This is a genomic window from Binatus soli (SeqCode), from assembly GCF_050015535.1.
Taxonomy (GTDB): Bacteria; Desulfobacterota; Binatia; order Binatales; family Binataceae; genus Binatus; species Binatus soli.
Genome location: NZ_JBEKBF010000012.1, coordinates 56,784 through 139,779, shown reverse-complemented (window position 1 = coordinate 139,779; position 82,996 = coordinate 56,784). Strand labels below are relative to the sequence as shown.

75 protein-coding genes (1 of these 75 running past the window's edge) are annotated in these 82,996 nt (G+C 61.8%); 24 read left to right on the top strand and 51 right to left on the bottom strand.

The features are described 5' to 3' along the window. Nucleotides 1-164, top strand: a 164-nt coding sequence (locus ABR989_RS11075) for an integrase core domain-containing protein (protein WP_428128441.1), incomplete at its 5' end; no start/stop codon positions are given. A 285-nt stretch (nt 165-449) separates the two neighbouring features. Here ABR989_RS11075 and ABR989_RS11070 read toward each other — a convergent pair. The 4 genes from ABR989_RS11070 to pstS all read right to left on the bottom strand — a co-directional run bounded on the left by ABR989_RS11070 (nt 450) and on the right by pstS (nt 5,431). Further along, a complete protein-coding gene (locus tag ABR989_RS11070) occupies nt 450-1,256 on the bottom strand; it encodes a DUF1828 domain-containing protein (protein ID WP_428128431.1) in 807 nt (268 codons plus the stop codon). Further along, a complete protein-coding gene (locus ABR989_RS11065; protein ID WP_428128429.1) occupies nt 1,249-1,773 on the bottom strand; it encodes a hypothetical protein in 525 nt (174 codons plus the stop codon). The genes ABR989_RS11070 and ABR989_RS11065 overlap by 8 nt, the downstream gene beginning before the upstream one ends. 532 nt (nt 1,774-2,305) lie before the next feature. Next, nucleotides 2,306-4,306: an ATP-dependent helicase gene (locus ABR989_RS11060; protein WP_428128427.1), complete on the bottom strand. Its 2,001-nt coding sequence runs from the start codon at nt 4,304-4,306 to the stop codon at nt 2,306-2,308. Nucleotides 4,307-4,399: 93 nt separating this feature from the next. Then, complete coding sequence (pstS, locus tag ABR989_RS11055) at nt 4,400-5,431, bottom strand: phosphate ABC transporter substrate-binding protein PstS (protein WP_428128425.1); 1,032 nt, start codon at nt 5,429-5,431, stop codon at nt 4,400-4,402. A 229-nt stretch (nt 5,432-5,660) separates the two neighbouring features. On the opposite strand from pstS, the gene ABR989_RS11050 reads away from it, so the two are divergent. From ABR989_RS11050 to ABR989_RS11035, 4 genes are read left to right on the top strand one after another with little or no spacing between them, the layout of a single operon-like run. Continuing rightward, nucleotides 5,661-7,979, top strand: coding sequence for a CaiB/BaiF CoA transferase family protein (locus ABR989_RS11050; protein WP_428128423.1), 2,319 nt, complete (start codon nt 5,661-5,663; stop codon nt 7,977-7,979). 3 nt (nt 7,980-7,982) lie between these two features. Continuing rightward, nucleotides 7,983-8,555 (top strand): hypothetical protein, encoded by a 573-nt coding sequence (locus ABR989_RS11045; protein WP_428128421.1) that lies wholly within the window; start codon nt 7,983-7,985, stop codon nt 8,553-8,555. 10 nt (nt 8,556-8,565) lie between these two features. Continuing rightward, nucleotides 8,566-8,784 carry a hypothetical protein gene (locus tag ABR989_RS11040; protein WP_428128419.1) on the top strand — a complete coding sequence of 73 codons (219 nt, stop codon included), beginning with the start codon at nt 8,566-8,568 and terminating at the stop codon, nt 8,782-8,784. Between the two features lie 35 nt (nt 8,785-8,819). Then, nucleotides 8,820-10,241 carry an amidase gene (locus ABR989_RS11035; protein ID WP_428128416.1) on the top strand — a complete coding sequence of 474 codons (1,422 nt, stop codon included), beginning with the start codon at nt 8,820-8,822 and terminating at the stop codon, nt 10,239-10,241. 34 nt (nt 10,242-10,275) lie between these two features. Here the strand turns inward: ABR989_RS11035 and ABR989_RS11030 are convergent, their stop codons facing one another. Next, nucleotides 10,276-11,247 (bottom strand): endonuclease/exonuclease/phosphatase family protein, encoded by a 972-nt coding sequence (locus ABR989_RS11030; protein WP_428128414.1) that lies wholly within the window; start codon nt 11,245-11,247, stop codon nt 10,276-10,278. An 8-nt stretch (nt 11,248-11,255) separates the two neighbouring features. Further along, nucleotides 11,256-13,355 carry a thioredoxin domain-containing protein gene (locus tag ABR989_RS11025; protein ID WP_428128411.1) on the bottom strand — a complete coding sequence of 700 codons (2,100 nt, stop codon included), beginning with the start codon at nt 13,353-13,355 and terminating at the stop codon, nt 11,256-11,258. 58 nt (nt 13,356-13,413) lie between these two features. On the opposite strand from ABR989_RS11025, the gene ABR989_RS11020 reads away from it, so the two are divergent. Further along, nucleotides 13,414-15,213 carry an ArnT family glycosyltransferase gene (locus tag ABR989_RS11020; protein WP_428128409.1) on the top strand — a complete coding sequence of 600 codons (1,800 nt, stop codon included), beginning with the start codon at nt 13,414-13,416 and terminating at the stop codon, nt 15,211-15,213. A gap of 10 nt (nt 15,214-15,223) precedes the next feature. Here the strand turns inward: ABR989_RS11020 and dnaN are convergent, their stop codons facing one another. Together dnaN and dnaA are read right to left on the bottom strand one after the other, a co-directional pair. Further along, nucleotides 15,224-16,366 (bottom strand): DNA polymerase III subunit beta, encoded by a 1,143-nt coding sequence (gene dnaN, locus ABR989_RS11015; RefSeq protein ID WP_428128406.1) that lies wholly within the window; start codon nt 16,364-16,366, stop codon nt 15,224-15,226. A 238-nt stretch (nt 16,367-16,604) separates the two neighbouring features. Then, nucleotides 16,605-18,005 carry a chromosomal replication initiator protein DnaA gene (gene dnaA / locus ABR989_RS11010; protein ID WP_428128403.1) on the bottom strand — a complete coding sequence of 467 codons (1,401 nt, stop codon included), beginning with the start codon at nt 18,003-18,005 and terminating at the stop codon, nt 16,605-16,607. Nucleotides 18,006-18,604: 599 nt separating this feature from the next. Between dnaA and hemL the strand changes: the two genes are divergently transcribed. The 5 genes from hemL (at nt 18,605) to ABR989_RS10985 (ending at nt 21,690) form a co-directional block, all read left to right on the top strand. Next, nucleotides 18,605-19,906: a glutamate-1-semialdehyde 2,1-aminomutase gene (gene hemL / locus ABR989_RS11005; RefSeq protein ID WP_428128400.1), complete on the top strand. Its 1,302-nt coding sequence runs from the start codon at nt 18,605-18,607 to the stop codon at nt 19,904-19,906. Continuing rightward, nucleotides 19,836-20,132, top strand: a complete 297-nt coding sequence (locus ABR989_RS11000; RefSeq protein WP_428128398.1) for an AtpZ/AtpI family protein — start codon at nt 19,836-19,838, stop codon at nt 20,130-20,132. Before hemL ends, ABR989_RS11000 begins: the two co-directional genes overlap by 71 nt. A 3-nt stretch (nt 20,133-20,135) precedes the next feature. Further along, a complete protein-coding gene (locus ABR989_RS10995) occupies nt 20,136-20,525 on the top strand; it encodes a hypothetical protein (protein ID WP_428128396.1) in 390 nt (129 codons plus the stop codon). A gap of 24 nt (nt 20,526-20,549) precedes the next feature. Continuing rightward, nucleotides 20,550-21,242, top strand: coding sequence for a F0F1 ATP synthase subunit A (gene atpB / locus ABR989_RS10990; RefSeq protein WP_428128394.1), 693 nt, complete (start codon nt 20,550-20,552; stop codon nt 21,240-21,242). 109 nt (nt 21,243-21,351) lie between these two features. Continuing rightward, nucleotides 21,352-21,690 carry an ATP synthase F0 subunit C gene (locus ABR989_RS10985; RefSeq protein WP_428128391.1) on the top strand — a complete coding sequence of 113 codons (339 nt, stop codon included), beginning with the start codon at nt 21,352-21,354 and terminating at the stop codon, nt 21,688-21,690. A gap of 75 nt (nt 21,691-21,765) precedes the next feature. On the opposite strand, the gene ABR989_RS10980 is transcribed toward ABR989_RS10985, so the two are convergent. Continuing rightward, a complete protein-coding gene (locus ABR989_RS10980; protein WP_428128388.1) occupies nt 21,766-22,581 on the bottom strand; it encodes a Smr/MutS family protein in 816 nt (271 codons plus the stop codon). Nucleotides 22,582-22,781: 200 nt separating this feature from the next. Here ABR989_RS10980 and ABR989_RS10975 point away from each other — a divergent pair, with 200 nt between their 5' ends. Beyond that, a complete protein-coding gene (locus ABR989_RS10975; RefSeq protein WP_428128386.1) occupies nt 22,782-25,217 on the top strand; it encodes an AsmA family protein in 2,436 nt (811 codons plus the stop codon). Between the two features lie 30 nt (nt 25,218-25,247). Here ABR989_RS10975 and ABR989_RS10970 read toward each other — a convergent pair whose 3' ends face one another. Beyond that, entirely contained in the window at nt 25,248-27,590 is a 2,343-nt protein-coding gene (locus ABR989_RS10970) for an endonuclease MutS2 (protein ID WP_428128384.1), read from the bottom strand. A 92-nt stretch (nt 27,591-27,682) separates the two neighbouring features. Between ABR989_RS10970 and ABR989_RS10965 the strand changes: the two genes are divergently transcribed. Beyond that, a complete protein-coding gene (locus ABR989_RS10965; RefSeq protein WP_428128382.1) occupies nt 27,683-29,293 on the top strand; it encodes a carboxyl transferase domain-containing protein in 1,611 nt (536 codons plus the stop codon). Between the two features lie 14 nt (nt 29,294-29,307). On the opposite strand, the gene ABR989_RS10960 is transcribed toward ABR989_RS10965, so the two are convergent. After that, nucleotides 29,308-30,375 carry a ligand-gated ion channel gene (locus ABR989_RS10960; protein ID WP_428128380.1) on the bottom strand — a complete coding sequence of 356 codons (1,068 nt, stop codon included), beginning with the start codon at nt 30,373-30,375 and terminating at the stop codon, nt 29,308-29,310. 6 nt (nt 30,376-30,381) lie between these two features. Further along, on the bottom strand, nt 30,382-31,866 hold the full coding sequence (fumC, locus tag ABR989_RS10955) for a class II fumarate hydratase (RefSeq protein WP_428128379.1): 1,485 nt from the start codon (nt 31,864-31,866) through the stop codon (nt 30,382-30,384). 212 nt (nt 31,867-32,078) lie between these two features. Here fumC and ABR989_RS10950 point away from each other — a divergent pair, with 212 nt between their 5' ends. Next, complete coding sequence (locus tag ABR989_RS10950) at nt 32,079-32,432, top strand: 4Fe-4S dicluster domain-containing protein (RefSeq protein ID WP_428128377.1); 354 nt, start codon at nt 32,079-32,081, stop codon at nt 32,430-32,432. 90 nt (nt 32,433-32,522) lie between these two features. Here the strand turns inward: ABR989_RS10950 and ABR989_RS10945 are convergent, their stop codons facing one another. The 16 genes from ABR989_RS10945 to mnmE form a co-directional block, all read right to left on the bottom strand. Continuing rightward, complete coding sequence (locus tag ABR989_RS10945) at nt 32,523-32,969, bottom strand: TadE/TadG family type IV pilus assembly protein (RefSeq protein WP_428128375.1); 447 nt, start codon at nt 32,967-32,969, stop codon at nt 32,523-32,525. A gap of 4 nt (nt 32,970-32,973) precedes the next feature. Beyond that, on the bottom strand, nt 32,974-33,471 hold the full coding sequence (locus ABR989_RS10940) for a TadE/TadG family type IV pilus assembly protein (RefSeq protein ID WP_428128374.1): 498 nt from the start codon (nt 33,469-33,471) through the stop codon (nt 32,974-32,976). Then, a complete protein-coding gene (locus ABR989_RS10935; RefSeq protein WP_428128372.1) occupies nt 33,468-34,757 on the bottom strand; it encodes a pilus assembly protein TadG-related protein in 1,290 nt (429 codons plus the stop codon). The genes ABR989_RS10940 and ABR989_RS10935 overlap by 4 nt, the downstream gene beginning before the upstream one ends. A 222-nt stretch (nt 34,758-34,979) precedes the next feature. After that, on the bottom strand, nt 34,980-36,014 hold the full coding sequence (jag, locus tag ABR989_RS10930) for an RNA-binding cell elongation regulator Jag/EloR (protein ID WP_428128370.1): 1,035 nt from the start codon (nt 36,012-36,014) through the stop codon (nt 34,980-34,982). After that, a complete protein-coding gene (yidC, locus tag ABR989_RS10925; RefSeq protein WP_428128368.1) occupies nt 36,011-37,720 on the bottom strand; it encodes a membrane protein insertase YidC in 1,710 nt (569 codons plus the stop codon). The genes jag and yidC overlap by 4 nt, the downstream gene beginning before the upstream one ends. Before the next feature lie 188 nt (nt 37,721-37,908). Continuing rightward, complete coding sequence (yidD, locus tag ABR989_RS10920; RefSeq protein WP_428128366.1) at nt 37,909-38,157, bottom strand: membrane protein insertion efficiency factor YidD; 249 nt, start codon at nt 38,155-38,157, stop codon at nt 37,909-37,911. 32 nt (nt 38,158-38,189) lie between these two features. Next, nucleotides 38,190-38,600, bottom strand: a complete 411-nt coding sequence (gene rnpA, locus ABR989_RS10915; protein ID WP_428128364.1) for a ribonuclease P protein component — start codon at nt 38,598-38,600, stop codon at nt 38,190-38,192. A gap of 5 nt (nt 38,601-38,605) precedes the next feature. After that, complete coding sequence (gene rpmH / locus ABR989_RS10910) at nt 38,606-38,764, bottom strand: 50S ribosomal protein L34 (protein WP_331961584.1); 159 nt, start codon at nt 38,762-38,764, stop codon at nt 38,606-38,608. A 238-nt stretch (nt 38,765-39,002) separates the two neighbouring features. Further along, nucleotides 39,003-39,782: a hypothetical protein gene (locus ABR989_RS10905; protein ID WP_428128362.1), complete on the bottom strand. Its 780-nt coding sequence runs from the start codon at nt 39,780-39,782 to the stop codon at nt 39,003-39,005. Nucleotides 39,783-39,792: 10 nt separating this feature from the next. Then, nucleotides 39,793-40,128 carry a hypothetical protein gene (locus ABR989_RS10900; protein ID WP_428128361.1) on the bottom strand — a complete coding sequence of 112 codons (336 nt, stop codon included), beginning with the start codon at nt 40,126-40,128 and terminating at the stop codon, nt 39,793-39,795. Between the two features lie 368 nt (nt 40,129-40,496). After that, complete coding sequence (locus ABR989_RS10895) at nt 40,497-40,760, bottom strand: hypothetical protein (RefSeq protein WP_428128359.1); 264 nt, start codon at nt 40,758-40,760, stop codon at nt 40,497-40,499. Nucleotides 40,761-40,918: 158 nt separating this feature from the next. Next, nucleotides 40,919-41,854 carry a ParB/RepB/Spo0J family partition protein gene (locus ABR989_RS10890; protein WP_428128357.1) on the bottom strand — a complete coding sequence of 312 codons (936 nt, stop codon included), beginning with the start codon at nt 41,852-41,854 and terminating at the stop codon, nt 40,919-40,921. A 73-nt stretch (nt 41,855-41,927) separates the two neighbouring features. Beyond that, nucleotides 41,928-42,719: a ParA family protein gene (locus ABR989_RS10885; protein WP_428128439.1), complete on the bottom strand. Its 792-nt coding sequence runs from the start codon at nt 42,717-42,719 to the stop codon at nt 41,928-41,930. Nucleotides 42,720-43,208: 489 nt separating this feature from the next. Beyond that, nucleotides 43,209-43,949, bottom strand: a complete 741-nt coding sequence (rsmG, locus tag ABR989_RS10880) for a 16S rRNA (guanine(527)-N(7))-methyltransferase RsmG (RefSeq protein WP_428128355.1) — start codon at nt 43,947-43,949, stop codon at nt 43,209-43,211. Nucleotides 43,950-44,036: 87 nt separating this feature from the next. After that, nucleotides 44,037-45,914 (bottom strand): tRNA uridine-5-carboxymethylaminomethyl(34) synthesis enzyme MnmG, encoded by a 1,878-nt coding sequence (gene mnmG / locus ABR989_RS10875; protein ID WP_428128353.1) that lies wholly within the window; start codon nt 45,912-45,914, stop codon nt 44,037-44,039. A gap of 901 nt (nt 45,915-46,815) precedes the next feature. Then, nucleotides 46,816-48,225, bottom strand: coding sequence for a tRNA uridine-5-carboxymethylaminomethyl(34) synthesis GTPase MnmE (gene mnmE, locus ABR989_RS10870; protein WP_428128352.1), 1,410 nt, complete (start codon nt 48,223-48,225; stop codon nt 46,816-46,818). A gap of 193 nt (nt 48,226-48,418) precedes the next feature. Between mnmE and ABR989_RS10865 the strand changes: the two genes are divergently transcribed. Next, a complete protein-coding gene (locus tag ABR989_RS10865) occupies nt 48,419-48,775 on the top strand; it encodes a DUF952 domain-containing protein (RefSeq protein ID WP_428128350.1) in 357 nt (118 codons plus the stop codon). A gap of 74 nt (nt 48,776-48,849) precedes the next feature. On the opposite strand, the gene ABR989_RS10860 is transcribed toward ABR989_RS10865, so the two are convergent. From ABR989_RS10860 to ABR989_RS10820, 9 genes are all read right to left on the bottom strand, one after another. Then, entirely contained in the window at nt 48,850-49,191 is a 342-nt protein-coding gene (locus ABR989_RS10860; protein WP_428128348.1) for a hypothetical protein, read from the bottom strand. Between the two features lie 39 nt (nt 49,192-49,230). After that, entirely contained in the window at nt 49,231-49,698 is a 468-nt protein-coding gene (locus ABR989_RS10855; RefSeq protein WP_428128346.1) for a glycine/sarcosine/betaine reductase selenoprotein B family protein, read from the bottom strand. A 59-nt stretch (nt 49,699-49,757) separates the two neighbouring features. Continuing rightward, nucleotides 49,758-50,768: an LLM class flavin-dependent oxidoreductase gene (locus ABR989_RS10850; protein WP_428128344.1), complete on the bottom strand. Its 1,011-nt coding sequence runs from the start codon at nt 50,766-50,768 to the stop codon at nt 49,758-49,760. Between the two features lie 172 nt (nt 50,769-50,940). Further along, on the bottom strand, nt 50,941-51,720 hold the full coding sequence (locus ABR989_RS10845) for an SDR family NAD(P)-dependent oxidoreductase (protein WP_428128343.1): 780 nt from the start codon (nt 51,718-51,720) through the stop codon (nt 50,941-50,943). Nucleotides 51,721-51,832: 112 nt separating this feature from the next. Continuing rightward, a complete protein-coding gene (locus ABR989_RS10840; protein WP_428128342.1) occupies nt 51,833-52,420 on the bottom strand; it encodes a TPM domain-containing protein in 588 nt (195 codons plus the stop codon). Between the two features lie 10 nt (nt 52,421-52,430). Beyond that, on the bottom strand, nt 52,431-53,255 hold the full coding sequence (locus ABR989_RS10835) for a TPM domain-containing protein (RefSeq protein WP_428128340.1): 825 nt from the start codon (nt 53,253-53,255) through the stop codon (nt 52,431-52,433). Next, nucleotides 53,255-53,857 (bottom strand): LemA family protein, encoded by a 603-nt coding sequence (locus tag ABR989_RS10830; RefSeq protein WP_428128339.1) that lies wholly within the window; start codon nt 53,855-53,857, stop codon nt 53,255-53,257. The genes ABR989_RS10835 and ABR989_RS10830 overlap by 1 nt, the downstream gene beginning before the upstream one ends. Nucleotides 53,858-53,968: 111 nt before the next feature. Next, nucleotides 53,969-54,499, bottom strand: coding sequence for a CBS domain-containing protein (locus ABR989_RS10825; protein WP_428128337.1), 531 nt, complete (start codon nt 54,497-54,499; stop codon nt 53,969-53,971). A gap of 111 nt (nt 54,500-54,610) precedes the next feature. Beyond that, the gene (locus tag ABR989_RS10820; protein ID WP_428128335.1) at nt 54,611-56,287 is read right to left on the bottom strand and encodes a phytoene desaturase family protein; all 1,677 of its coding nucleotides are present in this window, start codon (nt 56,285-56,287) and stop codon (nt 54,611-54,613) included. 56 nt (nt 56,288-56,343) lie between these two features. On the opposite strand from ABR989_RS10820, the gene ABR989_RS10815 reads away from it, so the two are divergent. Both ABR989_RS10815 and ABR989_RS10810 read left to right on the top strand, forming a co-directional pair. Next, a complete protein-coding gene (locus ABR989_RS10815; protein WP_428128333.1) occupies nt 56,344-57,003 on the top strand; it encodes a TetR/AcrR family transcriptional regulator in 660 nt (219 codons plus the stop codon). A gap of 112 nt (nt 57,004-57,115) precedes the next feature. Further along, a complete protein-coding gene (locus tag ABR989_RS10810) occupies nt 57,116-57,778 on the top strand; it encodes a sulfotransferase family protein (RefSeq protein ID WP_428128332.1) in 663 nt (220 codons plus the stop codon). Nucleotides 57,779-57,902: 124 nt separating this feature from the next. On the opposite strand, the gene ABR989_RS10805 is transcribed toward ABR989_RS10810, so the two are convergent. Together ABR989_RS10805 and ABR989_RS10800 are read right to left on the bottom strand one after the other, a co-directional pair. Further along, the gene (locus ABR989_RS10805) at nt 57,903-58,772 is read right to left on the bottom strand and encodes an ion channel (protein WP_428128331.1); all 870 of its coding nucleotides are present in this window, start codon (nt 58,770-58,772) and stop codon (nt 57,903-57,905) included. A 141-nt stretch (nt 58,773-58,913) separates the two neighbouring features. Further along, a complete protein-coding gene (locus tag ABR989_RS10800) occupies nt 58,914-59,495 on the bottom strand; it encodes a GNAT family N-acetyltransferase (RefSeq protein WP_428128329.1) in 582 nt (193 codons plus the stop codon). A 277-nt stretch (nt 59,496-59,772) separates the two neighbouring features. Between ABR989_RS10800 and ABR989_RS10795 the strand changes: the two genes are divergently transcribed. Next, nucleotides 59,773-61,317, top strand: a complete 1,545-nt coding sequence (locus ABR989_RS10795) for a wax ester/triacylglycerol synthase family O-acyltransferase (protein WP_428128327.1) — start codon at nt 59,773-59,775, stop codon at nt 61,315-61,317. A gap of 75 nt (nt 61,318-61,392) precedes the next feature. Here the strand turns inward: ABR989_RS10795 and ABR989_RS10790 are convergent, their stop codons facing one another. From ABR989_RS10790 to ABR989_RS10775, 4 genes are all read right to left on the bottom strand, one after another. Beyond that, nucleotides 61,393-62,952 (bottom strand): ArnT family glycosyltransferase, encoded by a 1,560-nt coding sequence (locus tag ABR989_RS10790; protein WP_428128325.1) that lies wholly within the window; start codon nt 62,950-62,952, stop codon nt 61,393-61,395. 74 nt (nt 62,953-63,026) lie between these two features. Further along, entirely contained in the window at nt 63,027-64,208 is a 1,182-nt protein-coding gene (locus ABR989_RS10785; protein WP_428128323.1) for a GNAT family N-acetyltransferase, read from the bottom strand. Nucleotides 64,209-64,254: 46 nt separating this feature from the next. Then, nucleotides 64,255-64,737 carry an RrF2 family transcriptional regulator gene (locus tag ABR989_RS10780; RefSeq protein ID WP_428128321.1) on the bottom strand — a complete coding sequence of 161 codons (483 nt, stop codon included), beginning with the start codon at nt 64,735-64,737 and terminating at the stop codon, nt 64,255-64,257. A 37-nt stretch (nt 64,738-64,774) separates the two neighbouring features. Then, nucleotides 64,775-65,386, bottom strand: coding sequence for a riboflavin synthase (locus ABR989_RS10775; protein WP_428128319.1), 612 nt, complete (start codon nt 65,384-65,386; stop codon nt 64,775-64,777). Nucleotides 65,387-65,638: 252 nt separating this feature from the next. Here ABR989_RS10775 and ABR989_RS10770 point away from each other — a divergent pair, with 252 nt between their 5' ends. Both ABR989_RS10770 and ABR989_RS10765 read left to right on the top strand, forming a co-directional pair. After that, nucleotides 65,639-66,337 carry an HAD family hydrolase gene (locus ABR989_RS10770; RefSeq protein ID WP_428128317.1) on the top strand — a complete coding sequence of 233 codons (699 nt, stop codon included), beginning with the start codon at nt 65,639-65,641 and terminating at the stop codon, nt 66,335-66,337. Nucleotides 66,338-66,366: 29 nt separating this feature from the next. Continuing rightward, nucleotides 66,367-67,650, top strand: coding sequence for an alkyl sulfatase dimerization domain-containing protein (locus ABR989_RS10765; RefSeq protein WP_428128315.1), 1,284 nt, complete (start codon nt 66,367-66,369; stop codon nt 67,648-67,650). Between the two features lie 49 nt (nt 67,651-67,699). Here the strand turns inward: ABR989_RS10765 and ABR989_RS10760 are convergent, their stop codons facing one another. Genes ABR989_RS10760 through ABR989_RS10740 form a run of 5 tightly spaced genes read right to left on the bottom strand, consistent with a single transcriptional unit; the run spans nt 67,700 to nt 72,492 of the window. Next, nucleotides 67,700-68,911: an anhydro-N-acetylmuramic acid kinase gene (locus ABR989_RS10760; RefSeq protein WP_428128313.1), complete on the bottom strand. Its 1,212-nt coding sequence runs from the start codon at nt 68,909-68,911 to the stop codon at nt 67,700-67,702. Then, nucleotides 68,892-70,157 (bottom strand): ABC transporter substrate-binding protein, encoded by a 1,266-nt coding sequence (locus tag ABR989_RS10755; protein ID WP_428128311.1) that lies wholly within the window; start codon nt 70,155-70,157, stop codon nt 68,892-68,894. The genes ABR989_RS10760 and ABR989_RS10755 overlap by 20 nt, the downstream gene beginning before the upstream one ends. 10 nt (nt 70,158-70,167) lie before the next feature. Continuing rightward, nucleotides 70,168-71,022 (bottom strand): MaoC/PaaZ C-terminal domain-containing protein, encoded by an 855-nt coding sequence (locus ABR989_RS10750; protein WP_428128309.1) that lies wholly within the window; start codon nt 71,020-71,022, stop codon nt 70,168-70,170. 58 nt (nt 71,023-71,080) lie between these two features. Then, on the bottom strand, nt 71,081-72,217 hold the full coding sequence (gene nagA / locus ABR989_RS10745) for an N-acetylglucosamine-6-phosphate deacetylase (RefSeq protein ID WP_428128307.1): 1,137 nt from the start codon (nt 72,215-72,217) through the stop codon (nt 71,081-71,083). A 17-nt stretch (nt 72,218-72,234) separates the two neighbouring features. Then, the gene (locus tag ABR989_RS10740) at nt 72,235-72,492 is read right to left on the bottom strand and encodes a hypothetical protein (protein WP_428128306.1); all 258 of its coding nucleotides are present in this window, start codon (nt 72,490-72,492) and stop codon (nt 72,235-72,237) included. Nucleotides 72,493-72,665: 173 nt separating this feature from the next. Between ABR989_RS10740 and ABR989_RS10735 the strand changes: the two genes are divergently transcribed. Next, a complete protein-coding gene (locus ABR989_RS10735; protein WP_428128304.1) occupies nt 72,666-73,601 on the top strand; it encodes a hypothetical protein in 936 nt (311 codons plus the stop codon). 13 nt (nt 73,602-73,614) lie between these two features. Here the strand turns inward: ABR989_RS10735 and ABR989_RS10730 are convergent, their stop codons facing one another. Next, nucleotides 73,615-78,498 carry an NAD-glutamate dehydrogenase domain-containing protein gene (locus ABR989_RS10730; RefSeq protein WP_428128302.1) on the bottom strand — a complete coding sequence of 1,628 codons (4,884 nt, stop codon included), beginning with the start codon at nt 78,496-78,498 and terminating at the stop codon, nt 73,615-73,617. Here ABR989_RS10730 and ABR989_RS10725 point away from each other — a divergent pair. Beyond that, nucleotides 78,497-79,747, top strand: a complete 1,251-nt coding sequence (locus ABR989_RS10725; protein ID WP_428128299.1) for a class I SAM-dependent RNA methyltransferase — start codon at nt 78,497-78,499, stop codon at nt 79,745-79,747. The two genes, ABR989_RS10730 and ABR989_RS10725, sit on opposite strands and share 2 nt — an antisense overlap. Nucleotides 79,748-79,818: 71 nt before the next feature. Then, the gene (locus ABR989_RS10720) at nt 79,819-80,070 is read left to right on the top strand and encodes a hypothetical protein (protein WP_304819693.1); all 252 of its coding nucleotides are present in this window, start codon (nt 79,819-79,821) and stop codon (nt 80,068-80,070) included. A gap of 27 nt (nt 80,071-80,097) precedes the next feature. On the opposite strand, the gene ABR989_RS10715 is transcribed toward ABR989_RS10720, so the two are convergent. Next, nucleotides 80,098-80,529 (bottom strand): Rieske (2Fe-2S) protein, encoded by a 432-nt coding sequence (locus tag ABR989_RS10715; RefSeq protein WP_428128297.1) that lies wholly within the window; start codon nt 80,527-80,529, stop codon nt 80,098-80,100. Between the two features lie 154 nt (nt 80,530-80,683). Here ABR989_RS10715 and amrB point away from each other — a divergent pair, with 154 nt between their 5' ends. Beyond that, nucleotides 80,684-81,910 carry an AmmeMemoRadiSam system protein B gene (amrB, locus tag ABR989_RS10710; protein WP_428128295.1) on the top strand — a complete coding sequence of 409 codons (1,227 nt, stop codon included), beginning with the start codon at nt 80,684-80,686 and terminating at the stop codon, nt 81,908-81,910. 235 nt (nt 81,911-82,145) lie between these two features. On the opposite strand, the gene ABR989_RS10705 is transcribed toward amrB, so the two are convergent. Further along, nucleotides 82,146-82,996, bottom strand: the 3' portion of a protein-coding gene (locus ABR989_RS10705) for a tyrosine-type recombinase/integrase (protein WP_428128293.1). The gene runs 274 nt beyond the window's last position; only the last 851 of its 1,125 coding nucleotides appear in the window; the start codon falls outside the window, past its right edge — the gene reads right to left on this strand; it ends in the stop codon at nt 82,146-82,148.

The following is an 82,996-nucleotide window of genomic DNA, read 5'->3' as shown; positions in this document are numbered from 1 at the left end:
TCGCCGAGGCGCGCGAAACGATCGAGGCATGGCGTCACGACTACAATCACCTGCGACCGCACGGCAGTCTCGGCGCCTTGACACCGGCCGAGTTCGCAGCGCTTAAAGAACAGGAAACGCAACCGCCTCAGGAGGGCGAAACAACCGGCGGATTCTACTTATGATTGGCTGGAAATTGGGGAGCACGCCAAACGCAACCGCCCGAAGAGGGCCAAACTGCCGGCGGTCTCTACTTATGATTGGCTGGAAATTGGGGAGCACGCCACTGCCGGCACATCTTCCAGAAAGCGCCACACCCGGCCCATCACGAAGCCAATGAGAAGGCGCTCATGGATGAAACACGAAGTGGTTGAGGTGCAGCTTTCAAGGCAGAGGCGAGGGTTCTTCGGCCCGTGTAAGCAGCCGAGCTTAGCAAGCTGCGTTACGATTCGACTAGAACCGCGAGGCCGCTAACCGTCACTTGACAGAAGCTCCGGTACGAATCTCGGAAGACTTTCCTTCGCTACGTCTAGAGTTGAATACGCTTTCCCGCATGCATCTACGAAACGAGCAATCGTACGCTGATTGAAGTTTTCCATCTCATCAAAAATACCTACGCTCTTGTAATTCAGTTTCCATTGCTCGAATTTAAGAAGACTGATCGTGGCGATATCTGCCTTGTGTTCCGAATTTATTGCGAAGATAAAGATCGGCGTTTTCATTCCGTTTACGCGATAGTCAACTGGATATATTCCTGGTCGATCTCTCTCAGGGTCGTGCCAATTGGCCGTGATGCGTTGAGGGGTTACAATTTTCTCAAGATAACTTCTAACGTCCTGAAGAAAGGTCGATTGAACTCTTTCCTTTGAAAGATAACGAATGTCGTCGATTTTCAGCAGAGCTTGTATAAACGTATACAAGGCGTCGCCAAATCGATGGTCGGGGATCGGAAGGATCAATTCGCCATTCTTGTTTTCTATTTCAAAGCTCGACAGGATACGGTCAATCAACTCTTTGCGAGGAGGTTCGTCTAGCTCTTCATCGGATAGCCGATACGATAGCTGGAGAAAAGTATGTGCCTCGTCTGTCAGATACCAGCCGTCGTTGCGTTTTCTAAGTACGATTGGCAACCCGTCTCCATCACCGAAAGTCATAGGCGTGACAACAACGAACCGGTTTATTCCTTCAGACACGATTCGCAGCTCGTCGGCGACTTTGGCTTTGAAGTCGCGCTCGATCGCTTCAGAGCTTTCCATTGTTTTCTCAGCTTCAGCCATTGCCGCGCCAGAAATCGGATTGGTCAGGGTTTTTGTCAGGCTCGATCGGCGGTTTGTCGAAATTGCAATCTTTCAGTGCGAGATCGATAGCACTAAACACATCCGTATAGTCCGACGTTCCAACCGCATATGCTTCTTCATCTCGCCCATGTCTTTGAGCTTCTTCAGTAGCCATGTGAATATGAAACCCGGGAAGCGACTCTTTCGGCCCATTCAGTGGTTTGTTCACATGCGGTGCCGGATGACGTCCGTTGTAACGCCTCAAAATGAACAAGCTGTTCTCATTTGTCTTTCGAAACGCAATGATGACAGAAAAATCTAGGGGATAGTCGGTGCACTGTCGAACTCTGATTTCAAACTCTCCGGTCTGACCCCTTACAACCAATCCTGATCGCTTGTGTGAGGTCTTTTCTTTAGGTCGAAGAATCAAAAGTCGCCGTTCCCAGCGTCTAGGAAGTTGCTTTCGCTCGTTCACGAGATGCGAGACTTCCTCGTCGGTGAATTTCGCTTCTGCCATACAAACGGAGATGGTCGTGTGTATCGCCTCGGACGACGATCAATCAAGCGATTTAAGCCGATAGCCATACGGAAGTCTATGTTCGCTATTTGATCGTCTTTGTCAAGGTGATTCGGGTTCGACGAGAACCCTTTGGGGCAATTTCAGGGAGTGCTCCTGCCAGTTCAGGGTGATAGTCCAGCCCTGTTTAAAACGGGATTGGCAGGTAAGGCGTAAGGCTGCCTACGGCTCTTCGGACTCCTGCAACGTCGCGGTCTGCAGCAGCTCTGCCGGCACGTCTTCCAGAAAGCGCGACACCCGACCCATCACGAAGCCGAAGCTGCGATCGAACATGCGGGGGTGAACTATTCAGCCTGACCCCGGCGGATTTTCTATGCTACCCATCCGGCATGCTCAACCGCCTGGATACCGCTACTCGCCAGGCTCGCCCGAAATCGTGCGCCGCCCGCTTCCTGCGAATATTAATTTTGACGGAACGAAACTACCGATGGTAGCCGAGAGGCCCCAAAACTCCACATCTGGTATGAAATGCTCATTCGGACTCCTGCAACGTCGCGGTCTGCAGCAGCTCTGCCGGCACGTCTTCCAGAAAGCGCGACACCCGACCCATCACGAAGCCGAAGCTGCGGTCGAACATATGTATCGGATACGACAGGTACAGCTCGTCGCGCGCGCGCGTGCTCGCGACGTACATCAGGCGGCGCTCCTCCTCCATTTCGTCATCGCCCACGCTTTGCGGTCCCGGGAAGCGTCCGTCTGCCGCCCAGATCAGGAACACGACTTTCCATTCGAGTCCCTTGGCGGAGTGAATCGTGCTGAGCGTGAGGCGTTCGTCATCGGAATCCGTCGCGAGCATGCCGTCGAGTGAATCGTTGGGCGGCTCGAGCGCCATGTCGGCCAGCATCTGTTCGAGGCTCTTGTAGCGCTCGGTAAGATTCTGGAAATGTTCGAGGTCGCGCTCGCGCTTGGGATAATCGTCGGCGTACGCCTCGCGCATCACCGGCAGATAGTATTCGAGCGTCATCGCGATTTGCTCGGGTGGCCGCTTTTGGACATCCCGCAATTCCGCCAGCAGCGCGGCAAGCCGCTTGAGGCCGCCATCTGCGCCGCCGCGGGCCTGGTCGGCAAGTTTCGCAACCGCGGCCGCCGGATCGTCGGCTGCGATGAGCGCGTCGATCGTCCGCTCTGCAGTGCGATGACCGATTCCCTTGACCAGCGTGAGTACGCGCAACCACGACACGGCGTCCGCCGGATTCGCGATGACGCGCAGATGCGCCAGCACGTCCTTGATGTGCGCGGTTTCGATAAACTTGAATCCGCCGCGCTTGATGAACGGGATGTCGCGGCGCTGCAGTTCGAGTTCCAGATCGAAGGAGTGAAAACTGGAGCGGAACAGCACCGCGATCTGGCCGAGTTCGACCCCCTCTTCGCGCAGCTCCAGGATGCGCTGGGCGACAAACCGCGACTGCATGTGTTCGTCCTGCGCGCGCACCAGGAAAGGCCGAAAGCCACCCTCGCGCTGCGTGAACAGCGCCTTGGTGTACTTCTCGCCGGCGCGTGAAATCACGTCGTTGGCGACATCGAGGATTCCCTGGATCGAGCGGTAGTTCTCTTCGAGCTTCACGATCTTCGCGCCGGGAAAAATCGCGGGAAAATCCATGATGTTGCGGAAGTTGGCGCCGCGAAACGAATAGATCGACTGCGCATCGTCGCCAACCGCCATCACGTTGCGATGATTCATCGCGAGCAGGCGCACCAGGTCGGCCTGAATCAGATTGGTGTCCTGGTACTCGTCGATCATGATGTAACGATAGCTGTCCGACAGCCGGCGACGCACATTCTCATGCTGTTCGAGCAACTCGGCGAGCCGATACAGCAGGTCGTCGTAGTCGAGCAGGCCGCGCTCGCGCTTGTAGCTCTCGTAATTTTTCGCGAGTTCGAGAATTTCGGTCTGATGCTCACCGAGATGCGGAAAATCGATCTCGATTTCCTCTTCGAGCGCGCGCCGCTTGTTGCGCGCCATGCTGATCGCCTCGGCAATCGTGCCTTTCTTCGGAAACCGGCGCTCGCGCGACGCCAGTCCCATCCGCGTCCTCAACAGATTGACCACATCCTCCATGTCGGAGCGATCCAGTATGGTGAAGTTGGGCTTGAGGCCGATCGGCGCGCCCATCCGGCGCAAAACATTGTTGGCGAAGGAATGAAACGTACCGCCCGCGACGGCGCCCGCGCGATCCCCCACCAACTGCTCGGCGCGACGCAGCATCTCCTGCGCCGCGCGACGCGTAAACGTCAGCAGCAAGATCGCACCCGGCGGCACGCCGCTCTCGATCAGCCGGGCGACACGATAGATCAGCGTGCGAGTCTTGCCCGATCCCGCCCCCGCTACGACCAGCAGCGGGCCGTCGCGATGCGTCACGGCGGCTAACTGCGCGGGATTCAGCAGCTCGGCGTACTTGATCTTGAAGTTGCGCTCGTCGGCCGGCGACAACGACACCGGCTTTTCGCGCAGGTAAATTACCTTGTCGGCCACGTCAAGCGGGATCCTACCACGCCGCGCGCCGCAAGTTGCGATGCCCGCGATTGCCCCCGACGCCCGCGCCTCTCTGTGCCTGCGACTATCCCGTTACGGAATCTGAATCTGCTGAATCTGTTCCGTCTCTTTCTGCACGACTTCGGCCGGCAGCGGCGCGTACTTGAGATCCGGCGCGTACTTCTGTCCGTCTGTCAGCGCCCAGTGCAGGAACTTCACGATGTGCTCGCCGACATCCTTGTTGGTCTGCTTCTGATAAACGAGTAGCCACGTGAACGACGAGATCGGATACGCATCCGCGCCCGGTGCGTCGGTGATTGACACGCGGAAGTCGGCCGGCATATTGCCCGCCGCCGACGACGCCGCCGCGGTAACGCCATCGAGGCTCGCCTGCACCCAATTGCCCGCCTTGTTCTGCAATACGGCGTACGGAATGTGATTGTTGAGCGCGTAGATCAGCTCGACGTACCCGATTGCGCCGGGCGTTTGCTGAACCAGCGCCGTCACGCCCTCGTTGCCCTTGCCGCCGAGTCCGGTCGGCCACTTGACCGAGGTTCCTTTACCCACGTCCGACGCCCAGCTTGGGCTGACCTTCGACAAGTAATCGACGAATATATACGTCGTGCCGCTGCCGTCCGAGCGATGGCATACGACGATGTCCTGCGACGGGATTGCCGCGCCCGGATTCAGCGCCTTGATCTTGTCGTCATCCCACTTGGTTATTTTGCCCGAGAAAATATCCGCGATTACCGGACCCGTCAGGCGCAGCGTGCCGGTAAATCCGGGCAGGTTGTACGCGACCACGTCCGCGCCCATCACCGAGGGAAAGTGCAGAATTTTTCCGGGTGCTTCAGAAAGCTGTTGATCGGTCATCGGAGCGTCGCTCGCACCAAGATCGACGGTGCGATTCGAGAGCATCCGGATGCCGCCGCCCGAACCGATCGATTGGTAGTTGAACTTGATGCCCGGATTTTCTTTCTCGTAAACGTCGAACCACTTGGAATAGATCGGGTACGGGAACGTGGCACCGGCGCCGTTGATTAACATGTCGGCAAATCCGGAGCGGCCGATCCCTGCGATCGCCAGGACTATGAAAAATGCCAGGCTTAGTCGTCGTTTGAGCATCTTTTGAACTTGCCTCGAAGTTAGTCGTGTCCGTTGCGCGGATCCGGGTGCGCCGAAAGAAGCTATGCATCGGACATTAAGGGAGGATGAACCCGGCGTGTCCGTGGGTTGAATTCATCCGCCTGGAACCGGATTCCCGCGCATAATCGCGCTTTGGCGCGATCGTTTGCTTTTCGCGCCGCCACTCAACGACAATCCAATTCCCAAAAACGGCGCTTGGCAATCTTCAATGGGTAAATCACTCGACGGAATCAATATCGTTGAATTCGACTCTAACATGGGCGCCGCATACGCCACGATGCTGCTGGCGGAAAACGGCGCGCACGCCATCAAGATCGAGCCACCGGGCGGTTCACGCGAGCGCGGCACGCCGCACTTCCACGTCCTCAACCGCTCCAAGCGCGCGCTCGAGCTGGACCTCGACGATCACGCATCGCAGGCCCGAATTGCGGACCTGATTCGGTGGGCCGATATCGTCGTCACCGGCTTCACGCCGGCCCGGCTGAAACAACTGAACCTCGATCCCGAATCGATTCGCCGGATTAATCCGCGCGCGATTGCGCTCAGCGTGCCTCCGCTGGGCAGCCGTGGCCCCGACGCCGACTTCGACGCCAACGACGACCTGGTCGCTGCCCGCGGCGGAATCACCGGGAGCCAGTGGGCGCGCAGCGGCAATCCCGTCGCGCTGGTTTTCCCGGCGGCGAGTTATTCGGCGGGCGTGATGGCGGCGACTGCGGCCGTCGCCGCGATTCTGGCGCGTGGCGCCAATAGAGCGGGTGACGCGGTCGAAGTCTCGATTCTGGCCGGCGCGTTCTCGCTCCAGACCGGCGCAATCCTGCGTCACGAGGCATTGACCACCCTCTATGACGGGCCGCTGGACCCTCTCGGCCCGATTCCGGTTTATCGTTTGTTCGAGGCCGCCGACGGCAAATACCTGTTTGTCGCATGCGGCAACGCGACCTTCTGGGGCAAGTTCGCGATCGCAATCGATCGCCCCGATCTGGTCAGTGACCCGCGGTTCGAAAATGCGCCGTGGGGGATCGCGCCCTGGTACTGGGAGCCGCTCAAAGACATCATCGAGCCAATCATCCGCACGCGGACCCGCGACGAATGGCTGGGCATCCTGCGCGAATACGACGTTCCGTGCGCCCCGGTGATGACCCGCCACGACTTCATCGATCACCCACAGACGCGCGCGCTCGCGATGCGCAATGAAATCGACGACCCCGCTCTCGGCCGCATGATTCAGATGGGCCTGCCGTTGTTCCTGAGCGACACTCCCGGCGAAATCACGGGCCCTGCTCCCAAGGCCGGCAACGATCGTGCGGCGCTGCAATGGCTTGCAGAGCCAAAGCGCGACGCACCGCCGGAAAAGGACCTGCGCACGGCCGGACAGCCTCCGCTCGATGGCGTCATCGTGCTCGACTTCGCCAGCTACATCGCGGGTTCGTACGGTCCGATGATACTCGCGCAACTCGGCGCCGAGGTCATCAAGATCGAAAGCCTCGAGGGCGATTCGTTTCGCAATTTCGGTTTCGGCTTCCTCGGCTGGAACCAGGGCAAGCGCGGTATCTCCGTCAATCTTGCGACCGAAGAAGGCCGCGAAATCATCGATGGGCTCGCGGACAAGGCCGACATCGTGGTCGAGAATCTGCGGCCGGGCCGGATGCGCAAGTTCGGCTTCGATTACGAAAGCCTGGCGGCGCGCAACCCTCGCATCATCTATATGTCGATCAACGGGTTCGGAAATCGCGGACCCGAGCACAACCAGCCCGGCTTCGATCCGCTGTTGCAGGCGCGTTCGGGCGTGATGGCGGCGCAGGGCGGCCATCACGGGCATCCGGTGTATCTGACTTGCGCCATTTGCGACTACGGCGCCGCGATGCTCTCCGCGTTTGGATGCGTGCTCGCGCTGCGTGCGCGCGAACTTACCGGACGCGGCCAGTTATGCGAGACCTCGCTGTTGCAAGCCGCGATGGCTTTTCAGGCCGGCGAGTTTGCGTTCTATCCGGGCCGGCCGGACATGGAAAATGGCGGCGCTGAGAATCGCGGGCGCTCGGCGCTTTCGCGCGCCTACGGTTGCCGCGACCGCGAATGGCTATTCATCTCGCTAACCGACGATACTCAATGGAACGCGCTACGGACTATTCTACCGGGGCTGCCGAATGCCAACTGGGATGCGGCCGCGGCGGAACCGAACGAGGGCTCGCTCGCGGCGGCGCTCGCGGAGCAATTTGCCAGGCTCAATCGCAATGACGCTCTCGCAGCTTTGAAGAAATCCGCCATCCCGGCCACGCGGGTAAATCATTTAGGTGAATTGTTCGACGATCCGCAGGTCATCGCGAACGACCTGATCGCCGAGTTGTCTCATTCGCAATGGGGCCGCGTGAAGCAAACCGGAATGCTGACGAAGTTTTCCGCGACCCCCGGCACGATCGGCCGCGCCGCTCCGATGCTGGGCGAGCACACCGACGAGATCCTCCGCGAGTACCTCGGTTACCCGGCCGAAAAAATCGCCGCGCTGCGCGCAGCCCGCATCGTCAAGTGAGCGATGGATCCTGAGGCGGCAGCCGTCGTCACTCCGCATCTGCTCGCGCGCGAGGAGCTGCTCTGGTGCGGACGCCCGCATGATACGAGCGCTCTTCGATGGCGCGCGGGCGCGATTATACTGGTTGGAATCGCCGCGCTCGTGTTGCGTTCGATCCCGCTCGACTCCGGTCTTGCCGAGCGTGCTGACACCAATTCAATTCTGCTGGCGGTGCTGGTCGGAGTTTTGATCGCGGAGGCGATCGTCTTCCATTCCTATCTGTCGGAAACGTTTTACGGCGTCACCAATCAACGCGTGATCATCGTGTCCGGACTGAGAGAGCCGGAGATGGCGGCGGTTCTGCTTGACCGGCTGAACACTCCGCAACTCCGCATCCGGCGCATCTACCGCGATATAGAATTACGCGCTCCCAGTGACCGGATTTATCAATTAAAATATCTGCCGTTCACGAACCCTTCGGTCCCGCCGGATTGGATCGGATGGCCCGAGTGCTACCGGCTAATCGCGCTTGAAGACGCGCGCCCTGTGTACGACTTGATAGTCGAATCGGCGCACAAACTGGAATCGTCCGAATAGGAGAGACACTATGCCACTGGTTACCGGCCAAACCGTCAAACAGGTAATGCGCGATCTGTACGGCTACGAAATCTCCGACGCCGACGCGGATGCAATCGCGCACAGTGCGGGCGCGATGCTCACGCTCGCCGGACACCTGGGGGCGATCGGTCTTGCCGGGATCGAGCCGCCCTTCGGCTATCCGGTGCTGTTGGCCGAAGCGGCCCGCCTTGCCAAAGCCAGGTCGTAATACCACTTCAATACTCACTTCGAGGATTTATTCCGATGTCCATTCCATTTCAGGAACTACTCGATTTCGATGTAGCTACTCTGTCCGGCAAGCTGCGCGCGCGCGACATTTCACCGGTCGAGCTGACCGAGGCGTACCTCGCCCGAATCGAACAAACTGACGGATCGCTTCGCGCCTATATCACCGTCACCGATACGCTCGCGCGCAAGGCCGCGAAAAAAGCCGAGGCCGAACTCGCCGCCGGAAAATGGCGGGGACCATTACATGGCGTTCCGATCGCGCTCAAGGATCTCGTGTACACCAAGGGGCTTCGCACCACCGGCGGCTCGAAAATCCTCGCCGATTTCAAACCCGACCATGACGCGACCGTGTGGACGCGCCTCAAGCGCGCCGGCGCCGTGCTGCTCGGCAAACTCAACCTGCACGAGTTCGCCTACGGAATCACGTCGTCGAATCCGCACTGGGGAACCGTCCGCAATCCGTACGCGCTCGACCGAATCCCCGGCGGATCGAGCGGCGGCGCGGCCGCTGCGATCGTCGCGCGCAGCGCCGCCGCCACCATCGGCACCGACACCGGCGGATCGATTCGCATTCCCGCAGCGCTTTGCGGATGCGTCGGGCTGAAGCCGACCTGGAGCCGCGTCAGCCGCTACGGCGTCCTGCCGCTGGCCTACACGCTCGATCACGTCGGCCCGATCACGCGCACGGTTCGCGACGCCGCGATGATGTTGCAGATAATCGCGGGCGCCGACCGCAACGATTCCACCTCGAGCCGCGAGCGCGTACCCGATTTCTCAGCCGGCCTCGACGGCCAAATCTCCGGCATGCGCATCGGCGTGATTCGCGAACTTAACGACGGGCTGAGCGACGACGTCGCGCGCTCGTTCAATGCCGCGCTCGAGACGCTGCGATCGCTCGGCGCGACCGTTGACCACGTGACGATTCCCTCGCTCCCGCTGGCCGGCGTCATGAACGGCATCATCACCTGGGCCGAGGCGCTCGAGATTCACGAAGATTGGATGCGCACGCGTCCCCAGGACTACGGCGACGACGTTCGCCGCATACTCGAGATCGGAATGATGACGACCGCCACCAGCTACATCCGCGCCCAGCGCGCCCGTGCGCGCACGCTGGCCGAGTCGATCGCGGTGCTGGCCGATCGCGACGTGCTGGTCGCACCGGCCAGTGCTATCGTCGCGCCCAAAATCGGCACTACTCAAATCCTGGAAGCGCGCGAAGACCGGGTGGATGTCGTCGCGGCGATTCTGCGCTTCACGCAGCCCTTCAATTCGACCGGTCAACCCGCAATAGCTATTCCCACCGGTCTTTCGCCTGACGGACTGCCTATTGCGATGCAGGTAATCGGCCGTCCGTTCGGAGAGTCCGAAGTAATTCGCGTGGCCGCCGCTTATGAGAGAGCGCGTGGCGCGCTCGCACCTCCGTCGGAGATTGCGTAGCACAACGAGAGTATTTCACTGGCTCGCGTCGCGATTACAGTTCGAGATCGACCGTCACGAAATCGTGATCGGAGGCGCGGCGCCGCAAAATCGAAGACCGCGGCGGGACGACTGCCGCGGTTCCCGCGATCGGACGAAGCTCGCGGACTGCCAGCCAATCGAGTTTTGGCCTCATCGATCGCGGTATCAGTCCGGAAAAAGTGAAAGTCGCGCGATTGGCCACGTTGGCGCCGTCGATCTCGAGTCCGCGCTCTCGCAGATGATCGAACAAGGGCTCGTATGCCTCAGGCGCGTGGAACCTGTCCGGATTGGTGATCATTTGCCACGCCGTTGCCAACATCATGGCCCGGCTCGACAGCTCAGTGGTCGTCGTATTCAGGTCGCCGCCGAAAATCGCGCGGCCTGCCGCCGGGAACGACTCCAGGTAACTCGCCATCTGGAGCGCACGCTCGGCGGGCGTGCAGCGGCTGTGCAGATGCGCGACGCCGGCAGTTAACTCTTCGCCACCGAATTTCACTCTGGTGACCAATCCCGTTGGCGCGCCCACGCGCGACCAGTCCCGCATGCTTCTGGGCCATACCATGGGAGTGGGCGGCTCGTGCAGCGCGACGGCGGCCACCTCCTCGAACGGCACGGCGCTCAGGATCGCATTGCCCATGTACGAAACGATTTCGCTTTCGCTGCCCGGAGGTATCAGACCGAACTGGCGATTATATGCGCAGCTCATTTCGAGCGCCTCGGCGAGTTCCGTCGCAAGGTCACGGCCTGGCTTCCGCTTGATTCTCGTATTGACCTCGCATAGCAGGATCAGATCGGCGCCCTGGAGCTGCGGACGTTTGAGACACGCCGCGATTTCGTGGAACTTTCGCCCGCCGGCCGCGTTGAGCAGCACAACTCGCAGCCGCGCTTGCGGCCGACGGCGCGCCGCACGATTCACGACGATCGGCGGGAAATACGGCGTCGGCTTTGCGCCAGCCGTGGTAAAGTCGCGCGCGTCGCGGTCCATCGCCCGAGCTAGTCGACCAATTCCTTTTGAAGATCCTTGAACGTCGTAATCGGCGGTGTGCACGTGTGCTCGCGGCATACGTAAGCAGTCACATGACCGTCGATTTGCCGCTTGTCGCGCACCTGCTCGGGGATGAAGCCGGTTTGAGCGTCGCCATTGGCATTGTCCGCAACGAAAAAGAAGATCGCAAGATTCGGAACATATATGAGGCCGAGCCGCTCCGTCCATTCGAGCAGTTCCAGGGAGTTGCGGTTGCCGATAATCACAACTTCGGTCGGCCCGCGCTGGTAAAGGTCGACCGCTTCGAGCATGTGGGAGAACCCGAACGGCTGCTTCTCGATAAATTCGCGAAACAACTTGAGCGTCCGCTCCGCCTCGACCCGGTAGCGCTCCTCGCCGGTGTAGCCGTGCAGCCTGAGAAGCGCCATCACGGCAGCGCTGTTGCCCGACGGCGTCGAGCCGTCGAAAGCCGCCTTGGAGCGGGTGATCAGTGCTTCGTGATCGTCCGAGGTGAAAAAGAATCCACCCTTTTCCTTGTCGATAAATCGCTCGAGGATCACACCGGCGAGCTTTCGCGCGTGCGCCAGATATTTCGCGTCGAGCGACGCTTCGTACAGGTCGAGCATCGCGCCCGCCAACTGCGCATAGTCTTCGAGATAGGCATTGTGCCGCGCGACGCCGTCCTTGAACGACCGCTTGAGCGCGCGCCCGTCCCACATCGACGCCATCATGAAATCGGCCGCGCGCTCCGCCGCTTCCAGATACCGCCGCTCGTGCAGCGCGCGATATCCCTCCGCGAAGGCGCCGATCATCATCGCGTTCCACGCCACCAGAATCTTTTCGTCGCGGCCCGGCTTCACCCTTTGTTCGCGAGCCGCGAACAGTTTGCCGCGGATCTCGCGAATCTTCGACGCTATGTCGTCTTCCGAAACCTTGAACATCCGCGCGGCGTCGGCGAGATCGATCGTGCGATGCGGAATATTTGCGCCATCGAAGTTGCCTTCGATCGTGATGTCGAAATAGCGCTCCGCTATCGCGCCGAGCTCGGGACCAAGGACGGCGTCGGCCTGCTCGGGCGTCCAGATGAAAAACTTTCCTTCCTCGCCCTCGCTGTCCGCATCCTGCGCGGCGTAGAAGCCGCCCTCGGGACTCGTCATCTCGCGCAAAACGTAATCGAAGATTTCGCGCCCGACGCCAAGAAACTCCGGCTCATTCAACGCGCGGCCGGCGTCGAGATACAGCCGCGCCAGCAGCGCGTTGTCGTAGAGCATTTTTTCGAAGTGCGGCACGAGCCATCGCTCATCGACGCTGTAGCGATGGAATCCGCCGCCGATTTGGTCGTAGATTCCGCCGCGCGCCATCTTCGAAAGCGTGTGCCGAACCATTTCCGCCATCGCCTCGTCGCCGTCGGCCGCGTGCACGCGAAGAAACAGCGAGAACACGAACGTGTTGGGAAATTTCGGCGCCTGGCCCAGTCCGCCGTTGATGCTGTCGTAGTGCGCGGCGAGCGCGCGCGCCGATTCCGCCGCCAGTCCCGGCTTTAAGTCGCCGCCGGTGGGGACGTAGTTGGTGAGCGCGCCGAGCGCCTCGGTCAGCTTTTCGAGATTGTTGGCGACTTCCTTGGCGCCATCGCGATACGCGTGCGAAACCGCAGCCAGGATGCGCGGAAATCCGGGCATCCCATGCCGGTCTTCCGGAGGGTAGTAGGTCCCGCCGAAAAACGGCCGTCCGTCCGGCGCCAGGAACATCGTGAGCGGCCATCCGCCGCGCCCAGTCATTAGCTGCACCGCATCCATGTAAATCTGATCGAGATCAGGCCGCTCCTCGCGATCGACCTTGATCGGAATGAAGTTCTCGTTGATCAGCCGCGAGATCGCGTCGTTCTCGAACGACTCCCGCTCCATCACGTGGCACCAATGACAGGCCGAGTAGCCGATCGACAGCATGATCGGCTTGTTCTCCGCCTTCGCGCGCGCAAGCGCGTCCGGACCCCACGCATGCCAATCGACCGGATTGTACGCGTGCTGGCGCAGGTACGGACTTTGTTCGTTAATTAACCGGTTCGGCTTGCGGCCGGAATGACCTTCGGGATTGTTGGCCTGGCTCATGAATCTTGTTTCATCCTATCTGCCTGCCCACGCTCTGTCATTCCGAGCGAGTCACCGTATGGCAGAGTATCGAGCGCGCCAGTTACAATTCGCTGCTATGGTCTCCGCTTCCGCATCACGCAACCCTGCCGCATTGCAGCACCCGGCCCGCAACGGAAACGATTCGCGATTCCGCCTGCGCGCCGGATGCGTCCTCATTCTCGCCGCGATTCTCTTCTTCGCCCGCCTGGGTGCGCGAGCGCTGTGGTCCTCGGAATTCCGATGGGCTGAAATCGCGCGAGAGATGCTCGTGACGCACAACTACTTCTGGCCGACGATCAACGGTCGCGTCTATTACGACAAGCCGCTCGGCTCCTACTGGCTCGTTATTTTTTCGACACCGTTCACAGGCGGCCTCAACGAGGCTGCCACGCGCCTGCCCTGCGCGATAGCTGGCCTGCTGGCAGTGGCGATACTGATGCTGCTAGTGCGACGCCTCTACGACGCTCGCACCGCGATACTCGGCGGCGTCATCCTCGCGACCAGCTTCAGCTTCGTATTCTTTTCGCGCCACGCCAGTGCCGACGTCGAAACGCTCACCGGTGAACTAGCCGCACTGCTGCTCTTCAATCACAACGAGGAGCGCGGCGGTGGATTGTGGGTTGTCGGCCTATGGCTAATCATGGCGGCGACTTCGCTCACCAAAGGTCTGCTCGGATTCGCGCTGCCGCTATTGGTGATTGGAGTGTATTCATGCCTGCGCGACGGAGTTGTCCCTTTTTTTTCGGCGATTTCCCGTGGCCCTCTCGTTGATCGGATACGATGGCTCGTCGAGCGCAATCGATGGTTCTTCAACTGGTACACTGTCGTCGGCATCGCGTTCGGCGCGCTGGTTTACGGGTTGCCCTTCCAAATCTCGTCGCGCCTGATGGACTCTGAAAAGGGCCTCGAGATGGTGTATCGCGAGAACGTGGTGCGGTTTTTCCACCCCTTCGACCATCGCGGACCTATGTACCTGTATGTCTACGTCATCTTCGCTCTGATGGCCCCGTGGTCAGCGCTGTTGCCCGCGGCCCTGGTAGAAACGCACAGCCTGCGTCATGCCGGAGCCGAGCCTGCTCGCGCGGATCGATTTGCGTTGGTTTATTTCTGGGCGACCTTCATATTTTTCACTGTCTCGGGATCGCGCCGCAGCTACTACATTCTTCCGATTCTGCCCGCCGCGGCGATCCTGGTCGCCAGAACGCTCGCGTATCCAGGCGAATTGCGCTCGATGATCGCCCGGCGTCTGCTGACTATCGGCTACGCGATCGTCGCGTTGGCCGCGCTCGCCAGCATTGTTCTGCTGATTCCTGCCTGGGCGATTCTTCCCAGTCCCTACGATGCGCTCCCGGACCTGCCCGCCAAGCCCGCCTTCATCGTTTTCTGGGTCGTATCGATCGCCGCCGTCGTGTACACGATTCGCAAATTCAGCCCCGATCGCGTGGCACTTTCCTTGGGCGCAATCGCGTATCTTGCGATGGTTTACATCTATATCTTCGCGATGCCTGCGGCGGAGGCTTATCGCGGTGAAAAGCCCTTCGGCTACGCGGTCCTGAACAAGATTGGTGGTTCGACCGACCGGCTCGTGCTGTTCAAGACTGAGGGGCCGCTGTTCTATCTCAATCCGCCAAAGCCAATCCCCGAGTTCGAAAAGAAGCAGGATCTGCAGGATGCGATCGTCAAGGGGAGCGTCCGATGGATGATTGTTCGACGGCGCGATATGCCCAAGCTCGACATTCCCACCACCGTCGAGCTTGGCGAGGCGTCATATCCGTGGGAGACCGACTACAATTACCGAAATAAGGTCGTGCTGGTCCGGGTCGGCAGCGCGCCATAGCAAGCGCGCGTCACAATCGCATCGGCATGACGACGTACGTGTACTGCTGATCCGACTCCGTCCTGATGACGCCCGGGCTGACGTCATCGCTCAGCCCGAGCTCCACGGTCGAATCGTTACCCGGCGGAATTACGCCCAGCGCGTCCTGCACGTATGCTGCATTGAAGCCGATCGCGAATTCTTCGCTCTTGAAATCGACGTCGAGCGACTCGCTTGCTTCACCGGTTTCCGGACTCGTCGATGAAACCGTCAGCGTCCCGGCCGACAGCGCGAATTTGACGCCGTGATAACGTTCGCTTGAGAAAATTGCCGCACGCTTGATTGCCGCGAACAGCAGATCCCGCTTGACGGTAATCTTGTACCTCGACTGCTTGGGGATGACGCCGCGGTAATCGGGGAATTCGCCCTCGACCAGCCGCATCGAGATTTCGGTCGTCCCGCGCTTCAGGTATGCGAGCTGACCTTCGAGGTTCAACCGCACTTCGGCGTCGCTGCTCTCATCCAGAATTTTGCGCAGTTCCGAGAGTCCCTTTCGCGGAATGATCGCGCCGGTCTCCATCCTGAATCCGGGTATTTCGCGCTCGATCATCGCCAGCCGATGGCCGTCCGTCGCGACCATCCGCGCCGATCCCGGAGCGTTGGATTCGACGAACACGCCGCTCAGGTTGTAGCGGGCTTCATCCGGACTGACGGCGAAAATCGTCTTGTCGATCATCCCGGCCAGCACAGCGGCCGGAATCGTCAATTCAGCCTTCAGTTGTTTCTTTGCCGGCGTTGAGTCCTTGCCGGCGCTCTGACTTGGCATGGCAGGGAAGCTGCGCGGATCCAGGCCCATCATTTTGAACTTCGCCCGGCCGCACTTCAGCTCGACCCAATCGTTGTCGAGCGAGGTCAGCGCGACTTCATCGCCTTCGGTCTCGCGCACGATTTCGAAAAGCTTGCGCGCGTTGAGCGTGAGGCTTTTTTCCTTGCCGGAACACGCAACCTGTGTGCGGATTCCGACTTCGAGGTCAGTTGCGCTCAAAGTCAGCGCATTTCCGTCGGGTTCGATCAGAACATGGCCGAGTATCGGAACCGTCGTGCGCCGTTCCACGATGCCCTGCACCAGTCCCAAACCGCTAAGCAGCGAAGCGCGCTCGATGGAGAGTCCCATGAATTGTTAGCCCGTCTCCTGTTCCTGGATCTTAGATCTCTAAAAAAGAATAGCAGTAATAGTAGGAGTTGTGGATTTGTTGATTGATCACGCAAGCGCCCGAAAATGAAAGCCGATCCGCCGCTGAAAAGCTGTCAGCGGAAAAGCGGCTGACCGACAGGGCCGGCCTTGTGCGCACCGGCCCTGTCGATATCGATCGCCTTATGCCCACTTCCTCCACAGCCTCCTCCACATCGACTCACGCGGCATTGGCGCGAATCGATTTAAGCTCGCGCTCGATTTTCTCGATCGAGAGCCGAAATGCCGGATCGCTGGTCACGCGCCGCATGATCAGGTTGTGTGCATGAATCACCGTCGAATGATCGCGCCCGAAATGCTCGCCGATCGTCGGAAACGAGCTGTCAGTCAGCTTGCGGCACAGATACATCGCCACTTGACGGCAAAACGCGATGTGCTGGGTGCGCTTTTTCGACTTCAATTCCGCAAGGCGGATATGGAAAAAATCCGCAACCGTCTTCTGGATCGATTCGACGTCGGGCTTCGCGTCGTGATTGCGAATCAGATCCTGCAGCGCCTGCCGCGCAAAGTCCACCGTGATTGCCGCTTGGTTGAACGAGGCCAGCGCCGCCAGCCGCGTCAGGCATCCCTCCAGCTCGCGCACGTTCGACGAGACACTCTGCGCGATGTACATCGCGACTTCCGGCGCCAGCCGCAGATTATCGAGCACCGCCTTTTTCTGCACGATCGCCACGCGCGTCTCGAGGTCGGGCGGGGCGATATCCGCGATTAATCCCGACTCGAACCGATTGCGCAGCCGGTCCTCGAGCCCGGGGATTTCGCGGGGAACTTTGTCCGAAGTCAGGACGATCTGATGCCGCTCGGCGTGAAGCGCGTTGAAAGTATGGAAGAATTCCTCCTGGGTGCGCTCGCGGCCGGCCAGGAACTGCACGTCGTCGAGGATCAACGTATCGACGCGGCGAAATTTCTCGCGAAACTCGTTCATCTTGTCGCGGCGCAACGAATTGATCATCTCGTTCATGAAAATTTCGGCCGGCATGAACAGAACTTTCCTCGGCCGATCGCCGCTGGCCCAGATATGGTGCCCGATTGCGGTCACCAAGTGGGTCTTGCCGAGGCCGACCCCGCCATAAATGAAGAGCGGGTTGTATTTCTCGCCCGGCTGGTTGGCGACCGCCAGCGCCGCCGCATGCGCGAACTGATTGGCCGATCCGACCACGAACTCCGCGAAACTGTAGCGCGAGTTGAGGGTCGGATGCCGATCTCCACGCGGCGCGGCTGCCGCAGTCGCACGATTCGCCGCGGTCGCCTTGCCATTGCTATTTGCATGGCCGTCGGCATGGCCATTGGTTGGGCGTTGCGGCGGCGTCGCCACGGCAGCATTTTCGCCGAGAGTCAGCCGCACCTCCATTTCCTCGCCCGCCTCCTTTGACAGCGCCGCGCGCATCATGCTCAGGTAACGTTCGTTGATCCAATCGCGGAAAAACCGATTGGGCGCCTCGATTGTGACGGTCGATCCTTGATGAGCGACAAAATTGAGAGGCCCAATCCACGTCTCATAGCCGACCTGCCCCAGCTCATCGCGGATGCGGTCAGCGGCCCTTTGCCACAAACCATTCATATCGTTTCCCCCTGCCAAACCCGGAGCACCCACCATGCTCCGGAACTAGCGCGCAACATCAAATGCCGCGCGAATTACGCACAAGCTTATCCACATCTGTGGATAAGCCCGATTTCCCTTTTTGCAGCCGACAATTTGACCGTGCTCCACGCCGGACTATCAACTTGTCCGGGTTACGATCGGTTTTGTTGAGCTTGAAAGTCTGACCGAGAATGCAAGCGATATACACGCGCTTCAAAGGCATATCCAACGCGCCGCGAGCGAACCCTTTCATCGGAAAATGGTTCTTGGAAATAAAAAGTGTGCGGCCAAGGCAACGTGATAAACTTATTTCGCGGTGAGAACAAGCGCGGAAAAAATTTTGGCGCTATGCGCGCGGATCGAAAAGGAAATTTTTGTCGCGAGCGATCGCGCGCCGCGTGCGCGAAATTTCGCGCGGATCGTGCGATCGCGCAAATCCGCTCTGGAAGCCATCGCGCGCGACCTCAATTTTTCGCGTCGCGTCGCAATTTTGTCTCACGGTGACGCGTGCAATCGAATTTTTCGTCGCGATCGTAAAAAAAACTTTTTGATAGCGCTGGATCCTCGGGAGAATCGCGATGACATCACGCAAAAAATCAGATGAACTCTTCCATCGCGCCAGTGTTAAGATTCCTGGTGCGGTGAATTCTCCCGTTCGCGCGTGGAAGGCCGTCGGCGCGCAGCCGATTTTCATCGAGAGTGGCAGCGGCGCGACTTTGATTGACGCCGATGGAAACAGTTTTCTCGATTACGTTTGCTCCTACGGCCCCGCGATCCTCGGACATGCCCATCCGCGCGTCACCCAAGCCATCGCCGAGCAGGCGCGGCTTGGTCTGGGCTTCGGCGCGCCGACGCGCCTGGAGGTCGAGCTCGCGGAATTGATCTCATCGGCGATCAAATGCGCACAAAAAGTCCGACTTGTCAGTTCGGGAACGGAAGCCGGCCTCACCGCGCTCAGGATCGCGCGCGCGGCGACCGGGCGTCCGAACATAATGAAGTTTGACGGATGCTATCACGGGCATAGCGACTCGATGCTGGTGCGCGCAGGTTCAGGCAGTATGACTTTTGGTCAACCCGACAGCGCCGGCGTTCCATCGGCGCTCGCCGCGATGACGATGGTTGCGCGATATAACTCGATTGAAACAGTTGAAGGATTATTCCGCGCTGCGCCTGACAAAATCGCCGCCGTGATCGTCGAGCCGGTCGCCGCCAACATGGGCGTCGTAAATCCCGACCCCGGCTCGCTGAAAGCTCTCGCCGAAATCGCGCACCACAACGGCGCTCTTCTGATCTGTGACGAGGTTATATCCGGGTTCAGACTCTGCTTCGGATCGGTTGCTGAAAGCATGGGCATCGCGCCCGACCTCATCATGCTCGGGAAAATAATTGGCGGCGGCATGCCGGTGGGTGCAGTCGCCGGCCCGGCCAAGATCATGGACTTGCTCGCACCGGTTGGTCCGGTCTATCAGGCGGGAACGTTGTCGGGAAATCCGATTTCGGTTCGCGCCGGACTCGAAACGCTTTCGATTCTAAAGGAAACCAATCCGTACGCCGCGCTCGACGCCGCCGGCGCGCGCCTTGAAGCCGGACTGCGCGACGCAGTGAAAAAAAATGGCGAGTCGGGATGCGTCAACCGCGCAGGGTCCTTGCTGACGATGTTCATCGGTCCCGAGCGCGTACGCGACGCCGACGAGGCTCGCGCGTGCGACTCCGGCAAATTCGCGAAGTTCTTCCACGGGATGCTGGATCGCGGGATAAATATACCGCCGTCGCAGTTCGAGGCCATGTTCATCTCCACCGCGCATACCAATGCCGACATCGACCGCACTATTGCCGCCGCTCGCGAATCTCTCGGCGATCTCGCGCGAGGGAAATCTTAAGACCGGGATGGCGCTAAGCCCCGGCAGAATGATGCGGTTCGCCGCGATCGGCTTCGAGTTCGCGTGGCCGATGGTCGCGGGCGCAATTATCGGGCATTACCTTGATCTTTACTTTCACACCGACCCCTGGCTGACGCTCGTGATGTTCCTGCTCGGGGTCTTCATCGGCTTCTACCGGCTGATCCAGGAACTCGCTCTCTTTCAGCGCGAGAACCGGGAGTCTTGATTCATGTTCTCGTGGTCAACGCCGACGATTTTGTCGATCCAGCGCACCAACGTCATCCTCGTCGTGGTCAGCGCCGCGATTCTCGCTTTGTTCGCCTCGATGTCCGTGGCAGTGGGATGCATCCTGGGGGGAGCAGTAGTGATCGCAAATTTATGGATCTTGTCGGTGCTCGGCGGCCTTATCCTGGCTGCGTCCGGCGCCGGAATTTCCGGCGTGGCCGCCAAGTTAGGCATGCTTGCGCTTCCGCTGAAGCTGCTGATCATCGTCGGTCTGGTCTATCTTGTTTTCACCCGCGCGCGAGTTGACGGGATGGGCTTTGGCGTCGGCGTCTTGACTCAGATGGCGGCTATCATTATTGAAACCGGGCGGGCTTCGGTTCGCGGCGCCGCCTGAATCAGCGTCGGCGGAGAAATCTTCTTGCAAAAGTCGGTAAATTTCCTCGAACTGATCGGTGGCGGCAGGATCCCCGAGGTGCTAATCGGCACCTGGATCGTGATGGGCATCCTCATCGTGTTTGGATTTATCGCGCGAGCGTCGATTGCCGGCGTTGCCGACCCGCTAATCCCTGATGAAGGGATCAGCATCCGCTCGGTCTCCGAGATGATCGTCGAATGGCTCGACAGTTTCGTGAGTGAAGTCACCGAGATGCACGGGTCGCGCGCGATGGTCCCGTTCTTCGGATGCATCTTCATGTTCATCCTGTTCGCCAACTTCTTCGGATTGATACCGGGGATGGAGCCTCCTACCGCCGACTCCGACCTGACCTTCGCGCTCGGCATCGTCTGCTTCGGCTATTACATCTACCAGGGCTTCGCCTCGAAGGGCGTCCGGTATCTGAGAAGTTTTCTCGGCCCATATCTGCCGTTGGCGGTGCTGATGATGCCGATCGAGCTGGCCGACAATCTGTTCCGTCCTTTTTCGCTCGGCATTCGTCTTTACGCCAACATGTTTGCCGACCATACCGTGCTCAGCATTTTCACCGGGCTGACGTGGCTCGTCGTACCGCTTGCATTCTATGCGCTCGGCTCGATCGTATGCGTGATCCAGGCGGTCATCTTCGTGGTTCTATCGATGAGTTACGTTCGACTCGCCGCGAGTCACGATCATTAGCAGAGGATTTTTCGCGCCAGGGATTCCGCCCGAAAATTGTGGTGGTAGAGGAAGAGATGCGGCCGGCTGCGGCACCCAGGGCGCGCGAAAAAGAAGGAGGATCGACAAAATGTTACGACGGATTGGAACTGTAATGACGATGGCCGGGATGGCCATCCTCGCATCTCCCCTGCTGGCGATGGCGCAGCAGGCGGCAGGGGCCGCAGGATCGGGCGCGCCGCTTCGGGACGGCCTGATCGCAATCGCCGCGAATATCGGCATCGGTATCGCGGCGTTCGGCAGCGCGCTTGCCCAGGGCAGGATGGCGGCCTCCGCGATGGAGTCCATAGGGCGCAACCCGAACAGCGCCGGTCAGATCTTCGTGCCGATGATCATCGGCCTCGCGTTCATCGAAGCGCTGACCCTGTACGCGCTCGTGATCGCATTCTTCCTGCAGGCGAAGATCTAGCGATTACCGACTCGGACAATGTCAATGTCGTAGTGACAGCGGGGCCCGAGCGGGCCCCGTTTCTTTTTTTGTTGGCTATCCGCGGCGCTTGGCGCCCTGCAGAATGTCGAACGGCGCGCGGCTTTTTTCACGCTTCAACAACACGTACGTCGCTCCGGCGCCGCCGTCGGCAGGGCGGGCGGTCGTGAATGCCAACACGTGCCCGCCGATGGCGCCATGCGAGAGCCATCCGGCAGACGCGTGCTTGAGGACAGAATGCCCGCCGGGAGATCGCAGTCCGCGTCCATGCACGACCAGCACAGTGCGCAGCCCCTTGCGAATCGAGGCGATGATGAACTCCTTGAGCGCTTGCTTGGCGGCGCCCTGGATCATGCCGTGCATATCGAAATGCGCCTGCACGGCGAACTCGCCGCGGCGAAGCTGTGAGACCAGCCGCGGGTCCAGTCCGACGCGGTATCCCTCGAGGTATTCGTCCGACTCGGTGATGTCGAAGGGCGCCTGTCCCGATACCAGGTCCGACAATTGCGCGACTACCTCCGCGTCCTCATCGACGATCGTGTGAGTCACGGGAGGTTCAAGAGGTATCCGCGACCTGCGATGGCCGTTGCTATTCAGCGGGCGCACGCCCTCGAACGCCCGGCGGAGGAAAGACTCGTCGTCGAGCAAGTCGTCATGTAAGTCATCCGCGGGTTGCGCGGGTTTTTCGACGACCGGCACGGGCGGCGTCGCGGGCTTGGGCTTGATTGCCGGGGGCGAAGGCGACACCTCTCGCTCGGCGAGCATTTTCTTCAGGTCTTTGAATGGCGACGAAAAGACCCGCGCGGGCGCCGGCGGCCTTCGCTCGCCGTCTCGCTCGTCATCTTGGCGGCGATGCTTTCGCTTTTTTGCCATCGGAAGGAGCCGCAGGTCCGGGATACGTGCACGGCTAAACAGACTACGCCGAGGACGCAATGCGGTTCAAACCGCGGACGCGATCTGAAGCGATCGGACAGGAAAATCGTCTGCGCGAATGATGCGCGTTCGGCGCGCATCGACTACACTTGCCGGCGTGTCGCGAACCACTCGAAGTTGCCTGATGTGAGGACCCTCATATGCGTCGTGTCATTGTAGCCGCCGCCGCAATTGTCGGGGCCGTCGTGATTTTCGCCGGCGCGATCTTCTTCTATGCCGCGGCCAACCTCAACTCGATCATCGCCGAGCGCCGCCAGCCCATCCTGGACAAGGTCAGCACCGCGCTCGGTCGCAATGTTCACATCGACGACATCAAAGTGAGCCTCGGCTGGGGAATCCTCGCCGACGTGACCGGTGTCCAGGTGGCGGACGACCCCGACATCTCGAAAAAGCCCTTCATCGAGGCGAGCAACGTTTACACCCGGCTGGAACTGATACCGCTGCTGGCGCGCCGGATCGAAGTCACCGAAGTCGTGCTCGACCAGCCGGTAATCCGAATCGTTCAGACTCGCGACGGCACTCTCAACGTCTCCACGCTCGGCAGGAAAAAAATCGTCACCGAAGAGGAGTCGGGCGAAGGCAAGCGCAAGAAGGGCAGGGGCACGATCGGAGGCTCGCCGATGGCCGAATCGGGCCGGGCGCCTTCGACGCTGGGCTCGCTGTTCGTGCAGAATTTCACGGTCAATGACGGCACTTTGACTTTTGAGACGCAGGGTGCGCCGCAAGCCGCCACCGTCAACGCGATCGACCTCAAGGTCCGCGACTTCGGCTTTCTGGCGCCCTTCACCGTCGCGCTCACCTTCGCCGCACTCGCCGACCAGCAGAATTTCGACCTCTCCGCGACGATTGGGCCTCTAATCAACAACGGCGCCATCGACCTCGACGCGATTGCGCTGTCGGGCACGGCCAAGGTCGGCCCGATTCTACTGACGCAACTCGAAACGATCCCGATGCTCGCGAGAGCCATCCCGCCGAACCTTTCGATTTCCGACCCGTTCAGCTTCGCCGCCTCCGCCGACGGCACTGTTCAATCGATCAAATTCAACGTCTCGAGCGATTTGAGCGCGCCCGCAATCGCCTTCGGCGACACGTTTAAAAAGCCCGCCGACCTGCCGCTCAAGATATCCGCCGAAGGTTCGCGGACAGGCTCTGCGGCCGGCGTGACGCTCGCCAATGTCACTCTCGGCGACCTCGAAGCGAAGGTGGCCAACATTAAAGTCGGGGGCGCCACGACCGCGGCCCGCATCGATACCAACAACTTCGATGTCGCTTCGATCGCGAACATGATCCCGGCACTCCGCGAATACAGCCTCGAGGGCAGGACCGAGATTCATACCGACGTGGCGATCACGGGCGGTAAAGTGTCGGCGGACGGCACGGTCGCGCTCGCCGATGTCGGATTGTCCATCCCCGATCAGGAAGTGCCGCCGCTGAACCGTCTCGGCGGTAACATCAAGCTCACCGGCGCCAGCGCCGACGTTGGCCCGCTGACATTCAACATGGGCGAGTCGCAGGCAACGTTGAAGTCGCATGTCGGTCAGTTTCAGCCATTGGTCATGAGCTATGAGCTGAATGCGGCCCAGGTTCATCTGGCCGATCTCGCGCCCTCGCGGCCGCCGGACGAGGTGATCAACCAGCTTTTTGCCAAGGGCGCTGCCTCGATTGCTCCGGCGACGGGTCCGGTCGTCGATTCCGAAATCACGTCGCCATCGGGCAACCTCGCCGACGTCCCATACCAGAACCTGAACGTGTCGCTGTCGCTGGCGGGCAAACTCGCCCGGGTGTCCCTGCTCAAGTTAAAGGCATTTTCGGGCGAAATCGTCGCGACGGGAGACACGCGGCTCGAGGCGGAGGCGCCGATGACGGCGTCGATCAGTTTCTCCCATCTCAATCTTCAGCAGGCACTCGACGCGCAAAATTCCAAGGCCGCCGGGACTGTTCGCGGGTCGCTCGGTGGAAACATCAACGTCACCGGAAAGACCGGCAGCTTCGATGAGATGAAGCCCACGCTAAAGGGTGACGGCAAGCTGACGCTGACCGACGGCAAGCTGGTCGGCGTCAACATCGGCGGTCAGGCGCTCAAGAAGGTGCAGAAACTGCCAGCTATCGGCAGTCTGGTTCCGGATCGGGTCGTCAAGAACCATCCCGAGCTGTTCAGCAACCCCGACACCGACATCCAGCTTGCGAGTCTGAGCTTCGTGCTCGCCGGTCCGCGAATTACGTCGCACGACATCAAGGTGCAAACGGTGGATTACAATCTGCTCGGCGACGGATGGTTCGACATGGACAAAAATATCGATCTCGCGGCGCGAATCGTGCTCTCGCCGCAATTCAGCAAGGAGCTGATCGAGCAGAAGAAGGCGGTCGCGTTCATCGCGAATCCGGACGGACAAATCGACGTCCCGCTGCAAATCGTCGGGCAATTGCCAAAGCCGAAGGTCCTGCCCAACATGACGGAACTTGCCAGTCGCGCTGCAACTCACGCGGTCCAGTCGGAGGGGCAGAAGTACCTCGGTAAAATTTTTGGCAAGAAGGGACTTCCGGGAGGATTGGGAAAATTTCTCGGCGGCAATTAGGGTGGAGGAAATTCTTCTAGCGCGCGCCGCCTACAAATTCATCTGCACGATCGTCGCGCCCGCGCCGCCGTGATGCGGTTCCGCGCCGCGGAACGACGCGCAATACGGCGACGTGCCCAGGTATTCCGTCACCGCTTTCCTTAGCGCGCCCGATCCAATCCCGTGGATAATCCGCACCTCCGCGCGATTGGTCAGGAATGCGGTGTCGAGAAATTCCTCGAGCTTGCGCAGCGCGTCCGTAGTTCGCATCCCGATCAGGTTCAACTCGTTGCGCTCCCCGCCCTCGACGTTGAAGGTGACGGTCGCCGCCTTGGTCCGCGCGGGGCGATTTTCCGGCGCGCTCGCCGCCGCCCTGCGCAGCCGCTCGGGCGCGACTTCGATCCTCAGGCCGCCCCGGCTGATTACAGCACGTCCCGATTCGAGCACGATCAATTCGCCGCGGATGTCGCCTATCTCGACGCTATCCCCGACCTTGAGCGGCGCATCGGACCGGGGTCCGGTTTTGTCTTCCGCAGCCGGCGCGAGGCTCTCGAGTTTCGCCGCCGCTTTCGTGATGAACCCCTTCAAGTCGGTGCGCGATTTCGTCCGGGTTTTCAACTCATCCATCAGCGCCGCACCGTCGCGCCTGATCTCCTCGATCAGGTCCGCGACTTCGGCGCGCAGCCGCTTGCGTTCCAGCTCGCCGCGCTCGCGCGTTTTTTCAGCGCTCTGAAGTACTTCCTGCTCGATGCGAGCTAGGCCGGCCTCGCGCTCGCGCAATTTTTCGGCCTGCGCATTCAGCTTGGCGCGCTCGCCGTCCAATCTTTTCAGCGCGTCGGTGAGCTCGAGGGTCCCGGCGCCCATCGATTGTTCGGCGGCGCGAATTATTTCCTCGGGCAGTCCGAGCCTGCGCGCGACCGCGAGTCCGTAACTCTGCCCGATCGTGTGCGGTTTCAGGCGATACAACGGCTCCAGGCGCTCGGCGTCGAAATCCACCGCGGCGGCCTCGAACCCGGCTTGCGAGTATGCGTGGAGCTTCACCGCGGTCGAATGCGTCGCGATCGCCAGCATGCAGCGCCGCGTCCCGAGATGGTTCATCAGGCCGATCGCGAGCGCCGCGCCCTCGGCGGGGTCGGTGCCGGCGCCCGGCTCGTCGAGAATGACCAGCGCCGGCTCGACCAGCGATCTGATTATCTCCGACAAGTTTGCGATATGCCCTGAAAAGCTCGACAGGTTGGATTCGATGGACTGTTCGTCGCCGATGTCGGCGAACACGCTGCGAAAAACCGTCGCCTTGCTGCCGGCGAGCGCCGGAATCAGCATCCCCGCCTGCGCCATCAGCGACAGCAGCCCGACCGTCTTGAGCGCGACCGTTTTGCCGCCCGTGTTCGGCCCCGAGATGACTATCCCGCGCTGTCCGGCCCCGATTTTCACGTCGATCGGGATCACCTCGCGGCCGCTGGTCATCAGCAGCGGATGCCGCGCGCCGATAAAATCGATTCCCTCGTCCACCAGCTCCGGCTCGACGCATCGAAATCGCTCGGCGAAAATCGCGCGCGCGTTGAGCGCGTCGAGCGCCACCATCGCGTCGAACGTGAGTTGCAGTTCCGGCGCGTATCCGCCGACCATCGCCGTCAGCCGCGCGAGGATTCGTGTTTCTTCCGCCTCCGCTTCGCGTTCGAGCATCATCAACCGGTTGTTCAGCTCGACGGCCCACATCGGCTCGACGAACAGCGTCTCGCCCGAAACGCTGCGGTCCTGAACGATTCCTTCGAACCGTTCCGCGTAGTTCAGCTTCATCGGCAGCACGAAGCGTCGATTGCGAATCGTCACGATGTAATCGGATACGAATGACTCCATGCCCGGCGCGTTGAGCGAGCGCAGCAGGCGCGCTTCGAGTTCGGCGCGTTCGTCGCGCAGCCTGCTGCGCAGACGTTTCAGCTCGCGGCTTGCGTCGTCCAGGATTCCACCGTCGTCAGCCAGCGCACCGAGCATCGCGTCGGCCAGTTCCTTTGGCGCGAGCAGGTTATGCACCAACGCCGCGACATGCGGGAAGCGCTCGACGCGTGAGCGGATGAAGCCGCCGACGTGGCGCGCCCCCACGATGAAATCGCGCACTTTCACCAGCGCTTCGCCGCCGAGGATCGCACCCGCGCGCGCCGCCGCCAGCAGGTACGGCCGCTGATCGGTGAATTCGCTTATCGGGATCGAGCCGGCATGCGATCTCAGCCCGGCCATCTCGGCCGTCGAATCAAGCCGGCGGCGCACTTCGACCGCGTCGATCGACGGGCGCAGTGCGGCGGTTGCCTCGCGCCCCGGCTCGGAGGCGCAAAACTCCATCACGAGGTGAATCACCTTGTCGAACTCGAGCGCTTTCAGATCGCGTTCTCGCATCGCATCGGAGCCGCCCGGCTTTTTGCCTATTGGCCCGGCCCTCAGGCTAATATCTAGCCCAACTTTGGTCCGCAGGCATCAAGGATACTCAAATGGATCGGATAGAATCCCAGCTGAACGCCAACTCCGAAGAGTTTCGCCGCAACCGCGACGCCATGGACTCGCTGGTCAAGCGCCTGCGTGACGAAATCGAGCGGATTCGCCTGGGTGGTCCCGCTCCCGCTCGCGAGCGCCACGTCGAACGCGGCAAGTTGCTCGCGCGCGATCGCGTCAAAAAACTTCTCGACCCCGGCAGTCCGTTCCTCGAGCTGTCCCCGCTGGCCGCGTTTCGGATGTACGACGGCGACTCGCCGTCCGCGAGCATCATCACTGGCATCGGTCGAATCCATGGCCGCGAGACCGTCATCGTCGCCAACGACGCGACCGTCAAAGGCGGCACATATTTTCCGATGACCGTGAAGAAGCATCTCCGCGCGCAGCAAATCGCGATCGAGAATATGCTCCCATGCGTTTATCTGGTCGATTCGGGCGGCGCCTTCCTGCCGATGCAGTCCGAGATTTTTCCCGATCAGGATCACTTCGGGCGCATCTTTTACAACCAGGCGCGGATGTCCGCGATCGGCCTGGCGCAGGTCGCGGTCGTGATGGGCAGTTGCACGGCCGGCGGCGCCTACGTGCCCGCGATGTGCGACGAGAACGTCATCGTCCGCGGCCAGGGGACGATCTTCCTGGCTGGTCCGCCTCTGGTGCGCGCCGCAACCGGCGAGGAGGTCAGCGCCGAGGATCTCGGCGGCGGCGACGTGCATACGCGACTCTCCGGCGTCAGCGATCACCTGGCCGACGACGACGACCACGCGCTCCAGATTGCGCGCGCGATCTTCGAGAATCTCGGCCCTCGCACCGCCGCCGCGATCGGGCAGGACACCCCCGAGGATCCGCACTACGATCCCGCCGAACTGTACGGCATCATCCCGGTCGATACGCGCAGGCCCTACGACGTGCGCGAGGTGATCGCGCGGCTGGTTGACGGGAGCCGGATGCATGAGTTCAAGGCGCGTTACGCCACCTCCATCGTCACCGGCTTCGCCCGAATCTACGGCTATCCCGTCGGCATCGTCGCCAACAACGGCGTGCTGTTCAGCGAGTCCGCGCTGAAGGCCGCCCACTTCATCGAATTGTGCTGCGCGCGGCGCATCCCGCTGCTCTTCCTGCAAAACATCACCGGCTTCATCGTCGGCAAACGCTACGAACAGGGCGGCATCGCGAAGGACGGCGCCAAGATGGTCAACGCGGTCGCCAACGCGCAGGTCCCGAAGTTCACCGTGATCATCGGCGCGTCCAACGGCGCCGGAAATTACGGGATGTGCGGGCGCGCCTACTCGCCGCGATTGCTCTTCATGTGGCCCAACGCGCGGATCTCGGTGATGGGGGGGGAACAAGCCGCGAACACGCTGCTCACGGTCAAGCTCGATCAGTTGAAACGCGAAGGCGCCACGATGACCGACGCGGAGCAAAAGGAATTTCTCCGTCCCACGCTCGACAAGTACGAGATCGAGTCGAGCGTCTATTACTCGAGCGCGCGGTTATGGGACGACGGCGTGCTCGATCCCGTCGAAACGCGCGCTGCGCTGGCGCTGGGGATCGCGGCCTCGATGAACGCGCCGATTTCCGAGCACCCCGGCTTCGGCGTCTTCAGGATGTAAGCCGCCGCGCGTTCCTACCACCCCAGGAAATGCACCGCGATGATGACGTTGGTCACCGCGAACGACGCCGGGATCACCCATCGCGAGTACCTGCGAATCCGCATCCCCAAATCGCGCCGCGCCTCCGAGCGATGCGTCACGTGGACCGTCATCAGTTCCACCACCGCAAGGAAAACATAGATGTAGCACTCCAGGAAAAACGCATCGATGTACGTCAGGTAGGGCAGCCGCGGCATCGTCGCGGAGATCGCAAACGCGAACGCAATCACAGTCAGAATCGTCGTGACCGCGACCTGGACCTGGTTCGACAGGTCGTTCTCCTCGATCCAGAAGACCGCCCACGACAAAAACACCATCAGCAGCAGCGGCAGGAACACTTTCCACAAATAGAAGCTCGAGCGCCGCTCGACGTCGATTTCGAACCTGGCTTCCGGCATGGTGAGCCCGCCGTAGGTCGGCGCGATAAGCAGCTCCGAGTGCATCGAGGTCAGATGCCACTGCGCCAGCGAGGAGTAGGTCTTGAATTCGCTGGCGGTCCACGTCGAGGTTTCGTCCTGACGGAACTTCATCCGCGGTCCGTCCACCAGGAAGGGATGGATGATGACTATCAGCCGCTGCTGATCGAACGGGAAGCGTCTCAGGTCGAACTTCGACGACAGGCTTGCGCTGAAGCGCTCCGCGTATCTCACCGTGCCGTCCGGGCTTACCATGATCGCGATTTCGCTGCGCGAGCGGGGAGCCGCGGCGTTGATCATCTCCAGTTGAGGCACCCAGATCTGCCCATTCGCGTAGCTGCGCATCCGGTCGTCAGGTCCCTCCGGGGCATGGGCGAGCCGCTGGTCGATCCATCGCGCATACAGGTAGCCGTCGAGCCGAAACTGCTCGCTGACTTCGTCGATCGCGGCGATATTGATGACATGCAGGCCGATCACGACGTCGATCGGTTTGCCGTTTTCAAATGGCGGTTGCAGGATCGGATCGGTCGCGATGCCGGTCGGAGTTTGTGCCGCGTGGGCCGCTACCGGCGACAGCGTCGCGCCGACTACGATTGCAAGCGCAAAAGCAACGATCCCCAGCCGCATTCCGGCTCAGCCTTCCGGCGCAAGCATTTTGTCCGCCCGCACCAGCCGGTCGAACTCCTCTCCCTTGAGCAGCTTCAACCCAATCGTGGCCTCGCGCAGCGTGATTCCTTCCGCGTGAGCCTTCTTGGCGACCTTCGCCGCGTTGTCGTAGCCGATATGCGGGCTCAGCGCCGTCACCAGCATCAACGAATTTGCGACGTTGCGCTGTAGCTGTTCGCGATTCGGCTCGATCCCTTCGACGCAGTACTTGCTGAACGACGCGCACGAATGCGCCAGCAGCTTCGTCGAATGCAAAAAATTGTGGATGATGATCGGTTTGAAGACGTTGAGCTCGAAATTCCCCTGCGAGCCGGCCATCGTGATCGCCGTGTCGTTGCCGATCGTCTGGATGCAGACCATCGTCATCGCCTCGCTCTGCGTCGGGTTCACCTTGCCCGGCATGATCGACGAGCCCGGCTCGTTCTCCGGCAGGATTAATTCTCCCAGGCCGGTGCGCGGTCCCGAGCCCATCCAGCGGACGTCGTTGGCGATCTTCATCAGCGAAACCGCCAGCGTCTTGAGCGCTCCAGAAGCCGCCACCAGCGCATCGTGCGCCGCCAGCGCCGCAAACTTGTTCGGCGCCGACTTAAACGGCAGCCCCGTGTACGCCGCGATCTTTGCAGCCGTGCGATCCGCAAACTCCCGATGCGTATTGAGCCCGGTGCCGACCGCCGTGCCGCCAATCGCCAGTTCGAGTAAGTCCGGCAGCGCCGCTTCGATTCGCTTCAAATCGTAGTCGAGCTGCGAGACGTAGCCCGAGAATTCCTGCCCCAGCGTCAGCGGCACCGCATCCATCAGATGCGTGCGGCCGATCTTCACGATGCCGGCGAACTCGGCGGCTTTGCGGGCGAGCGCGTCGCGCAGCTTTCGCAGCGACGGAATCAGGTCGTGCGTGACTTCCTCGGCTGCCGCAATATGCATCGCAGTCGGAAAAGTGTCGTTCGACGACTGCGACATGTTCACGTCGTCGTTGGGATGGATCGGCTTTTTGCTGCCGAGCACGCCGCCGGCCATCTCGATCGCGCGATTCGAGATGACTTCGTTGGCGTTCATGTTGGTCTGCGTGCCGCTGCCGGTCTGCCAGATGCGCAGCGGAAAGTGATCGTCAAGTTTGCCCGCGATCACTTCTTCGGCGGCCGCGGTCACCAGCTTGGCCTTGTCGGGCGGCAACTTGCCGAGATCGCGATTAACTTCCGCCGCCGCCTTCTTCAAAATCCCGAACGCGCGCACCACCGAACGCGGCATCCGATCGAATCCGATCGCGAAGTGCAGCAGAGATCGCTCGGTCTGCGCCCCCCAGTAGCGGTCGCACGCGACCTCGATCGCACCCATGCTGTCGGTTTCGACGCGCTTGCCGGTCTGCGGCGCCTTGCCGGCCCCGGCCGGCGTCGCGGTCACTGCGCGCTTGGCGATGCTGGCCTTGCGCATCTTTGATCTCGAATTTGTTGCCATCTTTTATATCCCCTGTTGGATTTCCAACGCCCTCGCGGCGACTATTCTAACCCGGCTGGCGCGCGATGACAGTGGTTCCCCATCGCGATTCGCCCCGGATGCTCTTTTCAAAGGCGCTGTGCCGATATAGGTTATGTCGCATACTTTGACAATAGCGGCTAATTTTAGATCGAGATATTTTTAAGCACTGATTTTAGGAGAAATTGCCAACCATGCCTTGGACGATTACCCGTCTTTGCCGCGACTGCGTTGACACCGGATGCGTCAGCGTGTGTCCCGTCGATTGCATCTATGAATACGTCGGCGCCGACAAGGAAAAATTCCCCAACCAGCTCTACATCGATCCCGACGAATGCATCGATTGCGGCGCCTGCGAGCCCGAATGTCCTTGGGAGGCGATTTTCGAGGAGCCGGCTGTTCCCGACGTCCTCAAGGACGACATCGCGCTCAACCACGCTTTGCTCGAAATCAAGGATCAGTTCAAGGTGATGCCGTTCAAAAAGGTCGAACACCCGACGCCCGAGCAGATCGCCGAGAACAAGAGAAAATGGGGCGTCGAACCCTGAACGCCCGCCCTGTCCACATACCCCGGCGAGGGCGCGTAGCGCCCGCAGGTCCCGCGCTCTTCTCTGGGCTGCTAATGCAGACGCGTATCGCTACTGCGTGATGACCATTGCCGCCGTGCGGGTGAGCGGGATGGTGACCGAGGAGACCAAACTCGTCAGCGGCGGGTAGTTGTAGGTGACGACCACGGTAACCACGCTCCCGGGATTGTTGTTCGGCGCCCAGGTCGTGGTGACGGTCAACGAACTCGTCTTCAGCACGTCGACGACGAGACCGTCCACGTAAGTCTGAACGCCGGCCGCCGACACGGGCGTCGTCGCGGTCGATCCATGGACCGTCGCATAGCGAACAGCCTGCTGGGCGCTGTAACAAACAAAGTCGTAGCAATAGAGCGCCAGTGCGAAGTTGATGATCCCGAAAAACAGGGTCAGGCACGGCGTGAGCACCAGCGCGAACTCGGCCATCGCCTGTCCCCGGTGCGAGCATCGGATCGCGGCGCGCAACCATCGCCGCCATAGCTTGATGCCGCTCGCGTTCATTTGATTATTGGACGACGCGCATAACGGCTTTGCCGGGCACTGTCATAGTCGGCAGGATGCCCATGAAATTGACGAGCGGCGCGTACGGGGCGCTGGTGTTGACCTGCGTGTACAGCAATCGATGGTTGCCGGAGCAGTCGGTTGACAGACACGTCGATGCGCTCCCGTTGGCGCATTGACAGAAGTGAGTCGCGGTCGCCGTCATCCCGACAATATTCGGTGCGTTGCTGGCCGCCGCCGCCTCCATCCCGGCGTTATCGGCCGCGGTCGAGAGATTCTGCGAACCGTACTGAACGCCGGCGCGCGCCGCGTTTGAAACCGAAATCGCGATGTAGAACGCGCGGCCCATTTCCACCACCAGCAGGAACATCATCAGCAGCAACGGCAGACTGAGCGCGAGCTCCACCGATGCCTGCCCGCGCGTGCGCCCGCCATGCCGTCGCATCCAACCGGTCGCGCGCAAAGATTCAACAGGCTCCGGGAATCGCGGTATCGTACTCATTCGGCCAGTATCGTTCCTTTTATCGGTGAGCCGTTTGTCAGCGAGGAATAGTTGTTGCCCACCGTCGAGTTGCCGTTAATCACCACCTTGTCCGACACCAGGATGCTGTAGCCGTTGACGGCGCTGTTTCCGTTGTACGTAACCGCCGTCGTCGCGAAGTAGATCGCCCCGTTGAAAGTCGAACTCGAATTTCCGGTTATCGTGCTGCCCGCCGCGGTGCTCGGAATCGAGCGATCCTGAAAGAACAGGATTCCCGCCAGCGAACCCGAGGTCGGCGCACTGAAATTCACCGTCGAGTTGCCATTCAGCGCAATTGCCCCGTAACCACCCGTCCCCGTCGTGTTGTAAAACGTCACTCCCGTGCCGGTCATCACCGAGTTGCCAGTTATCGTCATGCCGCCACCGGCGAGCACGTAGGTTCCCGCGTTAAAATTCAGCCAGGAATTGCCGCTGACCGAGATACCGCCGCAATAGGTGCCGGCATAGAGCTGGTAGGGACTGCCACTGCTCCCCGTGTTCCCACTCAGCGAAAACGAGCTGTGGGCGCACGAGCCGACGGTGGGCTCCGTTAGGTATGCCAGCGGATCGGACGCTGCAATCACCGCGGTCTTCGGCGTCGGCGTAAAACTGACGTTGCCGCTGGAGGTGTAGTTGCCCACGACCCCGATGGTCGGCGCGGTGATCGTCACGTTGCCGGTCACCGCAAGACCGTTCGAGGCGCTCGAGTCCACCAGCACACCGCAGCCGCTCTGTATGGTGACGTTGCCGGTGACCGACATCGCGCTCGTGGCTGTCGGATCCAGCACGTAGACGCAGTTGGGCCCGTTGCCCTCATACGCGACCCCGCGCGCCGACACGCTGATCGAGCTGACTCCGAGCAGGCGCAGAAAATAAGTCGGCTCGGGCATGGTGACGATCGCCTCGACGTACGCCGTGTTTGACGTATTCGGTCCCATGCTCGGAGGATTGTTGATGGCTACGGTGACGCCGCTTTGGCCGTTGGTGAATCCGTTGGTCGCCGCGTCCGCTTTGCCCGCCGCCACCGCGTCGCCATAATTCAGTTCCTGCGCGCTGGCCATCGCCGCACTGTCCGCCGCCGTCTGCATCATGCTCCTTTGGTCTTGCATGAAGCTGAAATCGGCGACGACAGCAATCATGCCCAGGAGCGCCACCAGCGCGACGCAGATCAGCACCATCACCTGGCCGCTTGCGCTCGCCGCCACCGTCAGCGCGTTATCCGTATCCCGACGCACTGCCTTGCGATGCGCCGCTGGAAACTTGCTCATCATCCGTCCGCTCCAGCCTACAAAGCACCGCCCGTGCCATCGGATTAGTCTCCCGATCGCTACGCCATGCGCGGCAATATGTCCCAAGCTGACTGCGGACTGTCCGATTATGACTCTACCGAAGGAAGGCCGACCGCTTGCCGGTCGGCAGGTGAGGCTCCAGACGCGGAGAAGGCGGAGGAACCGAATTTCTTACTGACCGGCGTGCAGGGGATGACCCCCTCACACTATTCGCTTCTGCCCGTGCTTGAATCCGCCCTGTTCGCCAAGAGCTTCGTTGCCGCGCTCGGGCTGCTCTCGCTCGCGCTCGCGTTCAGGCTCGCGCCGCCGTCCCTGCGGCTGTCCCTCTCCGCGCGGCTCGCGACGGCCGCTCTCGGTAGGCACTATCTCGATCGATCTCATCGATCCTTCACCGGCCGAGCGCGTCGTGATCATCGGATCTTCCTTGAGCGCCAGATGCACCACGCGCCGATCGCGCGCCGGCATCGGATCGAGTCGCACCGGCTTGTGCTCGCGCTTGGCCTTCTCACCCATCGACAGCGCCATCCGATGCAATTGCTGGCGGCGTCGCGCGCGATACGATTCAGTCTCGATTGAAATCGGCGCCGCATCCTTGATTCGCCGCGCCAGGATCCGATTCACGATGTACTCCAGCGCGTCCAGGGTCTGTCCATGCCGCCCGATGAGGATTCCCGAACCGTCGCCCTTTATTTCGAGCTCGACCGTCTCCGCGTCCACTTCTATCTGCCGCACCTCGGTCCGCTCGCCCATCTGCTCGAGAATCTGCTTGAGGATTACCGTCGCCTCGCGGCGCTGCTCCTCGACATCCGCGCTTTTGCGCCCCGCCGCGCCGCCGTTTTCGTTGTTGTCCTTGTCACCGGCGGTCGCCGCCGGACTCGCGCTCCGCGCGCCGGCGCCGCTGGCGCGCGCGTCAATCCGGCCTCGGCCTTGATTCTCGCGCCCGCGAGCCCGCCGCTCAGGCCCGCCTTCCTTGCGCGCTGGCGCCGGCGCTTGCGCAACTTGGGAGACTTGCGGGTTCGATCCCGCTTCCCCGCCGCCGACGCCCGCCGCATCCGCGCTCTTGCGCGTCACTCGCACCCGCGCCTGCCGCGCGCCCATTCCGAGCACGCCCGCGCGCGGCGTGGCGAGCACTTCGATCGCAACCTCGTCCTCGCGCGCGCCGAGCTGTTCGAGGGCTTCCATGGTCGCTTCTTCTACCGAGGCGGCCGCTAATTCTATCGAGTCGTTATTGCTCATGTAGCCGGGGCGTATTGTTGGAATTCGCGGTTGAGGAAATACTGCTGGATAACTCCCAGCAGGTTCGACGAAAAATAGTACAAAGCCAGTCCCGCCGGAAAGTTTATCAGCATGATCGTGAAAATCAGCGGCGTCAGCATCATCATCTTCTGCTGATTCGGATCCGGCGAGGTCGGCGTCATGTATTGCTGGAGGAAACTGGTCAGCCCCATCAGCAGCACCAGCACCGGCAGCCCGTGACAATGTACCATCGGCAGCTGCGGCAGTCCCGGTATATGCAGGCAGTCGGGCGTCGACAAATCATTGATCCAGCCGATAAACGGCGCGTGACGCAGCTCGACCGAGTTCAGCAGCGCCTCGTACAGCCCGATGAAAATCGGCAACTGCAGCGCCATCGGTGCGCACCCGCCCAGCGGGTTGACGTGATTGCGCTTGTAGAGATCCACCATCTCCTTCTGCAACTGCTCGTTGTTGTCCTTGTACTTCTCGCGCAGCCGCTCCATCTGCGGCTGCAGGCGCTGCATCTTCATCATCGAGCGCTGGCTTTTGATCGATATCGGCAGGAACGCAATCCGGATCGACACCGTCAACAAAATAATATCGACCCCGTAGTTGGGCGCGATATAGTGAAATAGCTTCAGCGTGCGCAGAAAAATCAGCGCCAGGATTCCCGCCCAGCCGAAATCGATCGACTTGCTCAGCGCCGGATTTACCGCTTCCAGAGCCTCCAGCAGCTTCGGCCCCATGTAGATTTCGCTATGGATTCGCGCCGCGCCGTCGAACAGGATGCGCGCGATCGCCTCGTCACCCGCATACGCCATCGTAAGCATCCCGCTGGTCGGCGCCGAAGGCAGAAATACCGCCAGAAAGTACCGATCGCCGAAGCCCGCGTACGTGATCGCGCCCGCCACCGGCGGCACTCCCGTCTTCAGCTTCTTTTCGTTCTCGGTGTAAACCTTGTTCCCAACGTCGGCCTGCAGTTCCGGGATATCGTAGTACCCCTGATGCGCCGTGAGGGGCTGGCTCATCGAGACGCCGATTTGATCCAGCGCCGGGCCCGCCGCGATCACCACCTCCATCGAAAACACGTAGCTGCTCGCCCGGAACGTGAAAGTCTTGGTGATAGTAGTGCCGTCTGCCGTCTTGGCGACAAAGACCGCCGTCGCGTCCGCTCCCTTGGCCGGCTTGATTTGCGCGGGCGCAGCCGTCGCGTAGCTCAAATCGCGGTCATCGAACACCTGCCCGCCGCGGATCATCACCGCGCCGAGCGGCAGATGCCCTCCCGGCGGGATCTGCACCATCTCGTAGGGCGGACTGTCCTTGGCCGCATCCTGCCGGTAACGCCGCAGGGTAAAACTCTTGAGCCGCGCGCCGTGAGTCGTGAACACCGCAACGTAAAAATCGGAATCCACCTCGACAGTTCTTTCGGCCGCGGCCGCCCCCGACGGCGCCATCGCGACCGACTGCTGCCCGCTTTCGACCGCGACGGTGGCGGATGCGCCGGGAGCCGCAACCCCGCTGGCGCTCGCAGACAGTCCGTTGCCGAGCGCCTGCCCCTGCGCAGCCTTGGCCGCTTTTGCCTGCTCGGCAGCCTGCTGCTGCTGTTCGGTAGGCGGCGGAAAAAATCGCTTCAACACCAGCTCCTGGTAGGCGACTACCAGTACTATCGACAGAACTACCGCGATCAGAACTCGACTCGAATCCAAAATCAGTTCCTTATCTGCATGGGCCGCCGCCGCGCGCACGGACTATTTCCTGACCAACCTGTTCTAACAGGGCGAAGCCCGCATCCTGCGGCGATGCCGATCTTCTTAACATTGGGTGCAGGGGTTACCCCTGCCCAAGGAAGTGTGAAACCCACGGCGGGTTTCACATACGATTTCGCATCTTCTCTTCATCGCTTCCCCTTCACCCCTGCCGGATCGTACCCATGCCCGCCCATCGGATTGCATCGCGCGATTCGCCACAGCGCCATTGCACCGCCCCGAATCGTCCCGTATTCGGCGATCGCGTCGCGCGCGTACGCCGAGCAACTCGGCTCGAAACGGCACGCCGGTCCGTTGAGCGCATGGATTACCGGCGAGATCGCCGCGCGATAAATCGCGACAGCGCCGATCGCCACCAATCGAGGCGACAACCACACCTTCAATCGCTCCGATGTATCTGCGCGCGGCATCATTTGCGCCCAGCGAAAGCGAAAGCGCCTTTGGCGGCCATTCGTCCGCTCAGGTTGCGCGCCGCCATGATAAGTTCATTGTCGATCGCCGGCGACGCGAGCGTCGCCGCGCCGGCGCGCGCGATCACGACTATCGACGCGCCCGCGGGGAGCTTATCGCGAATTACCCGTCTGAAAATCTCACGGACGCGCCGCTTCACCCGGTTTCGCGCCACCGCGATACCGACCCTGCGCGACACCGTCACGCCCAGCCGCGAGCGGCTCGGCTCGTCATCCGGATAACCCGCCAAATTACCTGCGTAGAGCACGAAGTGGGGGCTCTCGAATCGCACGCCGATACGCTGGAGGCGGATAAATTCCGCGCTTCGATGCAGCCGGTCCGCCGCCGCGAAGCTCAATTGCGCGCGCACGGAGGTTAGCCCGGCTGCTTGGGCGGTATCGAGATTGCCAGGCGTGTGCGGCCCTTCGCACGGCGGCGCTTGAGCACCTTGCGTCCGCCCGGCGTGGCCATCCGCGCCAGGAATCCATGGGTTCGTTTGCGTCGGCGGTTGTGAGGTTGGTAGGTCCTTTTCATTGCTCGTGGCTCGCAGCCAAAAAAACTTTCACTCGGGTTTGTATTCAGTCCGATTCGGTCGGTTAAGTAGGTCGGGTGTCTTTCGTTGCGGCTTGATCTTTTTTTGGATGGATTACTGCTTCGATCGACCCCGAACACGCAATCGAACCACACCGCGCGCCATTGAGCAAGCGGGCAGGCAGGGGGGTGCTGTCTGAATTAAGACACTGAGGGCGCGAAATTAAGACAATAGAGCGATTTAGAAAATCTGTTGTTGTGCCAAAAATCTTGGCTCTAGAACTTCGCCAAGTCGTATTCGCTTGAGAGATGCACCGTCTCTTTGATCCAAGCTTTCAGGTTGAATTTGAGGAGAAAACCGAGCTGGCAGAGCGGCGGCAAGCTCGGTTGCCAACGACACTAAACCTATCCAGAACTTCGGATGTTCGCCAATTTTGTCAACAATCTCTTCAACATTAGGCGCTATCGAGGTTGCTTCTGCAATAATGGGGCAACGATAATCTACGCACAATACGCCCTTTGTCAGTAGTTCGCTCGACTCCGTGATCGGAATAGCGATCATTGTGCGCGCTTGAAGCTGATCGATGCTTAGAGCTTGTGCTGTCTCAGGCCGGAGATGAAGCATCTCCCGATGCAAGGTCCTGGCGTTCTCAATATCTGAAATTTCAGCTTGCTCAAATTGTGCAACTAATACGCCGTCTGGAGTCTGCCACGCTTGACCTGCCAACCCTTCTCCCTTCTCGAAGCGAATGCGACTCAACGCAGACGGACGTCCCCAGCCAAGCCTAGCGATCGGTCGGAGCAATTCGGGTTCCTGTTCATCCCGCGCAAATATGGTGAAGCGAACATCTCGACTGCCGCGAAAAAGTTGATCCCTTGCTCGCTCCAGCAATTGATATACCGCAGTAGGCAATCTTTCAGGTGGAGGACTGTATTCCCGCAGGTCCTCGCCCCTCGCCCAAAGGAAAACGCCTATTAATCCGAGCGCCAAAGAACCATATGTAATGAACTCATGCATCATCGTATTTTCCTTATACTCGTTCCCGCAAATCCGAGATCGCTACGAGCACGGTTCCTGTCGCCGCGATACCGTAAAAGACCCACGCCTCGTCGAGGCGCACGTCTGCTTGCCCTGCAAAGATTAATGCACCCCCGATGATAGGGAGTCCACAAAAAATTAAGCGAGAAATCGCGGAGTGGGGGAAGGTCGGTTCCGCCAAAAGGCGCGCAGCCAAGATCAAGGTCATCGCCCCTAGCGCTTCCGTCGTCGGCGATACAAATGCTCCTCTCGCCATCCATAATACAAATAATGGCAACCAAGGCACAAGAAATCGCGTCGCAATGAACGTATCAAGTTGCTTCAGCACCCGATTTCCCCGACGAAGAAACTGGTAAAACCCTTGCGTTGGAAGGGGATATTATCTCCTGCCGCAAATCAACTGCAATCTTCGGAGAACGAGAAGTTTTTTATGGTTCTTGACGATCTAGCGCCATTTCGTCATTTTTCCGTCGGGAACCACTCTTAACCTCAACGGCGTATATCCCGGTCTCAACGTCGATTGCGGCGTCCGATACGGCAACAGCGGCGGCACTCCTGAGGCTCAAGCGCAGCCCGTACAAGCTCGGCAATCGTCCAAATGTGATCCGTCACGCCAAGCGCGATCGCTGGCGTAAAGCGCAGCGTCTCATGGGTACCGAGCGGAGCGCAGCGACCCGGGATATTTATCTTCCCCTGCTATTCCCCCTTCAGCCGCGGATCGTCGGCCTGCACGCAAATCGAGTACGAATACCGCTCAACGACGTTGTCGCTATCGCTCTTCTCCGCTGCGATCACAACCTCCCGGTAATTTTCGCAGCTTTCCCGCGAGTTGAAACTATCGACGTTCTCCCACTCCGACAGCGGCGTCTGGCGCTGCAGTCCATCGCGCGCACAATCGATCGACGGCGCCATCAGGAGCCAGCCGATCAACACGACCGCCGCGCTATCTCTGAATCTCATCCAATTGCTTATCGCTATATTCCCGCCCGCCCGCAAGCCGCCACGCGCCTGCGGCAGTGGCCGCGCCCGCCAACGGCGGGCGGCCTTAATACTGGGTGCAGGGGTCACCCCTGCCCGCGCGCGACAACGGAGTGCGGCCTTAATACTGGGTGCAGGGCTCAGCCCTGCACCTGCCCACGGCCGAGCAGCATCTCGGCGACCGCCGTCAGATCGTTATCGTCGTAGTAATCGATTTCGATTCGTCCCGGACTCCGCCCGCGCCGCTTGAAAATTCTGACCTTGCGCTTGAGTGCGCGTTGCAGGCCCTCGGCCAGCGCGTTCAGATTGGCATCGGCGGCGGATCGGAGGGATGCGGTTTTGCCGATACGTGGGCGATGCGCCGTGGCGATCTCTTCGGCGCCGCGCGCCGAGATTCCGACCGCTGCGATCCGCCGCGCCGCCGATAGCTGCGCGTCGGGCGATTCGATCGCGAGCAGCGGCCGCGCCTGCCCTGCGGTGAGCTGCCCCTTCGCGATCATAGTCAGAATCGGCTGCGGCAGTTCCAGCAATCGAAGCGCGTTGCCGACGTAGGGACGGCTCTTGCCGACTCGCGCCGCAATTTCGTCCTGGGTCAGCTCGAAATGCTCGACGAGCCGAAAAAACGCGAGCCCTTCTTCGACCGCGTTCAGGTCCTCGCGCACGATATTCTCGACCAGCGACATTTCCAGCGCCGTGCGATCGTCGAGTTCCCGCACCACGACCGGAACCGCTTCCAGACCCGCCGCGCGCGCCGCACGCAGCCGCCGCTCGCCCGCGATCAGCTCGTAGCGCGGGCCGTCGATTTCTCCCGCCGCCGCCGATCCGCCCGCGATCCGCCGCACGATTAGCGGCTCGATAATCCCCTGGCTCTGGATCGCGCGCGTAAGTTCGGCCAGCCGCTCCTTGTCGAAATTTATCCGCGGCTGAAACGGACCCGCCGTGATACTCGCGATCGGCGCCATCTTGAAATGCGCCCCGCCGGCGCCGCTGCCGATGTCGTTGTTCGCGCCAATTTCAATTCCCGCCGCCGCCGTGCCGATCAGCGCATCGAGCCCGCGTCCCAATGGTTTCCGCATCATCCTCTTCGTCCTTTATCAATTACGATCGGCAGGGGTCACCCCTGCCCGCGCCCGCCAACGGCGGGCGGCCTTAATACTGGGTGCAGGGCTCAGCCCTGCAGATAATTTCCGCGGCCAGCGCGCGATAGCCTTCCGCGCCGGCCGACTTCGACTCGTATTCGAGCACGGACAATCCATGACTGGGGCTTTCCGACATCCGCACGCTGCGTGGAATCACGCTGCGGAAAACTTTCTCGGGGAAATGCTTTCTGACTTCCGCTGAGATCTCGTGACTGAGGCGATTTCGCGTGTCGAACATCGTGAGCACCAGGCCCTCGAGCTCGAGTCCCGATCTCAGCGCCGCCCTTACCTTGTTGATAGTGCCGAGCAACGCGCTCAAACCCTCGAGCGCGTAGTATTCGCATTGCATCGGCACCAGCACCGAATCCGCGGCGACCAATGCGTTGAGCGTGAGAATTCCAAGTGAAGGCGGCGTATCAATTAAAACATAGTTATATTCCTCGCGCACCGGCTCCAGGAGCGCTCGCAAGCGCCGCTCGCGACCCTCCATCGTCACCAGCTCGATCTCGGCGCCAACCAGGTCGTCGCCCGCCGGCGCAAGCGACAACGTCGGGCGGACCTGCCGGATAATTTCCGCCATCGCCAAGCCGCCGACCAACGCCTGGTAGATAGTCTTGCCCCCGGTGCGGGCGGCGCTAACGTCCTCGGGCGTGCTGATACCGGAAGTGGCGTTGCCTTGCGGATCGAGATCCACGAGCAGTACGCGCCGTCCCGTATCGGCCAGCGCGACCGCGAGATTGATAGCAGTCGTGGTCTTGCCGACGCCGCCTTTCTGATTGGCTATTGCGATTACCCGCCCCACGACCTGCCCCACATTCCCATCCTCGCGCGCAATCCGTGTGACCACGGATAGAAACGCGCTCGCGGTCATTCCACGAATTATTAAATCCCCGCGCTCGCGCAAAATCAAATCGCGCGAACAAATTTACGCAAGCACTTGAATTAACGAGGTTTTCTAGATCGAATGTTTCACGTGAAACGTTCCCGCGGCTTCGGTCAGGTTCTTATTCCTTAGCTGATGGAGAGGGAGCCTATGTAGGCAGAGGACCGCTACGCGCGGGGCGCCCCGTGGCGACGGGGGGCGCAGGGTGAATCGCGGGATATGCGAAGCGCATCTCCCGCTCTCACGCGATAAACCGAGAGAAAAGGGCGCTTCGGCGCACTTTTCGATTGATACTGCGGGTGCAGGGGCCGCAGCCCCTGCCGCCCGCCGCGCAGGCGATTAAGTTTTATTTCTGATTCTGGTGCAGGGGGCTGGCCCCTGCTTTCACGTGAAACGCCGGGCAGCTTCTTATCTACGGGTCCACGTCGCGACAGCCCGCCGCATCATCTGGCGGCCGTGGCGCAAATCGTATCCGGCCACGGCCGGATTGACGAGACCGGCGGCCGCAGCCGCGCCGGCATTTTCGTTGTCGTCGAACTTCTGCTCGGCGCCGGCGTAGAGCATCAACACGCCACCCGGATGCAAGGCGCGGCCGGCAATCTCGAAAATCCCGACAGGATTTCCGACTGCGCGTGCGGTGATCAAGTCGAACCCGTCGCGAACGTCGAGCGACTCGGCTCGCGCGCATTGGACCCGAACGTTGCGCAGCCCCATCTCGATTGCGGCCTCGCTCAGAAATGTCGCCCGCTTGCGGCGCGCCTCGACGAGAGTCACCTGCGCGTTGATCGCGGCGGCAATCACGAGCCCCGGGAAGCCAGCGCCGCTGCCGATATCAAGAAAGCGCCGCTCGCGATCGAGCCGAGTGCTGAGCCGCAGAATCTTCGAGCTGACCGCAATCGAGACCGGGATAATACTGTCGAAGACGTGGAACACAATCTCGTCGGGGTCCCTGGGATGCGCCGTCAGATTGATCTTCGGGCCCCACAGCGCGAGCGTGGCGGCCATCCGCTCGATTCGGTCCAGGAACTCGGAATTTTTGGCGATTACCCCGATCGCCGGGATTGCGGGCGCGAGTTGAGCGCGCACGTTTGCGGCGATCTCGTCGGGACTGGCCGCTTTTCGCTTAGTTTTTCTGGCAGAATGTTTCACGTGAAACACTCGTAGTCGGGGATATTTGCCGCGATTTTGTTAGGTTATTTGGTGAAAATGTTTCACGTGAAACATTTGGACATCTTCTCAAATCGCGCGGGCGTTGCGGTCACGCCGGCTCTTGATATGGACGGCCAGGATCGAGATTGCCGCAGGCGTTATCCCAGGCATCCGGGCCGCCTGCCCCAGCGATTGCGGCCGCACGGCAGACAGGCGCTCCGAAACCTCGGTCGAAAGACCCATCACGCCCTTGAAATCCACCCAGTCCGGTATAGCGGTGTCCTCGAGGCGCGAAAAACGCTCGACCACCTCCGCCTGCCGGCGAACGTAACCCTCGTATTTGATCTCGGTCTCAAGCTCGGCGGCTTCGTCGAGGCCGAGGCCCGAATCGACGCCGCCCATCTTCAGCACGGTGTCGTAGGCTATCTCGGGGCGCTTGAGCAGCTCGATCGCGCGCACCGGCTGCGCGATTGGCGTCGAGCCCGACGCCGCAATCGCCGCGTTGACCTCGTCGGTGGCAGGTATCAGCGCCGACTTGAGGCGTTCGATCTCGCGGCGCACGGCCTCGGTCTTGGCGCGAACGCGCGCGCCGGCCGACGCGTCGAGCAATCCGAGGCGCTCGCCAAGAGGCGACAGCCGGCGGTCAGCATTATCCTCGCGCAGCAGCAATCGATACTCGGCGCGCGAGGTGAACATCCGGTACGGCTCGCCGCCGATTCCGCGCGTCACCAGGTCGTCGATCATCACGCCGATATAGGCCTGGTCGCGGCGCAAAATGAGCGCCGGCTCGCCGCGGACCTTGCGCGCGGCGTTGATTCCCGCGATCAACCCCTGCGCACCCGCTTCTTCATAGCCGGTCGTGCCGTTGATCTGGCCGGCGAAGAACAGCCCGCGCACCAGCTTGGTTTCGAGCGACGGCGTCAACTGCGTCGGGTCGGAGAAGTCGTACTCGATCGCGTAGCCGGGCCGCATTATTTCCGCCTGCTCGAGCCCGCCTATCGATCGAACCATCGCGAGCTGCACGTCGAGCGGCAGACTGGTGGATAGGCCGTTGGGATAAACCTCGATCGTGTCGCGGCCCTCGGGCTCGAGGAAAATCTGATGGCGCTCCTTGTCCCGGAAGCGCATCACCTTGTCCTCGACCGACGGGCAATAGCGCGGCCCCTTGCTCTGGATCACCCCTGAGTACATCGGGGAGCGGTCGATGCCGCCGCGGATTATCTCATGGGTCCGCGAGTTGGTGAACGTCAGATGGCAGGGAATCTGTGCCTGCGCGATCCGCTTGGTGCGGAACGAGAACGGCGGCGGCGGCTCGTCGCCCGGCTGGATCTCCAACGCGGAGTAATCGATCGTGCGCGCGTCGAGGCGCGGGCAGGTGCCGGTCTTGAGGCGGCCGACTCGAAAGCCCAAATCCGCAAGATGGTCGCTGAGGCCCATCGCGGCGAAATCGCCGGCGCGGCCGGCGGAATAATTCTTCAGCCCGATATGGACGAGGCCCTTAAGAAACGTGCCGGTCGTGAGAATGACGGCCCGGCCTTCGAACACCTCGCCAATCTGCGACTCGACCCCACGCACTGCGCCGTCCGCGACGATCAAGCGCTCGACGCTCGCCTGCCGCATATGCAGATTGGCTGTTCGCTCGAGCACGCGCTTGCTGCGCGCGCGATAGGCGGCCTTGTCTGCTTGCGCGCGACGAGCGCGAACGGCGGGTCCCTTGCGCGTGTTCAGGAAGCGGAACTGGATTCCAGTCTCGTCGGCTGCCAGACCCATCTCGCCGCCGAGCGCGTCGATCTCGCGGACCAGGTGTCCCTTGCCGATGCCGCCGATCGCCGGGTTGCATGACATCTGGCCGATATGATCGAGGTTGAGCGTGAGCATCAGGGTGCTCGCACCCATCCTGGCCGCGGCGAGCGCGGCTTCGATACCGGAGTGGCCGGCGCCGACGATGATAACGTCGTAGTTCATTGCGAGTCAGCGATTATGGCCCGCATAAGGGCGTCGCGCAAAGCGCGCCGCTCGCGCACGGGGCGCCTAGAAGTAGCAAATTCCTACAATAAGAAGAATCACTTGCGCGGTGGGCGGCAGGGGCTGCGGCCCCTGCACCCGCATTGAGAAGACGCGAAAATCTGCGCAGCGCATCTTTTCGCGACTACGCGATGGCAGGAGTGACCCCTGGCCGTGGCGACGGCAGCGCAGTGTTAAGACCGCGCTCCGTTGTCGCGCGCGGGCAAGGGGGGAGCCCTGCATCCAATGTTAAAGCAAAGATGCGGGCTTCGCTCTGTTAGGACTTTTCTTTGCATCATCCTGAGCGAAGCGAAGGCACCCGAGTCTCCGCGGTCGCGCACCTTTTTCTCCGTCATCCCGAGCGGAGTCTGCGCAGTCGAGGGACCCCGGATCTTTTTCTTCGGCGTGCGCAGTGGCAGGCACCGTGGGAGAGACGACAGAATCGGCGCCGGATTGGTCGGAGCGCCCTCGGAAGTTTGAGCATCCGGGGGTAGTCGGCGCATACTTTGCTGCGTGACGCGGCCTATTTTAGACAGCGAGCCGCCGCCTTATATCTCTCCCGTGAAATCTGCACCCTGACCCGCGCGGGAAGCGCGGCCTCTCCCGCAACAGAGCGGTCTGGTAAGAAGTCGCTCGGAACGCAACATTCTAACTGGGGCGAAGTAATCCTTGGAGCTTCACTCTTCCCTCACCCCTTCTAACAGGGCGAAGCCCGCATCTTCTCTTCTTACTAAGGTGCAGGGGTTACCCCTGCCCAAGGAAGCGCGAAACCCACGGCGGGTTTCGCATACAATGAAGTTCTCCCGTTGCTCCCCTGCGTACGCGCGCGATGTGCGGCGAGTCAGACAATCGCGCACCCCTGCTATTTGCCGATGCAGAAGTCGCGGAAGATGGCGTCTAAGACGTCGTCCGTGCTGACTTCGCCGGTGATCGATCCGAGCGCGCCGGCCGCGACCATTATGTCAACCGCGACGATCTCCGGCGGCATCAGCGAGAGCGCGGATGAGCGGGCGTTCTTGAGCGCTCCCAGAGCTATCGAGAGCGCATCGCGATGCCGCTCGCGGGAGATTGCGATTCGATCGTTGGAGGAAGGCGCGGACGGGGAGACGAGGGCGGCGATTATTTTTGTCAGCTCGGCGCGCAGAGCGGCGGCTTCGTCGAGGGTTATCGCGGAGAACGGCAGGATCGGAATGTTCAAGCCGTGCTCGCGAAGATCGCCGGCGGCGATCGCAGCGGGAAGATCGCGCTTGTTCAGGATCGCCAGTCCCGGGCGGCCGGCGGTCAGGCGAATCACGTCGAGATCCGCGGATTCGAGCGGCCGCGACGAATCGAACATCGCGATCAGCAGGTCCGCGTCGCGCGCCGAGCGCATCGTGCGCTCGATTCCGATTCGCTCGACGTCATCGCTCGAATCGCGCACACCCGCGGTGTCATTGAGAACGAGCGCGTAGGGGCCAAGCTGGACCGAGTCCTCGATCACGTCGCGAGTGGTGCCGGCGATCGCTGTGACTATTGCGCGATCAGCGCCAAGCAATAGATTTAGAAGGCTCGACTTGCCGGCGTTGGGCTTGCCGACGATGGTGGCGCGCACCCCGTCGCGCATCAGGAGGCCGCGCGCAAAGCTGTCGTGCAGAACGGCAACGTCGGCGATGAGGCGCTCGATTTCCGCGCCGACCTCGCGCCGCGACGGGAGGCGGATGTCTTCGTCGGAGAAATCGATTTCGACTTCGAGATGCGCGCGAATTGCGACCACCTGGGCGCGAAGCTCGGCGACGCGTGCGGAAAGTGCGCCTGAGAGTTGCTCTATCGCGATCGCGAGCCCGGATTCGCTGCGCGCGCCAACAATATCGGCGACGGCCTCGGCCTCGGCGAGATCGATTCGGCCGTTTAAAAACGCGCGGCGGGTGAATTCGCCCGGCTCGGCCATCCGCGCGCCCGCGTCGAGCGCGAGCGCCACGATGCGGCGGACAACGAATGGACCGCCGTGGCATTGGATTTCGGCGACATCCTCGCCCGTCAGGCTGGCAGGATGCGGCATCACGAATGCGAGCGCGCGATCGATGCGGGCGCCGGTGGCAGGATCGACGACGTCGCCCAGGCGTATCGTTCGGGGCGTGCGTTCGGCGCAATGCGCCGGGTGAAAGATCGCGTCGAGGATATCGAACGCGCGCGGACCGGACAGGCGGACGATCGCGACGGCGCCGATTCCCGGTGCAGTGGCGGGCGCAACGATCGTGTCGGCGGCGTACATTGAAGAGAGAGGGTAGAACATAACTTAATTCAATGTGAAACCCACCGTAGGTGCAGGGCTGAGCCCTGGCCGTGGCGACGGCAGCGCAGTGTTAAGACCCGTTGGCACGGGAGGCCAGTATCAAGACGTTAGCAGGGGCTGCGCCCGCCAACGGCGGGCGGCCTTAACATTGGGTGCAGGGGTCACCCCTGCCGGAACGCGGGATCGTAACTCGATGATAGTGCATATCGTCAAGCGGATTGAGTGGGCGGATGCCGTCGAGCGGGGGACGTATGCGCCGGCGAGCTTGCGCGCGGAAGGGTTTATCCATTGCTCGACGGTCGCGCAGGTGGTCGATACTGCGAACAGGTTTTATCGCGGGCAGAAGGGGCTCGTTGTCGTGTGTATTGACGAGCGGCGGCTGAAGGCAGAGCTGAAGTACGAGGCTGCTGCGGCGGCGCATGGTGAAGCGGCGGGCGAGACGTTTCCTCATCTGCACGGAGAGCTGAACGTCGATGCGGTCGTGCGGGTGGTCGAGTTGCCGTGCGAGGCGGATGGATCGTTTCGATTGCCCGATGAGATGCGGGCGTAGAGCAGGGGCCAGACTCTGCACCTACTCGAGCGAGGTGCGGACTCAGTATTTCACTATTTCACTGTTTCACCGTTTCACTCGCGCCTGAATTTGGCCTGGCGTTCGGCCTCGAGTGCGTCAGCCGCCTCGCGGGATGGAGCCACGGGCATCCATCCCTTGGTGTAGTCGGTATCCTCCCAGGTTCGATCGTTGGGATCCCAGACATAGGGCAACTCGACGATTGTCGCGGGAGAACTGATGGCGGCGAACGCGCGCATCGCATCGGTCACGATCCGGCGCTGCAATTCGGGTTGATTGGGCGGGCCGGTCTGATGACCCAGGGGAAAATTGACGAACACCGCGCGCGGCGGTTTTACCGACCGGGTGATGTCGAGCGCCGACGTCATGCAGAGCGTGGGAATTCCCGCTTCTTCCACCGCGCGTGCTATCAGTCCAACGGACTGATGGCAGACGGGTCATGCGGGGACGAGGAAGAAGGCGTCGGCGTGGGCGCGTTTGAGCTCGTCGACAATTTGCGGAGCAAGTTCATCGCGGACCTTGCGCGCCGAATAAATTCCACCCATGAAGCTGAACGCGGGATCGACGAGTCTGCCGATCACGCCGGCCGCTTCGAGCTCGCGCATCCGCTCGAGCGGGAAGACGCAGTTGGCGTCGCGCTCGGCGTCGCCGGTGGGATAGCCGAAGTGCCATACGCTGAGTTCGTCGGGTCGCGCGTGAATGGGGATGCGACGATACGACGCGTCCTCGCGATGGAAGCGCGGCTGATCGCGATACATGATCCCGCCCGAACTGATCATGGCGATTGCGCACTCGGCGACCGGCTTGGTCAGCGGCGTGAACGGCGTCGATTCGTTTTCGACCCATCGGTAGGGAGTGAAGTCGCTGTAGAGATCGCGAGTCCGTGGAATGTATGCGACCGGCATGGCGTGTCTCACTCTTTCACTGTTTCACATTCTTAGTCTACGACGGTCGCCGAAGCCGGCTACTTCAAACGTGGTAACACCTCGGCGCCGAATCTGTCGAGCGAGCGCCGAGCCTTGGCGGGATCGAGTCCCGGCAACTGCATCACGACGATCAGCTCGGTCATCGGAGTCGAAGCGAGTACTTGTTCGAGCTTTGCGGCGACTTCGGAGGCCGTTCCGAGCACGCTGGTGCGTCTAAGCCGGTCCGGGTCGGGACGAATCAGCACCTTGCTCTGGTCGGTGGTGCCGGCGGCAGCCGAGAGCCATAGCCCGTAAAGCTCGGCCTGGTACATGAGCGCGTCGCGGGTGTCGCGCCACGCCTGTTCCTCGCTGTCGGCGACGTAAACCACGCGGCTGTTCACGATACTGTAGCGGGCGGGGTCCTTGCCGGCGGCTTTGAGCGCCTCCAGATAGATGCCGACTTCCCTGCGGCCGCCGACGCATGCGAACGAGAGATCGAGCTCGGCGGCGCGCCGAATCGCTTTGGCCGCGCCGGCGCCCCACAGCAACTCGGGATGCGGCTCCGTTACGGGCCGCGGCAGCACGCGCACGTCGCGGAACTTGAAATACCTGCCGTCGAAACTGAATCGCTCACCGCTCCACGCAAGCTTGAGGATCTCGATGGTCTCGAGCGTGCGGCCCAATCGCTGTGCGCGCGGCACGCCGAAGCCCTCGAACTCCTCGGCCCGATAGCCCAGGCCAATTCCGAGCCGGAGCCGGCCGCCCGAGACTACATCGACGAAAGCCGCGTCCTCAGCAAGCTTCAGCGGATGATAAAACGGCGCCAGCAGGACGAAGGTGCCGATGGCGACGCGGGTCGTGCGCGCCGCGATGGCAGCCGCCGCGGGCATCAGTGCGGGCAGATAGCCGTCGTCGGTGAAATGATGCTCGGTGAGCCAGATGGAATCGAAGCCGAGCTGCTCGGCGATCTCTGCCTGTGCGAGCGATTCGCGGTACAGATCGCGAAAAGACAGCGTCGAGCCCGGAGGATTGCGGAAATCGAGCTGATAACCAACTTTCACCTTGCGCACGATTCACCTTTTTCAGGGACTTTCCACTACCGTTACCCCATGTCGCCTGCGCGCCCGTTGGCACGGGGAGCCAGTGTTAAGACGCGCTCCGTTCTCGCGCGGCCGAACGTACAGACTAACGTGCAGATGAGCACAAGCATGCAAAGAGCTTGCGCCGCCGTCGCAACGGCTCTCAACGCGCGGCGAGACCGCCGTCAACAATCAATTCCGTGCCGGTGATATAGGACGCGTCGTCGGAGAGGAGAAAGACGATCGCATTTGCGATCTCCCACGGCGTTCCCTGCCGGCGCATCGGGATTCGCGTGGCGACGGCGCTCTCGCGATCGCCGATCAGCCGGCGCACCATCGAGGAATCGATCAGCCCGGGCAGGATCGTGTTGACGCGGATGTTGTCGCGCGCGTGCGAAACCGCGGCCGAGCGTGAAAGCCCCAGCAGCGCGGCCTTGGTCGCCTCGTAGGAAATCTGCGAGTTGCTGCGCAGCGCGGCCAGCGACGAAACGTTGACGATCGCGCCGCCGCCGGCCTTTGCGATCTCGGGCACCGCGTAGCGCATCATCAGGAAGTGGCCGCGAAGGTTGACGGCCAGCATCGTGTCGAACTGCGCGGTGGTGGTTTTCAACAAGTTGCCGCCGACGGCGATTCCGACGTTGTTCACCATCAGATGGAGCGCGGAGAACGCGCGTATGGTCGCCTCGACGGCGCCGCGGCATTGCTCCTCGATGCTCACGTCGGCGGCGACCGCTTCGGCGCGTCCACCCTCGTCGCGAATTGCGGCGGCGGTCTGATCCGCGAGTTCGAGCGATCGATCGGCGACCATCACGGCCGCGCCTTCGCGCGCGCACACTATCGCGGTGGCGCGACCGTTGCCGATGGAGAGTTTCTCACCCGCTTTCGCAGGCCCGTCTGCGCCGCCTCCGACGATTAACGCTACTTTGCCCGTCAGACGAGCCATGATTTGCCCCATTCAACGTCGGCAGCGTGTATCGTTCGCATAGCTGCGGCATTAGCGCGGGCCTATGCGCTGCGTCAAGAGAACCCGGGAACGACAGCGCCCCAGGGGTCTTCTATGATGCGTTGATTGCGGGATGCTGCGTCTTCAGGATAGAGCCGCAGGCTGCGATGGCATCGAGGACGCCGTCGGCGACGCGGCCGGCTTTCACGGTTGCCAGGAATTCATCGACGATTTTGTTCCAGGCTCCGGCAGGCGCCAAGGCGTGGGTTTCGTGGTCGGCGACGATCTCCACGTAACGCTCGCCGAGCGACACGAACAACAGGATTCGGTGCTGCTGCTGCGGATTTGCCGTCACATGCGCGTCGAATTCGCGATGCGCGAGTTGCCGGGCGTGAGCGTGCTTGACCCGCTCCGGTACAATCCAGAGCCGGATCGGAAGCCAGTCGAGCAGCAGCGTCATCACAATCAGGAACCACAGTTGGATCGCGATCATGGTGCGGCTCGCGATATCGGGCCGGAGCAGACTCACGAACCCGCCTAGCACCAGCGCCCCGATCGCCGCCCATGAGACAGGATAGAGCGAATAGCGATCGCTGACGCGCGTCACTACGACGCAAAGATTTGCCGCAGTGCTTCGACCGATCTCGGTGATCGCGGCGTCGATACGTTCGTGCTCCTCGGGTGTGAATGGACTCTTCACTGTATCGCACTCACCAGCTTCCCGAAGCGCCTCCGCCACCGAAAGATCCACCTCCTCCCGAGAAGCCTCCGCCGCCACCGGAAGATCCTCCTCCATAAGAAGATCCTCCGCTCGAATCCCAGCCATGGCTGCCGTCATGCCGAAACTTGCCACGTCCTGAAATGAGTCCCAACAAAAGAAGCGAAGAGCCTATCAAAGGGAAAAGGAAGAATAACAATATAAAGGCCAATTCAAGGCCGCTTGGAGGTTTGCCTCTATTGGAAACTGCGGGATTGAACTGACCTTCGCCCGGCGATGTCGCCGGTTCGCCTATCCCGGCGGGATTACCCCCGAGCACCTGGAGCATCGACGTGGCGCCCGCTAGGACGCCGGCGTTGTAGTCTCCACGCTTGAAGCTTGGCAGGATGTAGTTGTCGATTATCGTGCGGGTGATCGCGTCGGTAAGTTCTCCTTCGAGGCCGTAGCCGACCTCGATGCGAACTTTGTGCTCCTTGGGCGCCACGATGAGCAGCGCACCGGTGTTCGAGCCTTTCTGCCCGATGCCCCAGTGGCGACCGAGCTGATAGCCGTAATCCTCGATGGGATATCCCTGGAGCGAATCGAGCGTGACCACCACGACTTGTTCGCCAGTTGCGCGCTCGTGCGCGGCCAGCATGCCGGTGAGTTGGCCCCGGGTGTGAACGTTCAGGACGCCCGCATCATCGACGACTCGACCCGTGAGCGGCGGGAATTTCGGTTCGGAGGCGAGCGCTGGTGACGCGAGGATCAGCAGAAGAATGAGCAGTGCCCATGCCGTCGTGGCGCCACTGTCCTCCCATGCGCAGCGAGTGCGCATTAGAATTTGACCTGGGGTACCTGTTGGGCTTGCTCGGTGATCGTGAAAGTCTCGCGGACTTTGAGATCAGGATAGAGGATCGATGCTACCCATCGTCCTGGAATGGTCCTGAGCATGGTGTTGTAGTTCTGCACGGCGAGAATGTAATCGCGGCGTGCCACGGCGATTCGATTCTCGGTGCCCTCGAGCTGCGATTGAAGAGCGAGGAAATTCTGATTGGACTTGAGATCGGGGTAGGCCTCGGCTACCGCAAGCAGCCGGCCGAGCGCGCCGCTGACGGCAGCCTGATTCTGCTCGAACTCGTGAAACGCCTGCGGGTTCGAGAGAATGTCCGCTGGAAGCTGCATCTGGGTGGCCTTTGCGCGAGCCTCGATCACCTGGGTCAGCACCTGCTGCTCTTGGTGAGCATAGCCCTTGACCGTCTCGACGAGGTTCGGGATAAGGTCGGCCCGCCGCTGATATTGGTTCAGCACTTCGCTCCAGGCGGCCTTTACCTGCTCGTCGAGGGTCGGGATCTTGTTGATGCCGCATCCCGCCAGCCCCCCGAGCACTAACACGAAAGTCACCAGGCGAGTCAGCGCTCGAAAGTATTTCAACCGCATCAAAGCGACTCCTTCCTGAAGCTGCGGCATTAGCCGGGCCTATGCGCTGTGTCAAGAGAACCCGGGAACGACAGCGCCCGAGGGGCAGCAGCAGCGGCGCGTCCGGCGCGGTCAGGCGCCTTCGCGATTCTTGAAACGGTGATGCTGATTTGGATCGGGCGGTACAGTCAGCATTTCACGGGAATAAATCTCGCCGAGATACTCGATCAGATTGCGCATCGAGACTACCGCCGTCGGACGGCCCGCGCCGTCAACCAGCGGAATGTGGCGGAATCCCTCGAGCACCATCTTGTTCAGCGCGAACGCCACATTTGCGTCGGCCGGGAGCGTGAACGGATCGGCAGTCATCGACGCAGACACCGGAGCGTGGACGAGGTCGAGCGGCTGGGCCGCCACCTTCATCAGGATGTCGCGTTCGGTAAAGATGCCGGCGAGCCGATCGTTCTCCATGATCAGGACGCACGAGCGCCGCTCCCGCTGCATCAGGTGAATTGTGTCGGCGAGAGTGGTCGAGGGAGGAACGATCAGCGGCGGCTGCGATACAACTTCGCTCAGCACCGTGTGAGCAAGGGCGGATTCAAGAATGGGTCCGGGATGTTCGTCGTCGAACACCCGAGCGCGGGGATCGTCTTCGCCAGACATGATTGAGCCCTCCGATGCCGAAATTGTGCGATCACAGAGTCTAGACGGTTCTCCAGTTTAGGGCAAAGGGCGCGCCCGCTGCGCGTCAGGTTGCTCTTAAGAGACGGTTGCCTAACCTTGGCGCGGCGGACCCAGCGCCTCACGCACGAGGCCATCACCTGTCACTTCCGCGGCCGCCATCAGACCCGACAGCGCTGCGCCCATGATGCCATGGCCGGTGCGGCAACTCGCGCCGCAGAGATAAAGGCCTTCAATCTCGGTCTTCGCGCCGGGCCGGCGCAGCAGGAATTGATCCGGAGTGGATGCAATCCCGTAAGACGTTCCGTCGGTCGAGCCGGTGTATCTGGACTGAGTAAGCGGAGTCGCAACTTCTTCAAATGCGATCTGATGTGACAGTCCGGGGAAAACGCGCTCGGCGGCCTCTATGAGCGAGCGAGCGTATACCAGCTTGTGATGCCGGTATCCTTCGCTCCTCCGATAATTGCGGCTCCTCGCTTCCTCTTCGTTTACTCCCCACGCCGTTGGATCGGACGGCACGATAGACATGACCTGGAGGTTCGTGATCCCGTGCGGAGCCACGCGCGCGTTGGTCGGGTCCTTGAGCGATGCGATCGTCGCATACGCGAACGGCTGTTCGGGAAACTCACCACGCGCGACGGCCGCATAGGCGGGCTCGCAGTCGTAGTCGGGATTAATCAGGTAGTTGGTGCGCGGATGATCCTCGGCCTTCAGGTCGCGCCGTACACCGAGATACAGGACTCCCAAAGCCGGGGACATCTCGAAGCGCCGGGTGCGATCGACGGTCTTGGAGTGAAAGTGCTCGGCGCCCACCAGGTCGATCATCGTGCGCTTCAGGTCCGCATCCGAGATCACGATCGGCGCCTGGATGAAACGCCGCCCCAGATGCCTGCTGTCCAGTTCGACTCCCTCGACCTTGCCGTCGCGCACGGCGATGCGTTCGACCTTCGTGAGCAGTAGAACCTTGCCTCCGTATCGCTCGACCGCGTCGGCCAATCGATCCGAGATAACCTGTCCGCCGCCTTTCGGATAGTAGGCGCCCTCCATGTAGTGGAGTGCGATGGCCGCATGGACAAGGAGCGAAGCGCGGCTCGGTGGCAGAGCGTAGGTGCCGTTTTGGGCGGTCAGGACCGCCTTCAGCCGCGCGTCTTTGGTGCAGGAGTCGAGGAATTCGCCCAAGGTGGCATTTCTCCAGCGCAGGAGCATCAATGAGCGCAGCAGCGTCGATGGCGCCTGCGCCGGATTTCCCATGAGCTTCGAAAACCGATCCACTTGGCGAAGCAGCGTGATGTAGCGGTCGATCCCACGTTTCTCGCGCGGGAAGTATTCGCAGAGGCGGTCGCGAAAAACCTCCATCCCCCTGGGAATCTTGAACTCGAAATCGGGAAAGACCAGCGTGTCGTATCCGTCCGGATCCAACTCTTCGAACTCCAGATCTGCGATTCCCGCGGCGCGCAGGACCCGGGTCAGCATTCCATCGGCCTGGCAAGCGCCGATGTAGTGGAGCCCGATGTCGAACTCGTAGCCTCTGCGCCGGAAGATAGTGGCGTTGCCGCCGGCCACGCTGTGCTGGTCCACCACCAGGACTTTTTTGCCCCGGCGCGCGAGGATTGCCGCGGCGGTCAACCCTCCCGTGCCGGCGCCCACCACGATAACGTCGAAGCGTTCGTCGTTCAGTTCTCGATAGCGATCGTTCATGGGTTTGGCCTCATGGGTTAGTCCGCGCAGCCGCTTGCGCTTCGTTGGGATGGTTGTTAACGTTGTTAACATCAAATGTTAACGTTGTCAACATTTGCCCGTATCGCTGCCGAGAGGATTAATCGGGCGTGACGAAACGGATTTTGAGTTCTCGGGCTCGGCGCGAACACCCGAAGACGGGCCGCCCGCGCGGCCCCTATCATCACGGCAACCTGCGCGAAGCGCTGCTGCAAGCGGCGCTCAGGCTCGTCGAGACAGTGGGTCCCGGCGGGCTCACGCTTCGCGCCACGGCGCGTTTGGCCGGGGTCTCGCAAGCCGCTCCCTACCGGCACTTCGCCAGCCGGGAAGCATTACTTGCAGCCGTCGCGGAGGAGGGGTTTCGAGCGCTGACTGCCATGCAGCGGGATAGCGCGCGCCATAAGGGTGACCCCATCGACCGCTTTCAGGCCTTGGGACTTGCCTACATTGGTTTCGCGAGCAGCCACCCATCCCACTTTCGAGTAATGTTCGCGCCCGAAGTAGCCGACAAGTTTGCTTATCCCGCGCTAGCGGAGGCGGCGGCGGAGGCTTTTGGCCTGCTGGTGGATGCTATCGCGGAGTGCCAGAGGGCGGGTAAGGTGAAAGAGGGCGATCCGAAGGAGTTGGCGCTCGCCGCCTGGTCTGTTGTTCATGGCCTCTCGGCTCTTGTGGTCGACCGCCAACTATCCGAGCTGTACCCGGTGAAGGTCGAAGAGATGGCCAGGAGCGTGACGCAGCGCCTTTTCGACGGCCTCGTGTTAGATCCGTGATCGGGTTCCCATCTCCGCGGATCGATGGGAGCGCGCTGCCCTGCCGATGCGCGTCGACATCGAAGGCCAAACTGTTGTAAACGGACCTGAACGCGCGGCCAGGAGTCCTAAGATGGCATTGAAGGTCGTCGGCGCCGGTTTTGGACGAACCGGCACGCTCTCACTAAAGAACGCGCTTGAAAAACTCGGCTTCGGCCCCTGCTATCACATGATGGAGGTTTTTCCGCGACCCGATCACGCCGCGATGTGGCATCGGCTGGCATTCGGGCATCCGATGGACTGGGACCTGATATTCCGCGATTTTCGCGCGACGGTCGATTGGCCGGGGGCGCGATGGTGGCGCGAAATCGCCGCTCATTATCCGGACGCGAAGGTGCTGCTCTCGGTACGCGATCCGGAAGCCTGGTACAAGAGCGTGAGCGATACCATTTACCAGCTGATGAAATTGTCAGTGCCCGACGGCGCGCCCGAAAACTTTCGGCTCCAGAACGAGATGGGCCGGAAGGCAATTCTCGCCGAGACGTTCGACAACCGCTTCGAGGACAAGGCTCACGCGATCGAGGTGTTCGAGCGGCACAATCAAGAGGTCCGCGATGCGATCGATTCCGCGCGCCTGCTCGTGTTCGACGTGCGGGAGGGATGGACGCCGCTGTGCCGCTTCCTCGAGGCGCCCATCCCCGACGAACCGTTTCCGCGGCTCAACGACAGCGCGACGATGCAGCCGATGATCCGGCTGATGCAGGAATCAATTCTTGCTGGCGGAGGTTCCAGATGATGCCGGCGGCTTCGAGCATCTTGAGCACATAGTTAGGTAATGTCGATTTCCCACCAGAAAAAACCGTTGCGCCCGCTGACTATCCGCAGATTTGCAGGGCTATGTGAACAAGCACGAAATCGCTTCATTTGACAGGCGCAAGCATTTCGACGTCGTCGAAGCGCGTGTAATCGATGCTTCTGCTGCCGTCAGGGTGGAGAATCAGCACGTCGGCGAAGCGCGCGCCCCAAATGATTTCGTCAAGTTCGTATAAATGCCGGGCATGAATGGTCTGAGAAAACGTCTCGTCGAGTCCGGTGATCGACACAACGATTTCGGGCTGGCTATCGGCAAGCGAGTCGTGCGTCTGGCCGAAAAGCGGACTGCCTTCGACGATGCGATGGACTGCGGTCCACGACAACAGGAACATCGCGCTGCGGTTGCGCGTCATGGTCAGATCGTGGAAGCGGCGGATGGATTCGCCCTCGACGGTGGTTTCATTGCGGGCGAAAACGACGTGAATATTCGCCTCGACGATTCGGTTCGCGCGCATGTTCGCCATCCGGATCATCAGGCTCGTCGTGCCGTCGCGCGGGCCGACGACCACATAGCGGCTGAATCTGACGCGCGCGGTGGGCCGCGAGAACTTCGCGAATACCAGCCCGGTCATCAGCGCCAGCGCGAGCAGTCCGGTCAGCGCCTCGATGGAGACCAGGATGTTCGAGAACAGCGTGACCGGCACCATTTTGCCGTAACCGATCGTCGCCATGGTCTGTACGCTGAAAAAAAACATGTCGGCGAACGAGCGGTAACGGGCATTCTCTACGCCGCCGTCGAGGTAGTAGCCGACGGCAAACACAAGGTTGGCGATGATGAACGCCAAAGCGATTATGCCTATCAGGGCCGGCCACGAAGCCGTCACCAAATAATGGTAGAGGTCGTCGAGCGCGCGGGTGGGCGCGCCACGAATCGGACCGTCACCCTTCATGCCGAGGTTGGTTGGTCGCTTCCGCATCGCGGCAGAATATAGCGGAGGGCGTCCCTTGAAGGGACCACTTGCTCCGTTCGAACTTATATCAGCGCGGGCCAGCGACCAGCCAGGACACGGAGAGGAGTTCGGTCTTTTCCTGGCCAGGGTGCAGGGGCGAACACCTGCTCAGGCGACGATGCGGTCGGAGAAGCCGGCGACGTCGTGGGTCATGATGAGGAGATCGCGGGAGCGGCCGCGGCGGTCCTCGACCCAGTCGGAGAGCATCGCCTCGACTTGAAAGCCCAGGCGCTCGAAGGCGGCGCGCGCAGCGGTCTGCTCGGTGGTCATCTGGGCGGTGATCTTTTTAAGCCCGAGCGAGCGCGCGAGGTCGAATACTTCGGCCACCAGGCGCCTGCCGAGTCCGGTGCCGCGGTAACGCGGCAAGGTGATGACTCGAATTTCGCCGACGTGCCGGGTCCATCGCGCCTGATCCAGATGGACACTGGCGTAGGCGGCGATTTCGCCGTCAATCTCGGCCAGCAGCGTGAGGGTTTGTCCGTTCTTGATGTTATCGATCCATTGCTTCACGACGTTGCGGTCGGTGATGTCGGTGCGCAGGAAGAGCAGGTCGTCGGCGGGGAGCTCCTTGGCGAATTTGACTATCATGTCGAGGTCGCTGGGTTGCATGACGCGAATGGGGGCGCTGCGGCCGTCGCGGAGTTTAACCTGGATTGGATAGGGGCGATTGGTCTTTATCTGCTCGGCCATCGGAACCTCCGGCGAACTACTGTGCGCAAGCGCTGCTATCGAGACTGCTGGTAAGACGCTTTCAACTTTTCAACTGTTAGCCAGTATGAAACGCTATCCTTGATCAGCGCGGGCGGCCGGGCAAGGGTCATGGCGGCAAAATTCTGCTTGCATTGGAGTGGCTATGCCTGCCAAGCTCCACAGTCCGCGGCAATGTCATTTCCAGGATCTTCTCGGCTGGGACGGCGCACCGCGCCGTGGCCCAAGCCCAGGAAATCCGGCTCGGAGGTGAGTTCAAATGGCCGAAACATCCGCATTCCCATCTCTCTCGAGCTATCGACTGTCGACGCAGGACGCGACCTTTATCTACGCCGATTCGCAAAGCGGTCCGCTGCATATCGGATCGATCGGACTGTTCGAAGGCCGCATCGATTTCAACGCCCTGCTGGGACATTTCGACGAACGGATGCATCTGGTGCCGCGCTACCGGCAGCGGCTGATCGAAGTTCCGCTGAATTTGGCGCACGCGATGATGGAGGATGACCCGGAATACTCGCTCGACAACCACGTGCATCTCCATCAGCTGCCCGAAGCGATGAGCGAAGCGGACGCGCTGGCCGAGATGATGCGGATCTATCAGAAACCGCTCGACCGCAAGCATCCCCTGTGGGAACTGCACACGTTCTGCAATCTGGAAGGAAATCGCACGGCGCTGCTGTGGAAGGTGCATCATTGCCTGGTCGATGGCGTGTCGGGCGCCGAGCTGCTGAAAGTGATGTACGACTTTCGCGCGGAGCCGGAGGACATTGCGCAGCCGCCGGAGCCGTGGCTGGCGGCGCGGCCGTCGAGCCTGGTTCGGAGGTTCGCGGAGGCGGTCCGCGATCGGATTCAAAGCACGGTCAACTCGACGATCAACGCGGCGGTCGAAGCGGTCGAAGAGCCGGCGTCTGTGGCGGAGCGCGCGCGGCTACTGGGGGTGGCGTCGCGGCTGATGACCGAGCTGGCGACGCGGCGAATAGTGGCGACGCCGTGGAACGCGACGCCGGTTACGCAGGAACGGATCGTGGCATGGGCGCGTCACCCGTTCGCGGATTTTCGCGCGATCAGATCGGCGTTCGGCGGATCAATTAATGATGTCGTACTGGCTATTTTGACCGAGGGTGCGGCGCGCTACTTGCAGCATCATGGGTACGCCGTCGAAGGACAGCAACTGTGTATCGGATGTCCGGTCAACGTGCGGCACAAAGAGGAAAGGAGTTCGCTGGGGAATAGGGTCTCGATGATGTTCCCGACCACGCCGGCGGCGCCGATGGATATCGTCGAGCGGCTGAAATTGATCAACGAGGAGACCGAGCGAATCAAGGCGGCTGGGTTGGCGCAGGCTGTGGACGCGATGATGCAGCTCGGCGACGCAATTCCACCGAGCATGATTGGTCCGGCAGCGCGCGCGGCGACCACGATGATGGACGTCGCAGCGCGGCTGGCGAAGTGGACGGATTGGAAACCGCGGCTCGACGGCTTCGGGCTGCCTGCGTTCGGGGTCAATTTTATCGCGACCAACGTGCCGGGCGTGCAGGTGCAGCAATATGTAAACGGACACGTTTGCCTGGACATGGTACCGCTGGTACCGCTCGGCGCAACGCTGGGATATGGAGTCGCAATATTCAGTTACTATCGGAGTCTATACTTCGGAATGATCGCGGATCCGCGCGTAATGCCCGACATTGCGCTGATGAAGGCGTTTGTCGATGACGCGTTCGCGGAGCTGAAGAGGCGATGCGTGGAACATTCGGCAGAGAAAGCGGTACAGGAGCCGGCGCTGAAGAGCGCGAGCGGCAGATAGGAGGGAGCAGCCGAGTGAGCGAAACCCAGTGCAGGTTTTGCTGATTTTGTTTCAGTTCGTCTCGCTCAGTTTGTTTCAGTTCCTGCAGGCGTAAGACTTGCCGCGTTTGAGGAGTACGAGGCGGCGGTTGCCGTGGTCGGAAGTGAGGACCGGTTCGAGGTCGAGGGCGTCGCGCTGATGGGTCTCCCATACGTCGGCGGGCACGATGATGAAGCCGGGGGGCGCGTCGCCGAGACGGCCCTGGAGAACGGGCGCCTCGCGATCGAGGTAGAACAGCAGCGGCGCGATCTCTTCCTGAAATCCGTAAACGTAGAGCGGGTCGGCGGGCGCGGCGACGCGGACGATTTCTTCGGCGGCGGGCCGAAATGAATCGTCGCGGCATGACCGGACTTCCATCCGCGGTATATAGACAAAGTTGAAAACGACGAGCCCGGCGCACAGGGCGGCGAATGCCCGGGTCGCGGCGCGGTGCCATGCAAGCGGAGGGACGGTGAAGATCCACCACGCGAGCATCACGGCGGCCGCGGGCCATACCGGCAGCAAATATGAGCGGCGCTTGTAGGCGGCGATGCTGAAGAAGATGACGGTGGCGAAGTAAAAGATCGCGAAGAGGCGGACGGCGGCACGGGCGCGATCGGAGTCGGACGGCGTGGGGGAACGATCGCCCTCACCCGCGCTGCGAAGCGCATCGCGGCCTCTCCCGGGGGGAGAGGCAGAATCGGAGCGGCGCCGAGTGAGTAATGGAGTGAGTAATGCGTAAACGGCGGCGACAGGGACTATCAGGCTCAGCGGGGCGGAGTTGAGCAGCACGGGTTTCAGGTAGTACCACGGCGCCATCGCGCCCAGCGAGCCGAAGAAGCGGCCGACATTTTCGGCGTCGAGCTGACGATTGAGGAAGGCGAAGCGTCCGCCGAAGTAACATGCGAGATACCAGCTCGAAGCGATCACGGCGCCGAGGATGATCGCGCCGGGGTCGAGCATCGTCAGGATTTGGCGTCCGCGGTGCTCGGCGAACATGAAGATTACGATCGAAACGCCGGGAAGAATTGCGCCGACGGGGCCCTTGGCGAGCACGCCGAGGCCGATCGCAACCGCCATCAGATAGAGCGCGGGCAGACTGGATTCGAAGCGCGCGGCGGGGCCGGAAGAGGCCGCGTCGCGGGGCATCCACCGCAGAAATGCGAACAGGGCGAGCGACTCGAAGAAGCACAGCGTCATGTCGACGCGGCCGTAGCGGCCCTGGCTGACGTACTGATAGGAGCCGGCAAGGGCGAGTCCGGCGAGGACGGCGGCGTCGATGCCGAGGAATTCGAACGCGAACAGCATCGTGAGGATCGCGCCGGCAACCGCGTAAAGTGCGGATGGGAGGCGGAGGTTGGCGGCGGTCACTTTGCGGATTCCGGCGAGGCGATCGATTGCGACCGCGGTCCAATGGAACAGCGGAGGCTTGTACATCGGGACGATGCCGTTCTCGACCGGGAACAGGAGCTGGCCGTGCTCGACCATCTGCTGGACGAACACGCCTTCGACGGCCTCGTTGCCGGTGCATACGTCGCCGGCACCGAGCCGATGAAGCGTCAGGACGGCGGTGAGGAGAGCGATCGCGGCGATCGCGGCGGCAGATTTCAGGTTCATGCGAAGGCCATCGGGCTCGACGCAGAGATATGATAGCTAGTCAATATATAATAGCTAATCACGGCATCGAATAGTCAGTCGAGCTCGGCGCGGAATATACTAAGGCTCTTGATGCGTGAGGGATCGTAGCCGCGCCACTTGGCCGCGGAGACGTCGCGAGCACTCACGCGCTTGAAGCCGAGGCGGGAGAAGAAGCCGGCGACACGATCCTCATTGGTGCATGCGAAAACGTATTTGAGGCGGCGAGCCCGGGCTTCCTTGAGGATCTCGCGGACCAGCACGGCGGCGACGCCCTCGCCCTGGAAGCGCGTCAAGGTGTACATCGCGGTGATTTCGCCGGCGCGGTCGCGGCGGTACGGCTCGGTCAGCAGCGAGCAAATCCCAGCGAGGTGTTCGTCGCCGATTCGGTAGCCGAAGCATGAGGGCAGGATTTTCGCGATCTGGTCGGGAGTGCGGGGCAGCAAGGAGCCTTCGGTCTGGCCGCGGACGATGAGCGCTTCAACTTCTTCGAAGTCGTCGATTGAAACGGGGCGGACGAAGCCGTACTGCATCTCGGTGAACAGCGTTCCGGCGCCGATGAAACTGAAGAGTTCCTCGTAAACGTCGCCCGGCGCGACCAGGTTGACGGAACCGACGCCGTCTTCGAGGGCGTCGAGGGCGGCGCGGACGATGGCTCTGCGGGCGCGTGAGCGGAGGTTGCGCATAGTGAGGCGGATGCGATGTTCCTCGACGAACGAGAGCCGTTGGCCGTCCTTGTCGATCAAGCCGCCGCGCCGATCAAGCATCAGGAGCTTGAAGACGCGAAGGCGGCTGGCGAGCTCGCGCGCGAAGACGGTGAGATCGTCGGCGTCGTCACGGCTCATCGAGGCGACGACGATCGATCCGGCGCGCAATCGCGCCCAGATCTCGGCGACGGCGGAATCCGGTGGATACGGGCGCGAGCGAAGTCCGTCGGATGGATTGAAGACCGGGGGCGGTTCCTTGGGGGCGAGGCGGCCGAGCCGGCGCATCAGCTTGGGAAGTGCGCTCGGCGAAACGATGACGACGCATCGGGTTTGATTGCGCCGCAATTCGCGCAGCGTCAGGACGAGAGAATCGAAGTCGGAAATCCGCTGTCCGGCGGGAGGAATCAGCGCGAAGAGCAGGCTCTTGCCGTAGAATTCCTCGAGATAGAAGGTCTTCTCGCTGAAGACCGGGGCGCCGCGGCGTGGTTTGCCGACGAAGTCGCTGAGACCGATAGCTCCGAAATCGTTCACGGGCAGAGGGTTCGCAGGGCCAGCGTCGGGAGGTTTCTCAATTCGGCTACGCGGGCTGAGACTTGGCCGGCGATATCGCTCTCGACGCGACTTCGGCGGGGGAACGCACGGCCGGCGACGGACGCGTCGCGGCTATTTCGGCGAGCGAGGTATCGGAGAAAACTTCGAGCAACACGCGCTGGCCCTTTTCCCAAACGCGATACATGCGGCAGGTCGGCTGCAGAGCGCATGAGCTGCTGCCGTCGGTGCATAGATTGAGCTTGATGGGACCCTCGACGGCTTCGATAATGTCGCGAAACGTGACGGCGTCGGCATTGCGGGCAAGCTGGTAACCGCCGCCGGGACCGCGGCGCGCGCGGACGAGGCCGCGGCGCATCAGATCGCGAACCACTTTTTCGAGATAGTATTTCGGGATGTGCTCGCGACTTGCGATTTCGGCGCCGCGCGCGACGCCCGACGGATGATCGGCGAGATAGATCATCGCTCGCAGTGCGTACTCGATCTTGCGCGGTATCTGCATCAGGCTCATGCGTTTTTCACTTTTTCACTTTCTCACTTTTCGCTGTTCACGACGCGAGCGCCGGCGTCGCGCGTATCGCGAGAATCTTCTCGACATACTTAACCAGCATGTCGTTCTCGATGTTGACGGTGTCACCGGGCTGCTTGAAACCGAGCGTCGTCGATCGCAGCGTGTGGGGAATTATTTCGACGGAAAAGTTGCAGTCCTCGACCGAGAAGCTGGTCAGGCTGATTCCGTCGATGGCGACCGAGCCCTTCTCGACCAGGTAGCGCGCTTGCGCGGGCACAACCTCGAGGTTGAAGAGTTTTGAGTCGCCCTCGGGCTTGATCGACACGACCCGGCCGATGCCGTCAACGTGGCCGGAGACCAGATGGCCGCCAAGCAGCTTGCCGAGCGTGAGGCATCGCTCGAGATTCACGCGGCGGGAGGGTTTCAGATCGCCAAGCCCGGTGCATCGCAAGGTCTCGGCCGAGATGTCCATCGCGAAGCGGCCGGGGCCTTTGGAAATCACGGTCAGGCACGCGCCGTTGACGGCGATCGAATCGCCGATGTTGATTTCGGAAATGGGGAGCGATGTATGGACAGAAATTACCGCGCCTTGGTCGGTCGGCTTGAGGCTTTCGACGGTGCCGAGGTCTTCGATGATACCGGTGAACATCACTCACTCCTGTGGAGCGCTGGCGCGGCGGGGAGAAAACTCCAGAAAAATCATATCTTTTTGACGGATAGCGGCGCAACAAGGGCGGACGGAGCGGGGACAGAATTAGCGAAGCCCACACTGGGTTTACGGGGGCCCCGGTCCCTGCACCTGAGTAAGGAAAAAAAACGCGGCCGGAGTTTACCTTGAGCCCTTCGACTACGCTCTTCCTGACATGGGTGCAGGGGCTGGCCCCTGCTAAGCTGGAGCGGAATGAAATCGAAGGGAAAGGAAAAACTCAAGGCGCTGCTGTTCGACTTTGGCGGCACGCTCGCATTCCTGGATTTCGAATTGCTGGCCCGCGAATTCTCGCGCGAAGGGCGCAAGCTCGATGCACTGGCGCTCGAGCACGCCGAATACGGGGGGCGCGCGGCGATCGATCGGGTGCTGATGAGCGGGGCGAACAAGCAAGCCGACTACGCGGCGTACGAGCATTTTTTTCGCGGCTGGATGACGGCGGCAGGAATTCCGGAAGAGGAATTTCGCGAATGCGCGGCGAAGTTTGGCGCGATACATCGCGAGGCCACGCTCTGGCGCGTGGTGCGGGTGGGCACGTTCGAGGCGTTGGAGGCGTTCAAATCGGCGGGATACAGGCTCGGGATCGTGTCGAATGCGGAGGGACAGGTCGAAGCGGACGCGAGACGATTCGGGCTGGCGCCGTACTTCGACGTGATAATCGACTCGCATGTTGTCGGGGTGGCAAAGCCCGACCCGCGGATTTTTCAAATCGCGCTCGAGCGATTGGGCGTCGCTCCCGACGAAGTGAGATTTGCGGGCGACATCTATTCGATCGACGTGGAGGGCGCGCGCGCGGCGGGAATCGAGGCGCGGCTGATCGATCGGCATCAGCGCTACACGTGGGTCGATCACGAGAAGATTCGGCATATCGGGGAGCTGCATCGGATCGATTGAGGATTTTCTTGTAAGAGGAAGATTCAGCTATGGGCGTGATAAGAGATCAATCGGAAAAGATTTTCACCGGCGCGATTACGACCCGCCAGTTCCATCCGATCCTGCCGACCGGCGAGTACGAGGAAATTGCGGACGGCGTGATGTTCTACCGATGGTTTGCGAACGTGACGGCGGCCAAGACGGGCGAGGGACTGGTGCTGGTGGATACGGGAGGCTACTTCAACCAGGACGCGACGGTGAAACTGATTCGGCAGTTCTCGCCGGAGCGGGTGAACACGGCGATCTACACGCACGGGCACGTCGATCACGCGTGCGGGATGCCGGCTATAGTGGCGGATGCGCAGAAGAACAAGGTGGCACGGCCGCGCGTGGTGGGACATCGCGCAGTCGCGGCGCGGTTCGATCGCTACAAGCGCACCGCCGGCTATAACACTGTAGTCAATACGCGGCAATTCAACCGGCCCGCTCCGTGGCCGACAGAGTATGTATATCCGGATACTTACTTCGATAATCAGTTGAATGTAGTTGCCGGCGACGACAAGTTTGAATGCCATCATGCGCGCGGCGAGACCGACGATCATTGCTGGGTCTTCATCCCGCAGCGCAAGCTGCTGTGTACCGGAGATTTGATCATCTGGGCGGCGCCCAATGCGGGCAATCCACAGAAGGCGCAGCGCTACGCGCGCGAATGGGCCGAGGCGCTGCGCGTGATGGCGAGACTGGGGGCGGAAGTGCTCGTGCCGGGCCACGGCTACCCGGTGTTCGGCGCGATGCGGGTGCGGCAGGTGCTGAACGACACCGCAAACTATCTGCAGAGCCTGTACGATCAGGCTATTGCGATGATGAATGCGGGCGCGCCGCTGGACGAGATAATTCACACTGTGAAGCCGCCGGCAAATCTCGCGGAGAAGCCGTGGCTGCAGGCCGTGTACGACGAGCCCGAGTTTATCGTGCGCAACGTCTGGCGGCTGGAAGGCGGATGGTACGACGGCACACCGTCGAACCTCAAACCCGCGAGCGACGGCGAGCGGGCGCGGGAGATTGCCGCGCTGGCGGGCGGTGTGGCGCCGGTGATCGCGCGAGCGAACGAAAAACTTGCTGCGGGCGAAGTCGTGCTGGCATGTCATCTGGCGGATTGGGCGGTGGCGGCGGCGCCGGACGACAAATCGGCGCATGAAGCGCGGATGAGAGTCTATGCGGCGCGTGCGGATCGCGAGGAATCGACGATGGCGCACGGTATCTTCCGGTCGGCGGCGGTCGAGTCAGCGACGAAGGCGGGAGTCGCGCCGCCCGAGGACAAGCGGAGCGCGTGAAATCGCGCCGAGTCTTCGAGGCGCGGGTGAGGCTCGACGTTTCACTCCTTCACTTTTCCACTGGCCCCGGGGGCAGCGTGAGTTTGCCGAGGATGGCAGGCGCGCGCGCACCGGTGACACTGGGGATGTTGCCCTGGCGGCCGCGCAGCATCTGGTAGCCGAGGACGGCAAATGCGACGGCCTCGAGCGCGTTGCCGTCAACCCCGACGTCCGCGGCCGTGATCACTTCGAGATTGGGAAGCTCGGCCCCGATCATTCGCATCAAGGTTGGGTTTTGCGCGCCGCCGCCAGTGACGATCAACTGGTCAACGGGGCCACGGGGAAAAATGAAGCGGCGGCATGCGTCGGCGATCGATCGCGCGGTGAGGGCGGTGACCGTCGCGACCAGATCGTAGTCAACGATTCTCATGCGGCGGGCTTCGGCGACGATCCGATCGAGCAGATGGGCGCCGAATTCCTCGCGTCCAGTCGATTTTGGCGGGCGTCGGCGGAAATAAGGATTTCGCATCAGCTTCGCAAGCAGCGGCTCGTTGACGTGGCCCCGTGCCGCGATGCGCCCGTCGCGATCCATCCGCAGTCGGCCGCCCGAGATTCGCGAAGCGAGCGCGTCCAGCATCATGTTACCCGGGCCGGTGTCGAACGCGATCAGGTCGGGGTCGCCGAGGCGCGCGCGGGGCGGAATGTAAGTTGCGTTGCTGATGCCGCCGATGTTCTGCACGACGCGGCCGCGCGTGGGGTCGGCGAACAGCCAGAGATGGGCGAGTGGGGCCAGGGGAGCGCCCTCGCCGCCGAGCGCGATGTCCATCGTGCGGAAGTCGGCGACGACGGGAACTCCGGTGGCCGCGGCGATGACGGCGGACTCGCCAAGTTGCATCGTGGAGGCGAGCTGTCCGCGGGCCGCGCGGCGTGGCGGCAGATGAAAAAAGGTATGACCGTGCGATCCGATGAACGCAACGTCGGATAGTGCGATGCGCGCGCGCCGGGCGATCTCGATGGCGGCACGTCCGAACTCGCGACCGAGCGCGAAGTTGAGCGTGGAAATCGCCGCCGCGCCGATTTTCTCATCGGCGGAAGCGGCGAGCAATTCTTTGCGAAAGCGCGCAGGGTACGGAAAAGTGTGAAACGCGATCAAGCGCGCGGGCGGATGGGAACGCTCGTCGAGCTCGACGACGGCGGCGCTCACGCCGTCGTGCGAAGTCCCGGACATCAAGCCGATCGCGAGAACTATCCGGCGGTCGAGTTTAATCGTGATTGCGCTCATCTTTATCGAGATCCGATTCTTCCAATTCATCATCGCCGAGCGATTCCCGCGAATCGTCACGACGGCTTAAGCGAAGCATCTCGACTCCCGCAAGGAGCAGGCGCATGCCGGAGGGAAGATCGAGCGAGCCGGAGTCGTCGTGCGACTCAGGCGCGATAATCACCTTGCGTCCGCGGTGCCATTGCACGAGCAGCATCTGGTGACCGAGCTGGCGGCCGGTGACGCGATCGATCGAGAACTCGCCGAACATCGTGGTGGTTTGCAAGTTGGAGAATGCATCGCGAAGCATCGCGTCGTCGCGGCGGCCGGCGGCAGCGAGCGCGGCGGCGGTCAGGAGACCGGCGGCGTAAATCTGCGCGGCGGGATAATCGGGAAAATCGCCGGCGCCGGCGGTGACCATTCGGCGCGCAAACTCGGCTGGCGTTGGGCCGAGGGCGGGCGCGATCTCGATGGAATCCTCCCACTGCGAAGGGCCGACGATTCCTTCTGCAAGTTCGCCCAAGTCCGATGCGAAGCGGCGCACACCGGCGGCGACGCATCCAAGCACCGGGATGTTGAGACGGGAAGATGCGACCGCGCGCATCACGGCGACGTCATGTTCATAGCTGCCGGCGCTGGCGAGCGCGTTGACGCGGTTGCGCGCGAGGGCGGGGAAAAGCCGCGCGGGCGTGGAGACGGGGTCGAACGCGCCGTTCCATTTCACGCGGACGCGGACTCCGCGACGACGAGCGGCGCGTTCGGCGGCGGCGCGCTCGAAGCCCGATGCAACCGCGCGAGCGAAGGGCGACTTCGACGCGACGATCGCGACGCGCTTGCGCCAGAGCTTGAGCTGGGTCAGCAAGCGGACGAAGCCGCGCAAATAGTCACTGGCGGGACTGAGTACTCCGACGATCATCTTGTAGCCGCGGTCGTAGAGTTCGTCGCCGGCGCCGCCGTGATTAACGAAGACGCGACCGGATTGTTCGACGATGTCCGCGGCGACGCGGGTGAGGCGACTGGAGTACGGGCCGAAGATTATGTCTGCGCGGCGATCCGCGCAGAGAGCGCGATATATTTCGGCGCATCGCACAGCGTCGCTCGCGTCGTCGTGGCACTCGAGCGCAAACTCGCATCGCTCGCTGGCGATGCGGAGCGCACTGCTGGCGTTGGCGTCGGCGATGAACAAACGAATCGCGATTTCGGCCTGCCGCCCCATCGGGGAGTATTCGCCGGTGAGGGAGAGCGAGAGGCCGATGGTGATTTTCACGGGAGGGAAGTCAGGGTGCGACTTCGGCGATGCCGCCCTTGATAACAGCCTGGCCGTCGGGGTTGAAAGTCTCGTAAGCGAATGCTTTGCGGCCGTCGCGGTCGCCGTCGGCCCAGACTTTGGTGGTGATGGTCTGGCCGGGCAGCACGGGACGGGAGAAGCGCGCGCGCAAGCGCTTGAGGCGAGCCGGGTCGCCGGCGCAGAGATTGTCGATCGCGACCTTCGACGTAAACGCCATCGTGCAGAGGCCATGCACGATGATGCTCGGCAGGCCCGCCATCTTCGCGATGTTTTCATCGACATGGATCGGGTTGCGATCGCCCGAGGCCTCGGCGTAGCGGTAGGTCTGATCCTTGTCGATGGTTTGCGCGACTGAGAAGATCGGCTCACCGCGATCGGGCTCGATGGCGCGCGGTTCCGAGGACGCGGCTTCGCGGTTTCGAGCGCCTCGAATAAAAGCGATGAAGAGTGTTTTCTGGACCGGTTGCCCCTTCTGGTTGGCGGCGTTTAGCTCGACGGTCATGGTCTCGCCGGTGGCCTTGGTTTCGATCGAAATAATTTTTGCGGCCGCGGTTACTACGTCGCCGGGGCGAATTGGATTTGGAAATTCCATGTCCTGCTCGCCGTGAACGAGGCGGAGCAGGTCGGCCTGCAGGTCGGGATCCATCACGGTTTTCATGACGGCATCCCAAACGACGGTGACGCCGAACATCGGCGGCGCGACGATGCCGCCGGGGCGGCTCGCGTCGAAGAACGCGGGGTTGTCGTCGTTGTACGCGCGCGCATAGTTCTGGACCGCGTCGAGGGTGACGTTGGTGGTGAAGGGCGGATATTCGCGGCCCACGCAGGCTTTGTTGAGCGGCATCGATTGGCTCCTATTGGATGGTGCTTTCGAAATTCAGCGGTTTTTCGTCGATCAGCGGCTAGCCTATCTCGCGGCCGGCGATGAACACGGACTTCAACTCTAGCGCCTGGCTGAGCACGATTAAATCGGCGCGCGCGCCGGCCTGAATGCGGCCGCGATCGTTGGCGCCGACGACATCGGCGGGATTGGTGGCAGCCATCACGGCCGCATCGCCGATGCTGACGCCGGCTTTTTCGACCATCACGCGGACGCCATCGAGCATCGAGATGATGCTGCCGGCGAGCGTGCCGTCATCGAGGCGCGCGGCGCCATCGCGAATCGTTATCGTTGCGCTCGCACGCCCGAGATTTTTTTCGGAGGTGGAGGCTTTCGCCAACGCGACTTTGTCGGTGACAAGGATCATCCCGTCTTTGCCGCGGGCGCGGCTGGCGAGACGCAGCACCGCGGGATGCACGTGAACACCGTCGGGGATGATCGCGGCGAGTGCGGGTGACGGCGCGAGTGCGGCGGCGATAACGCCGGGATCACGATGGTTCAACGGGCGCATCGCGTTGAACAGATGCGTGAACATCCGAGCACCGGCGGTGATGCCGGCGTTGGCCTCCTCGAGAGTCGCGTTGGTATGACCGATGGAGACGACCACGGCGCGCGCGGTAAGGCGTCGAATCGCGTCGATTCCGCCGGGCAACTCGGGCGCGAGGGTGATCAATCGAAGCGCGTGCATCGCGAGCACTCGTTCGAAAGGCTCGCCGCGCGGTTCGAGGTTGAGCGCGGGATGCGCGCCGAGCCGGAGCGGCGAAATGAACGGACCTTCGAGATGCATGCCGAGAATGGCGGCCGCATCGGCGGAGTTGTCGCGGCGCGAATTTTCAATCGCACCGGCGATCGACTCGTGAACCTGCGCGATCTTTTCGATTGGCGCGGTGACCGCAGTCGGCATCCAGGCCGTGGCGCCTTCGCGCGCGAGGTGGCGGCTTAGAGTGGCGAGTGCGTCCGCCGACGCGTTCATCACGTCGATGCCGTGCGAGCCGTTGACCTGAAGATCGACGAAGCCGGGCAGGATGTAATCTTCGTCGCCGCCGTCAGATGCGGATTCGAGCGCAGTAATCCGATCGGTGAACGTGATGCGCCCGCGGACGAGCGAGCCGTCGGGCCTGGCGATGCAGCCGGACAGCTTGCCGGCAGGCAGATTCACCGATGTGGGCCTGGCGGTCAATTCGCGCCGAATCGCTCTGCGAGCAGACGCGAAAAGCGCGGCATATAGATGAGGTCGAAGGTTTCTTCCTTGCCGGGAAACATTGCAACCGCGGTGCCCTTGAGCGCAAGGACGTGTTCCCATCCCTGTTCGAGCGTCATGTCATTGTCTTGCGCGATGGTTGCGAAGGTCAGCTCGACCAGGAAGCGCAGGCGGCGGATCATTTTATTCTCATGCTCGATTTTCGCTGCGCGGTCGTAGTCGTTGTCGGCCATGAGTGCGTTCTCCGTATGAGAGTGTTGTTGTGAATCACGAGTATATCATCGAAGCCGGAAGCGATCATGGGGCGACGGGGGCGGACTTGTCTCGATAGTCCGAGGATGCCAACCTTTAGCGCGCTGTGAGCCCCGTCCGCCTCAAAAGCAGCTTCATATATCTCGCCAACGCGGTGAACGATCTGCGGGGCAATTGGTCCGTGCTGGCGGTAGTGCTGGCGCCGTTGCTGCTGGCGGCGGCGTTGTGCCTGCTGCCGGACGCGTTGAATCTGCAATTCCGCCTCGCTCAGACGTTTGAACCGGGCGCGCAAAATATCAACTACGTGCAGGCGCAGAGCGTCGATGTCCCGAACAGGCACGCGCCGCTGAAAGAGATGCAGCCGTTCTCGCCGTGGGTCACGATGGCGCTGCATCTGATCTTCGGGCTGCTCACGCTGCTGGTGACGCTGGTCACGTTGTGTTCGCTCAAGAGGATCCAGGCGGGACTCCGGAAGCCCGCGATTATTGGCGAAGCGATCGAGGTTTACCGGCAATCGATTCCGCTTGCCCCAGGGTTCATATGGGTGACGATTCTGCAACTGCTGGCGCCGGCGGCGGGGCTGTTCCTGTTCCAGGCGGCGTCGACTTACGTGTACGGTTCGATCGGCGTGTGGGCATATATCGCGCTGGTGTTGATGATCATGATCGGCGCGCTCGTGTACGCGTGGTTGTACTTCGCGCAGTTCGCGCTGATCTTCGACGGAAAGCATAGCTGGCATGCACTGCTGTTCAGCCGAGACCTGATGCGCAAGCGCTTCTTCAAAGTCGCGACGAGGATCGTGGTATTTCTCGCGGTCTGGTCGGGATTCAACTCGTGGGCCGCGGGAGCGTTTGTGGTGGTGAGCCTGCTGTTCGGGCCGGTCGGGGTGGTGACGGGTTTTCTCGGGACGACGATCTTTCTCGTCGATCTTGCCGAGATTAGCGTCAACTTTGCGACCACCGCGTTCCTGGTCGCGGCGGGCCTGCGCCTCTATCAGGATTTGAGGGAGCTGCAACCCGCAGAGCGGCTTGATTCCGCAGCGCAATCCGCGATGCAGGCGACGGCGCAACTCCCGGGCGCCGCGCTGTAAGCGGCGAGAGGCATCAAATCGCCAGGCGGGAGAGGGCGCGAATGGTGACGTGAATCGCGGGCAGGCTCGGGGACGCAAGGGCCTTGAGTTCGTCGAAGAGCCGCGCGAGTTGCGCGAATCTATCGGCGCGAACGCGCTTCAACTGCTCGATCGATCCATCGACACTAATATCGGGATCGTCGGCGATGGCGTCGAGCACCGCGCGGCACAGCGCGATCCGCGCGGCGCGAAGTTCGGCGGCGAGTTCGTCTGCGGCGCGCCGCTCCCAGCGGTCGTCAGCGCCAATCGATTGAAGCGCATCTTCGAGAATTGTGAAGTTGAGTTGCGCGCTCAGGCGGAAGTACGCTTGAGCCGCCTTGGCGGGTTCGATTTCGCGGGCGAAACTCAGGCTCAGCACGCTCAGGATGTGATCGGCGAAGGCCAGGCGCGCGAGGCCGTGCGCCAGTTCGCCGTCCAGGACGTCGATCCTAAGCTCGCGATAGAGGCGCTCGAAGCGGTCGCGCTCGCCACCGGCGAGCATCGACTCGAACTCGCCAGACAGCATTTCGAATGCGGGCTTGAAGCGGGTCACCGCGGCGCCGATCGAAGTGGCAGGTTCCAGTTCGCTGAGCGCCCAGCCCGCAGCGCTCCGGCAGGCGCGTTCGAGCGCGAGAAACGCGCCCAGCTCCGATTCGGCCGCGGTCGTCGCGGCGTTGCGCTTGAGCAGACCTGCACGTTCGTGAATCGAAAGCACGTCGGCCGCGATCACCCATGCACGGACCACATCCTCAGCCGCGACGCCACGATCGCGCACGTGGCCGAAGACGAAAGTCGAGCCAACCAGATCGACGAGTTCATTGACGGCGCGAGTCGCGATCAGCTCGTGGCGGAGGCGATGAGCGCTGGCGTCAGGGCTTACGTGCTCGGCGAGCGAGGGCGGGAAGTATGGCTGCAGGAAACGTCCGACGAGGTACGAATCGTCAACCAGCACGGTGGTTTCAAGCCGCCGGATAAGATCGATCTTGGTGTAGGCCGCAGCCAGCGCAAGCTCGGGGCGGGTGAGCCCGGGGTAGCGTGAGTAGCGCTCGCGAATCACCTCGCGGGCGGGCAGCACGGGCTCCATCCCGGTCAAGATGCCGCGATCCTCGATGGCCTGGAGATGGTCGCGAAACTCGGTCAAGTGCGTGCGGCTGCGAAGCTGCTCGAGGCTTAGCGACAGCACCTGATCGCGATTGTCAGCGATGACACGGTCGGCGACTTCGCCGGCGCATGCGGCAAGCGCGCGGTTGCGCGCGTCGAGAGTGAGCTCGCCGCGGGCTACGGCAGGCTCGAGCAGAATTTTCAGATTGACTTCGTGATCGGACATATCGACGCCGGCCGAGTTGTCGATCGCGTCGGTGTTGATACGCCCGCCAGCGAGCGCGTACTCGATACGCGCCTTTTGGGTGAAACCGAGGTTGCCGCCTTCGACGACTATTTTGGCGCGAAGTTCCGGCGCGGTGATTCGGCATGCGTCGTTGGCGTGATCGGCGACTTCGGCGTCGGTCTCGGTCGAGGCGCGAACGTAAGTCCCGATGCCGCCGTTGTAAAACAGATCGACGGGCGCGCGCAGAATGCGCTGGATCAACGACTCGCCGTCGAGCGCATTGGAGTCGCATCCGAGCGCGGCGCGCGCATGCGGACTGAGGTCGATTTGTTTCTGGCCGCGGCGAAAGACGCCGCCGCCGGGACTGATGAGCGCGGGATTGTAGTCCGACCAACTCGAGCGCGGCAGATCGTAGAGCCGCTTGCGTTCGTTGAAGCTGACCGCGGGATCGGGGTCGGGATCGATGAAGATGTGGCGATGGTCGAAGGCGGCGATTAGCTTCAAGTTGCGCGAGCGCAGAAGGCCGTTGCCGAACACGTCGCCCGACATGTCGCCGATGCCGATCATCGTGAGCGGCGCGCCGCGGTCGGGGTCGCGACCCATCTCGCGCAGATGCCGGCGCGCGGATTCCCACGCGCCGCGCGCCGTGATCGCCATCTGCTTGTGGTCGTAGCCGTGCTCGCCGCCGGACGCGAAGGCGTCGCCGAGCCAGAAGCCGCGCTCGAGAGCGATCTGATTGGCGAGGTCGGAGAAACTCGCAGTGCCTTTATCGGCGGCCACGACGAGATATGGACCGTCGTCGTCCAGCACCCTGACGCGAGCGGGATGAAGCGGGCCGTCGCCCGTGAGGTTGTCGGTGAGATCGAGCATCGCGTTGATCAGCGTCTGGTAGGCCTCGACGCCGTCGTGGGGATCCGGCTGATGGCGGGGTCGCGGCTTGACGATGAAGCCACCCTTGGCGCCGAGCGGGACGATGATCGCATTCTTCACGGTCTGGGTCTTCATCAGATCGAGAATCTCGGTGCGGTAATCGTCGGGCCGGTCACTGAAGCGAATTCCGCCGCGCGCGATGCGCCCGTGGCGCAGATGGCATCCTTCCATGCGCGGACTGTTGACGTGAATTTCATAGAGCGGTGCGGTGTCGGGCAGCCCGGTGATGCGCGCGCTTTCGAACTTGAGCGCGATGTAGGGGTCGGGCGACGGCGCCGCGCAGAAAAAATTGGTGCGCACGGTCGCCTCGACCATTGATAGCAGCGCGCGCGCAGTGCGATCGTCAATAATATTTTCGATCGCACCGAGACGAGCGAGATACGCTTCGCGCAGGTCCGCGATTTTTTTCGGCGCGGCCGGACTGTCGAACGAGAGACGCGCGGTGAACAGCTCGAACAGCAACCTGGCGAGGTCGGGATATAGCAACAGAACGCGCTGCAAGCCGAGACGAGCGGGCGACAGGCGCATCTGAAACGCGGCGACGAGGTACGTGCGCAGGAGAGCGACCTCGCGCCAGGCGAGGCCCGCAGTAAGAGTGAGCGCGTTAAGAGCATCGTCTGCGGCAAGGCCGATCCGCACGGCGGCGATCGCGTCGGCAATCAGCGCGGCGCCGGGAAATTTTTCGAACGGCTGCGAGCCGGGTCCTTGCACAGAAAAAACCTGCAGGTACGCGCGCGTCACTTTGCCGTCCGTGCGGGGGCGAAGCTCGTGAGCGTCCTCGGCCAATACCTCGATGGCGAAGTTCTGCAAAGTAGGCATCAGGTCGGACAGCATCGGAGCGTCGCCAAGCCCGATAACCCGTATGTCGCTGGCGCCTGAGGTGTCGCCGTCGGACGCGCTACGTCCGGCCTCGACCATGAAATCACGGCCGCCGGCGATTAGCGTCTCGACGTCTTCGATGTCGCCGACCGCGCGCGTTACGTCGATCGCAGCCTGATAGTCAGCGCTGAACGCACCGGCCCATCGCTCAGCGAGCGCGCGTTCCCGGCTGGGTCCGAATTTTTTGATCAACCGCTCCTGCAAGCGATCGGCCCATCGTCTGGCGAGCTCGGCGATCGTGGTCTCAAGCCCGCGGATGACCGAAGCCTTTGGGGGATAGGCAACGAAACAGAAATGGAGGCGCGCCGTGTAACCCTCGCCGAGCGCCTGGTAGAAATAGACCAGAGTGCCGTGGAGTGCGGCTGCAAGAGTATCCTGGATGCGCCGGCCCAGCTCGGCGGAACCGGCCTCGCGCGGCATCACCACCAGCGCGATCACGTTGCCGTGACGCACGTCGGGCGCAACGAAGAGTCGCACCGAGCCTTCGCTCTTAACGTCGAGGATGAGGCGCAACTGCGCGCGCAGTTCGGCCACGGGCGCGCGAAAGAGTTCATCCTTGGGAAAGCTGTTGAAGGCGGAAACGATTTCCTTGTAATCGTGCGAGCCGGGCGCCGCGCCCTCACACTCCAGCACTTCGCGCAGCTTCGCGCGCAGAACCGGAATGTGTTGCGCCTCCTCCGCGTAGGCCTTGGAGGTGAACAGCCCGACGAAATTGTCGAACGCGACGATGCGGTCCGATGCGTCAGTGCGGCGAATCGAGACGCTGTCCATCGGGCGGCGGCGATGGACGTGGGAGTCGGCGCGAGTCTTGCCGATCACCAGCGGCGGTCCTTCGAAGAAGAGTTTGCGGCGCGCGGGTGAGAGTTCATCGAGCAAGACCGAGCTGCGAAATCGCGACTCGTCGTGCTCGCGCATGACGCCGAGTTCGGCGCCGGGATCGAGCGCGAATTTGGCGGCGCCGTCGTCGCCGCTCACGAGATAACGACGATAGCCGAGAAACACGAAGCCGCCGTGGATGAGCCAGCGCATGAGGTCGCGGACCTCGATCAGTTCGCGGTTCGACGCGGTTTCCTCGCAGATCTGCAAGGCGCGGGCGGTCATCTGCTCAAAGTCGCCGGTCGCCGCGCTGACCTCGGCAAGAATTGAGATGACATCGCGCTCGATTTGACGCGCCTGTTCGGGTGTGGGCGTGATCTCGAGCTCCGCGTGAACCAATGACTCGCCGCGCTCGGTGGAGAGGGACTGTTCGAACGATGCGATCCGCCCTTGTTTGTCGCGAGTGACTTTGAAGACCGGGTGGAGCATCGTGCGAACGGTGGCGCCGAGTTGATGGAAATATTCGAGCAGGCTATCGACGATGAACGGGCAATCGGTCGTCACGGTCTCGACCATGGCGAGTGTGTCATTGTCGTCGCCCGGGACAGATTCGACTCGCGCGATCACGGGATCGGTGCGGACGGAAAAGAATTCGAACGCCGACTGCACGAGAGCAAGGCGCCTCTTGGCCGGGACCTGCTCGCGATTGTCGGTTGACTCGCGCGCGAAGAGGCGCTCGGCGAAGGCGGATACGAGGCGGGCGGAATCAGCGGGAAGATTCCTGTCGATTAGTTCGCGGAGTTCGGTCTCGATCGCCAAGGGCATCACCCCGGTGAATGCGCAGATAAAATGGCCCGGTCGCGCGCGCGCATCAATTATAAGTCGCGTCGCGCGAATTGCGTAGTGGGGATAAACTTGGGTGCGCATGCCGGAAATAGAAATCAGCGCGATGACGTTCGGGCCCTTCGGCGTCGGCCGCCACGACGGCAAAGCCGTGATGGTCGCCGGCGCGGTGGCGGGAGACAGGCTGGACGTCGAGATAGTTTCGGAGCGCCGCGATTACTCGGTCGCGAAAATTCGCGAAATCCTGCGCGCGAGCGCCGAGCGCCGGGTTGCTCCGTGTCCGTATGTTCCGCGATGCGGTGGATGCGATTGGCAGCACATCGACTACGGCGCCCAAGTGCGCTTCAAGGGCGAAGTCATCGCACGCGAGCTGGGCCATGCGCTTGGCGTCGCGATCGATCCGGCGGGACTCGTCGAACCGGCGCCGACGGAGTTCGGTTATCGGTCGAGAATCCGGCTCAGGGTGGGCGCCAAAGGCGTGCTTGGGTTTTACTCCGCCGGCAGCAACACGATCGTCGAGATCGATTCATGCATGGTCGCCGAGCCGGGCATCCGGATGCCGCTGCATCTGGCGCGCTCGCTCGGCAAGCGAGTCGAAGAGATCGAGGTGGTGCGCAACGGCGCGCGCGAAGTCCAGGTCGCGCATCTGAAGAAGCCGGCGGCCGAAGAGGACCTCAGGCGGGCAAGAAACGTGCTCGAATCGGACGGCGAGATTGCGGGAATCGTGCTGCGATCGGGGACGCATCGCGCGACGGCAGGCGATACCGCGATCGCAGTCGAGCTCGAGGCCGGACTCTCGATCGAAGTGGACGCCGATCTTTTCAGTCAGGTGAATCGCGTGCAGAACCAGAAGCTGGTCGCGAGCGTGATGGAAATGGCGGCAACTCACGAATCGTCGGCGGTGCTCGATCTGTTTTGCGGCGCGGGGAACTTCAGTCTGCCCGCATCGCGGCGCGGCGCGCGAGTGACGGGCGTGGATGCCGACGCCGGGGCAATCGCGGCGGCGGCGCGCAACGCCGCGCGGTTGAAATTTCGCGACGCACAGTTCGTCGCGATGAAGGCGTCCGCGACCGCAGATTTTCTGCATCGCGCGCGCTATCGTCCCGAGGTCATAATCCTCGATCCGCCGCGCACCGGCGCGCCCGATCTGATGGAACCGATCATCAAGCTGCGCGCCCCGGGCGTCATTTACGTATCGTGCGACGTGACCACGCTGGCCCGTGATTTGCGCGTGCTTGCGGGGGCCGGATACAAAATTAATCGCGTCCGCGGGTTCGATTTTTTTCCCAACACGCATCATGTTGAGATCGCCGTGCATGCGCTATTGACTTAGATCGCGGGGCATTCTTAATGTAATTGAGTGGTCGATTCCCGCATCCTCCCGCCAGAGGGTTGATCAAAAAGATGCCCAAGCAGGAAAAGGAAAAGCTCCCGAGGCCGAAGATTACGATTATCCCGGGCCGCGGGGTGGCGCAGACAATCAATTATTTGCTTGAGGACCGGGACGACCTCGAATGGATCATCGCGGTCGGCCGCACGAAGAACGGCGAGCTGTTCTTCTACGACACCGGCGGCGACATCGTCGAGGACCTCGGCACGCTCGAGTACCTGAAGGCGCGAATCGTGCGCGCCCATTTCGGCGACGAATACGAATAGACGCCGGTCTTCGAATTCGTCTTCTTCTCAGTCTTCGAATTCATCTTGCGGCGGACGCGCGTAAATGACTCCGTCTTCGATTTCCGTCGGCACCCGATAAAGAAATTTGCCGCATGCGGTCGGCGGGCCCGCGATACATTCGCCGCTGGTCGGCTCGTAATAGGCGTTGTGCGTCTGGCACATCAAGTAGCGGCCGTCTTCCGCGAAAAACTGATTATCCACCCAGTCCATCGCCATCGGCACATGCCGGCATCGATTGACGTAGGCGTGGAACTCACCGCCGAAGTTGATCAGAAAACATTCCTCGTCGGCGCCGCGAATCGGCAGCATGAACTTCAGCGACTCGCCGGGCGCGAGCGATTCGATCCGCGCAACTCTGTAGCGGGTGCGCGAGGGCGCATCCTTGCGGCGCGGATGGGATCGGGTCAGGGCGGCGCGGCGTCGATGTTGATCGGACATTCTGCGTTGGCCGGACTCGGCGATTCGAAGCGATTGACGGATCTTCGCGCGCGGATTTCCGGTCAGCTTGCCGGATTTTGTCAAAGCCCATAGCATCTGTAAACGCGGCGTTTGCTCCAGGGCTGCCGGCTATCACCAAGATTTAGATTTCGTGATGGAAAATCCAAAGATTCGCGCCGTCGAGGCTTTCCCCGTCGAGCAGCAGGATCAGACGCTGATCTGTTTGCGCGATCCGAGCGGACTGGCGCCCGAACCGATCATGCTCGGGATGGGCGCTTACTTCATCGTGACTTTATTCGACGGGAAGATGTCGCTGAAGAATATCCAGGCCGCGTTTGCGAAGCGCTTCGGCGAGATGATTGCCCTCGAGAAGCTCGACGAACTGATCGCGGCGCTGGATCGTGCGTACTTCCTCGACTCGCCCGCATTTCATGAGCGCGAGCGGCGCGTGCGCGAGGAATTTCTGGCCAGTCCCGACCGTCCCGCAGCTCTGGCGGGGCTGTGCTACGAGAAAGATCCGGCGAAGTTGCGTTTGGAGCTGGCGGCGTTCTTCGATCCGCCCGAGGGACCCGGCCGCGTTCCCACGGTGAAAAAATCAGCGTCGCTCGCGGGCCTGATCGCGCCTCACATCGATCCGCGCCGAGGCGCCGCCGCCTATGCGCACGCCTACCACGAGCTGATGGCGCACGAGCCACCCGAGTTGGTGGTGATTCTGGGAACCTCGCACTACGGCGGTGGCCCCGAGTTGTTCAGCGCGACGCGCAAGAACTACGCGACGCCGTTTGGCGCGGTCGAGACCGACGGCAGTTTTATCGATCGGCTCGCGGCGCGCTACCGCGGCGATCTGTTCGCTGACGAGATGCTGCATCGCGGTGAGCATTCGATCGAATTCCAGGCGCTGTTTCTCGCATATGCGCTCGGAGCGCGCGGCTACCAGGTCGTGCCGATTCTGGTCAGCTCATTCCATGAATTGGTGGCGAGCGGAGTCATGCCGGCGCGCGATTCCCGGGTTGGATCGTTCATCGCGGCGCTGAGATCCGAGCTCGACGCGGAGCATCGCCGGGTGCTGATTCTTGCGGGCGTGGATTTCGCCCACGTCGGCAGGAAATTCGGCGACGAGTTCGCCGCCGATCGCGCGGTCGCCGGGCGCGTCCAGCGCGAGGATCTTGGCCTCATCGAAAATATCAAGCGCGGCGATCCCGAGGGCTTCTTCGCCGACATCGTGAAGGATCGCGATGCGCGCCGAATTTGCGGTCTGGCGCCGATGTACACCCAACTCGAGCTGCTGCGCGGCCGCAGCGCGCGGCTGCTGAAATATGGAATCGCGATGGAACCGCAGAGCGAATCGGCGGTGTCGTTCGCGAGCCTCGCGATAGACTAGACGCCCTCATACCTGCAGCCCGCTGCGGAACCAGAATTATTTTCGGCGGCGGGAATCAACGATGGTGGACGCACCTGGACTCGAACCAGGGACCTCTTGCATGTGAGCCGGGTCCTAAGGTTTAAGCAGGTCCACTCAGGACTACAAAAGCCAACAGGTCTGCGCACATTTGCCCATCGCGTTTGTCGTCCGATGGTGGGGTTATTCATGGGTTCTGACACAGAACTGACACAGGTTACGCGGCCTTCTCTTGTGGAAGCGGAACTACTTTCGGCTTCTCGGCGGCGCGCTTATTCACGTACTCAGTAACACGTTCCATCGCCGACTCCAAGTCTGACTCTGCAACGATGTTGTAGCGATCGAACATCGAGCGCGTTTTATGACCAGTGACTTCCATTGCGACGCGCTCAGGAACCCCGGCGCGGACAAGGTTGCGAGCGCAGGATCGTCGGAAATCGTGCACCAGAAGCCCCTTCAGGCCAGCTGTTTTGCACGCAGTCTTCCAAGATTTACGGAATTCGCCGATGGGTTCGCCTTGGTTATGGAAGATGTAAGAACACTCCGCGATCCGATTTTCCCAAGCGTGTCTCATGACCTCCAAAAGGCCACCCTTCAGGCGGAGCTGATACGAGTGCTTGTTCTTGGAATGTTCGTGTTGCAGCCTGACGGTTCCTCCCACAAGCGTCTCTCCATCGCTACCGAATTCGAGCTCAGTGTCTCGCATCCATGCGAGCGATAATACCGCGCCCTTCCGCCATCCCGTTAGGTACATAAAAATCGCTGGGTCTCGAAGGTAATCGGGGAGGGCGTCTCGAAGTTTATTAAACTCCGCCGGCTCGATGAACCCGCTTCGGGGTGGCGCTTCCTCGAGACGCGGTGCGCTCGGAACATGGTCGCGACTCAGGCGGCCGGCTTTTACCATCAAATTGAACATATGACGCAAACAAGCGACCTCTCGATTGATACTCGCGTTCGACATCCCTTGTTGCTGGCGCTTTCTCATGTACGCGGCGATTCTGTCTCCGGTGATATCCAGCGCCCGGGTCGGCTTGTCGAAGTATTCGAGAAGAGCCTTGGTGAGATAGG

Bases quoted from the DNA above. Each gene is read 5' to 3' on its own strand.
- ABR989_RS11070 (WP_428128431.1), bottom strand. From the start codon at position 1,256: ATGGCTGAAGCTGAGAAAACAATGGAAAGCTCTGAAGCGATCGAGCGC.
- ABR989_RS11065 (WP_428128429.1), bottom strand. From the start codon at position 1,773: ATGGCAGAAGCGAAATTCACCGACGAGGAAGTCTCGCATCTCGTGAAC.
- pstS (WP_428128425.1), bottom strand. From the start codon at position 5,431: ATGCTCAAACGACGACTAAGCCTGGCATTTTTCATAGTCCTGGCGATC.
- ABR989_RS11050 (WP_428128423.1), top strand. From the start codon at position 5,661: ATGGGTAAATCACTCGACGGAATCAATATCGTTGAATTCGACTCTAAC.
- ABR989_RS11045 (WP_428128421.1), top strand. From the start codon at position 7,983: ATGGATCCTGAGGCGGCAGCCGTCGTCACTCCGCATCTGCTCGCGCGC.
- ABR989_RS11040 (WP_428128419.1), top strand. From the start codon at position 8,566: ATGCCACTGGTTACCGGCCAAACCGTCAAACAGGTAATGCGCGATCTG.
- ABR989_RS11035 (WP_428128416.1), top strand. From the start codon at position 8,820: ATGTCCATTCCATTTCAGGAACTACTCGATTTCGATGTAGCTACTCTG.
- ABR989_RS11030 (WP_428128414.1), bottom strand. From the start codon at position 11,247: ATGGACCGCGACGCGCGCGACTTTACCACGGCTGGCGCAAAGCCGACG.
- ABR989_RS11025 (WP_428128411.1), bottom strand. From the start codon at position 13,355: ATGAGCCAGGCCAACAATCCCGAAGGTCATTCCGGCCGCAAGCCGAAC.
- ABR989_RS11020 (WP_428128409.1), top strand. From the start codon at position 13,414: ATGGCAGAGTATCGAGCGCGCCAGTTACAATTCGCTGCTATGGTCTCC.
- dnaN (WP_428128406.1), bottom strand. From the start codon at position 16,366: ATGGGACTCTCCATCGAGCGCGCTTCGCTGCTTAGCGGTTTGGGACTG.
- dnaA (WP_428128403.1), bottom strand. From the start codon at position 18,005: ATGAATGGTTTGTGGCAAAGGGCCGCTGACCGCATCCGCGATGAGCTG.
- hemL (WP_428128400.1), top strand. From the start codon at position 18,605: ATGACATCACGCAAAAAATCAGATGAACTCTTCCATCGCGCCAGTGTT.
- ABR989_RS11000 (WP_428128398.1), top strand. From the start codon at position 19,836: ATGCCGACATCGACCGCACTATTGCCGCCGCTCGCGAATCTCTCGGCG.
- ABR989_RS10995 (WP_428128396.1), top strand. From the start codon at position 20,136: ATGTTCTCGTGGTCAACGCCGACGATTTTGTCGATCCAGCGCACCAAC.
- ABR989_RS10985 (WP_428128391.1), top strand. From the start codon at position 21,352: ATGTTACGACGGATTGGAACTGTAATGACGATGGCCGGGATGGCCATC.
- ABR989_RS10980 (WP_428128388.1), bottom strand. From the start codon at position 22,581: ATGGCAAAAAAGCGAAAGCATCGCCGCCAAGATGACGAGCGAGACGGC.
- ABR989_RS10975 (WP_428128386.1), top strand. From the start codon at position 22,782: ATGCGTCGTGTCATTGTAGCCGCCGCCGCAATTGTCGGGGCCGTCGTG.
- ABR989_RS10970 (WP_428128384.1), bottom strand. From the start codon at position 27,590: ATGCGAGAACGCGATCTGAAAGCGCTCGAGTTCGACAAGGTGATTCAC.
- ABR989_RS10965 (WP_428128382.1), top strand. From the start codon at position 27,683: ATGGATCGGATAGAATCCCAGCTGAACGCCAACTCCGAAGAGTTTCGC.
- ABR989_RS10960 (WP_428128380.1), bottom strand. From the start codon at position 30,375: ATGCGGCTGGGGATCGTTGCTTTTGCGCTTGCAATCGTAGTCGGCGCG.
- fumC (WP_428128379.1), bottom strand. From the start codon at position 31,866: ATGGCAACAAATTCGAGATCAAAGATGCGCAAGGCCAGCATCGCCAAG.
- ABR989_RS10950 (WP_428128377.1), top strand. From the start codon at position 32,079: ATGCCTTGGACGATTACCCGTCTTTGCCGCGACTGCGTTGACACCGGA.
- ABR989_RS10945 (WP_428128375.1), bottom strand. From the start codon at position 32,969: ATGAACGCGAGCGGCATCAAGCTATGGCGGCGATGGTTGCGCGCCGCG.
- ABR989_RS10940 (WP_428128374.1), bottom strand. From the start codon at position 33,471: ATGAGTACGATACCGCGATTCCCGGAGCCTGTTGAATCTTTGCGCGCG.
- ABR989_RS10935 (WP_428128372.1), bottom strand. From the start codon at position 34,757: ATGAGCAAGTTTCCAGCGGCGCATCGCAAGGCAGTGCGTCGGGATACG.
- jag (WP_428128370.1), bottom strand. From the start codon at position 36,014: ATGAGCAATAACGACTCGATAGAATTAGCGGCCGCCTCGGTAGAAGAA.
- rpmH (WP_331961584.1), bottom strand. From the start codon at position 38,764: ATGAAAAGGACCTACCAACCTCACAACCGCCGACGCAAACGAACCCAT.
- ABR989_RS10905 (WP_428128362.1), bottom strand. From the start codon at position 39,782: ATGATGCATGAGTTCATTACATATGGTTCTTTGGCGCTCGGATTAATA.
- ABR989_RS10895 (WP_428128359.1), bottom strand. From the start codon at position 40,760: ATGAGATTCAGAGATAGCGCGGCGGTCGTGTTGATCGGCTGGCTCCTG.
- ABR989_RS10890 (WP_428128357.1), bottom strand. From the start codon at position 41,854: ATGCGGAAACCATTGGGACGCGGGCTCGATGCGCTGATCGGCACGGCG.
- mnmG (WP_428128353.1), bottom strand. From the start codon at position 45,914: ATGAACTACGACGTTATCATCGTCGGCGCCGGCCACTCCGGTATCGAA.
- mnmE (WP_428128352.1), bottom strand. From the start codon at position 48,225: ATGTTCTACCCTCTCTCTTCAATGTACGCCGCCGACACGATCGTTGCG.
- ABR989_RS10865 (WP_428128350.1), top strand. From the start codon at position 48,419: ATGATAGTGCATATCGTCAAGCGGATTGAGTGGGCGGATGCCGTCGAG.
- ABR989_RS10855 (WP_428128346.1), bottom strand. From the start codon at position 49,698: ATGCCGGTCGCATACATTCCACGGACTCGCGATCTCTACAGCGACTTC.
- ABR989_RS10845 (WP_428128343.1), bottom strand. From the start codon at position 51,720: ATGGCTCGTCTGACGGGCAAAGTAGCGTTAATCGTCGGAGGCGGCGCA.
- ABR989_RS10835 (WP_428128340.1), bottom strand. From the start codon at position 53,255: ATGCGCACTCGCTGCGCATGGGAGGACAGTGGCGCCACGACGGCATGG.
- ABR989_RS10830 (WP_428128339.1), bottom strand. From the start codon at position 53,857: ATGCGGTTGAAATACTTTCGAGCGCTGACTCGCCTGGTGACTTTCGTG.
- ABR989_RS10825 (WP_428128337.1), bottom strand. From the start codon at position 54,499: ATGTCTGGCGAAGACGATCCCCGCGCTCGGGTGTTCGACGACGAACAT.
- ABR989_RS10820 (WP_428128335.1), bottom strand. From the start codon at position 56,287: ATGTTAACAACGTTAACAACCATCCCAACGAAGCGCAAGCGGCTGCGC.
- ABR989_RS10810 (WP_428128332.1), top strand. From the start codon at position 57,116: ATGGCATTGAAGGTCGTCGGCGCCGGTTTTGGACGAACCGGCACGCTC.
- ABR989_RS10805 (WP_428128331.1), bottom strand. From the start codon at position 58,772: ATGCGGAAGCGACCAACCAACCTCGGCATGAAGGGTGACGGTCCGATT.
- ABR989_RS10800 (WP_428128329.1), bottom strand. From the start codon at position 59,495: ATGGCCGAGCAGATAAAGACCAATCGCCCCTATCCAATCCAGGTTAAA.
- ABR989_RS10795 (WP_428128327.1), top strand. From the start codon at position 59,773: ATGGCCGAAACATCCGCATTCCCATCTCTCTCGAGCTATCGACTGTCG.
- ABR989_RS10790 (WP_428128325.1), bottom strand. From the start codon at position 62,952: ATGAACCTGAAATCTGCCGCCGCGATCGCCGCGATCGCTCTCCTCACC.
- ABR989_RS10780 (WP_428128321.1), bottom strand. From the start codon at position 64,737: ATGAGCCTGATGCAGATACCGCGCAAGATCGAGTACGCACTGCGAGCG.
- ABR989_RS10775 (WP_428128319.1), bottom strand. From the start codon at position 65,386: ATGTTCACCGGTATCATCGAAGACCTCGGCACCGTCGAAAGCCTCAAG.
- ABR989_RS10770 (WP_428128317.1), top strand. From the start codon at position 65,639: ATGAAATCGAAGGGAAAGGAAAAACTCAAGGCGCTGCTGTTCGACTTT.
- ABR989_RS10765 (WP_428128315.1), top strand. From the start codon at position 66,367: ATGGGCGTGATAAGAGATCAATCGGAAAAGATTTTCACCGGCGCGATT.
- ABR989_RS10760 (WP_428128313.1), bottom strand. From the start codon at position 68,911: ATGAGCGCAATCACGATTAAACTCGACCGCCGGATAGTTCTCGCGATC.
- ABR989_RS10750 (WP_428128309.1), bottom strand. From the start codon at position 71,022: ATGCCGCTCAACAAAGCCTGCGTGGGCCGCGAATATCCGCCCTTCACC.
- ABR989_RS10740 (WP_428128306.1), bottom strand. From the start codon at position 72,492: ATGGCCGACAACGACTACGACCGCGCAGCGAAAATCGAGCATGAGAAT.
- ABR989_RS10725 (WP_428128299.1), top strand. From the start codon at position 78,497: ATGCCGGAAATAGAAATCAGCGCGATGACGTTCGGGCCCTTCGGCGTC.
- ABR989_RS10730 (WP_428128302.1), bottom strand. From the start codon at position 78,498: ATGCGCACCCAAGTTTATCCCCACTACGCAATTCGCGCGACGCGACTT.
- ABR989_RS10720 (WP_304819693.1), top strand. From the start codon at position 79,819: ATGCCCAAGCAGGAAAAGGAAAAGCTCCCGAGGCCGAAGATTACGATT.
- ABR989_RS10715 (WP_428128297.1), bottom strand. From the start codon at position 80,529: ATGTCCGATCAACATCGACGCCGCGCCGCCCTGACCCGATCCCATCCG.
- amrB (WP_428128295.1), top strand. From the start codon at position 80,684: ATGGAAAATCCAAAGATTCGCGCCGTCGAGGCTTTCCCCGTCGAGCAG.